This is a genomic window from Roseateles sp. FW301-B2 (assembly GCF_058788955.1).
In genome coordinates, this window is record NZ_JBYTBE010000024.1 from 1 (window position 1) to 87,473 (window position 87,473).

75 protein-coding genes are annotated in these 87,473 nt (G+C 68.4%); 32 read left to right on the top strand and 43 right to left on the bottom strand.

The genetic code is table 11. From position 1 onward, the window contains the following. Positions 1–311 precede the first annotated feature (311 nt). From AC3WQY_RS16425 to AC3WQY_RS16440, 4 genes are read left to right on the top strand one after another with little or no spacing between them, the layout of a single operon-like run. Positions 312–671, top strand: coding sequence for an Ig-like domain-containing protein (locus AC3WQY_RS16425; RefSeq protein WP_492709652.1), 360 nt, complete (start codon positions 312–314; stop codon positions 669–671). Positions 672–696: 25 nt separating this feature from the next. Continuing rightward, positions 697–1,773, top strand: a complete 1,077-nt coding sequence (locus AC3WQY_RS16430; RefSeq protein WP_492709653.1) for a TolB family protein — start codon at positions 697–699, stop codon at positions 1,771–1,773. A gap of 31 nt (positions 1,774–1,804) precedes the next feature. After that, positions 1,805–3,589: a dockerin type I domain-containing protein gene (locus tag AC3WQY_RS16435; RefSeq protein WP_492709654.1), complete on the top strand. Its 1,785-nt coding sequence runs from the start codon at positions 1,805–1,807 to the stop codon at positions 3,587–3,589. 27 nt (positions 3,590–3,616) lie between these two features. Beyond that, positions 3,617–4,279, top strand: coding sequence for a cohesin domain-containing protein (locus AC3WQY_RS16440; protein ID WP_492709655.1), 663 nt, complete (start codon positions 3,617–3,619; stop codon positions 4,277–4,279). Between the two features lie 33 nt (positions 4,280–4,312). Here the strand turns inward: AC3WQY_RS16440 and lspA are convergent, their stop codons facing one another. Continuing rightward, positions 4,313–4,810: a signal peptidase II gene (gene lspA / locus AC3WQY_RS16445; protein ID WP_285231753.1), complete on the bottom strand. Its 498-nt coding sequence runs from the start codon at positions 4,808–4,810 to the stop codon at positions 4,313–4,315. A 197-nt stretch (positions 4,811–5,007) separates the two neighbouring features. Here lspA and AC3WQY_RS16450 point away from each other — a divergent pair, with 197 nt between their 5' ends. After that, positions 5,008–5,514 carry a DUF1269 domain-containing protein gene (locus AC3WQY_RS16450; RefSeq protein WP_285231754.1) on the top strand — a complete coding sequence of 169 codons (507 nt, stop codon included), beginning with the start codon at positions 5,008–5,010 and terminating at the stop codon, positions 5,512–5,514. A 42-nt stretch (positions 5,515–5,556) separates the two neighbouring features. On the opposite strand, the gene ileS is transcribed toward AC3WQY_RS16450, so the two are convergent. From ileS to AC3WQY_RS16485, 7 genes are all read right to left on the bottom strand, one after another. Then, positions 5,557–8,406: an isoleucine--tRNA ligase gene (ileS, locus tag AC3WQY_RS16455; protein ID WP_492709656.1), complete on the bottom strand. Its 2,850-nt coding sequence runs from the start codon at positions 8,404–8,406 to the stop codon at positions 5,557–5,559. Between the two features lie 108 nt (positions 8,407–8,514). Next, the gene (locus tag AC3WQY_RS16460; protein ID WP_492709657.1) at positions 8,515–9,561 is read right to left on the bottom strand and encodes a bifunctional riboflavin kinase/FAD synthetase; all 1,047 of its coding nucleotides are present in this window, start codon (positions 9,559–9,561) and stop codon (positions 8,515–8,517) included. Between the two features lie 38 nt (positions 9,562–9,599). Beyond that, positions 9,600–11,441 (bottom strand): ATP-binding protein, encoded by a 1,842-nt coding sequence (locus tag AC3WQY_RS16465; protein ID WP_492709658.1) that lies wholly within the window; start codon positions 11,439–11,441, stop codon positions 9,600–9,602. 182 nt (positions 11,442–11,623) lie between these two features. Then, on the bottom strand, positions 11,624–12,352 hold the full coding sequence (locus tag AC3WQY_RS16470; protein WP_492709712.1) for a pseudouridine synthase: 729 nt from the start codon (positions 12,350–12,352) through the stop codon (positions 11,624–11,626). 5 nt (positions 12,353–12,357) lie between these two features. Then, positions 12,358–13,341 (bottom strand): P1 family peptidase, encoded by a 984-nt coding sequence (locus AC3WQY_RS16475; protein ID WP_492709659.1) that lies wholly within the window; start codon positions 13,339–13,341, stop codon positions 12,358–12,360. Positions 13,342–13,370: 29 nt separating this feature from the next. Beyond that, entirely contained in the window at positions 13,371–14,480 is a 1,110-nt protein-coding gene (locus AC3WQY_RS16480; RefSeq protein ID WP_492709660.1) for an acyl-CoA dehydrogenase family protein, read from the bottom strand. 10 nt (positions 14,481–14,490) lie between these two features. After that, a complete protein-coding gene (locus AC3WQY_RS16485) occupies positions 14,491–15,690 on the bottom strand; it encodes an acyl-CoA dehydrogenase family protein (protein WP_492709661.1) in 1,200 nt (399 codons plus the stop codon). A 125-nt stretch (positions 15,691–15,815) separates the two neighbouring features. Between AC3WQY_RS16485 and AC3WQY_RS16490 the strand changes: the two genes are divergently transcribed. Continuing rightward, positions 15,816–16,835 (top strand): isoaspartyl peptidase/L-asparaginase family protein, encoded by a 1,020-nt coding sequence (locus AC3WQY_RS16490; protein ID WP_492709662.1) that lies wholly within the window; start codon positions 15,816–15,818, stop codon positions 16,833–16,835. On the opposite strand, the gene AC3WQY_RS16495 is transcribed toward AC3WQY_RS16490, so the two are convergent. Further along, a complete protein-coding gene (locus AC3WQY_RS16495) occupies positions 16,812–17,465 on the bottom strand; it encodes a retropepsin-like aspartic protease family protein (protein ID WP_492709663.1) in 654 nt (217 codons plus the stop codon). The genes AC3WQY_RS16490 and AC3WQY_RS16495 overlap by 24 nt on opposite strands. Before the next feature lie 8 nt (positions 17,466–17,473). After that, on the bottom strand, positions 17,474–17,968 hold the full coding sequence (locus AC3WQY_RS16500) for a YajQ family cyclic di-GMP-binding protein (RefSeq protein WP_285231763.1): 495 nt from the start codon (positions 17,966–17,968) through the stop codon (positions 17,474–17,476). A 65-nt stretch (positions 17,969–18,033) separates the two neighbouring features. Here AC3WQY_RS16500 and murB point away from each other — a divergent pair, with 65 nt between their 5' ends. Then, positions 18,034–19,107 carry a UDP-N-acetylmuramate dehydrogenase gene (gene murB / locus AC3WQY_RS16505; protein WP_492709664.1) on the top strand — a complete coding sequence of 358 codons (1,074 nt, stop codon included), beginning with the start codon at positions 18,034–18,036 and terminating at the stop codon, positions 19,105–19,107. Positions 19,108–19,123: 16 nt separating this feature from the next. Here murB and AC3WQY_RS16510 read toward each other — a convergent pair whose 3' ends face one another. From AC3WQY_RS16510 to argG, 3 genes are read right to left on the bottom strand one after another with little or no spacing between them, the layout of a single operon-like run. Continuing rightward, entirely contained in the window at positions 19,124–21,355 is a 2,232-nt protein-coding gene (locus AC3WQY_RS16510) for an ATP-binding protein (protein ID WP_492709665.1), read from the bottom strand. After that, a complete protein-coding gene (locus tag AC3WQY_RS16515) occupies positions 21,356–21,853 on the bottom strand; it encodes a putative pterin-binding protein (protein WP_492709666.1) in 498 nt (165 codons plus the stop codon). It lies immediately after the preceding gene. Continuing rightward, positions 21,850–23,190 (bottom strand): argininosuccinate synthase, encoded by a 1,341-nt coding sequence (gene argG, locus AC3WQY_RS16520; protein ID WP_285231767.1) that lies wholly within the window; start codon positions 23,188–23,190, stop codon positions 21,850–21,852. Before argG ends, AC3WQY_RS16515 begins: the two co-directional genes overlap by 4 nt. A gap of 173 nt (positions 23,191–23,363) precedes the next feature. Here argG and AC3WQY_RS16525 point away from each other — a divergent pair, with 173 nt between their 5' ends. The 3 genes from AC3WQY_RS16525 to AC3WQY_RS16535 all read left to right on the top strand — a co-directional run bounded on the left by AC3WQY_RS16525 (position 23,364) and on the right by AC3WQY_RS16535 (position 27,410). After that, on the top strand, positions 23,364–25,064 hold the full coding sequence (locus AC3WQY_RS16525; RefSeq protein ID WP_492709667.1) for a long-chain fatty acid--CoA ligase: 1,701 nt from the start codon (positions 23,364–23,366) through the stop codon (positions 25,062–25,064). 96 nt (positions 25,065–25,160) lie between these two features. Beyond that, a complete protein-coding gene (locus AC3WQY_RS16530) occupies positions 25,161–26,540 on the top strand; it encodes an ATP-binding response regulator (RefSeq protein ID WP_492709668.1) in 1,380 nt (459 codons plus the stop codon). 147 nt (positions 26,541–26,687) lie between these two features. After that, a complete protein-coding gene (locus AC3WQY_RS16535; RefSeq protein WP_492709669.1) occupies positions 26,688–27,410 on the top strand; it encodes a hypothetical protein in 723 nt (240 codons plus the stop codon). Positions 27,411–27,412: 2 nt separating this feature from the next. Here AC3WQY_RS16535 and AC3WQY_RS16540 read toward each other — a convergent pair whose 3' ends face one another. The 4 genes from AC3WQY_RS16540 to AC3WQY_RS16555 are packed head-to-tail and all read right to left on the bottom strand — an operon-like array spanning position 27,413 to position 31,331. Beyond that, positions 27,413–27,691 (bottom strand): GNAT family N-acetyltransferase, encoded by a 279-nt coding sequence (locus AC3WQY_RS16540; RefSeq protein ID WP_492709670.1) that lies wholly within the window; start codon positions 27,689–27,691, stop codon positions 27,413–27,415. Beyond that, complete coding sequence (locus tag AC3WQY_RS16545; RefSeq protein WP_492709671.1) at positions 27,691–28,653, bottom strand: Bug family tripartite tricarboxylate transporter substrate binding protein; 963 nt, start codon at positions 28,651–28,653, stop codon at positions 27,691–27,693. The genes AC3WQY_RS16540 and AC3WQY_RS16545 overlap by 1 nt, the downstream gene beginning before the upstream one ends. Positions 28,654–28,702: 49 nt before the next feature. Further along, the gene (locus tag AC3WQY_RS16550; RefSeq protein ID WP_492709672.1) at positions 28,703–30,754 is read right to left on the bottom strand and encodes a prolyl oligopeptidase family serine peptidase; all 2,052 of its coding nucleotides are present in this window, start codon (positions 30,752–30,754) and stop codon (positions 28,703–28,705) included. A 7-nt stretch (positions 30,755–30,761) separates the two neighbouring features. Beyond that, the gene (locus tag AC3WQY_RS16555; RefSeq protein WP_492709673.1) at positions 30,762–31,331 is read right to left on the bottom strand and encodes a YaeQ family protein; all 570 of its coding nucleotides are present in this window, start codon (positions 31,329–31,331) and stop codon (positions 30,762–30,764) included. 88 nt (positions 31,332–31,419) lie between these two features. Between AC3WQY_RS16555 and AC3WQY_RS16560 the strand changes: the two genes are divergently transcribed. The 6 genes from AC3WQY_RS16560 (at position 31,420) to AC3WQY_RS16585 (ending at position 36,891) form a co-directional block, all read left to right on the top strand. Beyond that, on the top strand, positions 31,420–32,085 hold the full coding sequence (locus tag AC3WQY_RS16560; protein WP_492709674.1) for a hypothetical protein: 666 nt from the start codon (positions 31,420–31,422) through the stop codon (positions 32,083–32,085). 99 nt (positions 32,086–32,184) lie between these two features. Further along, entirely contained in the window at positions 32,185–34,248 is a 2,064-nt protein-coding gene (locus AC3WQY_RS16565) for a M3 family metallopeptidase (protein ID WP_492709675.1), read from the top strand. Positions 34,249–34,268: 20 nt separating this feature from the next. Continuing rightward, on the top strand, positions 34,269–35,333 hold the full coding sequence (locus AC3WQY_RS16570) for a 6-phosphofructokinase (protein ID WP_492709676.1): 1,065 nt from the start codon (positions 34,269–34,271) through the stop codon (positions 35,331–35,333). 161 nt (positions 35,334–35,494) lie between these two features. Further along, positions 35,495–35,788: a hypothetical protein gene (locus AC3WQY_RS16575; RefSeq protein WP_492709677.1), complete on the top strand. Its 294-nt coding sequence runs from the start codon at positions 35,495–35,497 to the stop codon at positions 35,786–35,788. A gap of 45 nt (positions 35,789–35,833) precedes the next feature. Continuing rightward, on the top strand, positions 35,834–36,592 hold the full coding sequence (locus tag AC3WQY_RS16580) for an SDR family oxidoreductase (RefSeq protein WP_492709678.1): 759 nt from the start codon (positions 35,834–35,836) through the stop codon (positions 36,590–36,592). Between the two features lie 41 nt (positions 36,593–36,633). Then, positions 36,634–36,891: a hypothetical protein gene (locus AC3WQY_RS16585; protein ID WP_492709679.1), complete on the top strand. Its 258-nt coding sequence runs from the start codon at positions 36,634–36,636 to the stop codon at positions 36,889–36,891. A 6-nt stretch (positions 36,892–36,897) separates the two neighbouring features. Here AC3WQY_RS16585 and rsgA read toward each other — a convergent pair whose 3' ends face one another. From rsgA to AC3WQY_RS16600, 3 genes are read right to left on the bottom strand one after another with little or no spacing between them, the layout of a single operon-like run. Beyond that, positions 36,898–37,809, bottom strand: a complete 912-nt coding sequence (gene rsgA, locus AC3WQY_RS16590; protein WP_285231781.1) for a ribosome small subunit-dependent GTPase A — start codon at positions 37,807–37,809, stop codon at positions 36,898–36,900. Continuing rightward, a complete protein-coding gene (locus AC3WQY_RS16595) occupies positions 37,806–38,138 on the bottom strand; it encodes a 4a-hydroxytetrahydrobiopterin dehydratase (protein WP_492709680.1) in 333 nt (110 codons plus the stop codon). The genes rsgA and AC3WQY_RS16595 overlap by 4 nt, the downstream gene beginning before the upstream one ends. After that, a complete protein-coding gene (locus tag AC3WQY_RS16600) occupies positions 38,135–39,421 on the bottom strand; it encodes a M48 family metallopeptidase (RefSeq protein ID WP_492709681.1) in 1,287 nt (428 codons plus the stop codon). The genes AC3WQY_RS16595 and AC3WQY_RS16600 overlap by 4 nt, the downstream gene beginning before the upstream one ends. A gap of 56 nt (positions 39,422–39,477) precedes the next feature. On the opposite strand from AC3WQY_RS16600, the gene orn reads away from it, so the two are divergent. The 3 genes from orn to AC3WQY_RS16615 all read left to right on the top strand — a co-directional run bounded on the left by orn (position 39,478) and on the right by AC3WQY_RS16615 (position 43,893). Continuing rightward, complete coding sequence (gene orn, locus AC3WQY_RS16605) at positions 39,478–40,053, top strand: oligoribonuclease (protein ID WP_492709682.1); 576 nt, start codon at positions 39,478–39,480, stop codon at positions 40,051–40,053. A gap of 10 nt (positions 40,054–40,063) precedes the next feature. Further along, entirely contained in the window at positions 40,064–41,866 is a 1,803-nt protein-coding gene (locus AC3WQY_RS16610; RefSeq protein ID WP_492709683.1) for a chorismate-binding protein, read from the top strand. Positions 41,867–42,024: 158 nt separating this feature from the next. After that, entirely contained in the window at positions 42,025–43,893 is a 1,869-nt protein-coding gene (locus AC3WQY_RS16615; protein WP_492709684.1) for a helicase-related protein, read from the top strand. On the opposite strand, the gene AC3WQY_RS16620 is transcribed toward AC3WQY_RS16615, so the two are convergent. Then, positions 43,876–44,466: a DUF2087 domain-containing protein gene (locus tag AC3WQY_RS16620; protein WP_492709685.1), complete on the bottom strand. Its 591-nt coding sequence runs from the start codon at positions 44,464–44,466 to the stop codon at positions 43,876–43,878. The genes AC3WQY_RS16615 and AC3WQY_RS16620 overlap by 18 nt on opposite strands. Before the next feature lie 611 nt (positions 44,467–45,077). Between AC3WQY_RS16620 and AC3WQY_RS16625 the strand changes: the two genes are divergently transcribed. The 3 genes from AC3WQY_RS16625 to AC3WQY_RS16635 all read left to right on the top strand — a co-directional run bounded on the left by AC3WQY_RS16625 (position 45,078) and on the right by AC3WQY_RS16635 (position 47,969). Beyond that, entirely contained in the window at positions 45,078–46,754 is a 1,677-nt protein-coding gene (locus AC3WQY_RS16625; protein WP_492709686.1) for a DEAD/DEAH box helicase, read from the top strand. Between the two features lie 71 nt (positions 46,755–46,825). Then, positions 46,826–47,452 (top strand): DUF1294 domain-containing protein, encoded by a 627-nt coding sequence (locus tag AC3WQY_RS16630; protein WP_492709687.1) that lies wholly within the window; start codon positions 46,826–46,828, stop codon positions 47,450–47,452. A 1-nt stretch (position 47,453) separates the two neighbouring features. After that, the gene (locus AC3WQY_RS16635; RefSeq protein ID WP_492709688.1) at positions 47,454–47,969 is read left to right on the top strand and encodes a GNAT family N-acetyltransferase; all 516 of its coding nucleotides are present in this window, start codon (positions 47,454–47,456) and stop codon (positions 47,967–47,969) included. Here AC3WQY_RS16635 and AC3WQY_RS16640 read toward each other — a convergent pair. Next, on the bottom strand, positions 47,966–48,739 hold the full coding sequence (locus tag AC3WQY_RS16640; protein WP_492709689.1) for a fumarylacetoacetate hydrolase family protein: 774 nt from the start codon (positions 48,737–48,739) through the stop codon (positions 47,966–47,968). The two genes, AC3WQY_RS16635 and AC3WQY_RS16640, sit on opposite strands and share 4 nt — an antisense overlap. A 51-nt stretch (positions 48,740–48,790) precedes the next feature. Between AC3WQY_RS16640 and AC3WQY_RS16645 the strand changes: the two genes are divergently transcribed. From AC3WQY_RS16645 to AC3WQY_RS16675, 7 genes are all read left to right on the top strand, one after another. Further along, positions 48,791–50,140 carry a hypothetical protein gene (locus AC3WQY_RS16645; RefSeq protein ID WP_492709690.1) on the top strand — a complete coding sequence of 450 codons (1,350 nt, stop codon included), beginning with the start codon at positions 48,791–48,793 and terminating at the stop codon, positions 50,138–50,140. Continuing rightward, the gene (locus tag AC3WQY_RS16650) at positions 50,137–50,865 is read left to right on the top strand and encodes a hypothetical protein (RefSeq protein ID WP_492709691.1); all 729 of its coding nucleotides are present in this window, start codon (positions 50,137–50,139) and stop codon (positions 50,863–50,865) included. The genes AC3WQY_RS16645 and AC3WQY_RS16650 overlap by 4 nt, the downstream gene beginning before the upstream one ends. Positions 50,866–50,868: 3 nt before the next feature. Beyond that, complete coding sequence (locus tag AC3WQY_RS16655) at positions 50,869–53,688, top strand: ATP-binding protein (protein WP_492709692.1); 2,820 nt, start codon at positions 50,869–50,871, stop codon at positions 53,686–53,688. A gap of 430 nt (positions 53,689–54,118) precedes the next feature. Then, entirely contained in the window at positions 54,119–54,928 is an 810-nt protein-coding gene (locus AC3WQY_RS16660; RefSeq protein ID WP_492709693.1) for a PEP-CTERM sorting domain-containing protein, read from the top strand. Positions 54,929–55,001: 73 nt separating this feature from the next. After that, entirely contained in the window at positions 55,002–57,359 is a 2,358-nt protein-coding gene (locus AC3WQY_RS16665; protein ID WP_492709694.1) for a CehA/McbA family metallohydrolase, read from the top strand. Positions 57,360–57,371: 12 nt separating this feature from the next. After that, entirely contained in the window at positions 57,372–58,013 is a 642-nt protein-coding gene (locus AC3WQY_RS16670) for an NF038129 family PEP-CTERM protein (RefSeq protein ID WP_492709695.1), read from the top strand. A 119-nt stretch (positions 58,014–58,132) separates the two neighbouring features. Beyond that, complete coding sequence (locus AC3WQY_RS16675; RefSeq protein ID WP_492709696.1) at positions 58,133–60,709, top strand: zinc-dependent metalloprotease; 2,577 nt, start codon at positions 58,133–58,135, stop codon at positions 60,707–60,709. Positions 60,710–60,712: 3 nt separating this feature from the next. Here the strand turns inward: AC3WQY_RS16675 and AC3WQY_RS16680 are convergent, their stop codons facing one another. The 8 genes from AC3WQY_RS16680 to AC3WQY_RS16715 all read right to left on the bottom strand — a co-directional run bounded on the left by AC3WQY_RS16680 (position 60,713) and on the right by AC3WQY_RS16715 (position 67,639). Further along, positions 60,713–61,480 (bottom strand): ABC transporter ATP-binding protein, encoded by a 768-nt coding sequence (locus AC3WQY_RS16680; protein WP_285231799.1) that lies wholly within the window; start codon positions 61,478–61,480, stop codon positions 60,713–60,715. A 2-nt stretch (positions 61,481–61,482) separates the two neighbouring features. Continuing rightward, positions 61,483–62,601, bottom strand: a complete 1,119-nt coding sequence (locus AC3WQY_RS16685) for a succinylglutamate desuccinylase (protein ID WP_492709697.1) — start codon at positions 62,599–62,601, stop codon at positions 61,483–61,485. An 11-nt stretch (positions 62,602–62,612) separates the two neighbouring features. Continuing rightward, positions 62,613–63,299, bottom strand: a complete 687-nt coding sequence (locus tag AC3WQY_RS16690) for an ABC transporter permease (RefSeq protein ID WP_285231801.1) — start codon at positions 63,297–63,299, stop codon at positions 62,613–62,615. Further along, positions 63,299–63,991: an ABC transporter permease gene (locus tag AC3WQY_RS16695; protein WP_285231802.1), complete on the bottom strand. Its 693-nt coding sequence runs from the start codon at positions 63,989–63,991 to the stop codon at positions 63,299–63,301. The genes AC3WQY_RS16690 and AC3WQY_RS16695 overlap by 1 nt, the downstream gene beginning before the upstream one ends. After that, positions 63,992–64,774 carry an ABC transporter substrate-binding protein gene (locus AC3WQY_RS16700; RefSeq protein WP_285231803.1) on the bottom strand — a complete coding sequence of 261 codons (783 nt, stop codon included), beginning with the start codon at positions 64,772–64,774 and terminating at the stop codon, positions 63,992–63,994. A gap of 79 nt (positions 64,775–64,853) precedes the next feature. Further along, complete coding sequence (locus AC3WQY_RS16705) at positions 64,854–65,837, bottom strand: alpha/beta fold hydrolase (protein ID WP_492709698.1); 984 nt, start codon at positions 65,835–65,837, stop codon at positions 64,854–64,856. A 15-nt stretch (positions 65,838–65,852) separates the two neighbouring features. After that, complete coding sequence (locus AC3WQY_RS16710) at positions 65,853–66,635, bottom strand: sulfurtransferase (protein ID WP_492709699.1); 783 nt, start codon at positions 66,633–66,635, stop codon at positions 65,853–65,855. Positions 66,636–66,688: 53 nt separating this feature from the next. After that, positions 66,689–67,639: a peptidylprolyl isomerase gene (locus AC3WQY_RS16715; protein ID WP_492709700.1), complete on the bottom strand. Its 951-nt coding sequence runs from the start codon at positions 67,637–67,639 to the stop codon at positions 66,689–66,691. An 81-nt stretch (positions 67,640–67,720) separates the two neighbouring features. Here AC3WQY_RS16715 and dnaE point away from each other — a divergent pair, with 81 nt between their 5' ends. Together dnaE and AC3WQY_RS16725 are read left to right on the top strand one after the other, a co-directional pair. Next, entirely contained in the window at positions 67,721–71,218 is a 3,498-nt protein-coding gene (dnaE, locus tag AC3WQY_RS16720) for a DNA polymerase III subunit alpha (RefSeq protein ID WP_492709701.1), read from the top strand. 97 nt (positions 71,219–71,315) lie between these two features. Continuing rightward, positions 71,316–72,608 carry a patatin-like phospholipase family protein gene (locus tag AC3WQY_RS16725; protein WP_492709702.1) on the top strand — a complete coding sequence of 431 codons (1,293 nt, stop codon included), beginning with the start codon at positions 71,316–71,318 and terminating at the stop codon, positions 72,606–72,608. Here AC3WQY_RS16725 and AC3WQY_RS16730 read toward each other — a convergent pair. Together AC3WQY_RS16730 and msbA are read right to left on the bottom strand one after the other, a co-directional pair. After that, positions 72,578–72,874, bottom strand: a complete 297-nt coding sequence (locus AC3WQY_RS16730) for a ComEA family DNA-binding protein (RefSeq protein ID WP_492709703.1) — start codon at positions 72,872–72,874, stop codon at positions 72,578–72,580. The genes AC3WQY_RS16725 and AC3WQY_RS16730 overlap by 31 nt on opposite strands. Before the next feature lie 3 nt (positions 72,875–72,877). Next, positions 72,878–74,623, bottom strand: a complete 1,746-nt coding sequence (msbA, locus tag AC3WQY_RS16735) for a lipid A export permease/ATP-binding protein MsbA (RefSeq protein WP_492709704.1) — start codon at positions 74,621–74,623, stop codon at positions 72,878–72,880. A 73-nt stretch (positions 74,624–74,696) separates the two neighbouring features. Between msbA and AC3WQY_RS16740 the strand changes: the two genes are divergently transcribed. Continuing rightward, a complete protein-coding gene (locus AC3WQY_RS16740; protein WP_492709705.1) occupies positions 74,697–75,821 on the top strand; it encodes a glycosyltransferase in 1,125 nt (374 codons plus the stop codon). On the opposite strand, the gene AC3WQY_RS16745 is transcribed toward AC3WQY_RS16740, so the two are convergent. The 11 genes from AC3WQY_RS16745 to serC form a co-directional block, all read right to left on the bottom strand. Further along, positions 75,808–76,797 (bottom strand): glycosyltransferase family 2 protein, encoded by a 990-nt coding sequence (locus AC3WQY_RS16745; RefSeq protein ID WP_492709706.1) that lies wholly within the window; start codon positions 76,795–76,797, stop codon positions 75,808–75,810. The genes AC3WQY_RS16740 and AC3WQY_RS16745 overlap by 14 nt on opposite strands. Continuing rightward, positions 76,794–77,756: a glycosyltransferase family 32 protein gene (locus tag AC3WQY_RS16750; protein WP_492709707.1), complete on the bottom strand. Its 963-nt coding sequence runs from the start codon at positions 77,754–77,756 to the stop codon at positions 76,794–76,796. Before AC3WQY_RS16750 ends, AC3WQY_RS16745 begins: the two co-directional genes overlap by 4 nt. Beyond that, a complete protein-coding gene (locus tag AC3WQY_RS16755; RefSeq protein ID WP_492709708.1) occupies positions 77,753–78,496 on the bottom strand; it encodes a glycosyltransferase in 744 nt (247 codons plus the stop codon). The genes AC3WQY_RS16750 and AC3WQY_RS16755 overlap by 4 nt, the downstream gene beginning before the upstream one ends. Then, entirely contained in the window at positions 78,496–79,653 is a 1,158-nt protein-coding gene (gene lapB, locus AC3WQY_RS16760) for a lipopolysaccharide assembly protein LapB (RefSeq protein WP_492709709.1), read from the bottom strand. The genes AC3WQY_RS16755 and lapB overlap by 1 nt, the downstream gene beginning before the upstream one ends. Before the next feature lie 2 nt (positions 79,654–79,655). Beyond that, entirely contained in the window at positions 79,656–79,949 is a 294-nt protein-coding gene (locus tag AC3WQY_RS16765) for a LapA family protein (protein WP_285231821.1), read from the bottom strand. 40 nt (positions 79,950–79,989) lie between these two features. Further along, positions 79,990–80,310, bottom strand: a complete 321-nt coding sequence (locus AC3WQY_RS16770; protein ID WP_285231822.1) for an integration host factor subunit beta — start codon at positions 80,308–80,310, stop codon at positions 79,990–79,992. A gap of 129 nt (positions 80,311–80,439) precedes the next feature. After that, the gene (rpsA, locus tag AC3WQY_RS16775) at positions 80,440–82,152 is read right to left on the bottom strand and encodes a 30S ribosomal protein S1 (protein ID WP_285231823.1); all 1,713 of its coding nucleotides are present in this window, start codon (positions 82,150–82,152) and stop codon (positions 80,440–80,442) included. 150 nt (positions 82,153–82,302) lie between these two features. Continuing rightward, the gene (locus AC3WQY_RS16780) at positions 82,303–84,306 is read right to left on the bottom strand and encodes a bifunctional 3-phosphoshikimate 1-carboxyvinyltransferase/cytidylate kinase (RefSeq protein WP_492709710.1); all 2,004 of its coding nucleotides are present in this window, start codon (positions 84,304–84,306) and stop codon (positions 82,303–82,305) included. Between the two features lie 18 nt (positions 84,307–84,324). Then, on the bottom strand, positions 84,325–85,203 hold the full coding sequence (locus AC3WQY_RS16785) for a prephenate dehydrogenase (RefSeq protein ID WP_285231825.1): 879 nt from the start codon (positions 85,201–85,203) through the stop codon (positions 84,325–84,327). 6 nt (positions 85,204–85,209) lie between these two features. Then, a complete protein-coding gene (pheA, locus tag AC3WQY_RS16790) occupies positions 85,210–86,340 on the bottom strand; it encodes a prephenate dehydratase (protein ID WP_285231826.1) in 1,131 nt (376 codons plus the stop codon). Further along, complete coding sequence (gene serC, locus AC3WQY_RS16795; RefSeq protein ID WP_492709711.1) at positions 86,333–87,442, bottom strand: 3-phosphoserine/phosphohydroxythreonine transaminase; 1,110 nt, start codon at positions 87,440–87,442, stop codon at positions 86,333–86,335. Before serC ends, pheA begins: the two co-directional genes overlap by 8 nt. Between the last annotated feature and the right edge of the window lie 31 nt (positions 87,443–87,473).

The window sequence follows — 87,473 nt, forward strand, 5'->3', positions numbered from 1 at the left end:
GGCGGGGTCAGGGGGCAGGGGGTCAGGTATTGCCCGGCGCCGGGTCCACCCCCCCGCTTTACGGGGGTTTTGCCGTCGTTCTCCCTAGCTTGAAGTGCCTTTGGATCGCGAGTTTGCCGAATGGCAATTGCGGTGCACGCCGATCCGAATTTCAATGGTGCCTCGGTTTGCTGCAAGGTCTCGGACGGCCGGGCAGCTCACCCTGCGGCAGGCCTGGTCGATCGGGCCTCGCGCCGCGGGTCAGGCATGGCGCTGCCTCGTCGCCATGGCCAACGGCCCTGTTGCGGTTCATCGAGGGCGGAGTTGTCGCTATGAAGAACAGCCTCTTGCGCATGCCGGTTCTGGCCGCCTTGCGTTCACCGGCCCTCGCTCTGGGGGGCGCGTTGCTGGCCCTGGGCGCCTGGGCCGCCACGCCCTATTTCAGCGGCCCCTCGGTGGGCAAGCCGGCGCTAGCCAGCAAGTTCGACGGCAAGGGCTTTGAGCCCAATGCGGCGGTGACGGTGGTGGTCAGCGCGCCCGGTGGCGGCAGCACCAGCATCAGCGCGGTCACCAGCGCGGAGGGTGCGCTCAGCTACACGCTGACGCCGTCGCAGTCCGGGGCCTACACCATCAGCGTGACGGACAGCGGCGGCAGGACGCTGGCCAAGGCCGTCGTCGCCGTGCTGCCTTGAGCGCAACGTATCAGCAGGCAGGGTGATGTCGATGAAGCTTCAACTCGGATTGGCGGGACGTGCGGCGATGCTGGCCGCCTGGCTTGGGGCCAGCGTGGCCGTCGCGGCGCCGCTGGCGGCGCCCGACGACTTGCTGTTCATGTCGAACCGCAGCAACAGCGTGTTCGAGCTGTACCGGATGTCGGCCAGCGGCGAGCAGGTGCAGCGCGTGCTGCCGGAGCGCGGCGAGGCGAGCGAGATGTCCTGGTCGCCGGATGGCAGCAAGGTGCTCTACAGCAAGGCCAGGCCCGGCGAGATGCTCAACATCTACCTGACCGAATTGGCCACCGGCACGACCCGCCAGCTCACCAAGGACGAGCTGCCATGCACGCAGCCGAGCTGGTCTCCCGATGGCCGCACGATTGCCTTCGTGGCCTCGCGCGGTGGCGCGCGCAAGATCTATCTGATGGACGCCGATGGCGGACGGCAGCGCCGGCTCACCGATTCCACCGCCGATGATGAGACATCGCCACGCTTCGCGCCCACCGGCGACAAGATCGCCTACCTGGCCAGCAACCCGGAGTCTGCGCCCCGGGTGGCGGTGGCGGACCTGAAGTCGGGCAAGTCCGGCATCGTCAGCACCAACAAGGAGCGCGCGATGGAGACGCCGCCGGTCTGGTCGCCCGATGGCGGACGGCTGCTTTTCAGCTTCATGAAGGGCCAGTCCTCGCATGTGATCGCGATGGCCGCCGATGGCAGCGCGCGCGTGCAACTCACCAAGGCGGACGGCCGCCATGGGCAGGCGCAATGGGCCGGCGATGGCAAGCACATCCTGTTCCTGACCATCCCGCCAGGATCGGCCCGGCCGTTGCTGCAAGTCATGAATGCCGATGGCAGCGAAGCGCGACAGCTGCATGGCGGCGTGAACGATGTGATGGATGCGCGCTGGTCCGCGGACAGCCAGCGCATATTTTTCGTCGAGCAACTGCCCAGCGGCGGCAAGATTTTTGTACTTGATCTCGCCAGCGGCGCCATCAAGCGCCTGTCCGGCAGCGAGGGCTTCGACGTCGGTATCCAGGTCTACGCCGGCCGATCGTCAGCCCAGCTTGCCAGCCTCAAATAGCCCTTCATTGATGCCAGGAGTTCTTATGCGCATGCAAACCATGTCACGGCGTCAGCCGAGCGCCCCGCGACTGTGCCTCTTGAGCGCCATGATGGCGCTGGCCACGCTGCCAGGCAGCGCCTTGGCGGCCAGCAAGACCTACACGCTGAACGCCGACTTCTCGCTGGGCACGATAGAAAATCTCAACTTCGTCGTTGTGCCAAACCAGCTGCAGGTCAATCTGATCGGCGTGGGCTCCAAGTACATCTTCGTCGCCAACCACAACGAAGACTCGGTGTCCAAGTTCGACACCACCGACCAGCTCGACCCGGTCACCCACAATGTGGTGGCCCCGGGCAAGGAGGTGGCGCGCTACAAAACCTATGCTGGTGCCCCGATGACTAGCGCCGGAGGCCATCCTTCGCGCATTGCCATCGACGTCGACGGTAACGCCTATGTGCTGAATCGCATGGATGGCTTTGGCTCCCCCCCTTATCTGGTGAAGATCCTGGTCGATTCGGCGATCGACCGTAACGGCAATGGCGTGATCGATACCTCCGGCGAGAGTAACGGCACACCGGGTATCCAGGCCGCAGAGATGATGGCCATGGCCTCGAACACGAATGCCGGCATTCTGGACGAGCGTGTGGCCTGGACGGCGCCGATTGGCACCGGTACCTCGTTCGGTCGCTCGGTCTGCATTGCCCCCGATGGCAAGCTGTGGGTGGGGATCTGGAATCAGGCACGCTATTACCGTGTCGATCCGGCCAACGGTGCGACGCTGCCGATCGGGCCCGGCGCGCTGCCGTATGTACAGCTGTCCGGTTGGAATCCCTACGGTTGCACCGTCGACAAGAACGGCATTCTCTGGAGTGCCACGATAGGCTCGGGCGTGGGCGGCGTGGGCCGGGTGGATACCAACACCGGGGCCTCTGGCCAGATCGCCAGCCCCTACCACCCCTACAACTACGGCATCGCGCAGGGCAATGGCAAGATCTACCAGGCACCTTATGCGGGTGGCTATGGTTGGGCCGCCTATGACCCGGTGGCCAACAGCTGGGCACGCAGCCCCCACAGCTATAGCGGCGCCGGCATTGCCGTCGACGGCGAGGGCAATATCCTGTCCACCGACTACTCAGGCATCCGCAAGTACAAGCCCGATGGCACCCTTCTCTGGGCCAAGAGCGAGGGTGGACAGACCTATGGCGTGATGGTGGACGGCAACAACGATGTCTGGGTGATGAATACCAGTACCTACCGCACCACCAAGTACCGCGGCACGGACGGCACGCTGGTCGGCTTCCTGCCGACGGGTGCATATCCGTATGTGTACACCGATGGTTCCGGCCTCACCACCAAGAACACCACGGTGAACAAGCTGGGCACCTGGACGGTGGTGTACGACAGCGGCGCCAGTGGCACCGAATGGGGCAAGATCAACTGGACCGACAGCGTGCCCACCGGCGCCAGCGTCGATGTGGTGGCACGGGCTTCCGACAACCCGGCGGCGCTCGATCTGCAGCCCTATCAGCCGGTGGTCAAGAACACCAACTTCACCGCCAGCGGCCGCTACGTACAGGTGCGTACGCGCCTGCAGATGAACGCCAGCAACGAGACCCCGGTGCTCTATGACTTGACGATCAACAGCAAGCTGCTGGTTTGCGACGTCGATGGTGACGGTGATGTGGACTCCGGCGACATCGCCTTGATCCAGGCCGGCATCGGCAGCACGCCGACCGCCAACGACCCGCGCGACGCCAACGGCGACGGCAAGATCACCGTCAACGATGCACGGACCTGCGCGCTCAAGTGCACGCGGCCCAACTGCGCCAAGTAATCGCAACCTGTACTGGAAAGACCCATCATGAAAAAACTGATTGCAAGTTTGGGACTGGCGGCGGCTGCCTTGTGCGGTGTGGCGCCAGCGAACGCGACCATCGTGGTCAGCTTTGATCCGGCCGCAATGACCGTGGGCAACAGCGCCAGCTTCTCGGTCAATGTGAACATCAGCGGGCTCGCCAGCGATTTCGTGTCGGGCTACGACCTGCATCTGCTCTATGACGCGTCGCTGCTGAGCTATGTTGGCGTGGCATTCAACACCGACCAACTGGGCGGCTTGTGGGGGTCAGGCTCCCTCGTCTTGGATACGCCGGCCCCAGGCAACATTGACCTGTTCGCGACCTCGTTCTCATCGGACGCGGATCTGGACACCAACCAACTCAACAGCTTCACCCTGATGACGTTGAGCTTCATGTCCGATGCGAGCAATACCGGTAGCAGCCTGCTGCGCTTTGGCCCGAGCCCGGACTATGACCGCAACATCACCGGTGCGGTCGATGCCGACGGCTTTGCGCAGTCGCTGGACGTCCAGTTCGGGCAGGCCTGCATCAATGTGGACCCGACCGGTGCGGAAGGGCGCTGCGTGCGCGTGATTCCGGAGCCCTCCAGCTACGGCTTGCTGGCCCTGGCCTTCATGGGCGCCTATGCCGGCCCGGCGGTACTGCGCAGACGGCGCAAGGAAATTTGATCTTCCCCGCTGGGGCGCCTGCGGCGCCCCTTGTCAGCCGCCGCGACGCACGCGCCGCAATTCGTCCAGGATGAGCAAGACGGCGCCCACGGTGATGGCGCTGTCGGCGACGTTGAAGGACGGGAAATACCAGCCTGCCCAGTGCAGCTGGATGAAATCGACCACATAGCCGTGCATCAAGCGGTCCAGCACGTTGCCGATGGCGCCGCCGAGGATCAGCGACAAGGCCCAGGCGAACAGCGCCTGCTGGCCGTGACGGCGCAGCATCCAGACGATGAAGACGGTGGCCGCGGCGCCCAGGGCGACGAAGAACCAGCGCTGCCAACCGGCCGCGCCGGCCAGGAAATTGAAGGCCGCGCCGGTGTTGTGCACCCGGACCAGATTGAAGAAGGCGGTCACATAGTGGCTGTCGTGCAACTGGAAGCTGGCCAGTATCAGCACCTTGGTCAACTGATCCAGGATGATGATCAGGGCGGCAATGGCGAGCCATTGCGACAGACGCGGTGAAGAACTGGAACGCTTGGACGACATGGCTGGGCGAATGCTGATGTTTGGGGCCGGCTTGGGCCGAGGGCGCTACTGTAGCGGAGCCGTTGCGGCACCCCGCAGCCCGGGGTTTCGGAGCGCGGGCTCTTGAGCTTGCCGCCAGACCGGCGTAAAAGGGAAGGGCGTCCAGGGTTTGAAGCTTGCGGACCGTCGTCCGCGTCCTCGGGGGCAAGGAGTCCATCATGCGCAAACGCATCTACTGGTTGCTGCCGAATCTGGAAAGCGCCACCCGCACCATGAACGAATTGCTCTTGGCCCGGATCGCCGAGCAGCATATTCACTTTGTCGCCAGCGAGGGCGTTGACATGACCGGCCTGCATGCGGCCAATGTGTTGCAGACCTCGGACCTGGTGCAGGCGGCCCAGACCGGGCTGTTGCTGGGGGCGGGCCTGGGTGCTGCCGCCGGCGTCGCGGTCGCGTACAACCTGGGCGCCCATACACCTGCCGGCGTGGTGATCGCGATGGCCGGCCTGGGCGCGGTGCTGGGCACCTGGTCGTCCAGCATGATTGGCAGCTCCACGCCGAGCCGGCGCCTGACGCGCTTCCAACCCGCCCTGAACCAGGGTCAGTATCTGCTGATGGTGGACGTGCCGCGCACGCGTGTCACCGAGATCGAGGAGTTGCTGGCGCGCACGCGGCCGGAAGCCCACTTCGAGGGGCTGGAGCCCAATGTGCCGGCCTTTCCGTGAGAAGAACGAAACAAGGGCGCTGCGGCGCCCTTGTCGTACCGATCAGGCGACCTGCCGGCTTTCGCCTGCACCATGCAGATTGCTGTCGCAGCGCCCGCAAATGGTGGGGTGTGCCGGGCTGATGCCCACGTCGGCCCGGTAATGCCAGCAGCGCTCGCACTTCGCATGGCCGGAGGGGGTGACCGCGACGCTCAGTTCATCGGCCAGGCTGACCGTGGCGGCCGAGGTGATGAGCACGAACTTCAGGTCCTCGCCCAGGCTTTGCAGCAGGGCCAGGTCTTGCGCGTTGACGCCCAGCGCCACTTCGGCCTGCAGCGATGAACCCACGCCGCCGGCGCTGCGCACATCCTCGATGGCCTTGTTGACCGCCTCGCGGATCTCGCGCACGCGCGCCCACTTAGCCAGCAGGGCGGCATCGGCGCCGTCAAACTTCCAGTAGGTTTCGGTGAAGATGCTGGCATCGGCATGGCCGCCGTCGAACACCTTCCAGGCTTCCTCGGCGGTGAAGCTGAGGAAGGGCGCCATCCAGCGCAGCATGGCCTGGGTCAGCTGCCACAGCGCGGTCTGGGCGGAGCGGCGCGCCAGGCTCTTGGGCGCGGTGGTGTAGAGGCGGTCCTTCAGCAGGTCGAGGTAGAACGCGCCCAGGTCTTCGGAGCAATAGACCTGCAGCTTGGCCACCACCGGGTGGAACTCGTAGCGCTGGTAATGCGCCAGGATCTCCTCCTGGAAGGCGCTGGCGCGGGCGAGGGCGTAGCGGTCCACCTCCAGCAACTGATCCAGCGGCAGGGCGTCGGCCTTGGCATCGAAGTCCGAGACGTTGGCGAGCAGGAAGCGCAAGGTGTTGCGGATGCGGCGGTAGCCGTCCACCACGCGAGCGAGGATCTTGTCGTCGCCAGCGATATCGCCCGAGTAGTCGGAGGCCGCCACCCACAGGCGGATGATCTCGGCGCCCAGCTTCTTGCTGGTGTCCTGCGGGTCGACGCCATTGCCCTTCGACTTGCTCATCTTGTGGCCCTTGCTGTCCACGGTGAAGCCATGGGTCAGCAGGCCCTTGTAGGGCGCGCGGCCGTTCAGCGCGCAGCTGATGAGCAGCGAGGAGTGGAACCAGCCGCGGTGCTGGTCATGGCCTTCCAGGTAGAGATCGGCCTCGGGGCCGTTCTCGTGCGCGGCGCCGGCATGGCTGCCCTTGAGCACATGCTGGAAGGTGGAGCCGGAGTCGAACCACACGTCCAGGATGTCGCTGCCCTTGCTGTACTGCTCGGCCTCATCACCCAGCCACTCCGCCGGATCCAGCTTGGCCCAGGCTTCCACGCCACCGGCTTCCACCAGCTCGGCGGCCCGCTCGATGAACTCCAGGGTGCGGGGGTGCGGCTGGCCGCTGTCCTTGTGCAGGAAGATCGGCAGGGGCACGCCCCAGCTGCGCTGGCGCGAGATGCACCAGTCGGGCCGGCCGGCGATCATGTCGCGCAGGCGCACGCGGCCGTTCTCGGGGTAGAAGTTGGTGGCCTCGATGGCGGCCAGGGCGGTCTGGCGCAGGGTCTGCGGTGCCTTGTCGACGGTGAATACGCCCGTCGTGCCGGATTCCGCTTCATCCATGCGCACAAACCACTGGGCGGCGGCGCGGTAGATCACCGGGCTCTTGTGGCGCCAGCAATGCGGGTAGCTGTGCATCAGCTTGCTGTGGGCCAGCAGGCGGCCGGCGTTCTGCAGCGCCTCGGCGATCACCGCATTGGCCTTCCAGATGTGCTGGCCGGCGAACAGCGGCAGCTCGGCCGCATAGACGCCATTGCCCTGCACCGGGTTGAGGATGTCCTTGAAGGCCAGGCCATGCGAGATGCAGCTCTGGAAGTCGTCCAGGCCGTAGGCCGGGGCCGAATGCACCACGCCGGTACCGTCGTCGGCGGTGGCGTAGTCGGCCAGGTAGACCGGGCTCTCGCGGTCGAAGCCTGCATCCACATGGGCCAGCGGATGCTTGAACTTCAGCAGCTCCAGGCGCTTGCCGGGCGTGGTGGCCAGCACCTGGCCTTCCAGCTGCCAGCGCGCCAGGCATTTCTCCACCAGGGCCTCGGCCACCAGGTAGATGCCCTGGGGCGTGTCCACCAGGGCATAGCTCAGCTCGGGGTTGAGGTTGAGCGCCTGGTTGGCGGGGATGGTCCAGGGCGTGGTGGTCCAGATCACCGTGTAGGCGGGCTTGCTCAGGGCGGGCAGATCGAAGGCCGCCGCCAGCTTGGCCGGCTCGGCGGCCAGGAAGGCAACGTCCACCGCCGGGCTCTGCTTGTCGGCGTACTCGATCTCGAACTCGGCCAGCGACGAGCCGCAATCGAAGCACCAGTACACCGGCTTCAGGCCGCGGTAAACAAAGCCGCGCTCGAACAGGCGCTTGAGCACGCGGATCTCACCGGCTTCGTTCTTGAAGTCCATGGTGCGGTAAGGGCGGTCCCAGTCGCCCAGCACGCCCAGGCGCTTGAAGTCTGCGCGCTGCTGGTCGATCTGCTCGGTGGCGTAGGCGCGGCTCTTGGCCTGCACCTCGTCGCGCGGCAGGCCGCGGCCGTAGGTCTTCTCGATCTGGTTCTCGATCGGCAGGCCGTGGCAATCCCAGCCGGGGATGTAGGCAGCGTCATAGCCTTCCAGCTGGCGCGCCTTGACGATCATGTCCTTGAGGATCTTGTTGACCGCATGGCCCATGTGGATCTGGCCATTGGCATAGGGCGGGCCGTCGTGCAGCACGAACTTGGGCGCGCCGCAGCGCGCGTCGCGCAGCTTCTTGTAGACGCCTTGCTCCTCCCATTCCTTCACCCAGCCCGGCTCGCGCTTGGGCAGGTCGCCGCGCATCGGGAAGGGGGTGTCGGGCAGATTGAGGGTGGCGCGGTAGTCCGTTTTGGTATCGGTCATGGCAGGCTTTGCGGAGCAGACGGTGGGGCGGGGCTGGCCCACCGGAGATGAGGGGTGCGTGCCCAAGGCGTTGATCGCGGCACGCGGGCTGAGGGCAGGCTCAGCGCGTCAAATTCGGTCGCGGGTGGTCTGGCGCCCCGTGGTGGCATGGGAGGCGGCATGGGTGGCGGCATGGCTGGCCAGGTAGGCGCGCGCCTGCGTCTCGTCCTGACGGATCGCGGCCGTCAAGGCGTCCAGCCCCTCGTAGCGGGCTTCATCGCGCAGTTTGTGCAGGAGTTCCACGCGCACAAGTTTACCGTAGGCGCCCTCGGGCCCCAGTTCCGGCGGCCAGTCAAAGGCATGCACCTCCAGCAGCACGCGCCCGGCCTGCTCGATCGTGGGGCGCACGCCCAGCGAGGCGACGCCGTCCAGTGGGCGGTCTGCCAGGCCATGGGTGCGCACCGCGTAGATGCCCATGGCGGCCGGCTTGCTGTGCGGGAAGCGCAGATTGAGGGTGCGAAAACCGTCGGCCGCGCCGGCGCTGCTCTCGCCCAGGCTGCGGCCCAGCTTCTGGCCATGCACCACATGGCCGGAGATCGAATAGCAGCGGCCCAGCAATTGCGCCGCGGCCTCCATCTGCCCGCTGGCCAGCGCCTCGCGCACCGCCGAGCTGCTGACGCGCAGGCCATGTACCTCGTAGCTCATCATGCGCGCCACGTCGAAGCCCTGCTGGCGCCCAGCGGCGTCCAGGGTGGCATAGTCGCCCTGGCGCTTGCTGCCGAAACGGAAATCGTCGCCCACCAGCACATAGCGGGCGCCCAGGCCCTGCTGCAGCACGCGCTGGATGAAGTCCTGCGCGCTCAAGGACGCCAGGCGCTCGTCGAAGCGCAGCACCACCACCTGGTCGATGCCGCAGCGCTCCAGCTCGCTGAGCTTGTCGCGCAGGGTGGCGATGCGCGCGGGCGCCAGCTCGGGCTTGCCCAGCCTGGCGGCGAAGAAGTCGCGCGGATGCGGCTCGAAGGTCAGCACGCAGGAGGGCAGGCCCCGGTGCAGGGCCTCGGACTTGAGCAGGGCCAGCATGGCCTGGTGGCCGCGATGGACGCCGTCGAAATTGCCTATCGTCAGCGCGCAAGCGCCGGCAATGCCTGGATGTTGGAAACCACGGAAAACCTGCATGGGGCGAGATTATCCGGCCGCAATGACGCGCTCAGGCATCAAGCCGGTGCGAAATCCGGCCGCGCCGGCGCCGCGGCCGCCCCGGGCAGGTAGCGCTGCACCAGGGTGGTCAGGTCGTCCATCTCGAAGGGTTTGACCAGGTAGTCGTCCATGCCGCACTCGATGCAGCGCTCGCGATCGCTGTTCACCGCGCTGGCCGTGAGCGCCACGATGGGCGTGCGCGTCGGCAGGGCCTCGCGCGTCTCATGCTGGCGCCAGGCCTGGGTGGCCTCGAAGCCGTTCATCTCCGGCATCTGGCAGTCCATCAGCACCAGGTCGTAGGGCGTGGCCTGCATGCGCTGCAGGGCGTCGCGGCCGTTCTCCGCCTGGTCCACCGTCAGCCCGCAGCGCTCCAGCATGGTGGACGCCACCAGCAGATTGACGGCGCTGTCGTCCACCAGCAAGACCCGACCCCGCAGGGTGGGCAGAGGCAGGGAGCCGGCGAGCGGTGGCGGCACCGCCGCCGCCGGGCCGGCTTGCAGAGGCAGGGTGAACTCGAACACCGAACCCTGGCCGGGCATGGAGGCGCAGCGCAGGTCGCCGCCCATGGCGCGCGCCAGTTCGCGCGAAATCGTCAGGCCCAGGCCGCTGCCCTCGTGCTGGCGCGGCTTGGTGTTGTCGGCCTGCTCGAAGGGTGCGAACACGCGTTCCATCTGGTCGGCGGGGATGCCGGCGCCGGTATCGCGCACGGCCACGTGCAGCAAGGTGCCCGCGCGCATGTCCAGCACGGTGGACACCTCCACCGAGACGCTGCCGCGCTCGGTGAACTTGATCGCGTTGCCGATCAGGTTGTGCAGCACCTGCTTGATGCGCGGCGCGTCACCCATGATGAGCCGCGGCAGGCCCGGCGCCAGGCGGTAGTCGAAGGCGAGGCCTTTTTGCTTGGCGGTCTGGGCCAGCAGGCGGCACACGTCGTCCACCGCCTCGGCCAGTTCCAGCGCATGCGCTTCCACCACCAGCTTGCCCGATTCGATGCGCGCCAGGTCCAGGATGTCGTTCACCAGGGTCAGCAGGTGGCGGCCGGAGCGGCGCACGATGTCCACCTGTTCGCGCTGTTGCGCGTCCAGGCTGGAGCGCTCCAGCAGCTGGGTCATGCCCAGGATGCCGTTCAGCGGCGTACGGATCTCATGGCTCATCACGGCCACGAAGCGGCTCTTACTGGTGCTGGAATGCTCGGCCGACTGCAGGGCCTGCCGGCGCTGCTCGGCGATATGGGCGTTCTCGAAACGCAGGCGCAGCAACTCGGCATGGCGCGCCTCGATGCGGCGCGATTCGAACAGCGAAACGCCCAGGAACAGGCCCAGCCCGAGCAGCGAGAACCAGCCGGCCGGGCTGTTCTGCAGGCCCAGGTAGAGGGCCAGGGGCGCGAACGTGATGCCGGAGAACAGCAGATGGGCGCGCGTCACTCCGCCCAGCGAGAACATGCCCACGGCGCCCAGCCCGATGATGGACGCCAGGATGATGCCGTCCAGTTCCGGAATGGCCGGAGTGTGGAAATACCAGCCCATCGCACCCCAGGTGAGCGCATCCAGGCTCAGCAGGGCCAGGTAGCGCTGGCGCCAGGGCTGCAGCTGCTCGGGGCCAGGTCTGGCGCGCCGGAAGCTCAGCACATCGCTGCAGCGCAGCGCCGCCACCGCGGCACGCGCGGCAAACCAGCTCAGCAGCAGTGCCTGCGGCAGCTGCTGCCAGAGCAGCACCAGCGGCAAGATGCAGAACAGCACGCCGCAGGCCGTGGGCAGCAACGTCAGTTCATAGAGCGAGGCCAATTGCTCCAGTTGGACCTGGGCAGCGATATTGGCATTGACCTCTTGCCCTCTGTCCCTCGCGGACTCAGCAGTCATTGTCATGATTCCCGAACAGCGCGGCCATGGTCTTCGCCTGGCTCCTGCGCGATGCACAGACGCGCCGCTGCGACGGGCCTGTTACCAGCCGCGATTTCTACACAGGGAATGTGACAGGACGCCTAGGAACAACCCTGGGCCGTGGCGCGCGCGCCGCGCGGGAAAGCCCCCATCGGGCGTGATCAGGGCGTGATCAGTGCGGGGCTCGCGATCCAGATCCACTCGCCGGGCTTGAGCCCGTCGGGGATGCTGAGGGCGCCGAAGCGCGGGCGGTGCAGGCCCTCGACGCGGTTGCCCACCGCCGCCACCATGCGCTTGACCTGGTGGTACTTGCCCTCGATGAGGGTCAGGCGCAGGCCATGGCTGTCGCTGCGCTCGGCGCCTTCGGCGCGCACCTGTTCGGGCTTATGGTGCGGCTTGGTCGGAGTTGACGATTCAGGTTCGCGCAGCTCCACGCCGGCCAGCAGGCGCGCCAGCTGCTCGTCCGTGACCTCATGCTTGCAGCGCGCCTCGTAGATCTTGGGCACATGGTGCTTGGGGCTGGTGAGCTTGTGGATCAGGGCGCCGTCGTCGGTGAGCAGCAGCAGGCCCGTGGTGTCCTCGTCCAGCCGGCCCACCGGCTGCACATTGCGCTCACGCAGGGGGGCGGGCAGCAGGCTCATCACGCTGGGGTGATGCTTGGGCTTTTGCGAGCATTCGTAGCCGGCCGGCTTGTTCAGCAGGATCAGGGCCTTCTCGTAAAAGGGCCAGGTCTTGCCGCTGACTTCAAAGCTGAAACCCGCCGTCTCGTACTCGGCCTCGGGGTCGTCAACGACCTCGCCGGCCACCTTGACCTCGCCGTTATAAATCAGGCCGGCGCACAGGCGGCGGGTGCCGAAGCCTTGCGAGAACAGGATCTGGGACAAACGCATCGTACTCATGGCGCAATTGTCGCTGAGAGCTCGGCGGCCGCGGGCAGGCCGGGCAGGCCGACGGCATGGCGCACGGCATTCAGCACGGCCTGTGCCGTGACTTCGGCGGCCAGCGTGCCCAGCAAGGTCAGGTCGGCGCTGCGCCCGCTGCCACCGCTGGCCAGCGCAAACATCACGTCGCCATCGCTGGGCGTGTGCACCGGGTTGATGCTGCGCGCCAGGCCGTCATGCGACATCTGGGCCAGCTTGCAGGCCTGCGCCTTGCCGAGCATGGCGTCGGTGGCCACCACGCCGATGGTGGTGGCGCTGCCGTTCAGCAGGCGCGCGGGCAGCCGCCCATGCAGCATCGCCTGCGCGCTGCCGAGCAGGCGGCCCTGGGCATCGCGTGCGCCCGCCAGCAGCTGGCCGGTGGCCGGGTCGATCACATCGCCGACGGCGTTCACCGCCACCATGGCGGCCACCGTGATGCCGTCCACGCAGACCGCCGCCGTGCCGATGCCGCCCTTCATGGCGCGCTCGGGGCCGAACAACTTGCCCACGCTGGCGCCGCTGCCGGCGCCCACGCTGCCCTGCGCGGGCGGCGCCGCACGGGCGGCCTCGCAAGCGGCATAGCCGGCGTCGGCATCCGGGGTGACGCGTGGATCGCCCAGCCAGAGGTCGAACAGCACGGCCGCCGGCACGATGGGCACGCAGGCCGGGCCTACCCGGAGGCCATGGCCGCGCTCGGCCAGCCAGCGCATCACGCCGCTGGCGGCGTCCAGGCCAAAGGCGCTGCCGCCGCTGAGCAGGACGGCGTGCACCCGGTCCACGGTGTTCTCGGGGCGCAGCAAGTCGGTCTCGCGCGTGCCCGGCGCGGCGCCGCGCACGTCCACGCCGGCCACCATGCCCTGTTCGCACAGGATCACGGTGCAACCGGTGGGGCGGCGCGTGTCGGTGAAATGGCCGACCTTGAGGCCGGCCACCGCAGTGATGCCAGTTTCTATCGCCATGCGGCGATTGTGCCGCTCAGTTGAGACACTCAGGCGAACACGCCGGCCTGGTCCTGCATGCGTGCGCTAACCTCGCCCAGATGATGCAGGCTGTCGCCCCACTGCATCTCCATCGCGGTGAGGCGCTTGAAGTAGTGGCTGGAGATGTACTCGTCCGTCACGCCGATGCCGCCATGCAGCTGGGTGCATTGCTGGCCCACATAGCGCGTCGATTGGCACAGCTGCAGCTTGGCCTGCGAGAGCGCGCGCCGGCGTGCCTCGGCCGGCTCGCCCAGCTTGAGGCTGGCGTAGTAGCTCATCGAGCGCGCCAGCTCCAGCTGCATCTTCACGTCGGCCATGCGGTGGCGCAGGGCCTGGAAGCTGCTGATCGCGACCCCGAACTGCTTGCGCGTGTTGAGGTATTCGGCGGTGATGGCCACCAGCTTGTCCATCGCGCCCACGGCCTCGGCGGCCTGCGCGGCGATGCCGATATCGGCCGCCAGTTCCAGCACCGCCAGGCCCTGCGGCGCCGGCACCAGCAGGGTGGCGGGGGCCTTGTCCAGGCTCAGCTCGGCGGCGGCCGAGCCGTCCTGCAGCAGGTAGGGGCGCGTGCCCACGCCGGCCGCGCCGCGTTCCACCAGGTAGAGCGCGATGCCGGCGGCCGTGCGGGCCGGCACGATGAAGGCATCCGCATGCGCACCGGCGGGCACCAGGCTCTTGGCCCCCGTCAAGACCTGGCCCTCAGCCAAGGTGGCCACCTGGTCCAGGCGGTAGCGCGCGCTGCGTTCCTGGTGCGCCAGCACCACCAGCGCCTCGCCAGCGGCGATGCGCGGCAGCCAGGCCGCCTGCACCTCGGCGCCGGCATGCTGCAGCACGGCGGGGGCGATCAGCGCGGCCTGGGCATAGGGCTCCAGCACGATGCCGCGCCCGAGCTCCTCCATCACCACCATCGCGTCGATGGCGCCAAAGCCCATGCCGCCATGCGCCTCGGGCACCGCCAGCCCCATCAGCCCCAGGCCCGCCAGGCCCTCCCAGTTGGCCCGCGAGAAGCCGCCGGCGCGCACGGTGGCGCGGCGGTGCTCGAAGCCGTAGTCCTTGTCGACGAAGCGGCGCACCGCGTCGCGCAGCGATTCCTGGTCTTCGGTGAAATCAAAGTCCATGTCTGTCTCCTCAGCCGAGCACGGTCTGCGCGACGATATTGCGTTGCACTTCGTTCGAGCCGCCGTAGATGGTGGTCTTGCGATAGTTGAAGTAGTGGCTGGCCAGCGGCGCGCAATGGGTGGAGCCGCGCGGCCACAGGCTGCTCAGCGCCTGGTCGCCCTGCCAGCCCGCCTCCATCGCCTCCTGGATGAAGGGCAGGGCATAGGGGCCGGCGGCCAGCATCATCAACTCGCTGTAGCGCTGCTGGATCTCGCTGCCGCGGATCTTCAGCAGGCCCGCCACGTCGAGCGACTGCTTGCCGCTCTTCTCGGCCGACAGTACGCGCAGCACCATCATCTCCAGCGCCACGATGTCCACCTCCAGCAGCGCGATCTGGTCGCGGAAGCGGGCGTCCTCATAGACGCCCTCGGCCTTGGCGATGCGCTTGAGCCGCTCCAGCTCGCGCTTGCCGCGGTTCACGTCGGCGATATTGGTGCGTTCGTGGGCCAGCAGGTACTTGGCATAGGTCCAGCCCTTGTTCTCCTCGCCCACCAGGTTCTCGGCCGGCACCTCGACGTTGTCGAAGAACACCTCGTTCACCTCATGCTCGCCGTCCAGCATGATGATGGGGCGCACGGTCACGCCGGGCGACTTCATGTCGATCAGCAGGAAGGAGATGCCGGTCTGCGGCTTGCCGCTGCTGTCGGTGCGCACCAGGCAGAAGATCCAGTCGCCGTACTGGCCCAGCGTGGTCCAGGTCTTCTGGCCGTTGACGATGTATTTGTCGCCCCGGCGTTCGGCCTTGCACTTCACCGACGCCAGATCCGACCCCGAGCCCGGCTCGCTATAGCCCTGGCTCCACCAGACCTCGCCGCTCATGATGCCGGGCAGGTGGCGCTGCTGCTGCTCGGGCGAGCCGAAGGCCATGATCACCGGCGCCACCATCACCGGGCCGAAGGGCACCACGCGCGGCGCACCGGCCAGCGCGCATTCCTCCTCGAACAGATGGCGCTGCACGGCGTTCCAGCCCGGGCCGCCGAACTGTTTCGGCCAGGCCCAGCCATGCCAGCCCTGCTTGCCCAGAATCTTGGCCCAGCGCTGCAAATCGTCCTTGTTCAGGCGCAGCGCGTTGTGCACCTTGTGGCTGATGTCGGCGGGCAGGTTTGCGGCCACCCATTGGCGGATCTCGGCCCGGAAGGCAAGCTCCTCGGTGGTGAAGTTCAGGTCCATGCGTGCTCCTTCGCTGATGGGCGCTTTTTAGCACGGTCGTTCGTTTTTCGGCTGTCTCTGCCGAGACAGCCCAGGGGCGTGCAAGGGATGGAAGAATCCGGCCTGACGCAGCCCTCAGGACCCTCATGAACACCCACAAGCAAGCCAGGCCCGTGCTGGCCATCCACGGCGGCGCCGGCACGCTGCTGCGCAGCAAGAGTTCGCCCCAGCAGGAGGCCGCCTACCTGAGCGCCCTGCAGCGCATCCTGGGCGACGGCCAGGCCCGGCTTGCGGCCGGCGCCACGGCCATGGATGTGGTGGTGGAGGCGGTGCGGCAGCTGGAGGAATGCGAGCTCTTCAATGCCGGCAAGGGCGCGGTCTATACCGCCGCCGGCAGCCATGAGCTGGACGCCAGCGTGATGGACGGCGCCACGTTGCGCGCGGGCGCGGTGGCGGGCGTCACGCGCACCCGCAACCCGGTGCTGGCGGCGCGCGCCGTGATGCTGCACAGCGAGCACCTGATGTTCATCGGTGCGGCGGCCGATGCCTTTGCCGCGCGCCATGGCCTGGAGCAGGTGGCGCCCGACTGGTTCGGCACGCCGCTGCGCCTGGAGCAGCTGCAGCGTGCCAAGCAGGCCGAGGCCGGCGTGCTGCTGGACCACGATGGCCAGGCGCTGGCCTTCAAGCAGGCAGCGTCAGACCCGATCTCAGGCCCGATCGACGAGCAAAGCAAGTTCGGCACCGTGGGTGCGGTGGCGCTGGATGCCCAGGGCCATCTGGCGGCCGCCACCTCCACCGGCGGCATGACCAACAAGCAGGTCGGCCGCGTCGGCGATTCGCCCGTCATCGGCGCCGGCTGCTATGCCAATGACGCGACGGTGGCGATCTCCTGCACCGGCACCGGCGAGGCCTTCATGCGCAGCTGCGCCGCCCACGATGTCTCGGCCCTGATGGAATACCTGGGGCTGTCGGTGCAGGAGGCGAGCCGCCGGGTGGTGATGGAGAAATTGCCGGCCATCGCCGGTCGCGGCGGTCTGATCGCCGTGGCCGCGAATGGCGAGGTCGCCTTGCCCTTCAATACCGAGGGCATGTACCGCGGCTACGCCAGGGTCGGCGAGGCGCCGGTGGCGGCGATCTACGCCTCAGAAGCGCAGGTCGAGGGTTAGCACATCGTTCTCGCGCTTCATCTGGAAGCGCGAGAGAAAGCTGTTGCCCAGCAGCACATGGCTCATCTGCGCCGGGATGACGATGGCCTCGACATTGCGCACCTCGACATCGCCGATGCGCACCGTGTTGAGCGTGACCACATGGGCCGGCGCCGCACCGTTGGCGGTCTGCGTCAGCACGCGGCGGCCGTCGCGGTACTTGAGCCCCATGTGCTCGGCCTCGGCCTGGCTGATGGCAACGCTGGTGGCGCCGGTGTCGACCAGGAATTGCGTGCTCTTGCCGTTGATGCTGCCGACGCTGGTGAAGTGCCCGCCCGGGCCCGAGCTGAGCACGATCTGGCGGCCGCTGTTGGCGGCGGCCGCGCCATCGCCCAGCCGCACCTGCGCCGCGCCCATCTGCAGGCTGACGCGCCGCCCCTCGATCTCGACCAGCGCGCGGCCTTCCTCCAGGCTCAGCAGGCGCACGCCGCGCACCGTCTGGCCCAGCGTCAGCGTGCGCGCCTCGCCGTCGATCATCAGCAGCGCCGCCTTGCTGCCCAGGCTGCCCTGCAGGCTGACATTGGGCTGGGCATGGGCGTTGCCGAGCGCCAGCAGCGCCAGGGTCAGGGCGGCAAGACGTGGCAGCAGCATGGCGGGTCTCAGTCGCGGAAGTTGTCGTAGCTCAACGGCACGTCGGCGAAGTCCTTCTTGAACAGCGCGATCGCGGTCTGCAGATCGTCGCGGTTCTTGCCGGTCACGCGCACGGTGTCGCCCTGGATCGAGGCCTGCACCTTGAGCTTGCTGTTCTTCACCGCGGCCACCAGCTTCTTGGCCAGATCGGCCTCGATGCCCATCTTGATCTTGTAGACCTGGCGCACCTTGTCGCCGCCGAGCTTCTCGATCTTGTCCTTCTTCTCCAGGAAGCTGATCACCACGCCCTGCTTGGTGAGCTTGCCGTACAGCACCACCTCGATCTGCTCGAGCTGGAACTCGCTGTCGCCGGTGGCGTGGATTTCCTTTTCCTTCTCCTTCAGCTCGACCTGGGCGCTGGTGCCCTTGAAGTCGAAGCGGGTGTTGATTTCCTTGCTGCTGTTGTCCACGCCATGGCCGATGTTGACCATATTGGGTTCGAGCTTGGTGTCAAAGCTGGGCATGCTGTTTTTTCTCTGCGAAAGGGAAGGGGCCGGTTTCGTGCCCCTCGATCTGGGAAAATTCTGCCATGCAGGAACAAGCTGTAAATCCCCCCATACCCGGCTCGCCGGCGCTCGACATCGAGCGCGATGTCAATCTGAAGCCCTACAACAGCTTCGGACTGCCCGCGCTCGCCGCGCGCCTGGTGCGCATCCGCAGTGAAGCCGATGTGCGCCGCGTGGTCGATCACCCCGAACTGGGGCGCTCGCCCAAGTTCGTGCTGGGCGGCGGCAGCAATATCGTGCTGACGCGCGATGTCACCGCCGTGGTGTTGAAGATGGAGATTCCCGGCTTGCGCCTGCTGGAAGAACGCGAAGACGCCTGGATTATCGAGGCTGGCGCGGGCGTGCTCTGGCACGAGGCGGTGCAATGGGCGATCGAGCAGGGTTATCTGGGGCTCGAGAACCTGGCCCTGATCCCCGGCACGGTGGGTGCGGCGCCGGTGCAGAACATCGGCGCCTATGGGGTGGAGCTGAAGGACCGGCTGGACAGCGTGCAGGTGATCGACCTGGTGACGGGCCGGCCGGCGCTGCTGCCCGCCAGCGTCTGCCGCTTCGGTTATCGCGACAGCGTCTTCAAGCAGAGCGGCTTTGGCGGCCTGGCGGGCAAGAGCGTCATCACCAAGGTGCGGTTGCGCTGCCCCAAGCCCTGGCAGCCGGTGCTGGGCTATCTGGACCTGGAGCGCAAGATGCAGGAGAGCGGCATCAGCGCGCCGACGGCGGCGCAGATCTTCACCTGGGTGTGCGAGATCCGGCGCGCCAAGCTGCCCGACCCGGCGCGCATCGGCAATGCCGGCAGCTTCTTCAAGAACCCGGTGGTGAGCGCCGAGCAATGCCGCGACATCATCGGCCGCGACCCCCATATCGTGCATTACCCGATGGCCGACGGCAGCGTGAAGCTGGCGGCCGGCTGGCTCATCGACGCCTGCGGCTGGAAGGGCAAGTCGGTGGGCGGCGCGGGCGTGTACGAGAAGCAGGCCCTGGTGCTGGTGAACCGCGGCGAGGCGCGTGGCGCCGAGGTGGTGACGCTGGCGCGCGCCATCCAGGAGAGCGTCTACGGGCGCTTCGGCATCCGGCTCGAGCCCGAGCCCATCGTGCTCTGAGCTGCGCTGCGCCGCACTAACCGAGCAATTGGTGGCGCTGCAGGGTGGCGGCGCTGGCCGTCAGCTGCTGCAGCAGGGTCTCGGTGAGCTGGCGCAGGCCGGCCTGGTCGGTGGCACCCTGCTTGGCCGCAAGCTCCAGCGCCAGCGCCGGCGCGGCGGCAAAGCGCAGGCCCAGATTGGCGGCCGCACCCTTGATGCTGTGGGCCGACTGGTAGAGCGCCTCGGCGCTGCCGCTCTCGAGCGCCGCGCGCAGCGCCGCCTCGAACTTCGGCACGCTGCCCAGGAAGGTGCGGAACAGATGCTGCAGCGTGGCGTCCGACAGGCTTTGGCGCAGCGTGCTGATGGCGGCCATGTCGATGTCGACGCCCGCGGCCTCGGGCCTTAGCGCTTGGGCGCTGGCCGCCGCATCCCCCGCCGCATCGCCCGCTGCATCACCCAGGAAGCGCGCCAGCGCCTCCATGCTGACCGGCTTGGCCAGGAAGCCGTCCATGCCCGAGGCGATCGCGCGCTGGCGCGATTCCTCGAAGGCGTCGGCCGAGAGCGCGACGATGCGCACATCGCATTTGGGCGCCGGCAGGCCACGCATCAGGCGCGCCGCCTGGAAGCCGTCCATCATCGGCGTGTGCAGGTCCATCAGCACCAGATCGAAGTCCTGCGCGCGCAGCTGCTGCAGCGCGTCGAAGCCGTTCTCGCAGAACTCGGCGCGGTGGCCCAGGCGGCTCAGCACCGCCTCCAGGAAGGCGCGGTTGGTGGCGTTGTCTTCCGATACCAGGATGTGCAGCGGGCGCGGCGCTTGCGCGGGCTGGGCCGGCGCGGCGGTGGCCGCGGAGGCTGGCAGCGGCGCCGCGCAGGCCGGCAGGCGCAGCTCCAGCGTGAACACCGAACCCAGGCCCAGGCTGCTGCTGACGTGGATGTCGCCCCCCATGGCGCGCGCCAGATTGCGCGAAATCTCCAGCCCCAGGCCGGCGCCGCCGAAGCGGCGCGAGCGCTTGGCATCGCCCTGGCTGAAGCGCTGGAACAGCCGCGCCTGGGTGCCGGCGTCCATGCCGATGCCGGTGTCACTGACCTCGAAGCGCAGCAGCTCCAGGCCCAGCGCATCGACCTCGCGGCTCAGGCGCAGGCCGACGCGGCCGCGCTCGGAAAACTTGATGGCGTTGCTGATCAGGTTCAAGAGGATCTGGCGCAGCCGGGTCGGGTCGGCCAGCACCCAGTCGGGCAGCTCGGAGCCGATCTGCAGCGTCAGTTCCAGCCCCTTGGCGCGTGCCTGCGGCGCGCTCAGCTCCTCCAGCTCGCGCAGCAGCGCCGCCAGGCGGATCGGCTCGGGCTGGATGCTGAGCTCGCCGGCCTCCATCTTGGAGACGTCGAGGATGTCGTTCAGTACCGCCAGCAAATGCTTGGCGGAGTCCTGCGCCGCCTGCAGATGGGCTTGCTGCGGCGCGCTCAGCGGCGAATCGCGCAGCAGGCCCAGCATGCCCAGCAGGCCATGCATGGGCGTGCGCAGCTCATGACTCATATTGGCCAGGAAGGCGCTCTTGGCACGGCTGCCGGCCTCGGCCTGGCGCTGCGCCGACTGCAGATGCTCGGCCAGCGTCTCCTGTTCATGGGCGTAATGGTCCAGGCGCCGGAACTGCCGCACGATCACCCAGGCGAAGCCCAGCGTCAACCCGCATTGCAGCAGGGTCAGCCAGAGGCTCAGCCGGCTCTGGTCCTGCACCATCTGGTTGCGCTCGGTGACCTGGGCCGCCACATGGTGCGAGGCGGTCAGCGAGAGTTCACGGATCGGCGCGGCCAGCAGCTCCATGCGCGCCTGCACCTCGCGCAGCTGCTCGGCATGCTCGCGCACATAGCGGGCGTTGAGCGGCAGCTTGTCGGCCCAGTCGACGAACTGCAGGCTGCGCTCCACGGTGGCGCGGTAATGCGGATGGTTGGCCAGCACCTTGGTGGCATGTTCGCCCTCGATCAGTTTGAGGCGGCTGACGAAGATCTCGTAGCGTTGCTCGACCTGCTCGGGGTCCACCGTGGGCGCGGCGCTGGCGGCCTGCTCCAGCAGCAGGCGCAGGCGCAGGAATTCCACCTCGTACTGGAACAGGCTCCAGACCAGGTAATCGTCCTGGTAGCGGTGCGTGGCGTTGAGCAGCTCGTACTGGCGCGTCTGCAGCAGGCCCACGGCCGCGAAGGCCAGCGCCAACAGGCCGCCCATGGCGGCCAGCAGGAGGCGCCAGCGGCGGCGCTGCGGGGTCGCGGGCACTCAGCGCACTTCCAGGGCTTTGAGCTGCCAGGCCGAGCGGCTGTAGTAGATGCTGTTGCGCAGCACCGGCTCGACATCGAAGGGGTAGATGATGAACAGCGGCCCCTTGTCGCGCAGCGACATGGGCTCGCCGTCCATCAGGCGCGCCACGATCACGGCGTAGCGCCGGGCGTCGTCCATCGGGATGCTGACGCTGTAGTCGTTGAGCGCGATCGCCTCGATCTGCTTGCCCTGCGCGCCCGCCGCCGCCAGCACATCGCGCAGCAGGGGGCCGGTGAACTTGTGCGCCGCCGGGTACCAGGGCGTCTTGGTCGTGAAGCTGTGCTGGGGCAGGCGCTCCAGCATGGCCATGTCGAACAGCGCGCGGCCGTCCCGGTTGGGCTGCTGCAGCGTGCCCGCGATGCTCAGCACCACCGGCCCGCTGGGCGCATCCAGCGCCCAGACGGGCAGGCACAGCGAGGCCGCCAGGGTCAACAGCGCGCGCCGCACGAGGCTCACGCCTTGTCGTCGTGCTTGAGCTGGGGCAGGGCGCTGGCCGAGCCGGGCGCCAGCAGGCCGACCTGGGCATAGGTGGCCAGCTTGGCGCGCGTGTCGACGATGTCGAGGTTGCGCATGGTCAGCTGGCCGATGCGGTCGGCCGGCGAGAACGGCGCGTCCTCGACCTTCTCCATCGAAAGCCGCTCGGGCTGGTAGGTCAGGTTGGGGCTGCGCGTGTCCAGCAGCGAGTAGTCGTTGCCGCGGCGCAGCTCCAGCACCACCTCGCCGGTGACGGCGCGCGCCACCCAGCGCTGCGCGGCCTCGCGCAGCATGATGGCCTGCGGGTCGAACCAGCGGCCCTGGTAGAGCAAGCGGCCGAGCTTGCGGCCGCTCTCGCGGTACTGCTCGATGGTGTCCTCGTTGTGGATGCCGGTCACCAGGCGCTCGTAGGCGATGAAGAGCAGGGCCAGGCCAGGCGCCTCGTAGATGCCGCGGCTCTTGGCCTCGATGATGCGGTTCTCGATCTGGTCGCTCATGCCCAGGCCATGGCGGCCGCCGATGCGGTTGGCTTCCAGCAGCAGGGCCACGGGGTCGCTGTACTCGACGCCGTTGAGCGCGACCGGCATGCCCTCCTCGAAGCGCACCGAGACCTCCTCGGCCTTGATCGCCACGTCCTCGCGCCAGAAGGCCACGCCCATGATGGGGTTGACGATCTTGATGCCCGAGTTGAGGTGCTCCAGGTCCTTGGCCTCGTGGGTGGCGCCCAGCAGGTTGGAATCGGTGGAGTAGGCCTTCTCGGCCGACATCTTGTAGCCGAAGCCGGCCTTGCTCATGAAGGCCGACATCTCGGCGCGGCCGCCCAGCTCGTCGATGAAGGTCTGGTCCAGCCAGGGCTTGTAGATCTTCAGCGCCGGGTTGGTGAGCAGGCCGTAGCGGTAGAAGCGCTCGATGTCGTTGCCCTTGAAGGTGGAGCCATCGCCCCAGATGTTGACATCGTCTTCCTTCATCGCGGCCACCAGCATGGTGCCGGTTACGGCACGGCCGATCGGCGTGGTGTTGAAGTAGGTCACGCCGGCGGTGCTGATGTGGAAGGCGCCGCTTTGCAGCGCGGCGATGCCCTCGTGCACCAGCTGCGCGCGGCAGTCCACCAGCACCGCCTTCTCGGCACCGTACTGCATGGCCTTGCGCGGGATCTCGTCGTAGTCCGGCTCGTCGGGCTGGCCCAGATTGGCGGTGTAGGCGTAGGGGATGGCGCCCTTGTTGCGCATCCAGTGCAGGGCCGCGCTGGTGTCCAGGCCGCCGGAGAAGGCGATACCGACCTTCTGGCCGGCGGGGATGTGCTGAAGAATGGTTGACATGGGGGGCTCGGGGAAAAGCTCGGAAGGAGGCCGCGACATGGGCCCTGCTGGGCGTGTATTTTCTGTCAAATTTGAAATCACCCGGCCGCTGCACTCGGCCGGGCGTGTCGCTGCTGAGACAGGCAGGGGGCGCGCGGCCGTGGAAGATGCGCGTAAACAGGAGACAAACCCCCATGAGCGCAGAGACCGCAAGTCCCCAGAAGATCGCCCAGCGCAGCCATTGGCCCAAGCGCCTGCCCCTGGAGCTGGAGATCCCCGAGACCTCGCTGTGGTTCAACCTCGAGGTGGCGGCGCAACGCTATCCGCACAAGCCGGCTACGCTGTATTGCGGCGCGGTCAAGAGCTACCGCGAGCTGCATGACGAAGCCCTGGCCCTGGCCGGCTGGCTGCAGGCGCAAGGGGTGGGGGCGGGCGACCGCGTGGCCCTCTTCATGCAGAACTGCCCGCAGTTCCTGGTCGCCTTCTACGCGGTCAACCGCGCCAACGCGGTGGTGGTGCCGGTGAATCCGATGAACCGCGCCGAGGAGTTCGGCCACTACATCACCGATCCCCAGACCAAGCTGGTGATCTGCAGCGCCGACCTGGTGGACGTGGTGGCCGCGGCCAATGCCGCCCTGCCGCCCGAGCGACGCCTGCCGGCCATGCTGGTCACCCGTTATGCCGATGCCCTGCCGGCGGGCGGGCCGGCCGCCGACATGCCGGAGGCGATGCGCCAATGGCTGATGGCCGAGCCGGCCCTGCCGGCTGGCGTGGTGCGCTGGCCGGAGGCGCTGGCCGCCGGCCTGCGGCCCGGCCCGCATCAGGCGAAATCCGACGATCTGGCCCTGCTGCCCTATACCTCGGGCACCACCGGCCTGCCCAAGGGCTGCATGCACAGCAACCGCACGCTGATGGCCAACACCTGCGGCGGCGGCCAATGGGGCTATGCCTCGGCCGAGGCGATCTGTCTGGCGGTGGTGCCGATGTTCCACATCACCGGCCTGCTCTACGGCGTGCTGGGCCCGGTGTTCCTGGGCATGAGCATCGTCATCATGCCGCGCTGGGAGCGCGAGCTCGCCGGCCAGCTGATCTCGCGGCACAAGGTCACGCACTGGACCTGCATCCCGACCATGATCATCGACCTGTTCGGCAGCCCCAACTACCAGCGCTTCGACCTCTCCAGCCTGCGCTATCTGAGCGGTGGCGGCGCGGCGATGCCGCAGGCGGTGGCCGAGCGCCTGCAGCGCGAGTTCGGCCTCACCTTCGCCGAGGGCTATGGCCTCACCGAGACCGCCGCGCCCTCGCATGGCAACCCGCCCGAGCGCGCCAAGCTGCAATGCCTGGGCATACCGATCTTCGGCGTCGATTCGCGCATCATCGACCCGGTCACGCTGGACGAGCTGCCGATCGGCGAGGTGGGCGAGATCATCACCAGCGGCCCGATGGTGTTCAAGGGCTATTGGCACCAGCCGGAGGCCACGGCCGCCGCCTTCATCGAGCGCGAGGGCAAGCGCTTCTTCCGCACCGGCGATCTGGGGCGCATGGACGAGGAAGGCTATTTCTTCATCACCGACCGCCTCAAGCGCATGATCAACGCGAGCGGCTACAAGGTCTGGCCCTCCGAGGTGGAGCTGCTGCTCTACAAGAATCCCGCGGTGCAGGAGGCCTGCATCATCGCGACGCGCGACGCCTATCGCGGCGAGACCGTCAAGGCGGTGGTGGTGCTGCGCGCCGAGGCCAGGGGCAAGACCACGCCCGAGGACATCATCGCCTGGTCGCGCGAGCATATGGCGGCCTACAAGGTGCCGCGCATCATCGAGTTCGCCGACAGCCTGCCCAAGTCGGGCTCGGGCAAGGTGATGTGGCGTTTGCTGCAGGAGCGCGAGCCTTCCTGAGCTTTTCTATCGCCGCCCTTGATCTTGATTAAGACGCCGGGCGGCGCATGCGGGTGCAATGCCGGCTGTTGAAATAGAAGCCCCGAGTGCCCTGACATGCCACTGTTCCGAGGCCGGCGCCTGCGCGTGCGGCGTGCCGCCGTGCCCACCGCGCGCCTGTCCCTGCTGCTGACCTCCCTGCCGCTGCTGGCCATGGCCGCCCTGGCCATGCTGCAGATGCCCGAGCAGGCCTGGGTCTGGGCCGCGCTGGCCCTGCCCGGCCTGGGCCTGAATGTGCGCGTGCACCAGCATTGGCAGCGCCATGCGGTGCGCCGCGTGATGCGCGAGCTCAACCAGGCTCAGCTGGCCGAGCAGGCGCGCCAGGCCCAGGCGGTGGCCGAGGCGGCCAACCGTGCCAAGACCGATTTCCTCTCGCGCATGAGCCATGAGCTGCGCACGCCGCTGAACGCGGTGCTGGGCTTTGCCCAGCTGCTGCGCGCCGAGCTGCCGCAGCAGCAGGGCACGCCGCATCGGCATCTGGACCATATCGAGCGCGCCGGCTGGCACCTCACCGAGCTGATCGACGATGTGCTGGACGTCTCGCGCATCGAGGCCGGGCGGGTGGCGCTGCGCGTCAGCGAGGTCTCGCTGCGCGCGGTGCTGGACGAGGCCTGGGAGATGAGCCTGCCGCTGGCGCTGGCGCGCGGCCTGCGCGCCGAGCCGCGCTTTCGCAGCAGTGCCGACCTGCGCGTGCAGGGCGATCCGGTGCGCCTGCGCCAGGTGGTGCTGAACCTGCTCAGCAATGCCATCAAGTACAACCGCGAGCAGGGCGAGCTGCGGCTCGAGCTCGACGCGCCGGACGGCCGGGCCCGCATCACCGTCAGCGACACGGGCCTGGGGCTCAGTGCCGAGCAGCAAACGCATCTGTTCGAACCCTTCAACCGTCTGGGCCGCGAGCACAGCGCCATCCAGGGCACCGGCATCGGCCTGGCATTGACGCGGCAGCTGCTGCAGATGATGGGCGGCGAGATCGCCGTGCAGAGCCGCCTGGGTGAGGGCAGCGCGTTCAGCGTGAGCCTGCCCCTGGCCGAGCCCGGTGCCGCGGCACTGCCCCGCGGGCGCGTGCTGTGCATCGAGGACAACGAGGTCAATATGCTGCTGGTGGAGCAGCTGCTGCTGGCCTGGCCCGATGTGGAACTGCTCAAGGCCGAGAGCGTCGCCGAGGGCCTGCGCCTGGCGCGCAGCTGCGCGCCCGATCTGATCCTGCTGGACATGCGCCTGCCCGATGGCAGCGGCGAGCAGGTGCTGCAGGCCCTGCGCGCCGACCCCGCCAGCGCCGGCCTGCGGGTGGTGGCGCTCTCGGCCAGCGCCGCGGCCGAGGATGCGCAGGCGGCGCGGGCGGCGGGTGCGCTCGACTACTGGACCAAGCCGCTCGACTTCGAGCGCTTTCGCCAGGATGTCAGCCGCCTGCTGTCGAGCACGCCGGCCGCGCGCTAGGACGCAGCCGCCCGCGCCAGGGCGCCGTTTCCATGCGTGTTTTCGAGACCCACGAACGCGGGGTGTGCCGCCTGGTGCGCGGTGCTATCGTCCACCGGGCCGTTACTTTCGGCATGCCTTCCTTGTCCTGCTTCAAGGAGAACGACTATGCGTCGCAACGTCATTGGGCTCTTGCTTGGCGTCACCCTGCTGGCCACTGCGCCGGCGCAGGCGGCGCCCGTCAGATGGCTGTTCTCGGGCGTGTTTGACGAGGTGAATCGCACCAACTGGGCCGATCTGAACGCCGACATTGCGGTTGGGCGAACCTTCGAGCTGACGGTCAGCTTCGACAGTGCGCAGGCGCTGCGCAACAAGCTGCTGGATCCCAAGGACGGCAGCGGCTACCGCTACAACTTCTTCAACAACTCGCTGGGCATGTCCGTCAAGTCCGGCTCGGTCGACGCGACGCTCGACAACGATGTGCAGCAGGACATCATCGTGCGCGATGGCTACTTCGCGCCCGATGATCCCAGCAAGCAGGTCGATGGCGTTTCCTTCGGCTTGACCGACGAGTTCAGTGGCCAGGTGAACGGCCACAACATCGACATGAATGCCAGCCTGATCATGCGCTCGCTGGACCTGAGTCTGCTGACGGTTCTTGGCGACCTCATGCCTACGCAGGCCTTCGATGTCAGCAAGCTGTTTGTGAACCAGTTCTTTGTGTGCCGCTACGACCATGACCCGAACAACTGGGTGGATGGTTGCGGCGACTATGGCTATGTGATTGGCCATGTCACGTCGATGCAGGCGCTGCCCGAGCCGTCGACGGTGTTGTTGGCCGCGCTGGGTCTGTTCGCGCTGTCGCTGCCGCGGCGCCGGCCGCGCGCCTGAGTTCAGGCGCGCAGATCCTGCCACTCCGGGTGGCGGCGCATGAAGGCGTCGACATAGCTGCAGCTGGGCACGACCTTCAGGCCCTGCGCGCGCGCCCAGGCGAGGCCATGTGTGACCAGCTGCGCCGCCAGGCCGCGGCCCTCCAGCGCGCGCGGCACGCCGGTGTGGTGGAACACCACCTGGCCGGGGCGCAGCAGATAGTCCAGCTCGCAGCGCTGGCCGGGCAAGGGTTCGGCCCAGAACTGACGGGCCGCCGCGTCGTGCCGGATCTGCAGCGCCATCAGTCCACCTTGGCGCCGGAGCGCTTCACCGCGTCGGCCCAGCGCGGCAGTTCGCGCTGCAACTGCGCCGTGAAGGCGTCCGGGCCGAGGAAGGCCGGGTCGGCGCCCTGGCTCACCATCTTGCTGCGGATCTCGGCCGTGTCCAGGGTCTGGCGGAAGGCCTCGCCCAGCTTCGCCACCACGTCCTTGGGCGTGCCGGCCGGCGCCAGGATGCCGTAGAAGCCCACCACCTCGAAGTCCTTCACGCCGGCCTCGGCCATGGTGGGCACCTCCGGCAGCGCCGGGTTGCGCTTGGCACCGGTGACGGCCAGGGCGCGCACGCGGCCCTGCTTGGCATAGCTGGCCGCCTGCGGGATCGATTCGGCCATGAACTGCACCTGGCCGCCCATCAGGTCGGTGAAGGCCGGCGCGCTGCCGCGGTAGGGAATGTGCACCATGAAGATGCCGGTGGCCTGCTTGAACATCTCGGGCACCAGGTGCGAGATGCCGCCGTTGCCGGCCGAGCCGTAGTTGAGCTTGCCGGGGTTCTTGCGCGCCAGCGCGATGAACTCGCCCAGGGTCTTGGCCTCGACCCCGGGGTGCACCACCATGGCCAGCGGCTGCTGGGCGGTGCGCGCCACCGGTGCGAAGTCCTTCAGCGTGCTGTAGCCCAGCTTGGCATAGAGCGCCGGGTTGATCACCATGGTGCCGGTATTGGCCAGCAGCAGGGTGTAGCCGTCGGCGGGCGACTTGGCCACGAATTCGGCCCCCACGCTGCCGCCCGCGCCGGCCTTGTAGTCCACGATCACCGGCTGGCCCAGCAGGGCCTGCAGGCGGTCGGTCATCAGGCGGGCATGGGCGTCCAGCGGCCCGCCGGCGGGGAAGCCGATGATGATCTTCACTGGCTTGTCGGGGAAGGCGGCCTGGGCACCGAGACTCAGCGCGAGCAGGGCCGCGGCGGCAATGGTTTTGTTGAGCGACATGGCGGGCTCCTTGAGGGCGTGGCCGCCATTGTGTGTCAAGACCTGGCCCTCAGCGCTGGGCCAACTGCTGCCAGAGATAGCTGTATTCCAGCGCCTGCAGGCTGGCGCGCTGCTCGTTGTCGGCCGCGCCGCCATGGCCGCCCTCGATGTTCTCGTAGTACAGCACCGCATGGCCCAGCTCGCTCAGGCTCGCCACCATCTTGCGGGCGTGGCCCGGATGCACGCGGTCGTCGCGCGTCGAGGTGGTGAACAGGGGCTTGGGGTAGGGCAGGCCCGGCTTGAGGTTCTGGTAGGGGCTGTAGGCGGAGATGAAGGCCCATTCGGCGGCCTGATCGGGGTCGCCATACTCGGCCATCCAGGAGGCGCCGGCCAGCAGCCGGTGATAGCGGCGCATGTCCAGCAGCGGCACCTGGCAGATCACCGCATTGAAGAGCTCGGGCCGTTGCACAAAGCTCGCACCCACCAGCAGGCCGCCATTGCTGCCGCCCATGATGCCCAGGTGCCGGGGGCTGGTGATGCGGCGGGCGATCAGGTCCTCGGCCACGGCGATGAAGTCGTCGAAGCTGCGCTGCTTGCCGGCCTTGATGGCGGCCTGGTGCCAGGCCGGGCCGAACTCGCCACCGCCGCGGATATTCGCCAGCACGAACACGCCGCCCTCGGCCAGCCAGGCGCGCCCGCGGCCGCCCGAGTAGCCGGGTTGCATGGAGATCTCGAAGCCGCCATAGCCATAGAGCAGGGTGGGGTTGCTGCCGTCGGCCTGGGCGCCGCGGGGCCAGACCACGAAATAGGGCACGTGGGTGCCGTCGCGGCTGCGGGCGAAATGCTGTTCGGCGCGCATGCCGTCGGCATCGAACTGCGGCACGCGCTGCTTCAGCAGCTCGCGCGCGTCGCTCCCGGCGCTGGCGAGGTAGAGGGTGTCGGGGGTGAGGAAGTCGGCGTAATGGACGAAATAGGCGTCGGCCAGATCGTCATCAGGCAGCTCCTCATCGTGCAGGCTGGCCAGGGTCAGCGTGCCGGGGAAGGGGGCTTGGACCGGCCGCAGCCGGGGCGCGGCCGGATCGGCAAAGCTCCATTCCTCCAGCCGGCTGGCAACGTTCTCGCTGATGTTCAGCAGCAGGTGCTGGCGCGTGGTGGTGTAGCCGGCCAGGGTGCGCGCCGGGCCGGGCGTGAAGAGCGCCTGGAAGCGGCGCGCACCGTTCAGAAAGGCCGCCGCATCGGTGAGCAGCAGCGAGCCGGCGGCAAAGGTCTGGCCGCCCACCGTCCAGTCGCTGCGCGGCTCCACCAGCAGGCGCGGGCCCCAGAAGCAGAGCTGCGCGTCGCTGGGCAGGTCCAGCGCCAGCAACTGGCCGTCCTGCAGCAGGAACTCGGTCTGGTGGTAGAAATCGATGGCGCGGGTGAAGAGGGTGCGCGCATGGCTGCGCTCGACATGCACCGATACCGCCACATCGCTGCGCTCGCCCTCGAAGACGGTACGGGCGGCGCACAGCGGCGTGCCGCGCAGCCAGCGCTTGATGACGCGCGGATAGCCCGAATCGGTGAGGCTGCCGGGGCCGAAATCGGTGCCCACATAGACGCTGTCGGCGTCCGCCCATTCGATCTCGCTCTTGGCCTCGGGCAGCTCGAAGCCGCCGACCACAAAGCGCTTGTCGACGGTATCGAATTCGCGCACCACGCTGGCATCCGCACCGCCGCGCGAGAGCGTCAGCAGGCAGCGCCGGTAGTCGGGCGCCAGGCCCTGGACGCCCTGGAAGACCCAGCTTTCCTGCTCGGCCGCGCCGAGCGCGTCGAGGTCCAGCACGGTCTCCCAGGCCGGCTCGGGCTTGCGGTACTCGGCCAGGCTGGTGCGGCGCCACAGGCCGCGCCTGTGCTGCTCGTCCTGCCAGAGGTTGTAGAGCCAGGGGCCCATGCGCATCACGCCGGGGATGCGGTCGCTGGCGTTGAGGATCGCCAGCAAGTCCCGGCGCAGGCGCGGGTAGCGCGGTGTGGCCTCGAGCTGCTGCTGCGTGCGGGCGTTGTGCGCGCGCACCCAGTCCAGTGCGGCCGGCGCCAGCACCTCCTCGAGCCAGGCATGCGGGTCGGCGGGCGTGCTGTCGATGGCCATGGTGGCTTTATGCGCCCGAGGCAGCGGCCGCGCGCAGGCACAGCGGGCTGATCTCCACCGAGCCCTTCTCGGTGGAGACATAGACGGCGCCGTCCTGGATGCTGATCTGCAGCTGCATGCCGCGCTCGGCCAGCGCGGCCAGCGCCTGGCTCTGCTCGGCGGGGATCTGCCAGACCGCCAGCTTGGGCAGGCGGGTCAGCTTGTTCTCGATGCCGGCCCACCACACCGGCGTGCTGCTGGCATAGCTGATGACGGTGACGCGCTGCGCCTTGCCGCAGGCCTGGCGGATGCGGCGCTCGTCGGGCTGGCCCAGGTCGATCCAGTGCACCACCTCGCCGGTCAGGTCGCGCTGCCAGAGCTCGGGCTCGTCCACATCGGACAGGCCCTTGCTGAATTCCAGCTTGCCCTGCAGATCGTCGGCCGGCAGGTGCATGGCAAAGGCCAGCACGCGCTGCATCATGCGCTCGTCGGTTTCGGAGGGGTGGCGGGCGATGGTCAGGCCATGTTCACCATAGACATGGCGGTCCATGTCGGAGATCTGCAGCGTGGCTTTGTAGATGGTGGCCTTGATTGCCATGGGGAATGCCGGATGAGGAAAGCTGCGGATTATCCTTGGCCGCGCCTCGTGGCATGATTGCCGCCTTTGCCCACGCTAGAGTTCTGCCATGAAACGACTGCTTCTCTCCGTCTGCCTCACGGCCCTTGTGCCTGCCCTGGTGCCCGTCCTGGCGCAGGCCCAGACGGTCAACCCCAACGCCAAGGTCGACCCCAAGAACAATAAGGTCAGCAAACCGGTCGTGGAGAAGCCCAAGCAGGTGCTGATGACGCGCGACGAGCTGCGCGCCTGCATGAAGTCCCAGGCCGCCAACGACGAAGAGGCCAAGGCGATCAAGGTCGTCGAGGCCGAGCAGAAGGCCGAGCGCGAAGCCCTGCTGGCGGCCAAGAACGAGTTCCCCAAGCGCGAGGAAGCGCTGTCCGCCAATGTCAACGCCATCAAGGCCGAGCAGGACGCGCTGCTGAAGATGCATGCCGACATCACCGCGCAGGCCTCCAAGCTGGAGAAGGCCGAGCTCAAGGCCAAGCAGGACGAGTACATGGCCAAGGCGAATGCCTTGAACGAGCGCATCGAGGCGCACAACAAGTCCAAGGACGCCTATCTGGCCGAGCGCAAGAGCTTCGACACCAAGGTCGAGGCCCACAACAAGGCCAAGGACGAGCTGTCCACCCGTGTCGACAACTACTTCGACAAGCACGACGAATGGAAGAAGTCCTGCGCCAACAAGGCCTATGACGAGGCGGACGAGATCGCCATCAAGAAGGAAATGAAGTAAGTCGCGAGCGCGGGCTTGCAGCTCGCACAGACAACGGCGCCGCCCCCACCCGGGGCAGGCGCCGTTTTTACAATCAACGGCGCCATCACCGGACCTGCCATGACGACAAGCAACCCTCTGCTGCAAACCTGGAACACTCCCTACGGCCTGCCCCCCTTCGCGCAGATCGAGGCGGCGCATTTCGCCCCCGCCTTCGAGGCCGCGCTGCGATCGCATCGCGCCGAGCTCGACGCCATCGCCGCGCAAGCGCAGGCGCCCAGCTTTGCCAACACCCTGGCGGCCTTTGACCGCAGCGGTCGCCTGCTGGCGGCACTGGAACATGCGTTCTACACCCTGTCGGCCTCGGCCACCTCGCCGGAGCTGCAGGCCGCCCAGCGCGCCCTGGCCGCACCGCTGGCGGCGCACAACAGCGCCGTCTACATGCATGCCGGGCTGTTCCGGCGCGTCGATGCGCTCTACCAGCAGCGTGCCGCGCTGGGCCTGAGCCCCGAGCAGCTGCGCCTGCTGGAGCGCGTGCACCTGGACTTCGTGCGCGCGGGCGCCCGCCTGGCCCCGGCCGAGCAACAGCGCTATGCCCAGGTGATGGAGCGCCTGGCCGAGCTCAACACCCAGTTCGCGCAGAACGTGCTGGCCGACGAGAACGGCTACCAGTTGCTGCTGCGCAGCGAGGCCGAGCTGGCCGGCTTGCCCGACTTCGTGCGCGCCAGCGCCAGCCAGGCGGCGCTGGACCGCGGCCTCGATGCGGGCCTGTACGCGATCACGCTGTCGCGCTCGCTGATCGTGCCCTTCCTCAGCTTCAGCGAGCGCCGCGACCTGCGCGAGCAGGCCTGGCGCGCCTGGACCAGCCGCGGCGAGAACGACGGCGCCACCGACAACCGGGCCATCGCGCGCGAGATCCTGAGCCTGCGCAACGAGCAGGCGCGCCTGCATGGCCATGCCTGCTATGCCGACTACGCGCTGGCCGACACCATGGCCGGCAGCCGCGCCGCGGTGCAGGGCCTGCTGGACCAAGTGTGGGAGCCCGCCAAGGCGGCGGCCCAGCGCGAGCGCGAACTGCTGGAGGGCGAGATGGCGGCGCTGGGCCATGCCCATGGCCTGGAAGCCTGGGACTGGCGCTACTACGCCGAGAAGGTGCGCCAGGTGCGCTACGAGCTGGACGATGCCCAGGTCAAGCCCTTCTTCGCGCTGGATGCGATGGTGCAGGCGCTGTTCGATTGCGCCCAGCGCCTGTTCGGCCTGCGCTTCGTGTACCAGCCCGAGGTGGTGGCCTACCACCCGGATGTGCGGGTCTACGAGGTGCAGAACGCCGCCGGCGAGCTGCGCGGCGTGTTCCTGCACGACAACTTCGCGCGCCCCACCAAGCGCAGCGGCGCCTGGATGAATGCGCTGCGCTGGCAGGCGCGCAATCTGCAGGGCGAGGGCAGCCGCACCCTGCCCATCATCCTGAACAACAACAACTTCGCCAAGGGCGCGGCCGGCGAACCCACGCTGCTGAGCTTTGACGACGTGCGCACGTTGTTCCACGAGTTCGGCCATGGCCTGCACGGCCTGCTGTCGGACGTGGAGTTCGAGCGCCTCTCCGGCACCCAGGTGCTGCGCGATTTTGTCGAGCTGCCCTCGCAGATCTTCGAGCATTGGATGGCCGAGCCCGAGGTGCTGAAGAAGCATGCGCGCCATGTCAAGACCGGCGAGGCCATCCCCGATGCGCTGCTGGCCAAGCTCAAGGCGGCCGAGCATTTCAACCAGGGCTACGAGACGGTGCGTTATTGCGCCTCCGCCATCGTCGACCTGGCCGCCCACTCGCTGGGCGGCGCCGAGGGGCCGGACATCACGGCCTTCGAGGCCGAGACCATGCGTGCGGCCGGTCTGCCGGCCGCGATCGGCATGAACCACCGCCTGGCGCATTTCCAGCATCTGTTCTCCAGCAGCGGCTATGCGGCCGGCTACTACGTCTACCTCTGGGCCGAGGTGCTGGACTGCGACGGCTTCGAGGCCTTTGTCGAGGCCGGCAGCGCCTTCGACGCCGGGGTGGCGCAGCGCCTGGTCGACTGCATACTCTCGGTGGGCAACAGCCGCGAACCGGGTGCAGCCTTCCGCGCCTTCCGTGGCCGCGACGCGGTGGTGCAGCCGATGCTGCGCGCGCGCGGGCTGATCCCGGCCTGAACAGAGCAGAGGAGCAAGGCATGCATGTAGGCATCCTGACCGGCGGCGGCGATTGCCCGGGCCTCAACGCGGTGATACGCGCCGTCAGCCTGGCGCTGATGCATGGCTGCGGCGCGCGCGTGAGCGGCATCGAGCGCGGCTTCCTGGGGCTGCTGGAGGGGCGCAGCCGGCCGCTGGACGAGGCCGCGGTGCGTGGCATCGTCAATGTGGGCGGCACCCTGCTGGGCACGCACAACCGTGCCGATCCGTTTCACTACTTCGGCGCCAATGGCAGCGACTGCTCCGGTCGCGCGCTCGACTTCCTGGGCCGGCAGGGCATCGACAGCCTGGTGGTGGTGGGCGGCGACGGCACCATGACGATTGCCGAGCGTTTTGCGCGCCTGGGCGTGCCGGTGGTGGGCGTGCCCAAGACCATCGACAACGACCTGGCGCTGAACGAGCGCAGCTTCGGCTTCGATTCCGCGGTGGCGGTGGTGGCCGAGGCGCTGGGCCGGCTGGAGACCACCGCGCGCAGCCATGGCCGGGTGATGATTCTGGAGACCATGGGCCGCTATGCCGGCTGGATCGCGCTGGAGGGCGGCCTGGCCGGCGGGGCCGATGCCATCCTGCTGCCCGAGCTGCCCTACAACACCGAGCGCGTGGCCGCCTTTTGCCGCCAGCGCATGGCCGAGCAGGGCTATGCGCTGCTGTGCGTGGCCGAGGGCGCCAAGCCCGAGGGCGGCGAGTTCAGCGTGCAGCAATACCTGGAGGCAAGCCCTGACACCATCCGCCTGGGCGGCATTGGCCAGCGCCTGATGCACGAGCTCGAACCCCTGCTGGGGGCCGAGACCGAGCTGCGCTACACCTTGCTGGGCCATCTGCAGCGCGGCGGCCATCCCACCGCCTTCGACCGTGTGCTGGCCACCCGCTTCGGCGTGGCCGCCGCCGAGCTGGTGATGCGGGGGCAGTTCGGCCGCATGGTGGCGCTGCAGGGCAACCAATGCACGTCCGTGCCGCTGGGCGATGTGGCGGGCCGGGCCCGCCAGGTGGGCCTGGACGACGAGCTGCTGCTGCGTGCACGCAGCCTCGGCATCTGCCTGGGCTGATTTGCCTTCGCGGAGGATCTAGGGTTTACCCGTTCATCCCAGCCAAGCGCAATTCATCCTCCCAGGCCGTGCCTTGGTCGCATGTGGCTGGAGCCTAGGGTTTGCCCCAGGCACATTTCAGTCCATGCCGCGGGCGCAGCCCGCCACCCAAGGAGGCTGAGATGAGCGCAACAACCAACACCGTTTACTGCTACGACCGCTACGACCGCGTCAAGAGCCTGGCCCTGGTGCTGGGCGTGGTGACAGGTCTTGCCAGTGGCGTGCTGATGATGGGCGCGGTGCAGGCCGATGTCGGCAGCCATGTCGAGACCCTGCCGCGCGTGGTGATCACCGGCACCAGCCAGGCCGAGCAGAGCGTGGCGCAGCTGCCGCGCGTGGTCGTCGAAGGCAAGCGCCAGGATGCGGCGGATGCACAGCAGCTGGCCCTGGCCAACCCCACGGCGGCAGCGCGCTGATGAAACCTTGCCTATGATCCAGCCCATCTTGTTGGGATGGATGGCATGAGCGACACGGCACATCGAACCGCACTCGTCACCGGTGCCGGCACCGGCATCGGCCGCGCCGCGGCACTGGCCCTGCTGGACGCCGGTTACCGCGTCGCCCTGGTGGGCCGGCGCGTGGCGCCGCTGGAGGAAACCGCGGGTCTGGCGGCAGCGCCGGCGCGCGCGCTGGTGCTGCCGGCCGACGTCAGCGACCCCGAGGCGGTGCAGGCGCTGTTTGCACGCGTCAAGGCCGAGTTCGGCCGGCTCGATCTGCTCTTCAACAATGCCGGCATCAGCGCCCCGGCGGTGCCGGTGGACCAACTCAGCGCGGCGCAATGGCAGGCGGTGGTGAACGTCAATCTGAACGCCTGCTTCTACTGCGCCCAGGCCGCGTTTGCGCTGATGAAGTCGCAATCGCCGCGCGGTGGCCGCATCATCAACAACGGCTCGGTCTCGGCGCATGCGCCGCGGCCCAACTCCGCGCCCTATACCGCGACCAAGCATGCCATCAGCGGCCTGACCAAGGCGCTGGCGCTGGACGGGCGCGCCTTCGACATCGCCTGCGGCCAGATCGACATCGGCAATGCCCTCACCGAGATGGCCATGCCGATGACTCGCGGCGTGCCGCAGGCCAATGGCAGCCTGATGGCCGAGGCCACCATGGATGTGGCCCATGCTGCCAGCGCGGTGCTCTATATGGCCGGCCTGCCGCTCTCGGCCAATGTGCTGAACATGACCGTGATGGCCACGAGCATGCCCTTCGTGGGGCGTGGCTGAATTGAATTGACCGAGAGAGGAATGCCTTGATCTCTGCTGTGTTGTCCCTTGTCGCCCGCCTGGTCTTCACGGTCTTCACCGTGCTGCTGGTGCTGGGCCTGATGGCCGTGGCCCTGGTGACGGTGCTGGGCCTGATGCTCTGGAGCCTGCTGCGCGGCCGCAAACCGGTGGTCGATCTGTCCGGCTTTGCGCGCGCGCGCCAGTTCCGTCCGGGTGGCGCCGCGCGTGCCAGGCCCGCTGGCGAGGTGGTGGACGTGGAGGCACGCGAGGTGCCCGCCGTGACGCCGCGGCTCGAGTAGCGCCGCTTACCAGCGCTTGCTGCTCAGCTCCTGCAGGATCTCGCCATAGATGCGGTAGCGCGAGGGACTGATCAGCCCAGCGTCCACCGCGTCGCGCACGCCGCAGCCGGGCTCGTGCATATGGGTGCAGTTGTAGAAGCGGCAATGGTCCGCATGCTTCTTCAGGTCGGGCATCAGCAGCGGCAGCTGCATGGGCTCGATCTGCTTGAGGCCGAATTCCTGGAAGCCGGGTGAATCGATCAGCGCCGTCTGGCGCCGCTCGTCCATCCAGTACCACTGCGTGGTGGTGGTGGTGTGGCGGCCCGAGTTCAGCGCCACCGAGATATCGCCCACCTGGGCGGCGGCATTGGGAATCAGCAGATTGATCAGCGTGCTCTTGCCGGTGCCACTGGGCCCCAGCACAAAGCTGCGCTTGCCTTCCAGCCAGGGCGCCAGCAGGGCGCGCGAGGCCAGCGGGTCGGCCTTCAGCGCCACCTCCAGCACCTCGATGCCCATGTCGCGGTAGGGCTGCAGGCGCGCGCGCTGGGTGGCGGCGCCGGGCAGGTCGGTCTTGTTGAGCGCGATGGTGGCGGCGATGCCGGCGCTCTCGGCCGCAATCAGCGCGCGCGTCAGCTGCGACTCGCTGAACACCGGCTCCACCGCCACCAGCACCAGCAGCTGGTCCAGATTGGCGGCAAAGCTCTTGGTCTTCCATTCGTCCTGGCGGAACAGCAGGTTGCGGCGCGGCTCCACCGCTTCCACCACGCCCTCGTCGCTGCTCACCTCGGCCCAGCGCACCATGTCGCCGACCACGCAATCGCTCTTCTTGCCGCGCGGGTGGCAGACGCGCCGCCGGCCCTCGCTGTCCTCGATGATGTAGTGGCGGCCATGGCCGCGCACCACCAGGCCGAGATCGAGCGTGGCGAACTTGGCCGTCATGCGGCGCTGGCTTCCGGCAGCGCGCTCACCTGCGCCGCGCAAATGAAATCGTTGGGGGTCAGGCCTTGCGCGCTATGCGTGCTGAAGCTCACCGTGCAGACGCTGTAGCTGAGCATCAGCTCGGGATGGTGGTCCTGCGCATGTGCGATCTCGGCCACCGCGTTGACGAAGGCCATCACTTGGTAGAAGTTCTCGAACTCGAAGCGGAGGGCTATCAGCTTGGCCTCGGGGTCGGGCAACCAGCCGGGCACCTGGGCCAGCCAATCAGGCAGTTGTTCGGCAGCGAGGGCCTCGCGCTGGGGCGTGCATTGGGCGAGCAGCAGGTTCATTTCAGGATCGCAGCGAGGCGTTCGCTGGCAGGGGGATGTGAGTAATAGAAGCGCGCGTAGACCGGGTCGGGCGTGAGCGTGCCGGCATTGTCCTCGTGCAGCTTCAAGAGGGCGGCGGCCAGGTCCGCACCGCTGGCCTGGGCGCAGGCATAGGCATCGGCCTGGAACTCGTGCTTGCGCGAGATCAGGGCCGAGAGCGGGGTGAAGAAGAAGCCGAACACCGGCAGCACCAGCATGAAGAGCAGCAGCGCCAGCGCGTCATTGGGGGCGGCCATATTGGGCTGCACGCTGAAGGCCAGGTAGAAGCCGGTCTGGCGGCTCAGCCAGCCGAGCAGGCCAAAGGCCAGCAGGCTCAGCGCAAACAGACTCAGCATGCGCTTGAGCACATGCTTGTGCTTGAAGTGGCCCAGCTCGTGCGCCAGCACCGCCTCCACCTCGGGGCCGTTCAGGCGCGCCAGCAGGGTGTCGAAGAACACCACCCGCTTGGCCGCGCCGATGCCGGTGAAATAGGCATTGCCATGCGCGGAGCGCCGGCTGCCGTCCATCACGAACAGGCCCTTGGCGGCGAAGCCGCAGCGCGCCATCAGGGCTTCCACGCGCTCGCGCAGGCCGGCATCGGCCAGTGGCTCGAACTTGTTGAACAGCGGCGCGATCACGGTCGGGTAGAGCACCATGATGAGCAGGTTGAAGCCCACCCAGGCCCCCCAGGCCCACAGCCACCAGGCCGCTCCTGCGGCGCCCATCAGCCACAGGATCAGCGCCGCAATCGGCAGGCCGATCAGGGCGCCGACCAGGGCGCCCTTGAGCGCATCCAGCACATAGAGCTTGAGCGTGGTGCGGTTGAAGCCGAAGCGCTGCTCCAGCCGGAAGGTGTTGTAGAGCTCCCAGGGCAGCTCGATCAGCGCGCCGATCAGCGTGAAGGCCACCAGCAAGCCGAGCTGGTAGGCCATCGCGCCGAAGCGCGCAAACAGCGCATCCTGCAGTGCCAGGTTCAGCGCGTCGAGCCCGCCCAGCAGTGTCCAGGCGATCAGCATGGCGGCACCGAAGGCCATGTTGAGGATGCCGAAACGGCTGCGTGCCACCGTGTAGTCGGCGGCCTTCTGGTGGGCGGCCAGGGGCACGGTGGCGGCAAAGGCGGCGGGCACGGCCTCGCGGTGCACCATCACGTGGCGGATCTGGCGCGTCGCCAGCCACAGCCGCAGCGCCAGCGAGAGCAGCAGGGCGATGACAAAGGCGATGCTCAGGGCTGCGGGGGAGAGTGCGGGAAGAAACGTCGGCTGCATGGGCCGCAAGTGTAGGCCTGCGACAATAGCGGCGACGAACGTACTGGAACCGACGCATGACCGAGAACACGAGCCCCGTGGCCACCCTGACTTCGCATGAGCAGAACCTGATCTGGATCGATCTTGAAATGACCGGCCTCTACCCGGACAGGGACCGCATCATCGAGGTGGCGGTGGTGGTGACCGACGCCCAGCTGACGGTGCGCGTCGAAGGCCCGGTGTTCGCCATCCATCAGAGCGACGAGACCCTGGACAAGATGGATGCCTGGAACAAGGGCACCCATGGCAAGAGCGGCCTGATCGATCGCGTCAAGGCCTCGACGGTGAGCGAGGAAGAAGCGGCCGCCAAGACCATCGAATTCCTGAAGGCCTATGTCCCGGCCGGCAAGTCGCCGATGTGCGGCAACAGCATCTGCCAGGACCGCCGCTTCCTCGCCAACTACATGCCCTCGCTGGAAGACTTCTTCCACTACCGCAATCTCGATGTCTCGACGCTGAAGGAACTGGCGCGGCGCTGGAAGCCCGGCATCATCGAAGGTTTCAAGAAGGCCCAGGCGCATACCGCGCTGGCCGACATCCATGAGTCCATCGACGAGCTGGCCTATTACCGCACGCATTTCCTGAGCCTCTGAAGCCTCGGCCATGAGCAGCACGCGCCGCCCCGAGCAGCTCTGGGCGGCTTTTGATTTCCCGCGCCATCCGCTTGCTCGCGAAGACGGCGAGCGCCTGCGTGGTGCCTTCTACGAGGCGCCGGCGCAGCGCTTGCTGGCGCACAGCCCGGGCGAGCTGGCCGGCGTGATCGCCCAGGCCCAGCAGGCCGCGCGCGCGGGTGCCTGGGTGCTGGGTGGGCTGCGCTACGAGGCCGCCGGTGCGCTCGACGCGGCCCTGGCCACGCGGGCGAGCGCGCAGCCGCTGGCCGAGTTCGCGATCTACCACCAGGCCCCGCAGCCCTGGCCGGCCGAGGCGGACTGCTTCACCGGCCCGCTGGGCTGGGCGGACGTGCAGGCCGACGCCGACGAGGCCGTGCAGATCGAACGGGTGCGCGAGTGGATCCGCGCCGGCGACTGCTACCAGATCAACCTGACCACGCGGCTGCACGCGGCACTGCCGGCGGACCTCGATCCGGCCCGGCTCTTCCTGGCCCTGCATGCGCAGCAACCGGGCGGCTTCTCGCTGTTCCTGCGCAGCGCCGGCGTGGCCAGCGTTTCGCCCGAGCTGTTCTTCGACTGGCGCCCGCTGCCCGAGAGCCAGCGCAGCTGGCTGCTCGCCGCCCAGCCCATGAAGGGCACGGCGCCGCGCGGCAACGATGTGGTGGAGGACGAGGCCGCGCAAGCCTATCTGCGCACCAGCGAGAAGGAACGCGCCGAGAACCTGATGATCGTGGACCTGCTGCGCAATGACCTGGGCCGCGTGGCGACGCTGGGCTCGGTGCGCGTGCCGCGCCTGTTCGAGCTGCATGCCCTGCCCACGGTCTGGCAGATGACCTCCACCGTCACGGCGGTGAGCCGCCCCGGGCTGAGCCTAGCCGAGGTGTTCGCGGCACTGTTTCCCTGCGGTTCGGTCACCGGCGCGCCCAAGGTGCGGGCGATGCAGATCATCCGTGAGCTGGAGCCGGACGCGCGCGGCTGGTACTGCGGCGCGCTGGGCCTCATGCAGCCGGGCGGCGTGGCGACCTTCAATGTGCCGATACGCACCGTCGAGTGGCAGGGCGCGCGCCTGCAATGCGGCATCGGCAGCGCCATCACGCTGGACTCCGAGCCCGCCGCCGAACTGGCCGAATGGCGCGCCAAGACGCGCTTTCTGCTGCGTGCCGAGGCACCCATCGCGGCGCTGGAAACGCTCAGGCTGGAGCAGGGCGCCTACCAACGCCTGCCCGGCCATCTGGCACGGCTGCAGCGCACCGCCCAGCATTTCGGGCTCAGGCTTTCGCCGGCGCGCGTGCGCGAGGCCCTGCAGGCCCTGGCGGCGCAGCATGGCGAGGGCTGCTGGCGCGTGCGGCTGACGCTGGACGCGCAGGCTGCCATCCATGCCGAAGCGCTGGCCTACACGCCCAGCCCCCTGCCGCTGCGGCTGGCGCTGGCGCCCGAGCCCATCGCCAGCCTCGGCGCTGCGGCAGAATTCGTGCAACACAAGACCACGCGGCGCGAGCTCTATGAAGCCTGCGTACGCCACAAGCCGGCGGCAGCCTTCGACCTGCTGCTGTGGAACACCCAAGAGGAACTCACCGAGTGCAGCTTCGGCAATATCGCGCTCCAGATTGACGGCGAGTGGCTCACGCCCGCACGCGCATCCGGCCTGTTGCCGGGTGTGCTGCGCGAGGAGCTGCTGGCCCAGGGGCGCGTGCGCGAAGCACGCCTCCTCAAGAGCGACCTGGCAAGAGCCCAGGCGCTGGCTTTTTTCAACAGCCTGCGGGGCTGGTGCCCCGCCGAGCTGATCACGAGCTGAATTTTCCGTTTCAAGCATCCATGGCCACGTCCATCAAGAGCCGCCGCGAGGCGGCAGAACCCATTGCCGAGGCTGTTGTCGAAGCCAAGGTCCCCGCCAAGCCGGCGCGCAAGACTGCAAAGAAGGCAGCGGCGAAGAAGCCCGCAACCAAGCCGGCCGTGAGCAAGGCTGTTAGCGAGGCTGTCAGCGAGCTCGTGAGCGAGGTCGTCAGCGAGCCCAAGCCGGCGCGCAAGGTCGCGGCCAAGAAACCGGCGCTGAAGAAGACAAAGGCGGCCGCAGCGGCCAAGGTGGTGGAAGCCCCTGCGCCGGTCGAGCCCAAGGCCAAGCCGGCACGCAAGGCGGCACGCAGCAAGACCAAGCCGGCTGAGGCAGTGGCAGTGGCAGCGCCGGCCGTGGTGGCTGCCGCCAAACCGGCGGCCCGCAAGAGACCCGCCGCGCGCAAGACCAAGCCTGTTGTTGAAGCTCCACTGACGCCGCCGGTGCCACCGGCGTACAGCGGCCTGACGCTGGACCAGGGCCTGCAGCGCGGCCTGTTGCTGCAGCCTGGTGCCGATGCGCCCTCCGGGTTGGTGCTGGATGCGCAGCCGATGGAGCAGCAGTTGCAGCGCTTGCTGACGCTGGCCGCCGACGCCGGCCATGAGTTGCGCGTCGCCGACGAGGTCTGGCTGCAGCTGGCCCCGGGCCGCGACGCCGAGGCGCGCGTGCTGCGCCTGGAGGCCGCGTATCCGGACGGTCAGGGCCTGGCCACGCTGGTGCAGGTGCCCCTGCATGGTTTCCAGTGGGAGGCGGCGCTGTTCGCCGTCTGCGCCGGCCGCGCCCTGCTGGCCGACGATCTGGGTCTGTCGCAGCGCGCCCCCGCGCTGGCGGCCTGGCGTCTGGCGGCGTTGCAGTTCGGCCTGGGCCGGGGTCTGCTGGTGGCGCCGGCCGAGCGCCACGCGGCCTGGCAGGCCGAGGCGCAGCGCCTCCTGGGTGGCTGGCCGGCCGAGCTGCGCTTGCTGGCGCCCGCTGAGCTGCGCGGCGACGAAGCGGCGGACTGCTTGATCGTCGATGCGGTGCAGGAGCTCGCCGAGCTGGGCCCGCTGCTTGCGGTGCAGGCGCCCTGGCTGTGGCTGCTGGCCGATCGCGAACTGCTGGGCGAGCCCCAGCTGGACGCGCTGGCGGACTGGCTGGACGCGCAGCGCCGCGGCCCGCTGGCACAGTTGCGCGCGCTGGGCGCGGATGCCTCCAAGCGCCAGCAGCGCGAGGCCCTGCAGATGGTGATGCTGAGCCGCCGCAAGCGCGATCTGGGCCAAGCCCTGCCGCTGTCGCTGGAACAGCCGCTCTGGGTGCAGGCCGATGGCGTGCGGCCCGATGCCGAGGCACTGGCGCAGAGCAGGCAGCTGCTGCAGCGCTGGCAGCGCCTGGGCTATCTGGCCCATGCCGAGCAGCTGCAACTGCTGCGCGCGGTGGCGCGCTTGCGCGAGGCTGCCGTCGGCCAGCCGGCTTGCGCGGCCAAGCTGCAAGCCATCGTGGCCCTGCTGCCGCAGATCATGCCGGCGCTGACGCAGAAGCTGGTGATCGCGGTGCAGCAGGATGCCACCGCGGCCATGCTGGCCCAGGGGCTCGCCGAACTGGGCCTGGCCGTGGTCAGCCTGCGCCGCGACCAGACGCCCGCACAGCGCGCGGCCGAGCTGGCGCAATGGCAGGGCGAGCAGGGTCAGGTCTTGCTGGCGGTGGATGCGGCCTGCCCGGGCCTGGATCTGAGCGCCGCCGGCGTGGCGCTGCTCTTGCATGCCGATCTGCCCTGGAATCCCGCACAGCGGGCCCAGCGCGTGGCCCGCGTGGCCGGCGGCAGCCGCGGCCTGCTGAGCTGGCAGCTGCTGGTGCCGGGCAGCCTGGATGCCGGCCTGCTGGCCGCACATGAGGGTCAGGCAGCGCTGCCGGCGGCGCAGCTGGACTTCGAGCCCACGGCCCAGCCCTTCCTCGAGGCTGCGGCACTGCAGCGCTTCATGGCCGCGCTGCAACTGGCCCTAGCCGCGCAGGCGTAGGGCCTTCAGCAGGGCGGCGACGTCCGCGTCGGGGCGTGCCGCCACCTTGTGATAGCGGGCGCCGTCAGCGGTGCGCTCGAGCAGACGCATGTTGACGAGTTCGCGCCGCAAGGTGCAATGATCGCCAAAGCTGTGGCGCGACTTCAGGATCTCGTTGACCTCGCGCTCGGTGTAGGGGCGCTTGGCATCGAAATGCATCCACAAACCCCACATGGCATGGCGCTGCACGCTGTACTTGGTGGGCCAGCGCGCCAGCCGGCCCTGTTCGTCGAATTGGCGCAGCGCACGGTCGGCCGTTTCGCTCAGGCCGGGCAGGCGCGGGCCATGCGCCGGCTGGGCACGCTGGCGTGCGGGCAGCGTCGCCTGGCCATGGCTGTTGCCCGGCTGGGTGGCATGGCTGGCCTTCAGTGCCTGCAGATTGCGATGGCCGGCGGCGCGCGCCAGCATATTCATTAGCGTCAGGTGGCTGGGCGCTTCGGCCGCGCTCTCGGCATGGGCCTGCAGCTGGCTGCGCAGCGTCTTGGCGAAGGCCGACAGGTCCTGCACGGCGCAGGGGATTGCATCACGGGGCATGGATGTCTCGCTCCAATGCGTGCACCTGAAGCTGTCGTCACAACAGCGGCTGGGCTTGCCGACTTGCAGCCTTGGCACACGTGTTCCGCGTGACCAAAACGAATTGTCAAAGGCAGGTTTAGCTCGCGACCGGGTCGCGCGGCAAGGCCTGGGTGAACTGCCGACCGAGGCCCAGTATAGGCAGCAGGCGCGCAGGCCGGCAGAAAGTCACGTCGATAAGACTTGCCGGGGAAAACCCTAGCGTGCTATAGTCGCGTTCTCGCTGCAAAGCTCCCATCTCGAGAAGAGAAGCTTCACGCAGCGGTTCGTACGTCTCCTCTGACCTCGTTCAGGCCACAGCAGTTGATTCTTACCTTCAACTCGCCGTGACGCGCTGAACACCCTCGGGTTCGGTCGGCGGCGATGCCGTCGCTTTGACTGTTCCCCCGGCGCCTCACCTCTGCGTGCCACCAAGCGTTCAAGCGCTTGCGCATGCCTGCCTCGGTGATCGACGCGAGCTTGTCTCCCAGCGACTTTTACTGTCTTGCCACGCATGCCTGAGGCAGCGCGGCGAGGACTGCTTTTGTCCGGTTTCCAGGCCGGCGGGGCAGGGCTTTGTTGAAAGAAAAACGATGTCTTTTGAAAATTTGGGTCTGCATGAAGCGCTGCTGCGCGCCGTCAAGGATTCCGGCTACGAGACCGCCACCGACGTGCAGGCACTGGCGATTCCCGCCGGCCTGGCTGGCAAGGACCTGATGGTGTCCTCGCGCACCGGCTCGGGCAAGACTGCCTCCTTCATCCTGCCCGCGCTGGAGAAGATCCTGGCCTCGCGTGGCGAGAACAATACCCGCCGCGAAAAGGGCAAGATCTACGGCCCCAAGGTGCTGGTGCTGGCCCCCACCCGCGAGCTGGCGATGCAGGTCTCCAAGGCCGCGTCGACCTATGGCCGCCATGTGCAAGGCCTGCGCGTCGCCACCGTGCTGGGCGGCATGCCTTACCCCCTGCAGATCCGTCAGCTGATGGGCCCGCTGGACATCCTGATCGCCACCCCCGGCCGCCTGCTGGACCATCTGCAATCCGGCAAGTGCGTGCTCGACAACGTCGAGATGCTGGTGCTGGACGAAGCCGACCGCATGCTGGACATGGGCTTCATCGACGACATCAAGGTGGTGGCTTCGCATACCCCGGCCACGCGCCAGACCGTGATGTACAGCGCCACCTTTGCCGGCCATGTGGGCCGTCTGGCGCAAGACCTGCTGAATGATCCGCAGCGCATCGAGGTGGCTTCGCACACCGACACGCACGAGAACATCACCCAGCGCCTGCACTGGGCCGACAACAACAACCACAAGGACCAGCTGCTGGAAGCCATCCTGGCCGAGCCCACGCTGGACCAGGCCGTGGTCTTCACCAGCACCCAGCGCGATGCCGACTGGCTGGCCGAGCGCCTGCAGGAAATCGGCCACGCCGTGGCCCCGCTGCATGGCGGCATGCCGCAAGGCCGCCGCAACCGCACCCTGATGGCCCTGCGCCGCCGCGAGCTGCGCGTGCTGGTGGCCACCGATGTGGCGGCCCGCGGTATCGACGTGCCCACCATCAGCCACGTCATCAACTACGGTCTGCCGATGAAGGCCGAGGACTATGTGCACCGTATCGGCCGTACCGGCCGTGCCGGCCGCGAAGGCCTGGCCGTGACCCTGGCCGTGCGAGACGATGTCTCGATGATCCGTCGCATCCAGCAGTTCACCACCCAGACCATCCCGGTGTCGCAGATCGCCGGCCTCGAGCCCAAGACCCAAGAACCGCGCATCTTCCCGCCGCGCCCCGCCGGCGCCGGTGGTTATGAAGACCGTGGCCCGCGTGCTGGCTATGCCAACAAGAGCGGCTTCAACAAGGGCTTCGGCAGCAAGCCCTTCCACCGCGATGGCGGCCGTCCGGCCTTTGCCGGCAACCGCGATGGTGGCGGCAAGGCCTTTGGTCGTGATGTCGGTCGTGACGGCGCACCGCGCTTCGACCCGCGCTTCGCCGATCGCAACGACCGTGGCGCCGATCGCGGCTTCGCACCGCGCGAGGAGCGTGGTTTCGCACCGCGTGAAGAGCGCGGCTTTGCGCCCCGTGACGACCGCGGCTTCGCCCCGCGTGGCGATCGCCCCAGCTTTGGTGACAAGCCTGCCTACGCCGGCAAGCCTTCCTTTGCAGGCAAGCCCTCGTTTGGCGGCAAGCCCAGCTTTGGCGGCGGCGGCAAGCCCAGCTTCGGCGGTGACCGCCGTGGCCCGGCCGGCCCGCGCAAGGGTGGCTTCGGCAGGTAATTGCTGCCTTGCTTGAGAACAGCCCGCTTCGGCGGGCTTTTCTTTTTTTCATGGCACAGTCCCGCCCCATCATGACGAATAGACAGAAAGGCATCCTGGTCCAGTGGGACGATGCCAAGGGCTATGGCTTCATCGCCCCCGAGGGCGGTGGCGCCAAGCTCTTTGTGCACATCAAGGCCTTTGGTCTGCGGGCCCAGCGCCCTTTCGTGGGCGAACGCCTCAGCTACGCGGCCGGCCATGACGCCCAGGGCAAGCTCCGTGCGCTCAAGGTGCAGAGCCTGGAGCCGCGCCCCGCGCCCAGGCCCGCGCCGGCATCGCCGGCGGCGCGCCAAGGCAGCAGCCTCTGGCTGATCCCCGGCTTTGCGCTGCTGGTGCTGGGTGTGCATCTGGCCTGGGGCCTGCCGCAGGCGCTGTGGGGCTTCTACCTGGCCATGAGCGTGGCGACCTTCATCGTCTATGCGGGCGACAAGCGCGCCGCGCTGAAGGGGGGCTGGCGCGTGGCCGAGGGCACGCTGCACGCCCTGGCTCTCGTTTGCGGCTGGCCCGGCGCCTTGCTGGCCCAGCAGCTGCTGCGCCACAAGAACCGCAAGCCGAGTTTCCAGCGTCTGTTCTGGCTCTGCGTGAGCCTGAACCTGCTGGCCTTTGTCATGATCTTCACGCCGCTGGGCACGCGGCTGCTGGCACGTTTCGTGAGTTGATGTGAACCTGGTATTTCGTGAGATGGCCCCGGCGGATCTGCCCGCCGTGCTGGCCCTGCAGGCCCAATGCTATGGGCCAGAGTTTCTGGAGAGTGCCCAGGCCTTCGAGGCCAAGCTGCGCGCCGCTGCCGCACTGGGCACCTGCTGGCTGGCCAGCCGGGCGGGCCAGCCGCTGGCCTATGCGGTGAGCCTGCCGCTGTGCCCCGAGACCCTGCCCGCGCTGGACGCGCCGCAATGCGCCCTGCCAGCCGAGCCCCAGCTGCTCTATCTGCACGATATGGCGGTGGCGCCGGCGGGCCGCGCCATGGGTGTTGCGCGGCGCCTGCTGGCCCTGCTGGAGGCGCGCGCGCAAGCCCTGGGCCTGGGCCGCATGGGCTTGGTGGCGGTGCAGGGCTCGCTGCCGTACTGGCAGCGCCATGGCTTCGCGCCCCTGCAGCAGCTGCCGGCGGCGCTGCAGCGCAAGCTCGCCAGCTTTGGCCAGCAGGCGCGCTATCTGGAGCGGCCGCTGCTCGCCTAAGTCCTGAGCCGCAATTCGCCCAGGCCCTCGAAGCCGACGCGGGCGACGCGGCCCGGCGACAGCGGCAGGGTGCCGGTCCAGGAGCCGGTGGTGACCACGCTGCCAGCCCGCAAGGTCTGGCCATGGCGGGCGGCATGGCGCAGCCAGTGGGGCAGCAACCAGCACGGATCGCCCAGCGCGTGGCTGCCGCGGCGCTGCAGCCGTGGCTGGCCCTCGATCTCCACCCAGCAGGTCTGGTCGGCCCAGGCGCGCGCCGCCGGCGCCAGCCAAGGGCCCAGCAGCAGGGCGCCATGCGAGAGCAGATCGGCCTGGCGCAGCGGCTCGGGCGCCGCGTCGGCCTCCCGCCAGCGCGAGGCGGTGAGCTCCACGGCGACCGCCATGCCATCCACCAGGGCCGTGGCCGCGGCCTGATCCAGGCCGGCCGCCAGCGCCGGGCTCACGTCCCGCCCCAGGCGCAACGCAATCTCGGCCTCGATGCCGCAGGCGGGCAGCCAGAGATCGCTGCAGTCCATCGATGTGGCGCCCTGGACCTGCCGTACGCCAGCACGGGGCAGGGGAGCATGGCTCAGCGAGGCCGCTTCCCGGCGCGGCCCGCCGGATTTCCAGAAGCCCGGCAAGGTCTGCCCGTCCAGCGCGGCCACCACCGCCTCCTGGGCGTTGCCGATGCCCGCGGGGTCCGGCAAGGCCCAGCCGGCCGATGCCAGCAATTCGCGCCGCCGCCAGGCCCCCAGCAAGGCCAAGCCCAGATCACCATTCACAGCTGTTTGCATTTGGGGTGCATCCTAGCCGGATCGCCCCATCCAGCCTGGGATAATCGTCCCATGAGCGAAAGCACGGTGGGCGCAGAGCATGAAGAACAAGAGCTGCGCTTTGAAGACTATTTCCGAGAAGGCAGCGCCCCCGGCGAGGCGCTGCTGTGGTGGCAGCTGGAGCGCAACGAGGCCCAGCTGAATGCCTTGCGGGCCCTGTGCCATGGCCCGGCGGCGCTGGTGCGCCTGCGCGTCTGGGTGTTCCTGGAGTTGATGGCGCTGCCGGAGTCGCGCGTCAGCCGCGACACCCTCAACCGCCACTTCCACATGCTGCGCGACGAGGCCCTGGAGCTGGTGCTCAAGCGCCTGCGCGAGGCCGAGCTGCTGGCCTGGGATGGCTCCAACCAGCAATACGGCGTGACGCCGCTGGCCCAGCAGCTGATCGGCATCCTCTCGCCGCTGACACGCGCCGCCGAGCAGGATGCCGACCTGGCCGCGCTGCTGGCCAATGTGGCCGGCGCCCACCAGCTGGGCACCCTGGACCCGGCCCAGCTGCACCATCTGCAGGCCCAGCTGGCGCGCCTGTACGACGAATTCGCCGATGCGATCGCCAGCGGCAGCGAGTTCCATCTGCGCCGCGCGCGCCAGCGTTTCGAGCGCGCGCTCAAGCTGGTGGACCGCGCCGGCGACGCGCTCAAGGCCATCATCGAGCAGGCCCAGACCGAGGGCAATGCGCGCCTGGAGCGGCTGGCGCGCGAGCTGGGCCTGGCACAGGCGCGCCTGCTGGCGATGGCCAGCCAGTTCAACCGCGCGCTGCAGCAGGTGGACCGCCAGCGCGTCACCCTGGGGTCCACCGGCATCACCACCACCGATGTGCGGCGCTGGTTGCAGGGCGTGGGTTTTCTGGAAAACCTCAGCCTGGGGGCGCTCTCGCGCCCGGTGCACCCGGTGCTGGTGAGCCAGCATGAGCTGCTGGACATGTGCGAGGCCGAGTTCGAGCGCGACCGCCCCAAGCCCAAGGAGCTGGAGCCCCTGCCGCAGGGCATGGCCGCACCCGAGGGCCAGCTGGCGGTGCTGAGCCTGCCGCCCGAGATGGCGGCGCTGCAGACCCTGCTGCAGCAGTGGAGCGGCGCGGGCCATGCCGAGCAAGACCTGTCCCCGGCGGTGCTGGGCGGCAGCTATGCGCGCGCCTCCTACCGTGCCCAGCTGCTGCCGCTGCTGGGCGATGTGCAGGCCCAGCATCTGCAGGGCGCCACCGGCGACATGGCGCGCCAGCCCTGGCGGGTGCGCTGGTCGGCCGAGCAGGGCGATATTGATGACGAATACGTGTCGTGGATGAGCCGTGGTGTGCTCCATAGCACCGAGCACGGCAATGAAAAAAGCCCGACACCTCCTGCCAGCGAAGAATCTTCCTCCTCATGAGTGCTTCCACCTTTGACGATGCCGCGCAACTCGCGGCACAGCTGCTGGCGCGCCGCTGGCTGCCGCGCAACCACCCCCTGGTCAAGCGTGCCTTGATCGATACCGAGCTCTGGGGCGCCCTGGGCGCGCGCCTGGCCGCCGTGGGCCTGCGCGTGATCGACAACCTCTATGCCGACCACATCAGCGTGGCGATGCTGCGTCCGGCCGAGGTGGCGGTGTTCGGCGAGACCGGCCTGGCCGCCAACAACAACCTCGACCTGCCGCGCGATGGCGTGGCCCTGCTGGTGGTGCTGTGGTCGCTCATCATCCTGCCCAAGCGCCAGCGCCAGGTGGCACGCGCCGACGCCAAGGAGGGCGAAGGCCAGGGCGAGATGTTCGCTACCGACAAGCCGCTGCCGCTGGCCGCCAGCGTCTCGCCCACGCTCAGCTACCGCAGCCTGCTGGCCGATTTCGGCAACCAGCTGGGCAAGAAGATGCGGCTGGATTCCAACCTCAAGCTGCTCGAGCGCCAGGGCTTCATCATCCGGCGCGCCGAGGACATTGCCGAGGGGCCGCTGCTGGACCTGCTGCTGGACTACGACACCCTGGCGCCACGCATCCTCGATGGCGCCCTGGCCGACGTGCTGGCCCGCAGCACCGACCCCACTGCCGCCCCCGCGCTCGCCCGGCTTCGCCAAGCCGAACAAGAAGTGATAGCCGAAGTAGAAGACGACAGCGAGCTCTGAGACATGTTTCATCTGCAATCCCTGGAACTGCTGCACTGGGACTACTGCCAGCGCGTCTCGATGCCGCTGGACGGCGCCATCATCACCATCGCCGGCCCCAATGGCTCGGGCAAGACCACGCTGCTGGACGCGATGCGCACCCTCTTGGGCCTGGAATGCTCGGGCGGCCGCACCTTCCGCACCTATGCCCGGCACGCGAACGCCGAGACCGCCTGGCTGCGCGCCCTGGTGGACAACCGCCCGCGCGGCCGCCAGAACAGCAGCCGCCCCTTCGGCAGCTCGCTGCTCTATGCCGACCAGGTGACGCTGGCCTGTCGCATTGAGCGCCATGGCGGCGATTGGCAGCGCCGCTATGTGATGGTGGACGGGGTGCACGAGATCGAGGCCCTGGCCAACCGGCCCGAGAAGGACTGGATGGGCATCGAGGCCTGGAAGCGCCGCCTGGAGGCCGCCGGCCTCACGCGCGCCATCGGCCGCGTGCTGGCGCTGGAGCAGGGCCAGACCGACCGCCTCTGCGAGCTCAGCCCCAAGGAACTCTTGCGGCTGGTGTTCGAAGTCTTCGGTGACCAGGAGGTGCTGGACCGTTACGACCAGGCGCGCAGCCACCAGCAGCAGCTGCTCAAGGAAGTGGAGCAGGCCACGCACGAGCTCTCGCACACCCAGGCCCAGCTCTCGGATCTGGCGAATCGCGTCAACAGCTACCAGCAGTACCAGCTGCGCCTGAAGGAACGCGAGCGCCTGGCCAGCGAGGTGGTGCCGGTGCTGCAGTGGGCGGAAGGCAGACAGCGCACCGCGCAATCGCTGCGCGAGCTGCATCGCCAGCGCCTCTTCGCCGCCCACGACCAGCGCCATATGGCCGACAAGCGCGCCGAGCTGCATCGCCTCTTCGAGGCCCAGCAGGCCGCCAAGCAGAAGCTGCTGGACCTGGAGTCCGAGCGCAAGGCCGCGCGTGCCGCATTCGACGCCGCACGCGAATCCGAGCGCCCCTTCGAGCTGCTCGCCAAGCGCGAGGAAGAGCTCAAGACCCTGGCCGCGGTGGAAGCCGATGCCCAGGAGCTGACGCAGCGCCTGGAGAGCCTGGCCAGCCAGCAGCATGGGCTGCGCGAAAGCTTTACCCGCGCCAATGACCAGAGCCGCAAGGCCCAGGCCGCGCTGGAGGCGATGACGGGCCAGCGCCTGCCGCCGCCGCCGGCCGAGGTGACGCGCTTCCGCCGCGCGCTGGACGAAGCGGGCATAACCCACCATGTGCTGGCCGATTGCATCGACATCGCCGACGAGACCTGGCGTGCCGCGGCCGAAGGCATGTTGCGCCCCTCGCGCTGGGTGGTGGTGCTGGCCAATAGCGGGGACGAGGGCCGCGCCTTCGGCCTGGCCTCCAAGGAACGCTACCGCCATTACGTGGTGGCCGATGCCGAGCATGCGCCCGCCGTGGCGCCCAAGGATTCGCTGCTGGCCGCGCTCAAGATCAACGCCAAGGTGCCCGGCTGGATGCTGCGCCAACTGGGCGGCATCCGGTGCGTGAAGGACACTGAAGCAGGAGCGAGGGCCGGGGGCGAGTGGATCACCCCCGACGCCTATTACCGCGACGGCCGTGGCGGCCGCAGCCTCTGGGTGGAGCCGCGCGAGTACCAGTTCGGCGTCTCGGCGATGGAATCGCGCCGCAAGGCGCTGGAAGCCGAGCTGGCGCGCTACGACGGCGAGCTCACCCGCATTGCCAAGGAGCAGGCCGAGGTCGAACGCCAGCTCAAGGACGCGCAACGCGCCGCCCAGGGCCACAAGGCCGCCAAGGAACTTTCCGAGCGCAGCGATGAATTTGCCGAGGGCAGGGCGCGCCTGCCGGCGCTGCGCCAGGCGCGCATCGAGGCCAGCACCCGCATGGGCGCGCTGGAGCAGGAGCATGACCGCGCGCTCACCCAATCCACCCGCAGCGAACGCGACTACGAGGCCGCGCAGGGCGGTCTCAAGGCCAGCGAGGAGAACGTCTTGCGCGTGCAGCGCGAGCATGAGAGCCGCCGGCAAGACCTGACCCTGGCCGCCAGGGCCTCGCGCGAGGCACGTGCCAATTTCCCGGCCTCCTGGGTACAGCCGGCCAAGCTGCAGGTCTTGCGCGACGAGTTCGAGAACGCCAAGCAGGCCGAGATCGCCGCACGCCATGTGCAGGCCGAGCTCGACACCGGGGTGTGGGAAACCGACCCCCAGGTGCAGGAGCGCCATGCGCGCATGAGCGTCTCGGTGCTGGAGCAGAGCACCCAGCTGGACGACCGCCGCGCCAGCAACGAGATGGCGCGCATCGCCGCCTTCAATGCCCGCGAGCGCTATATCGACGTGCTGCGCGCCACCGTGCGCCGCTACAAGAAGAACGTCCAGGAGCTCGGCGAGCTGGCCGGCGTGCTGGCCCAGGCCGAGCTGCCGCACCTGGACAACGACGACACCGTGCTGGCCCAGGCCGGCCTGCATGTGAAGTTCAACTTCGATGGCAAGGGCGAGGTGGGCCTGAACGACGGCGAGGCCTCGGGCGGCCAGCAGGTGCTCAAGAGCCTGATCCTGCTGGTAGGCCTGATGAAGGACGACGACTCGCCTGGCGGGTTCGTCTTCATCGATGAACCCTTTGCCCACCTGGACGTGCGCAACATCCAGCTGGTCGGCCACTTCCTGCGCTCCACCCGCGCCCAGTACCTGCTCACCACCCCCATCACCCACAACGTGGAAGTGTTCGAGCCCTCGGAGATCACGCTCGTCACGAGCAAGAAGTCGCGCGGCGAACGCTGGGCGCCGCCCATCGCGGTGCTGGCGAGACGGCCGGAGAAGGCTCTCTACGACTGAGTGCGTGCCATCGCGCACCGCGATGGCACCTCCTGGGCAAGACCTGGCCCCAGCTTGATGCGCGGCCCGCACCATGCGGGTTCACGCGCCATGGCGTCAGGGTTTGCGCGGCCCCTTACCTGCGGGGAACACGCGCCAAGTCACGGAACTGACACGCTCAAATCGGCATCGACTCGCTATGCTTGCCCGCAGCGAAGCGGCAGCCGACGACGGTGTTCTGTTCGTCCCGCTGACTGTTTTGCCGCGCGAATGGCAGTTTGTTCGCGCAGCACCGGGTGGCCGAGCGTGATGCTTTGACCGCCCAGATTTTTTCCTGGATGCGCAAACGTTTTTATGCGATTGCCAAACGTTTGCGAGCGTGACCGAAGGGCGAGCCCGACGTGTCGCGTCCGAGTTTTGTGTTGTTCCAACTGACCGAGGGATCCTCACCATGCTGAACTTCAAATCCACCACCGCGCTGAGCGCGCTTGCCGCCGCGGCCATGCTCGCGGCCGCCCCGGCGCAGGCCGCCATCACCGTGAGCAGCGGTGCTTTCAACTACGCGCAGTCGTTCGACTCGCTGGCGACCAGCCGTCCAACGCCCACGACGTTTAACTCCTGGGTAAACGACTCGACCCTGGCAGGGTGGAGTCTGTTCAATACCAACTTGTCTGCAGTTGTCGAATATCTGCCGGACGACGGTGCCAGCAACGCCGGCAAGTTCCGCAGCTTCGGTGCAGCGGGCTCGACCGAGCGCGCGCTGGGCGGCGTTGGCTCGGGCTCGCTGTCGGGCTGGATCGCCGTGGCCTTCGACAACGCGACCGGCCATGACCTGTCCGGTTTCAAGATCGGCTTCGATGGCGAGCAGTGGCGCAATGGCGGCAACACGACGGTTCAAAGCATGGTGCTGCAGTACGGTTTCGGCTCCAGCTTCGCCACGGTGGCCAACTGGGTCACACCCGGTGGCAACTTTGACTGGAGCTCGCCGGTCGCCACGGCCTCGGCCGCCAAGCTCGACGGCAACACGACAGGCCTGCAGGCGGCGCGCGGCGGTGTCGTGAACACCAACTGGGCCGCCGGCAGCACGCTGTGGGTGCGCTGGGCCGAGAACAACGACGCCGGCAACGACCATGGCCTGGCGATCGACAACCTGAGCCTGAGCGTCATCGCCCCCGCCGTCCCCGAGCCCAGCACCTACGCGCTGCTGCTGGCCGGCCTGGGCACGGTGGGCTTCATGGCCCGCCGCCGCCGTTCGAACTGATAGCCCGACGAGCCGGCATGCCCGCCCGCGCGGGCATCCCGCTGCCGTCCGACCGTCTCGCCCTCTTGCTGGAATGACCATCACCACCATGCCTAGCCACTCGCTCAAACTCGTACCGCGCGCCATCGTGCTGCTGGCCGCGCTCTCGGCCGCGGGCCTGGCCATCGGCGGCGCCATCAGCCCCGATCACCAGGAATTCGAAGCCACCCTGCACGTGCCCTACCGCGCCGATGCCACGGCCATCGCCGAGGCACGCAGCTTCACGCTGCGCTTCGAGTACCCGCAGGTGGAACGCACCCAGACCGTCTCCTGGCGGCTGGAGTTGCTGGACCCCGCCGGCGCCCTGGTGCAGCGTTGGTATGGCGTGGAGACCCTGGTCAAGGGCGAGATCGCGGTGCAGGTCGACTGGGCCGGCAGGCAGGCCGGCATGGCCGCCGCCGATGGCGTCTACCAGGTGCGCCTGAGCGCCACCTCCGCCGATGCGAACGGGCAATTGCCCAGCGTAGGCCTGATGGAAGACTTCGTCGAGGCCAGCCTGAGCGCCGCGGCCGACGATGTGATCGAGCAGGCCTGGGACATGCATGTGGGCGTGCTCACGCCGCCGTCCATGCCGGCCTTCAAGCCGCTGGCAACGGCGAGTGCGGCGCGCGCCGGCAGCGGCACCGCGGGTGCCAAGCCCGCGCAGCGCAAGGCCCTGGCCGCGCCGGTGAGCAACGGCCTGCCCTACACGGTCTACCTGGGCAATCTGCACAGCCAGACCGGTCATAGCGACGGTGGCGGCATCATCGGCGCCTGCACCGGCGAGAACGACCCGCAGTCGAACATGGCACGTGGCCCCAAGGAGGCCTATCTGTACGCGATGCAGCGCGGGCTCGACATCCTGGTGACCTCCGAACACAACCACATGTTCGATGGCTCGACCAGCACCAACACCGCCCAGACTCCCGCGTATGCCAAGGATCTGTACAAGGCTGGCCTGGCCGAGGCCGCCGCATTCAACGCCGCCAACCCGAGCTTCCTGGGCGTGTACGGCATGGAGTGGGGCACGATCAGCGGCGGCGGCCACCTGAACATCTTCAATTCCACCGATCTGCTGGGCTGGGAGTACAACGCCAAGAACGAGCTGCTGGCCGATACCTATACCGAGAAGAACATCGCCGACAAGCTCTACGCCCTGATGGCGCAGCGCGGCCTGGTGGGGCAGTTCAACCATCCGTCCAGCAGCGGCCAATACCTGGTGAACAACGTGGCGTTCGGCTACACCGCGGATGGCGAGAAGGCGATGGCCTTGTGCGAGGTGATGAACACGCCGGCCTTCTCCAACACCATCAACGAGTCCGACAACGGCAACAGCGGCTACGAGGGCGCCTGCAAGAAGGCGCTGGAGGCCGGCTTCAAGGTGGCGTTCTCGACCAACCAGGACAACCACTGCGCCAACTGGGGTGCCTCGTCGACCAACCGCACCGGCATCCTGATTCCCAGCGGCGTGCCGCTGAGCAAGGACGCCTTCATCGACGCGCTGAAGGCGCGCCGCGTCTTCGCCACCATGGACAAGACCTCGCAGCTGGTGCTGACGGCCAACGGTCACCTGATGGGCGAGACCTTCACCAATGCGGGCCCGCTCAACCTCGTCGCCAACTACGCGCCCGGCGCCGGCAAGGCAGCCGCCACGGTGAAGATCTACGAGGGCGTGCCCAAGCGCAATGGCACGGTCACCGAGTTCTCGAGCACGGCGGTCAACAACTTCACGCCCGCGCTGGGCAACCATTTCTACTACGCCAAGGTGACGCAGACCGACGGCAAGATCCTCTGGTCGGCACCGATCTGGGTCAACCAGGTGGCCGACACCGTGGCGCCGCAAGTCAGCGCCTCCGTCAGCGGCAGCAGCGGCCTGATCACGCTGGCCGCCGACGCGAGCGACAACGTCGGTGTGACGCGGGTGGATTTCAGCGTGGACGGCGCGCTCAAGGGCAGCAGCAGCCAGGCGCCCTATGCCCTCAAGCTCGATTCCAAGCTGCTCGCCAATGGCGGCCATGCGCTGGTGGCCACGGCCTACGACGCGGCCAACAACGCCGGCAGCTCGGCCAGCGTGGGCTTCACGGTGGCGAATGTGGCCGACGTCAGCGGCTCGGTGCTGGTGCAGAGCTCGGGCCTGGTGCTGAACCGCAGCACCCAGCGTTTCAACGGCACGATCACGCTCACCAACCAGGGCGGCGTGGCGCTGTCCGGCCCGCTGCAGCTGCAGCTCGACGGCCTGCCCGCCGGAGTGAGCCTGTTCAACGCCACCGGCACGCACGCCGGTTCCCCCTACATCACCGCCACGACGGGCAACTTGGCGGCGGGTGCCAGCATCAGCGTGCCGGTCAGCTTCAGCAATCCCAACAAGATTGCCATCAGCTACAGCAGCAAGATCTTTTCAGGTTCGTTCTAAGGACAGCACACCATGACTAGCAAGACTTCCGTATCGGCCTTGCGCCACACGCTGCTGGCCCTGGCAATGGCAGGCGCCAGCGCCATGGCCGGCGCGGCCACCAGCTACCACGCCGTGATCGACACCACCGGCCTGGCCGGCGGCGGCTGGCTCGACATCCAGTTCAATCCCGGCAGCCTGCCCGCGGTCGGGGCCACGGCCACGTTGACGCATTTCAGCGGTGCCTTCGGCAGCGACTTCGAGCTCATCGGCGGCAGCGGCAATCTGGCCAGCGGCTTCACGCTCAACAATGCCCAGCAGTTCAACGATCTGTTCCACGCGCTGAACCTGGGCGGCAAGATCAGCTTCGACGTGAGCTTTGACGGCGCCTTCGCCGGCACGCCGGGCCCGGTGGGCACGACCTTCTCGGTCGGGCTGCTGGCGGCCGACCAGAGCAGCTATCTGGGCCGCCCCGGCTGCAATGCCGCGCTGGGCGACAACTGCAGCCTGTTCCAGATCGAGCTGACGCCGCCCGGTAGCCTGACGCTGACCCTGCCTTCCGGCAGCATCGCCAGTGTGACGGCGGCGGTGCCCGAGCCCGGCAGCTATGCGCTGCTGCTGGCCGGCCTGGGGCTGCTGGGAGTCATCGGCCGGCGTCGGAGCCAGGCCGCCTGAACAGCGCCCGCCGCCCTGGCCGGCGGCCTGGGCGGCAATGACTTCCGTGTCTGGAGCCGGGCGGGCCTATCATGCGCGCCGATTGCCACACACTGCAAGCAATAGGCCGCACCATGCGCATGAGACTGACATTCCTCGCCGGCCTGCTGCTGGCGCTGCTGGCGCCGCTCGGCGCCGCGTCCGGCCAGCCGGCCGAATCGCCCAAGAAGCCGGGCCAGGACCAGCCTCCCGCCAAGCCGGCGGGGGCGGCGTCCGCGCCGCTGGCCGCGCCGGCGGCCCCGCCCGATGCCTCCGAGCCCAAGCCCTACGAGAAGGTCATCACCGCGGAGGCCAAGACGCAGGCGGGTCTCTTCAAGCTGCACAGCCTGAAGAGCAAGCTCTATTTCGAGATTCCCAAGCAGCTGCTGGACCAGCCGCTGCTGATGGTGGCCACCGCCACCGCCGTGCCGGCCGGTGCCGACCATGTGGGCCGTGCCCTCAATGAGGACGTGGTGCGCTTCACGCTGAAGGGCAACAAGGTCCATTTCCAGACCGTCTCGCATGCCTACGTGAGCGACCCGAACCGGCCGATCGCCCCGGCGGTGCAGGGCTCGCAGCGCGACACCATCCTGGCCAGCCTGCAGGTCGAGGCCTTTGGCAAGGACGGCGCGCCGGTGGTCGAGGTGAGCCGGCTCTTCACCAGCGAGGTGGGCGACTTCACGGCGCGCCAGCTGGTGCGCGGCATGGGCCTGGACAGCGCACGCAGCTATGTGGAGCAGAGCAAGGCCTTTGCCGGCAGCCTGCGCATCGACGCCGTGCACACCTACAACCTGATGGCCGTGCCCGCGCTGCCGTTGCCGCCGATCCCGGGCCTGCCGGCGCCGTCGCCGGCCGCCGCGCGCAGTGGCAGCGTCAACGTCGCCTACAACCTGGTGAAGCTGCCCGAGCAGCCGATGATGGCGCGCCTGCTGGACGACCGCATCGGCTTCTTCAGCGTCTCGCATGTGGACTTCGGCAGCGACGAACATGAGAGCAAGCGCGAGCGCCTGATCACGCGCTGGCGGCTCGAGAAGAAGGACCCGGCGGCGGCGCTCAGTGAGCCGGTCAAGCCGGTGGTCTGGTACATCGACCGCGCCACGCCTGCCAATCTGGTGCCCTTTGTGAAGAAGGGCGTGGAGGCCTGGAATGTCGCCTTCGAGGCGGCCGGCTTCAAGAACGCGATCCAGGCGCGGCCCTATCCGAGCCAGGAAGAGGACCCCGAGTTCGACCCCGAGGACGTGCGCTACAGCATCATCCGCTGGGTGCCGTCGCCGATCGCGAACGCCTACGGGCCGCACCTCAGCGACCCGCGCAGCGGCGAGATTCTCAACGCCAACATCGTCATGTATCACAACATCATGCAGCTGCAGCGTGATTGGTACGTGACCCAGGCCGGCGCGGTGGATGCGCGGGCCCAGCGGCTGCCGCTGCCCGACGACTTGATGGGCGAGCTGGTGGCGTATGTGGTGACCCACGAGGTCGGCCATTCGCTGGGCTTTCCGCACAATATGAAGGCCAGCTCGCTCTACCCGGTGGAGAAGCTGCGCGACGCCGCCTGGCTGAAGGAGATGGGCCATGTGCCCACCCTGATGGACTACAGCCGCTTCAACTACCTGGTGCAGCCCGAGGACAAGATCGATCCCGCGCTGCTGATCCCCAAGATCGGCCCCTACGACATCTTCGCCACCCAATGGGGCTATATGCCCATCCCCTCGGCGAAGACGCCGCAGGAGGAGCGCCAGGTGCTGAACGCGCTGGTGCGCCAGCAGGATGCCAAGCCCTGGCTGCGCTTCTCCTCGCCCAAGGCCGAGGGCGGCGATTTTGGCGAGAACACCGAGGCGGTGGGCGATGCCGATGCGGTCGCGGCCACCACGCTGGGCCTGAAGAATCTCAAGCGCATCGTCAAGCAACTGCCGGCCATGAGCAAGCCGGATGGGCGCGACGACAAGACGCTGGAAGATCTCTACCGCGCCACCTGGACGCAATGGTCGCGCGAGCTCAGCCATGTGCTGGCCATCGTGGGCGGCTACAGCAGCCAGAACAAGCACAACGACCAGCCCGGTGCGATCTTTGCCCCGGCGCCGCGCGCGCAGCAGGCGCGCGCCGTCAAGTTCCTCAGCGAGCAGGCGCTGGCCACGCCGCAATGGCTGCTGGCGCCCGCGATCACCGAGCGCCTGCGCCCCTCGGAGCCGGCCCAGCTGCTGCAGAACCAGCAGCGCCAGCTCTTGCGCGGCCTGCTGGACCGCTCGCGCAGCGCGCGCCTGCAGGCGCAGGAGGCGGCCCTGGGCGAGAAGGCCTACCGGCTCGACGAGCTGCTGACGGACCTGCGCGCGGGCATCTATGGCGAGCTGAGCGCGGGCGCCAAGGTGTCGGTGCCGCGCCGCAATCTGCAGCGCGCCTATCTGGAGTTGTTGAGCGAGCGCCTCAACGCCGCCGGCCCGGCCGGCGACGACGCCAAGGCGCTGGTGCGGGCCGAGCTGAAGGATCTGAGGTCGCTGTTCGCCGCCAAGGCGGGCGCGGCCGCCGACCGGGTGCAGCGCGCCCATCTGGAAGCGCTGCTGGACTACAGCAGCAAGGCGCTGGACCCGAAGCTGGCCGAGCCGGCCATGAGCTTCCCGTTCACGCTGCCGCGGCCAGCGATCGAGGCCGAGGCCAATTGCTGGCCGACGGCCGACTGAGGGCTACTTCAGCCCGCCGCTCAGGAAGGCCTTGAGCCGCTCGCTCTGCGGCCTGGCCAGCACCTCGCGCGGGTTGCCTTCCTCCTCCACCCGGCCCTGGTGCAGGAACAGGGTGTGGTTGGAGACCTCGCGGGCGAAGCCCATCTCGTGCGTCACCACGATCATGGTGCGGCCCTCGGCGGCGAGGTCGCGCATCACCTTCAGGACCTCGCCCACCAGCTCGGGGTCGAGCGCCGAGGTCGGCTCGTCGAACAGCATCACCTCGGGCTCCACCGCCAGCGCGCGCGCAATCGCCACGCGCTGCTGCTCGCCGCCCGAGAGCTGGGCCGGGTAGACGCTCTTGCGGTGCGACACGCCCACGCGCGCCAGCAGGGCCTCGGCCTTTTCGATGGCCTCGGCCTTGGGCACGCCCAGCACATGCACCGGCGCCTCGATGACGTTCTCCAGCACGGTGCGGTGGCCCCAGAGGTTGAAGTTCTGGAACACCATGGCCAGGCGGGCACGCCAGAGCTGCAGCTGCTTGGCGTCGCCGGCCTTGAGGCTGCCGTCGCGGTCGCGCACCAGCTTGAGTTCCTCGTCGCGCAGGAAGAGCTGGCCCTCCCAGGGCTGCTCGAGCAGGTTCAGGCAGCGCAGAAAGGTGCTCTTGCCCGAGCCGCTGGAACCGATCAGGGTGACCACATCGCCCTTCTTGGTGTCGAGCGAAACGCCCTTGAGCACCTCGCGCTCGCCATAGCGTTTGTGCAGATTGATGACGCGCAGACTGCTGGTCATGTTCAGGCTCCCAACAGTTTGCCGGTGCGCAGCGCTTCGCGCCCCGCGACCTTGGCGGCGCTTGCGCCCGCCGTGATGAAGCGCAGGCATTCGCGCGCGAACATCAGGCCGTCCACCGGCGCCGTCAGCTCGGTGCAGCTGGCGCTGACGGGGTCGATCACATGGGCAATCACCTCGCCCTGTTTGACCGTGGCGCCGGGCTCGCGCAAATAGACCAGCACGCCCGCCACCGGTGACTTCACCGACATGCAGCCGGCCAGCGGGCGCGCGTCGCCCAGCGCCTCTGGCATGGGCGGCACGGCGCCGCTGATGAGGCCGCGGTAGGTCAGGAAGTCGAGGATGTTCTGCGCGTCGCGGCTGGCCAGTTCGTGCGTCACATCGGCCTGGCCGCGCAGCTCCACCGTCACCGCCAGGCAGGCCTGGGGGATCGGGAAGCGGCCGGCGAACTGCTTGTCCCATTTCCACCAGACCTGCGAGCAGGCCTCGTCGAAGGGGTTGTCGCCGGCGTCGGTGGCCAAAAGGGTCAGCGGCGAGCCCAGATAGCGCTGCAACGGCTCGCATTGCTCCCAGCAGGGCGTCTCGGTGTAGAGATGCATGACGGCCTGGGCGTCGCAGTGCAGGTCCAGCACGATGTCGGCATCGCAGGAGAGCGCCATCAGCGTGCGGCGCAGCGATTGCAGCTCGGTGGCCACCGGTGCGCCCGCCACCGCCTTCTGCAGCTCGCGGCGCAGCACGCGCACATTGTGGGCGGCGTCCTGGTTCAGCTCGGGCTCGGCAGCGGCCGCTGCCTGGGCGATCTGGTCGGGGTAATGGCGGTTGAAGTTCTCGCCCGACAGCAGCTCGAAGCGGCCCTGCGGGCCCTGCAGCAGCCATTGCGAGAGGCCGATCGGGTTGGCCATCGGCACCAGCACGATCTCGCCCTGCAGGCGGCCGGCGGCTTCCAGGGCATCGAGCTGCTGGCGCAGATGGTGGGCGGTGAGCATGCCGGGCAGTTCGTCGGCATGCAGCGAGGCCTGGATATAGGCCTTGGGTCCGCTGCCGGGCGTGCCGTAGTGCAGGGACAGGAGCTCGCGCTGGGTGCCGGGGGCGGGTGCGAGCAGCAGGTGTTTCTGGATTTGCATGGGGGATGGGTTCAGCGTGGCATCAGGGGCTTGAGCCAGCGCGCCTCGGCCTTGTGAAACAGCGCCACCAGCACCAGGGTCATCAGGAAGTAGAAGACCGCGGCGCTGATGAAGGCCTCGAAGGGCATGTAGTAGGTGGAGTTGACCTGGCGCGCCGCGCCGGTCAGGTCCAGGATGGTGACGATGCTGGCCAGCGAGGTGCCGTGCAGCATGAAGATGGCCTCGTTGCTGTAGGCCGGCAGCGAGCGGCGCAGCGCCGAGGGCAGCACGATGCGGCGGAACAGCACCCAGCGGCTCATGCCCAGCGCCTTGGCGGCCTCGATCTCGCCATGCGGCAGGGCACGGATGCTGCCGGCGATGATCTCCACCGTGTAGGCGCAGGTGTTGAGCACAAAGCTCAGGCAGGCGCAGAACCAGGCCGAGCTGAGGTAGGGCCACAGCGCGCTCTGCTGCACCCACTCGAACTGCGCCAGGCCGTAATAGATCAGGAACAGCTGCACCAGCATCGGGGTGCCGCGGAACACATAGGTGTAGAACCAGATCGGGCGCGACAGCCAGGGGTTGGGCAGGCTGCGCAGCACCGCCAGCGGTATCGCGAACAGCAGGCCCAGGCCCAGCGAGATCACGAGCAGCTCGAAGGTGGTGAGCGCGCCGCTCAGGTAGAGCGGCAGGTTTTCGAGAATGGTGTCGAGATCCATCAGAGCACACCCTTGCGCACGCCCACCGAGAAGCGCTTTTGCAGCCAGTCGAACAGCAGCTCCGAGGCGCTGGTGAAGAGCAGGTAGATCACCGCCACGGCGCTGTAGAACACAAACGGCTCCTTGGTGGTGCCGGCGGCCTGCGAGCCGCGCGTCATCAGGTCATGCAGGCCGATCACCGAGACGATGGCGGTGCTCTTGATCAGCACCAGCCAGTTGTTGGACAGGCCCGGGAGGGCATGCCGGAACATCTGCGGGAAGGTGATGCGCCAGGCGATCTGCCAGGGCGTCATGCCATAGGCCAGGCCGGCCTCGCGCTGGCCCGGCGGCACCGCCAGGAAGGCGCCGCGGAAGGCCTCGGTCAGGTAGGCACCGAAGATGAAACCGATGGTCAGCACACCCGCCAGATAGGGATCGACGTCGATGCCTTCCTGGTAGCCCATCGCCTCGGCCACATGGTTCACAGCCACCTGGCCGCCGTAGAAGATCAGCAGCATCAGCACCAGATCGGGGACGCCGCGTATGAGGGTGGTATAGGCAAAGGCCAGGGCCTTGGGCAAGCGCCATTTCGACAGCTTGGCCAAGGCACCCAGCAGCCCCAGCACCATGGCCATGCTGAGGGAACTCAAGGCCACGCCCAGCGTGACCAGGGTCCCATCCAGCAGGCTGGGCAGAAAGCCGTTCAGAAACATTTACTTGATGGACAGGTCGTACTCGAAGTACTTGTCGTTCAACTTCTTGAACGTGCCATTGGCCTGGATGGCGGCGATGGCGTCGTTGAACTTCTTGCCCAGGGCCTTCTCGTCGGCCTTGCGCATGCCCACGCCCGAGCCGGTGCCGAAGTACTTCACGTCGGTGAAGTTGGGGCCCACGAAGGCGAAGCCCTTGCCGGCCGGGGTCTTGATGAAGCCCTGGTCGATCGCGACCAGATCGGCCACGGTGGTGTCGATGCGGCCCGACTTCAGGTCCAGGAAGACCTGGTCCTGGGTCGCATAGCGCACGATCTCGCTCTGCTTGAAGGTCTCGGCGGCGAACTTCTCGTGGATGGTGGCGCGCTGCACGCCGATCTTCTTGCCCTTCAGGCCGGCGGCGCTGATGTCCAGCTTGGCGTCGGCCTTGGCGGCGAAGCGTGCCGGGGTGTTGTAGTAGGGCTTGGAGAAGGCGATCGCCTTCTTGCGCTCGTCGGTGATGGACATCGAGGCAATGATGGCGTCGATCTTCTTGGCCTGCAGGGCCGGGATCAGGCCGTCGAAGTCCTGCTGCACCAGCACGCACTCGGCCTTCATCTCGGCGCAATAGGCCATGGCCAGATCGATCTCAAAGCCCTTGAGCTTGCCGTCCGGGCCCACTTCGCTGAAGGGAGGGTAGGCGCCTTCCACACCGATGCGGATCTTCTTCCACTCGGGGGCTTGGGCCTGGGCGGTGGCGACGCTCATGGCCAGGGCGGCCAGAGCGATCAGATGACGTCGTTGCATGTAGTCGACTCCTCGATGGATGAGAAAGAGAGAAAAAATGAAGAAGGTGGATGTTGCTATGCCCACGCGCTGCCGGACATCAGGGTTTGAGCGATTGCAAAAACGCCTGCACCGGCTTCAGCGTGGCGGCCGGGTCTTCTTCCTGCGGCACGTGGCCGAGCGTATCAAAGACCACGAGTTCGCTGCCCTTGATCGCCTGTTTCATTTGTTGGCCATATTCCAGCGGGATCAGACGGTCGCGCCGGCCCCACAGTATCAGGGTCGGTTGGCGAATGTCGCCCAGCTGTGCGGCGTATGCTCCGGGCCGCATTTGCTCGAAGCGCTGGGTGAGGGCGAGGCGGTTGCCCTCGCGCAGGGTCAGCTCGAAATAACGGTCCACCAACTCGGCCGTGACCTGGCCCGGCTCGCCGTAGACATTGCGCACCGAGCTTTCGATCAGGCGGCGCGGCAGAAAGCCGCTCACCAGGCTGCGCATGCCCGGTATGCGCGCCAGCTGGAAGCCCAGCGGCACCGACTCGGGCTTGAACGCCAGCCCGCCGGCATCCACCAGCAGCAGCGCCGCCACGCGTGCCGGCTGCTGGGCCGCGAATTCCCAGGCGATCTGGCCGCCCAGCGAGTTGCCGCCCAACACCACGCGCGGCAGTTGCAGCTTGTCCAGCAGGGCCAGCAGCAGGCGCTGGTAGGCGGCGTCGCTGTAGTCGCCGCTGCCGGCCGGGCCGGTGAGGCCGAAGCCGGGCAGGTCCAGGGTGATGACGCGGCGGGTCGCACTGAGCGTCTTCACCCAGCCGGCCCAGGTATGCAGGCTGGCCGAGGTGCCGTGCAGCAGCACGATGGGCAAGGGGTCGCCGCGCGGCCCCTCGTCGCGCCAGTGCAGCAGCTGCTGGCCGCCGTCCAGCGGCAGTTCCATGAATTCGGAAGGCGGCGGCGCCCAGCGCGCCACCAGGCTTTCGAGGCTGCGCTCGGGCGCGCGGAAGGCCGCGGCACAGATCGCCAGCGCCAGTATCAGCAGGCCCAGCAGGCGCAGCAGGCCGTGGCGCAGACGCTCGCTCAGACGCTTGCTCACGGGGTTCAGGCGCATTCAGCCACGATGGGCCTCGCTGGCCGGGCGCATGATTTCGGTAGCGGGCTCCAGGCCGGCGCCGAGCGCCTCGCGCTGGTCGAACACGAAGCAGCTGCCGTGGTAATGCGGGCCGCCGGTCTCCTCGAAGTACTTGAGGATGCCGCCCTCGAGCTGGTAGACGGGGCCGTCCAGGCCCTGCTGCTGCAGCACGATGGCGGCCTTTTCGCAGCGTATGCCGCCGGTGCAGAAGCTCACCACGGTCTTGCCCATCAGCTCCTCGCGGTGCGCGGCCAGGGCGGCGGGAAACTCGGTGAACTTGCTGATGCGCCAGTCGATCGCGCCGTCAAACGTGCCGTAGTCCACCTCGAAGGCATTGCGCGTGTCCAGCGTCACCACCGGATGGCCCTCGTCGTCGTGACCCTGGTCCAGCCAGCGCGCCAGCGTCTTGGCGGGCAGGGCGGGGGCACGCGGCAGCTGGTCGGGGCGGATCGCCGGCATATTCATGCGGATGATCTCGGGCTTGACCTTGACCAGCAGCTTCTTGAAGGGCACGGCCTCGCTCCAGCTTTCCTTGGGCGCGAGGTCGGCAAAGCGGGCGTCCTGCTGCAGCGCCGCGACCCAGCCGCGCACCGCTTCGGCGCTGCCGGCCAGGAACAGGTTGATGCCTTCCTCGGCAATCAGCACCGTGCCCTTCAGGCCCAGCTCCAGGGCGCGCTGATAAAGCGTCTCGCGCAGGGTGGGCGCATCGGCGATCAGGACGAACTTGTAGGACGAGATATTGAGGATGGGGCCGGACTGCATGGGGCGGGATTGTAAGGACTGCGCCATACCGCCCCGCCGGGCCGCAGCTCAGCTTAGGGCGCAGGTCGCGGACGGGTCGGCACGCTGGCGCTGCAGATCTCCACATGCTTGGGGCTGTGCACGAACCAGCCGCCGCGGTGGCGGCGCGCCTCCAGCAGGGCGTCCCAGGTCTTGCTTTCGGTCCTCAGCACCTGCAGGGCAGGGCGCTCGGCCTCGGGCAGCTCGCTGGCCAGGCGCACGCGCGTGATGCCGGTGCGCTGCTCGGGCTTGTCATAGAAGCCCATATTGGGGCCGCCGCGCTGCAGCGCGGACAAATACTCCATGCCCTTGAGCACGCGGCCCACCACGGTGATGTTGAGGTCCAGGCCGCGCGGCGCATGGCCGATCACCGCATAGAGCTCGGCGCCGGTGCTGGAGTCCACCGCATCGCTGCGGCCCGCGCCCACCATGCCGTAGCAATGCGCCAGCCAAGCCTTGCCGGCCTTGGGGTCGGCGGCCACCGGGAAACCGTCCACAAAGCCGCTCACCGGGGCCCAGCCGTCCAGATCGGGAATCTTGTTGAACAGGGCGGGGGGCAGACTCTTGTAGTCCACCGAGAACTCGGCCGGGATCTTGGCCTCGGCCTTGCCCAGGGGCTTGGCGGTCTTGGCATCGTCGCCGTTCGGGTCGCCCCATTGGGTGACGAAGTTGTCCTGCACGCGCACGATCGCCAGGCCGTCGTAGAAACCGGCGCGCGCCAGGGCGCGGATATTCGCGGCATGGCGCGGCGCAAAGCGCGGTGCCAGTTCGATCAGTACTTGCTGAGTGGCCTGACCCTGCGCCAGCTCCATCACCAGCAGGTCCTCGGGCTTGATCTCGCGCCAGTCGCCGGCGGGGGACTGGGCCAGGATCTCGGCGCTGCTCTTGGGTGGGGTGGCCGGCTTGGCGGCGGCCGGCTGCTTGGCTGCGCTTGCGGAGCCGGCGGCCAGCGCGATGGCCAGGGCCAGGATGTGCTTGCGGTGCATGAGGTTCCCTCCGTCGATGGACTGTGATGGCGCCGCAGCATACCCGCGGCCGGGCCTGCCGCCCCTCTCTACAATCCCGCAATGCCTTTTGTCCATCTGCGCACCCATACCGAGTTCTCCGTCGTCGACGGCACCCTGCGAATCGACGACGCCGCGGATGCCGCGTCCCAGGACAAGCAGGTGGCCCTGGCCATCACCGACCTGGCCAATCTGTTCGGGGGGGTGAAGTTCTACAACGCCTGCCGCAAGGCGGGCGTGAAGCCCATCCTGGGCGCGGATTGCTGGATCGAGTCGGACGCCAGCGACAAGCCGCCCACCCGCGTGCTGCTGCTGGTGCAGAGCTACCAGGGTTATCTGAACCTCTGCGAGTTGCTGTCGCGCGCCTGGATACAGAACGTGCAGCGCAACCAGGCCTGCCTCAAGCTGGTGTGGATGGAGGAGCTGAACGAGGGCCTGATCTGCCTGTCCGGCGCCCAGTTCGGCGCCATCGGCCAGGCCCTGATGCAGGGCGACCTGCCGCGCGCCCGCGAATGGGCCGAGCGCCTGGCCGCCCTCTATCCGCAGCGCTTCTACATCGAACTGCAGCGCGCCGGCCTGCCCGGCCAGGAGGCGCTGGTGCGCAGCTCGGTGCCGCTGGCGGCCGAGCTGGGCCTGCCGGTGGTGGCCACGCACCCGGTCCAGTTCCTCGGTGAGGAAGATTTCGACGCCCATGAGGCGCGCACCTGCATCGCCGAGGGCGAGACCCTGGCCAACCCCAAGCGCATCAAGCGCTTTCTGCCGGGCCAGTACTTCAAGCCCCAGGCCGAGATGGAGGCACTGTTTGCCGACATTCCCTCGGCGATCGCCAACACGGTGGAAATCGCGCGCCGTTGCAGCCTCAAGCTCACGCTGGGCAAGCCGCAGCTGCCCAACTTCCCCACGCCCATCCTGGACGATGGCTCGACCATGCCCATGGAAGCCTATTTCCGTGAGCTGAGCTACGAGGGCCTGGAGCAGCGCCTCGTGCAGCTGTTCCCCGACGCGGGCAAGCGCGATGCCGAGCGCCCGCGCTATGTGGAGCGGCTGGAGTTCGAGCTGGGCACCATCATCAAGATGGGCTTCCCGGGCTACTTCCTGATCGTGTCGGACTTCATCCGCTGGGCCAAGGCCAACGGCTGCCCGGTGGGGCCGGGCCGGGGTTCGGGCGCGGGCTCGCTGGTGGCCTATGTGCTCTCGATCACCGACCTGGACCCGCTGCAGTACAACCTGCTGTTCGAGCGCTTCCTGAACCCCGAGCGGGTCTCGATGCCCGACTTCGACATCGACTTCTGCCAGGGCAATCGCGACCGCGTCATCGACTATGTGAAGGACAAGTACGGCCGCCCCGCGGTGAGCCAGATTGCCACCTTCGGCACCATGGCGGCCAAGGCCGCGCTGCGCGATATCGGCCGCGTGCTGGGCATGGGCTTCGGCCATGTGGACTCGATCGCCAAGCTGATCCCGGCGCCGCCGGGCAAGACCGTGACCCTGGCCAGGCTGCCGCCCGACTTCGACCCCGACAAGGCCAAGGTGATCTACGCCCGCCACGAGGCGCCGGAGATCGAGGAGCGCGAGCAGCAGGAAGAGGAGGTGGCCGAGCTGCTCAAGCTGGCCGCGCGCGTCGAGGGCATGGTGCGCAATATCGGCATGCATGCCGGCGGCGTGCTGATCGCGCCGGGCAAGATCACCGACTTCTGCCCCATGTACCAGCAGCCGGGCTCGACCAGCGCGGTGAGCATGTACGACAAGGACGACGTCGAGGCCATCGGCCTGGTGAAGTTCGACTTCCTGGGCCTGGCCACGCTGACCATCCTGGAGCTGGCCAAGAACTTCATCATCGCGCGCTACCCGGACCGCCAGGACTTCGACTGGGCCAAGGTGCCGCTGGACGACCGCAAGGTGTTCAAGCTCTTCGGCGACGGCTTCTCGGAAAGCGTGTTCCAGTTTGAATCGCCCGGCATGCAGCGCCTGCTCAAGGACGCCAAGCCCTCGCGCTTCGAGGACCTGATCGCGCTGGTGTCGCTGTACCGCCCGGGCCCGATGGACCTGATCCCCTCCTTCGTGGCGCGCAAGCATGGCCGCGAGACCATCGAGTACCCGCATCCGCTGCTGGGCCAGGTGCTGGAGGAGACCTATGGCGTGATGGTCTACCAGGAGCAGGTGATGCAGGCGGCCCAGGTGCTGGGCGGCTACAGCCTCGGCGGCGCTGACATGCTGCGCCGCGCGATGGGCAAGAAGAAGGCCGAGGAAATGGCCATGCACCGCGAGATCTTCCGCAAGGGGGCCGCGGCCAAGGACATTTCGCAGGACAAGGCCGACGAGGTCTTCGACCTGATGGAGAAGTTCGCGGGCTACGGCTTCAACAAGTCGCACGCCGCCGCCTATGCCTTGCTGAGCTACCACACGGCCTGGCTGAAGACGCATTTCACGGCCGAGTTCTACGCCGCGAACATGACGATCGAAATGGACGACACCGACAAGCTCAAGGTGTTGCTCAACGACGCGCAGATCTTCGGCATCGAGTTCCAGCCGCCCTGCGTGAACCGCGGCGTCTACCGTTTCGAGCCCATCAACAACAAGCTCGTCAACTACGGCCTGGGTGCCATCAAGGGCACGGGCCAGGGCGCTATCGAGGCGATCGTGGCGGCGCGCCAGTCGGGCGGCCCCTTCAAGAGCTTCTTCGATTTCTGCGCCCGCGTGGACCGCAAGGCCGTCAACAAGCGCGTGGTGGAGGCCCTCATCAAGGCCGGCGCCTTCGACACCCTGGAGGCCGAGCGCGCGCGCCTGCTGGCCAGCGTGGCGCTGGGCTACACCTATGCCGACAAGCTGGCGCAGGACGCCGACCAGGGCGGGCTGTTCGACTTCGACGAGGGCGCCCATGGCTCCTCCTCGGCCGAGCCCGCGCTGGTGGACGCCGCGCCCTGGAGCATCAAGGAGCGCCTGAGTCTGGAGAAGACGGCGATCGGCTTCTACCTCTCCGGCCATCTGTTCGACCAGAGCGGCGAGGAGGTGCGCCGCATGGTGAAGCGCCGCATCGCCGATCTGCAGGACAGCCGCGATCCCATCATGGTGGCGGGCATCGTCTCGGACATGCGCATCATCAACGGCCACCGCGGCAAGGTGGCGATCTTCAAGCTCGACGACAAGAGCGATGCGATCGAGGCGGTGGCCAACGAGGAGCTCATCAACGCCCACAAGGAGACGCTGGCCGAGGACGAGCTCATCATCGTCTCGGGCAAGGTGCAGAACGACCGCTTCTCGGGTGGCCTGCGGCTGAACATCCAGCAGCTGTGGAGCCTCACCGCGGCGCGCGCGCGCTTCGGCAAGTTCCTGCGCCTGCAGGCAAATGGCGTGACGCCGCCGGTGGCCGAGGTGGTGGCAGCCTGGCCGGCGCGCCGCGTCGAGGCCGAGCAGGGCACGCTGGTGCAGGGCCTGTCGCTGCGCCTGGCCGTCAAGCGCGAGGGCGCCAGCGCCGAGCTGGACCTGGGCGAGGCGGCCAAGTTCTGGCCCTGCGACGAGGCCCTGGCGAAGCTCGGCAACGCGCAGATCGTGTACGACTGAGGCGCCGCGGCGGCGCTGTTGCGCGGCGGCGAATGGCCCCTCTTTTGAGCGTTTGGCGCAGCCGGGATTTCGGGCATGATCGCCTCAAGCGACAGCCATGGACACCCCGGCGCCCAACCCCTCCATCCCCACCACCGGCCTGATCCTGACCGGCGGCGGTGCCCGCGCGGCCTACCAGGTGGGCGTGCTGGCGGCGATCGCGCAGCTGCGCCGCGATGCCGGGGTCACGGCCGCCAACCCGTTTCCGGTGATTGCCGGCACCTCGGCCGGCGCCATCAATGCCGGCACCCTGGCCTGCCAGGCGGACGACTTCGATGGCGCCGTCGACGGGCTGATGCACATCTGGCAGAACATCCATGTGGACCAGGTCTATGCCGCCGATGCCTTTGGCGTGATACGCACCGGCGCGCGCTGGATGACCATGATGAGCCTGGGCTGGGCGGTGGCGCGCTGGCATCGAAGCAAGCCGCGCAGCCTGCTGGACAACGAGCCGCTCGGCCGGCTGCTGCAGCGCTGGGTGCGGCTGGAGCGGCTGGACGACATGCTGGCGCAGGGCCATCTGCGGGCGCTGGCGGTGAGCGGCTCCAGCTACAGCTCGGGCCAGCATGTCACCTTCTACCAGACCCATGCGGCGCTGCAGCCCTGGATGCGCTCGCAGCGCATCGCCACACCCGCCAAGCTGAGCATCGAGCATCTGCTGGCGTCTTCGGCGATTCCCTTCATCTTCCCGGCCCAGCTGCTCGACCTGGAGGGACAGGCCGAATGGTTTGGCGACGGTTCGATGCGCCAGAGCGCGCCGATCTCGCCGGCCATCCACCTGGGCGCCGAACGCGTGCTGGTGATCGGCGCGGGCCGCATGCATGAGCCGCCCGGGCGGCGCAGCACCCTGGTGGAGGGCCACCCCAGCATGGCGCAGATCGCCGGCCATGCGCTTTCCAACATCTTTCTGGATGCGCTGGCGGTGGACGTGGAGCGCCTGCAACGCATCAACAACACGCTCAGCCTGCTGCCCGCGGCAGCGCGCGAGGCCACGCCGCTGCGGCCGGTCGAGGTGCTGGTGATCGCGCCCAGCCGCCGCATCGACGAACTCGCCGCCGAGCACCAGCACAGCCTGCCGCCGCCGATACGCGCGATGCTGCGCAGCGTGGGCGTGGCCGGCGAGGGCAAGGCCGCCACCGGCTCGGCGCTCACCAGCTATCTGCTGTTCGAGCCCTCGTTCACCGGCGAGCTGATCATGCTGGGCATGTCCGACACCCTGGCCAAGCGTGCCGAGGTGCAGCGCTTCTTCGGCTGGCCGGCGCAGGCGCCCAAGGTCGACCCGCGTTCGATGCGCAAGCGCAGCGCCGGCTTCGCCGAGGCTCAGTCCGCCGCGGTGGCCGAGGCTGCCTGAGCGCCCCAGGCCCGGCCCTGCACGCGCAGGCCCTGGGCCGAGAGCTTGGCGGCCAGCTTGGGGCCGATGCCGGCGACGCGGCGGCGCAGATCCTGCCAGTCCTTGAAGGGGCGCGCCGCCAGCAGGCGCTCGGCCAGATCGGGGCCGATGCCGGTGAGCGACTCCAGCTCGGCGCGGCTGGCGCTGTTGAGCTCCAGCGGGGTCGGGTCTTGCGCCCAGGCAGGCAATGCCAGCAGGGAGGTCAGCAGTGCCAGACGGCGTCTCATGCCTCAGTCCGCAAACTGGGCCTGCACCATGGCGGCGTAGGCGCCATCGCGCGCCACCAGCTCCGCATGGCTGCCGCTCTCCAGCACGCGGCCCTGCTGCAGCACATGGATGCAATCGGCCGAGCGGATGGTGGAGAGGCGGTGCGCGATCACGATCAGGGTCTTGCGGCCCTGCCAGGCCTCGATGGCCTGCTGCACGGCGCGTTCGCTCTCGGTGTCCAGCGCCGAGGTGGCCTCGTCCAGCACCCAGATCGGCGCGTCCTTGTAGAGCGCGCGCGCGATCGCCAGGCGCTGGCGCTGGCCGCCGCTGAGCTTGCTGCCGTTGGCGCCGACGGTGGTGTCCAGCCCCTCGGGCAGGGTCTGCACGAAGTCCCACAGATGGGCGGCGCGCAGCGCCTGCTCCAGCCGGGCCGCATCGCGCGGCTGGGCGTAGGCGATGTTGTCGGCCACCGAGGCGTCGAACAGCACGATGTCCTGCGAAACCACCGCGAACTGGCGGCGCAGGCTGGCGCGCGTGAGCTCGTTGATGGGCGCGCCGTCCAGCAAGACCTGACCCTCGTCGGGCTCGGCAAAACCCAGCAGCAGGTTGACGATGGAGCTCTTGCCCGAGCCCGAGGCGCCCACCAGGGCGGTGGTCTGGCCGGCGGCGAAGCGCAGGTCCAGCGCGTCCAGGGCGGGCTGCTCGGCGCCGGGGTAGCGCAGCGTCACGGCCTGCAGCGCGATCTCGCCGCGGCATTCGGCCAGCGCGCGGCTGCCGCGGTCGTTCTCGGCCGGGATGTCCAGCAGGCTGAGGCTGCCCTGGGCGGTGATGAGCGCATTGGTGATGGGCTGGGCCAGCTCGCTGAGATGGCGCAGGCGCGAGGTCAGCAGCAGCAGGGCGGCGATGAAGGCGGCGAACTCGCCCACGCCGCTCTGGTTCTGGCGCGCCTGCAGCAGCGCCAGGCTCAGGATGACCGACAGCCCGATGCTGGCGATCAGCTGCGAGACCGGTTGGGTGAGCGCGTTGGCGGCCGCGGTCTTGAGGGTGGCGCGCTGCACCTCGCGGGCGCGCGCGGCGAACTGTTCGCGCTCGTGGTCGGCGGCGTCGAAGCTGCGCACCACGCGCCAGGCGCGCGTCAGGTCGTCGACCTTGTTGACCAGCCGGAGCTGCGCGTCGTAGGCCCAACTGCCCATGCGGCGCACGCGCGCGTTGACGCGCTTCACCACCACCGCCATCACCGGGGTGGTGATCATCGACAGCAGCGTCAGCTGCCAGTTCAGCCACAGCAGATAGCCCAGCATGGCCAGCGCCGGCAGGCCGTCGCGCAGCAGCGTGATGAGGGCGCCGCCGAGCTGGGCGACGATCTGCTGCGGGTCGTTCACCACCTTGGTGACGGCGGTGCCCGGCTGCAGGCTGGTGTAGATGCGCGCATCGGCCTTCAGCAAGGCGTTGAGCAGGGCGGCGCGCAGGTCGAACACGGTGCGCGAGACGGTCCAGTTCAGCAGGTACTGGCCCAGAAAGCTGAACAGGCCGCGCGCCGCGAACAGGCCGATCAGCACCACCGGCACCCACCAGACCGAGAAGCTGTTGGCCTTGAAGCCCTCGCCCAGCACGGTCTTGAGCAGCTGCGGTATCAGTGGTTCGGTGCAGGCGGCGCCGATATAGGCCAGGATGGTCAGCACCACGCCCCTGCCATGGGGTTTCAGGTAGACCGCCAGGCGGCGGGCGGTGGCGCTCAGGGGCTCACGGTCGGTGGGAGGCTGACTCATCTCGTTGCAAACGTTGCGAGGGGCCGATTGTCGCCGCTGCGCTGGGCCGAGGCGCCTGCCTATACTGCCCGGCATGTCTGAAAACAACATGGTCGCTGGGAGCCCGGCCGGCGCGCCGCGGCGCGTGCTGCATTTCGTCACCGGCGGTTTTTCCGGGGCCACGCAGGTCGCGCTGGACCTCTGCCTGTCGGCGCAAATGGCCACCCAGATGGAGGTGCTGCTGGTGCTGCGCCGCAAGCGCAACACCGATGCGGCGCGGGTGGAGGCGATCCGTGCGCGCGGCCTGCGCGTGGAGGTCGTGCCGGGCTGGTCGCATCTGGCGACGATCTGGGCGCTGTGGCGGCTGTGCCGCGCCTGGCGGCCCGAGTTGCTGGTGGCGCATGGCTTTCCCGAGCACCTGATCGGCCGCTGGGCCGGGTTGCTGGCCGGCGTGCCCAAGCTGGTGCAGGTGGAGCACAACTCGCGCGAGCGCTACACGCGCTGGAAGCTGGCGCAGGCGCGCTGGCTGGCGGCGCGCAGCGCCAAGCTGGTGGCCGTGTCCGAAGGGGTGAAGGCGGTCCTGCTGAAGTTGGGCATGCCGGCGGACAAGACCATGGCCATACCCAATGGCGTGGACTTGCGGCCATTCGCCGAAGGCGCCGCCAGGCCCTTCGAGGAGCGCGTGGCCGGCATCGTGATGTCGGCCCGCTTTGCGCGCCAGAAGGACCATCTGACGCTGATACGCGCGCTCGGCCTGCTGAAGGGCCGCGGCCTGCGCCTGCCGCTGAAGCTTGCGGGGGCGGGCAAGGCCGCCTACCGCCAGCGCGCCGAGGCCGAGGTCAAGCGCCTGGGCCTGGAGGGGCAGGTGCAGTTCCTGGGCCATTACGGCGGCATGCCCGAGCTGCTGATGTCGCACGCGGTCTGCGTGCTGGCCACCCATTACGAGGGCATGCCGCTGGCCCTGGTGGAGGGCATGGCGGCGGGCTGCGCCTGCATTGCCTCCGACGTGGCGGGCGTGAGCGAGGTGCTGGCGCATGAGCGCAGCGGCCTCTTGGTGCCCGAGGGCGATGCCAAGGCGCTGGCCGATGCGCTGGAGCGCGTGTTCTGCGAGCCGGGGCTGGGCCAGCGGCTGGCGGCCGCGGCGCGCGAGCGCGCCCTTGCCGAACATGGCGTGGAGCTGATGCGCCTGCGCTACCAGGCCCTGCTCACGACGCTTTGAAATAAAGCCACCAGCGCAGCTGCAGCCAGCGCAGCAGGCGGCCGCGCCGCAGATAGGCTTGCAGCAGTTGTTCGGGCGTGAGCGGCGAGCTGGTGCGCCACTGGCGCGCGAAACGCCGCAGCGCCTCGCTCAGGCCCTCCTGCCCAATTCGCCCGAACCTGCTGCGCCGCTTGCTGGCACGCAGAAAGGTGCGGGCGCAGAAATGCGCGATCTCGAAGCGGGTGGCCTCGCTCAGCGCCGGCAGTTCGGCGGCATAGCCGTCCAGCGCGCTCATCCATTCGTCCAGCCTGGCGGCGCTCAGGTTCGCCAGCGCGCTGCCGGCACGTTGCCGGTAGGCGATCCAGACCTCGGGCACATGCACGAAGCGGCGCACTTGCAGGGCCAGGCGCGGATAGACGGCGAGGTCTTCGAACACCTGCCCGACCGGGAAGCGCAGGCCCGCGGGCCAGCTGGCGCGGCGCACGATCTTGGACCAGGGGTGCAACTGCCCGGCCTGAAACAAGCCGCTCAGCAGGGCATCGAGGTCCTCGCCCTGCGCTGCCCCGACGAAGCTGGGGATGTGCTGGTAGCGTGGCTTGGCGGGCTTGCTGCTGCCGTCATCGAAGGCCCGGAAGTCGCACATCACCAAGTCGGGTGCCTGCGGCTGCTCGAGCAGCGCTCGGAGCCGGGGGATCGCGCCGGCTTCCATCAGGTCGTCGGGATCGACGAACCAGAGGTAGTCGCCGCGTGCGGCGTCCAGCAAGGTGTTGCGCGCGGCGCTGACGCCCTGGTTGCTCGCATGCCTGATCAGGCGCACGCGCGCATCCCCGGCCGCCAGCGTCTCGATCAGCGCGGCCGAGCCATCGGGCGAGGCGTCGTCCACGAAGACCAACTCCACGCCCGCATCGGCCTGGTCGAGGATGGAGGCCGCGCAGGCGAGCAGGTAGGACTCGACCCGGTAGACCGGCAGCAGGATGCTGAGCCAGGGCGCCGTCATGCGCGCAAGTCCAGCAGGCGGGCGATGGCGCTGCCGCGCAGCCAGCGGCCCTTGGCCAGGCCGCGCTCCAGCACCTGGCGGTCGCCGCCGCGCAGCTTGATCAGGGCGGGCAGGCGGCGCGGGCAGGGCGTGAGCGCCAGGCGGGCGTAGAGATGGCGCTTGCGCCAACGCAGCGCGTCCAGGTAGGCGAAGGCCGAGTCCTCGGCGCGCAGCAGCGCCAAGCGGTAGATCTGGGGGGAGGCCTGGTGGGCGCGGTCCAGCAGGTCCGAGGCGGCCACATGCATGAGCAGGTAGCGCTGGAAGTCGGGGGTCAGGTCTTGCACCACGCGCGCCAGCCGGCCCTGCGCGCGCAACTCGTCCAGATAGGCTTCGGCGCCCAGATCCAGCGCATGGTCGAAGGCGGCGGCCAGGTCGCGCACAAAGGCGCTGCGGGGCACCGCGGCCATGCACCAGTTCTCGACGATGGGCAACTCGGTGCGGCTGCTGTAGCGCTGGATGTAGAAGCCGGCGTACTCGGCCTGGGCGGCCGCCCGCGCCTCATGCAGCCAGGCCAGGTCGCGCGTCAGCAGGGTGGAGGCGTCCATCCAGATGCCGCCGTGGCGGGCCAGCAATTGCACGCGCAGCCAGTCGGCCTGGCGATAGGGCGGCAGGCTGTCGAAATCCGACCGCAACGCGCTGGCGGGGATCCATTGCAGCAGGCTTTGGCGGTCCAGCAGGCGCAACTCGTGGTCGGGCGCGTGGCGCCGCCAGTTGGCCAGGCATTGCTGGATGAAGGCTGGCGCCGGCGCGGGATGCCAGTAGGTCCAGAGGACCTTGGGTATGTCTGCGGCGGCGCGCGGCGCGGCAGCGCCGACCAGCAGTTCGCGAACCTGCGCCGGGGCCTGCGCGCGCAGGATCTGCCAGCACTCGTGCCCCAGCAGCGCCAGCAGCAGCAGGACCGGCAGCCCCAGCCAGATCATTCGCGCCAGTGCTCGGCGATCCAGTGCGCCGGGCGGGCGTGGCGCCAGTTGCCGTTGTTGCGGCCGGCCAGCGCGTCGGGCGGGTTCATCACGCCGTGGAAGATCAGGATGCGCGCGCCCTTGGGGATGATGGGGTCACGCCAGTAGCTGGTCGGCCAGGCCGGGATGCAGTGGTATTTGTAGCTGGCGCACCAGGACGCGTCCCAATACTTCAGCTTGCCCTGCTTGTGCATCTCGTCGGAGAGGTAGGCCTGTTCGTTGCGCACCTGCTTGCGTATCGCCTCGGCCTCGCGGCGGAACTTGGCCAGCACGTCGGCATGCGCGCCCAACTCGAAGCGGTAGACCGAGCTGTTGCCGGTGATGCGCCAGGGGCGCTTCCAGTCATGGATGATGAGGAACTCGCCCGGCACCTCGAAGAAGGGCGTGATGTCGTCGACGATCACCACGTCCAGATCCAGGAACAGCGCCGTGCCCTTGAGGCCGTGCAGATCTGCTTCAAAGGTGGTGAGCTTGGTCCAGCCGCGCTCCGGGATGCCGGGCGGCAGCTTGAGTTCGGGGATGGGCAGGCATTGCACCTCGGCGCGTATGCCCTCGCTGCGGTCGGTCAGGCAGACGAACTTGAAGGGCCCGCGCAGATGCCGCGCCACCATCGCATAGAGGCGATTGACGTACTCGGGGCCGTACTTGGTGCCCCATTTCATGCACAGGATGACGCGCTCGGTGGCCTTCTTCTCTTGCATCAAAGTTCTTCCACGTGACGCGGTGGGTAGCTGTCCCAGTTCAGGCAGCCGGGGCATTGCCAGAAATAATGCTGGGCTTCGAAGCCGCAGGCGGCGCAGCGGTAGCGCTGCAGCGGCCGGCCGGCACGCTCGATGGCACTGCCCAGCAGGGTGGTCTCTTCATCGCTGAGCTGCGCACCGGACTGCGCCAGCAGCTGGCGTGCGGCCGCTAGGCTGGGGTCCTGGCGCAGATGCGCCAGCAGGCGCTGGCGCTGCGCGTTAGCGGCCGGTTCCAGCTTGGCGATGGCCTGCAGCAGGTGCATGCCGGGGTGGCGCTGGTACTGGGCCTGCAGGGTCTGTAGGGCGGCCGGGGCGGCGTCGCAGGCGAGTGCCGCGCTGGCGTAGTCGCCGGCCACCAGATTGAAGGCCTCGGGGTTGGCGGCCAGCAGCTCGGCATAGGCGGCCATGGCCTGCTGGGGCTGCTCGCGGCGCATCAGCAATTGCCCGGCCAGCACGTGGGCGCGCGCGGCCTGGGGCGCCACCTTGCGGGCCTCGGCCAGCAGGGCCTGCGCCTTGTCGACGTCGCCCTCCTGGTTGCGCGCCTGCGCTTCCAGCGCCAGCTCGCAGAGGTAATGCGCGATGCGCGAGGCGAAGGAGCCCGTGCCCACCTGCTCCAGATGCTTGGCCACCTCGGCGGCCTTGCGCCATTCGCGCGAGCGCTCGTAAAGCGAGAGCAGGGCCAACTCGGCCTCGCTCTCGAAGCTGCTGCCGCGCAGCACCGCAAAAGCCTCCTCGGCGCGGTCGAACAGGCCGGCCTTGTAGAAGTCCTGCGCCAGCGCGTACTGGGCGCGCTCGCGTTCGGCCTTGGGCAGGTCACCGCGCTGCAGGAGGTGCTGGTGCACGCGCACCGCACGCTCGTATTCGCCGCGGCGGCGGAACAGATTGCCCAGCGCGAAGTGCAGTTCGGAGGTGTCGGGGTCGGCCTGCACCGCCTCGATGAAGGCGTCGATGGCCTTGTCCTGCTGCTCGTTGAGCAGCAGATTCAAGCCCTTGAAATAGGCCTTGGGCGCGTCGCGCTGCTCGCGCTTCCACTGGCGCGTGTCGAGCTTGGAGGCCAGCCAGCCGAGGCCGAACACCAGCGGCAGGGCAATCAGCAGCCAGCTGAGATCGAAGCCCATGGTCAAAGACCGTCCCGCACGATCGGGGCGCTGGCGGGGTCAGGTGTTGCCGCGGCGGGCAGATCCAGCGCCACCTGGCGGGCGGCGGCACGGCGGTGGTGCCACCAGGCCGGCACCATGGCCAGCACGCCCAGGGCGCAGCCGAAACCGAAGGCGATCAGCACGATGATGACCAGAGGCGCGCTCCAGGCGCGGCCGAAGAACCAATGCACCACCACCTCCTGGCTGTTGTTCAGCGCGAAGGCGAAGAGGGCAAAGAAGAGGAAGGCCCGGAAGAGCCAGACGAAGAGGCGCATTGGCGTGGATTCTAGAGGCTCGGCAGGCTGCCGAGGCGGCTCAATCCAGCGTGCGCGGGAGGCTGGCGTCGTCCAGCGGCAACTGCTCGTCCACCGCTTCACGCAGGGCCTTGCCCGGCTTGAAATGGGGCACCAGCTTCTCGGGGATCAGCACCTGTTCGCCGCTGCGCGGATTGCGGCCCATGCGGGGCGGGCGGCGGTTGATGGAAAAGCTGCCAAAGCCGCGGATCTCGATGCGGTGGCCGCGGGCCAGGGCATCGGACATCGCGTCCAGTATCGTCTTGACGGCGAACTCGGTGTCGCGCTGGGTGAGCTGGCCAAAGCGCTCTGCCAGATGGGCAACGAGGTCGGAACGTGTCATGACGATCGAATTCTTGAGTGGGAGAGGGAGGGAAGGAAATCAGGCTCGCCCTCGGATGAGTGGCGAGCCTGATCAGGTCACCTGACAGGGGCAGAGGCTACCAGAGCCGCCGCCCCTGCGGAGCAACGATTAGTTGCCGCCTTGATCCAGCTTGGCACGCAGCAGGGCGCCCAGGCTGGTGGTACCGGCGTTCTCACGCTCGCTGGTAGCCGACAGGCGCTGCATCGCTTCTTGCTGGTCGGCGCTGTCCTTGGCCTTGATCGACAGCTGGATGTTGCGCGTCTTGCGGTCGATGTTGACGATCACCGAGGTGACTTCGTCGCCTTCCTTCAGCACGTTGCGGGCGTCTTCCACGCGGTCGCGGGAGATTTCCGAAGCGCGCAGATAGCCGGTCACGTCGTCAGCCAATTCGATCTCGGCGCCACGCGCGTCGACCGTCTTGACCTTGCCGGTCACCGTCATGCCGCGGTCGTTGACCGAGGTGTAGGTGGTGAACGGGTCGCTGTCCAGCTGCTTGATGCCCAGGGAGATGCGCTCGCGCTCCACGTCCACGGCCAGCACGATGGCTTCGACTTCTTGGCCCTTCTTGAAGTTGCGCACGGCAGCTTCGCCAGTCTCTTGCCACGACAGGTCGGACAGGTGCACCAGACCGTCGATGCCTTGAGCCAGGCCAACGAACACGCCGAAGTCGGTGATCGACTTGACGGGGCCCTTGACGCGGTCGCCGCGCTTGACGTTCTCGGCGAACTCTTCCCAAGGATTGGCCTTGCACTGCTTCATGCCCAGGGAGATGCGACGCTTGTCTTCGTCGATTTCCAGGACCATGACTTCGACTTCGTCGCCCAGGGAGACGATCTTCGAAGGTGCCACGTTCTTGTTGGTCCAGTCCATTTCGGACACGTGCACCAGACCTTCGATGCCGGGTTCGATTTCCACGAACGCGCCGTAGTCAGCAATGTTGGTGACCTTGCCGAACAAACGGGTGTTGGTGGGGTAGCGACGTGCCACGCCGAACCAGGGGTCGTCGCCCAGCTGCTTCAGGCCCAGCGAAACGCGGTTCTTCTCGGCGTCGAACTTCAGGACCTTGGCGGTCAGTTCCTGGCCAACCGTCACCACTTCGCTCGGGTGACGCACGCGGCGCCATGCCATGTCGGTGATGTGCAGCAGGCCGTCGATGCCGCCCAGATCCACGAAGGCACCGTATTCGGTGATGTTCTTGACCACGCCCTGGACGATCGCGCCTTCCGACAGCGTTTCCAGCAGCTTGGCGCGCTCTTCGCCCATCGAAGCTTCGACCACGGCACGGCGCGACAACACGACGTTGTTGCGCTTGCGGTCCAGCTTGATGACCTTGAATTCCATGGTCTTACCCTCGTAGGGGCTCATGTCCTTCACCGGGCGGGTGTCGAGCAGCGAACCGGGCAGGAAGGCGCGGATGCCGTTCACCAGGACGGTCAGGCCGCCCTTGACCTTGCCGGACACGGTACCGGTCACGAAGTCGCCCGACTCCAGTGCGGTTTCCAGCGACAGCCACGAGGCCAGACGCTTGGCCTTGTCGCGCGACAGGATGGTGTCGCCGTAGCCGTTTTCGATCGCATCGATCGCCACCGACACGAAGTCGCCGACGTTGACTTCAAGCTCACCTTGGTCGTTCTTGAACTCTTCGATGGGCACGTAGGCTTCAGACTTGAGGCCGGCGTTGACCACCACGAAGCTGTGCTCGACACGCACCACTTCGGCGGAGATGACCTCGCCGGCGCGCATGTCGGAGCGCTGCAGCGATTCCTCGAACATGGCTGCAAACGAGTCCATGGCGGGGGTGGCGTTCTGGGTTTGGGACATGGTATTTCCTGAGCCGTCTGGCAAGGCGTTTGCCCGTCGGCAGTTGCAAGCGAACTTGCGGGTTAAGGTTGTAGAGTTCGCCGCCCTCGATGAGCAGACGCTCGGAGGGAAGGGCGGCGGGCCCGGATGCTGTGCTGATTCAACGCTGTCTCAGAACGGCCTGCGCTCGGCCCACCAAGCCAGCACCAGATCACGAGATTCTTCGATGGTCTGGGCCGAGTTGTCGAGGCTTTGCGCGTCTTGCGCGGGCTTGAGAGGCGAGGCGCTGCGACCCTTGTCGCGCGCGTCACGTGCCTCAAGATCCGCACGCAAGCCTTCCATGCTAGCCGAAATTCCCTTGGAAATCAACTGCTTATAGCGCCGCTCGGCGCGCGTGGCGGCACTCGCGGTGAGGAAGACCTTGAGCGGCGCGTCCGGGAAGACGGTGGAGCCCATGTCGCGGCCATCGGCCACCAGGCCGGGCACGCGGCGGAAGTCCAGCTGCAGCTGGTTCAGCGCGCTGCGCACCTGGGGATGGGCGGCCACCTGCGAGGCCATCAGGCCAGCGGCCTCGGCGCGCAGGGCCTCGGTGATGTCTTCCTCGCCCAGGGTGACGCGGCCCTTGCGGAAATGCAGGTCCATCGCCGGCACGATGGCGGCCACGGCCGCGCCGTCGTCCAGGTCCAGGCCGGCACGGTGCGCGGCCAGGCCGGTGGCGCGGTACAGCATGCCGGAGTCCAGGATTACATAGCCGAGCTCGTGCGCCACCTCGTCGGCCAGCGTGCCCTTGCCGGAGGCGGTGGGGCCGTCGATGGTCAGCACCGGGATGTCCTCGGGGCGCGCCGTCACCACCTCGAACAGGGTCTCGAAATAGTCCGGGAAGGTCTTGGCCACGCAATGCGGCTCGAGGATGCGCACCGGCACGGCCGAGTCGGTGACGAGGCCGTTGAAGGCGGCCAGCGAGAAGCACATCGCGACGCGGTGGTCGTCGTAGGTGTGGATGCTGGCCGGCTTCCAGGCGCGCAAGGGGTGCACGCGCAACCAGTCCTGGCCTTCCTCCACGCTGGCGCCGAGCTTGCGCAGCTCGGTGGCCATGGCGGCGATGCGGTCAGTCTCCTTGACGCGCCAGCTGGCGATGTTGCGCAGGGTGCTGGGGCCATCGGCATAGAGCGCCATCACCGCCAGGGTCATGGCGGCATCGGGAATATGGTTGCAGTCCAGGTCCAGGGCCTTGAGCGGCCAGGCGCCGCGCTTGACCTCCAGGGCATTGGCCTCGGCGCGCACCTCGGCGCCCATCGCCTGGGCGGCCTCGACAAAGCGCACATCGCCCTGCAGCGAGGCACTGCCCACCCCTTCGATGCGGATGGGTGTGTCCGCGGCCGCGATGGCGCCCAGCGCCACGAAGTAGGAGGCCGAGGAGGCGTCGCCCTCCACATGCACCTCGCCGGGCGAGCGATAGCGGCTGCCGGCCGGGATGGTGAAGCGCTGCCAGCCGTCCGCGCGCACCTCGATGCCGAAGCGCTTCAGCAGCTCCAGCGTGATGTGCACATAGGGCTTGGAGATCAGCTCGCCGACCACCTCCACCACAACGTCTTGTTGGGCGACCAGCGGCAGGGCCAGCAGCAGGGCGGTGAGGAATTGGCTGGAGACATCGCCGCGCACGCGCACCGGCTCGGCCAGCCTGAGCCGGCTGGGGCCGCTGAGGCGCAGCGGCGGATAGCCTTCGCTGCCCAGGCAGGCGATCTCGCAACCCAGCTCGCGCAGGGCATCGACCAGATCGCCGATGGGGCGCTCGTGCATGCGCGCCACGCCGGCCAGCTCGAAGGCGCCACCCTGCGTGGCTGCCAGCAGGGCCAGTGCCGCGGTGAGCGGGCGCATCGCGGTGCCGGCATTGCCGAGGAAGAGCTGGGCGTCCTTGTTGACCAGGCGGCCACCGATGCCGGTGACCTTGAGCGGGCCACCCGGCACTTGCTCGAGCTGACAACCCAGCACCTTGAGCGAGGCCAGCATCACCGCGGTGTCGTCGGAATCCAGCAGGTCATGCACCAGGGTCTGGCCCTCGGAGAGGCCGGCCAGCAGCAGTACGCGGTTGGAGATGCTCTTGGAGCCGGGCAGGCGCACGGTGCCGGCGGCTGCGCGCAGGGGCGGCAGGTCGAGGAAGGGGATCTTGAACATGGCGGGGAGAAAGCGGGGTCAGTTGCGGGTGCGGGGCACACCCATCTGCCATTGGCTGCGGCCTTCGGAGGCCTGCCTGAGCAGGGTCTCGAGGCCTTGTGCGTCGTCGTTCTGCATCACCTGCTCCAGCAGGTCCAGCATGTCGCGAAAGCGCTTGGACTGCGCCATCACCTCGGCCTTGTTGGCCAGCAGGATGTCGCGCCAGATCGCGGGATCGCTGGCGGCGATGCGGGTGAAGTCGCGAAAGCCCGGGCCGGCCAGGCTCAGGTAGTCGCGTCCGGCGGGCTGCTTGGCGACGGCGCTGAAATAGGCATAGGCGAGCAGGTGTGGCAGATGGCTGACGGCGGCGAAGGCCGCGTCATGGTTCTGCGGCGTCATCTTCAGCACCTGGCAGCCCAGCGCCGACCAGACGTCGGTGGCCTTCTGCACCAGCGCCGCATTGGTCTGCGGCAGCGGCGTCAGGATGACCTGGCGACCCTGGTAAAGCCCGGCATCGGCGTTCTGCACGCCGGCCGATTCCTTGCCGGCGATCGGGTGCGCCGGCACGAAGGAGCCGAACTGCTTGCCCAGCACGCGGCGCGCGGCCTCGACCACATCGCATTTGGTCGAGCCCACGTCCATGAAGAGCACGCCGGGGTCCACCATGTGCTTGACGGCCTTCAGCGTGGCCTCGGTGGCGGCCACCGGCACGGCCAGCAGCACGATGTCCGAGCCCGAGACGGCCAGCAGGGCCGATTCGGCGGCGATGTCGATCACGCCCAGCTTCTTGGCGGTCTCGGTGGTGGAGGGCGACTTGCTATAGCCCACCACCCGCTTCACCAGCCCGGCCTTCTTGAGTGCAAGCGCGAAGGAGCCGCCCATCAGGCCGCATCCGATCACGCCGAGTTGGTTGAACATGCTCAATCAAGCCTTTACCGGGTAGGTGCCGATCACCTTGTAGAAGGCGCACAACTGGCGCAGCTCGGCCAGCGCCGCCGCCACATGGGGCTGCGAGGGATGGCCCTCCAGGTCGATGTAGAAGTAGTACTCCCATTGGCCGGTGCGCGCCGGGCGCGATTCCAGCCGCGTCATCGACACGCCATGGTTCTTCAGCGGCACCAGCAGGTCGTGCATGGCGCCGGGGCGGTTGGTCACCGAGACGATCAGGCTGGTGCAGTCGCGGCCGGTGGCGGGCGGCACGTCCATGGTCTGCGGCAGGCAGATCACGGCAAAGCGGGTGCGGTTGTAGGCCTCGTCCTGCACCGCATGGGCCACGATGTGCAGGCCGAACAGGGTGGCGGCGCGTTCGCTGGCGATGGCCGCCCATTCCGGGTGCTCGGCCGCCAGGCGTGCGCCCTCGGCATTGCTGGAGACGGCGCGGCGCTCGGCGTCGGGCAGGTGCTTGTTGAGCCAGTTCTGGCATTGCGCCAGCGCCTGCGGATGCGCCAGCACCGCCTTGATGCCGCGCAGCGAGTTGTCCTTGCACAGCAGGTTGTGGCGTATCAGGAGGCTGACCTCGCCGACCACATGCGTCGGCGTGTGCAGGAACAGGTCCAGCGAGCGCGTCACCACGCCCTCGGTCATGTTCTCCACGCCCACCACGCCGTACTGGGCGCTGCCGCTGGCGGTGGCGTGGAAGACCTCGTCGAAGCTGGAGCAGTAGATCAGGTCGGCGGCGCCGCCGAAATACTCGATCGCCGCCTGCTCGCAGAAGGTGCCCACCGGGCCCAGCACGGCCACGCGTTGCGGCGATTCCAGCGCCAGACAGGCCGACATGATCTCGCGCCAGATCGCCGCCACATGCTCGCCCTTGAGCGGGCCGGTGTTGGCCTGCTGGATCTTGGTGATCACCTGGGCCACGCGGTCGGGGCGGAAGAAGGGCGTGCCGTCGCGGCGCTTGATCTCGCCCACCTGCTCGGCCACATGAGCGCGGCGGTTCAGCAGATCGAGCAGCTCTTGATCGAGGGCGTCGATCTGGTCACGCAGTTTCAGCAGGGCCGGGTCGGCGACCGGCAGGGGAGGGTTAGGAGGAGTCGCGGGGGCTCCATCAGCCATGTTGTGCCTCAAAGTCTCTCAGATACGCCGTCAGGGCTTGCACACCCTCGAGCGGCATGGCGTTGTAGATCGATGCACGCATGCCGCCCACCGACTTGTGGCCTTTGAGTTGCAGCAGTCCACGTTCCCTGGCACCGGCCAGGAAGGCGTCGTTCAGACGTTCGTCGCGGAGATAGAACGGTACGTTCATGCGCGAGCGGCAGCTGGCCGCCACGCGGTTTTCAAACAGGTTCGAGCCGTCGAGCGCGTCATACAGCAGTTGCGCCTTGTCGATATTGCGCTGCTCGATCGCGGCCAGGCCGGTCTTGCCGGCGTAGCCGAAGCCCTTCAGCCACTTGAACACCAGGCCGGCCACATAGATGCCAAAGGTGGGCGGGGTGTTGTACATCGACTGGGCCTCGGCCACGGTCTTGTAGTCGAAGGCGCTGGGGCAGATCGGCAGGGCATGGCCCAGCAGATCCTCGCGCACGTAGACGAGGGTGAGGCCGGCCGGGCCGATGTTCTTCTGCGCGCCGCCAAACGCCAGCCCGACGCGCGACCAGTCGATGGGGCGCGATAGCTGGTGCGAGGAGCAGTCGATCACCAGCGGCGCGTCCGAGCCGAGGGCCTTGAGGTCCGGCAGCTCGTGGAACTCCAGCCCATCGATGGTCTCGTTGCTGCAGATGTGCACATAGGCGGCATCAGGGCGCAGCTGCCATTCGGCGGCGGCGGGGATGTGGCGCTGGCCTTCCGAGGCATTGGTGGCGGCGATATGCACATCGGCATAACGCCGCGCTTCCTGGGCGCTCTTCTTCGACCAGGAGCCGCTCACCACCACATCGACCTTGCCGCCGCGCGAGAGGTTCATCGGCACGATGGCGTTCTCGCCCAGGCCGCCGCCCTGCATGAAGAGGATGCGGAAGTTGGCCGGCACCTGCAGCAAGTCGCGCAAATCGGCTTCTGCGGCCTCCGCGATGGAGATGAACTCGCGGCCGCGGTGGCTCATCTCCATCACGCTCATGCCCGAGCCGTGCCAGTCCAGCATTTCCTGCGCCACCTGCGTCAACACCTCTTCGGGCAAGGCGGCCGGGCCGGCGGAAAAATTGAAGGGGCGTGACGTCATGGCGGGACTGCGGGCGGGAACGGATGGGGCG

What these genes read in the sequence shown, in the direction of transcription:
- AC3WQY_RS16425 (WP_492709652.1), top strand. Translation starts at nt 312, where the DNA reads ATGAAGAACAGCCTCTTGCGCATGCCGGTTCTGGCCGCCTTGCGTTCA.
- AC3WQY_RS16430 (WP_492709653.1), top strand. Translation starts at nt 697, where the DNA reads ATGTCGATGAAGCTTCAACTCGGATTGGCGGGACGTGCGGCGATGCTG.
- AC3WQY_RS16435 (WP_492709654.1), top strand. Translation starts at nt 1,805, where the DNA reads ATGCAAACCATGTCACGGCGTCAGCCGAGCGCCCCGCGACTGTGCCTC.
- AC3WQY_RS16440 (WP_492709655.1), top strand. Translation starts at nt 3,617, where the DNA reads ATGAAAAAACTGATTGCAAGTTTGGGACTGGCGGCGGCTGCCTTGTGC.
- lspA (WP_285231753.1), bottom strand. Translation starts at nt 4,810, where the DNA reads ATGTCGTCCAAGCGTTCCAGTTCTTCACCGCGTCTGTCGCAATGGCTC.
- AC3WQY_RS16450 (WP_285231754.1), top strand. Translation starts at nt 5,008, where the DNA reads ATGCGCAAACGCATCTACTGGTTGCTGCCGAATCTGGAAAGCGCCACC.
- ileS (WP_492709656.1), bottom strand. Translation starts at nt 8,406, where the DNA reads ATGACCGATACCAAAACGGACTACCGCGCCACCCTCAATCTGCCCGAC.
- AC3WQY_RS16460 (WP_492709657.1), bottom strand. Translation starts at nt 9,561, where the DNA reads ATGCAGGTTTTCCGTGGTTTCCAACATCCAGGCATTGCCGGCGCTTGC.
- AC3WQY_RS16465 (WP_492709658.1), bottom strand. Translation starts at nt 11,441, where the DNA reads ATGACTGCTGAGTCCGCGAGGGACAGAGGGCAAGAGGTCAATGCCAAT.
- AC3WQY_RS16470 (WP_492709712.1), bottom strand. Translation starts at nt 12,352, where the DNA reads ATGCGTTTGTCCCAGATCCTGTTCTCGCAAGGCTTCGGCACCCGCCGC.
- AC3WQY_RS16475 (WP_492709659.1), bottom strand. Translation starts at nt 13,341, where the DNA reads ATGGCGATAGAAACTGGCATCACTGCGGTGGCCGGCCTCAAGGTCGGC.
- AC3WQY_RS16480 (WP_492709660.1), bottom strand. Translation starts at nt 14,480, where the DNA reads ATGGACTTTGATTTCACCGAAGACCAGGAATCGCTGCGCGACGCGGTG.
- AC3WQY_RS16485 (WP_492709661.1), bottom strand. Translation starts at nt 15,690, where the DNA reads ATGGACCTGAACTTCACCACCGAGGAGCTTGCCTTCCGGGCCGAGATC.
- AC3WQY_RS16490 (WP_492709662.1), top strand. Translation starts at nt 15,816, where the DNA reads ATGAACACCCACAAGCAAGCCAGGCCCGTGCTGGCCATCCACGGCGGC.
- AC3WQY_RS16495 (WP_492709663.1), bottom strand. Translation starts at nt 17,465, where the DNA reads ATGCTGCTGCCACGTCTTGCCGCCCTGACCCTGGCGCTGCTGGCGCTC.
- AC3WQY_RS16500 (WP_285231763.1), bottom strand. Translation starts at nt 17,968, where the DNA reads ATGCCCAGCTTTGACACCAAGCTCGAACCCAATATGGTCAACATCGGC.
- murB (WP_492709664.1), top strand. Translation starts at nt 18,034, where the DNA reads ATGCAGGAACAAGCTGTAAATCCCCCCATACCCGGCTCGCCGGCGCTC.
- argG (WP_285231767.1), bottom strand. Translation starts at nt 23,190, where the DNA reads ATGTCAACCATTCTTCAGCACATCCCCGCCGGCCAGAAGGTCGGTATC.
- AC3WQY_RS16525 (WP_492709667.1), top strand. Translation starts at nt 23,364, where the DNA reads ATGAGCGCAGAGACCGCAAGTCCCCAGAAGATCGCCCAGCGCAGCCAT.
- AC3WQY_RS16530 (WP_492709668.1), top strand. Translation starts at nt 25,161, where the DNA reads ATGCCACTGTTCCGAGGCCGGCGCCTGCGCGTGCGGCGTGCCGCCGTG.
- AC3WQY_RS16535 (WP_492709669.1), top strand. Translation starts at nt 26,688, where the DNA reads ATGCGTCGCAACGTCATTGGGCTCTTGCTTGGCGTCACCCTGCTGGCC.
- AC3WQY_RS16540 (WP_492709670.1), bottom strand. Translation starts at nt 27,691, where the DNA reads ATGGCGCTGCAGATCCGGCACGACGCGGCGGCCCGTCAGTTCTGGGCC.
- AC3WQY_RS16545 (WP_492709671.1), bottom strand. Translation starts at nt 28,653, where the DNA reads ATGTCGCTCAACAAAACCATTGCCGCCGCGGCCCTGCTCGCGCTGAGT.
- AC3WQY_RS16550 (WP_492709672.1), bottom strand. Translation starts at nt 30,754, where the DNA reads ATGGCCATCGACAGCACGCCCGCCGACCCGCATGCCTGGCTCGAGGAG.
- AC3WQY_RS16555 (WP_492709673.1), bottom strand. Translation starts at nt 31,331, where the DNA reads ATGGCAATCAAGGCCACCATCTACAAAGCCACGCTGCAGATCTCCGAC.
- AC3WQY_RS16560 (WP_492709674.1), top strand. Translation starts at nt 31,420, where the DNA reads ATGAAACGACTGCTTCTCTCCGTCTGCCTCACGGCCCTTGTGCCTGCC.
- AC3WQY_RS16565 (WP_492709675.1), top strand. Translation starts at nt 32,185, where the DNA reads ATGACGACAAGCAACCCTCTGCTGCAAACCTGGAACACTCCCTACGGC.
- AC3WQY_RS16570 (WP_492709676.1), top strand. Translation starts at nt 34,269, where the DNA reads ATGCATGTAGGCATCCTGACCGGCGGCGGCGATTGCCCGGGCCTCAAC.
- AC3WQY_RS16575 (WP_492709677.1), top strand. Translation starts at nt 35,495, where the DNA reads ATGAGCGCAACAACCAACACCGTTTACTGCTACGACCGCTACGACCGC.
- AC3WQY_RS16580 (WP_492709678.1), top strand. Translation starts at nt 35,834, where the DNA reads ATGAGCGACACGGCACATCGAACCGCACTCGTCACCGGTGCCGGCACC.
- rsgA (WP_285231781.1), bottom strand. Translation starts at nt 37,809, where the DNA reads ATGACGGCCAAGTTCGCCACGCTCGATCTCGGCCTGGTGGTGCGCGGC.
- AC3WQY_RS16595 (WP_492709680.1), bottom strand. Translation starts at nt 38,138, where the DNA reads ATGAACCTGCTGCTCGCCCAATGCACGCCCCAGCGCGAGGCCCTCGCT.
- AC3WQY_RS16600 (WP_492709681.1), bottom strand. Translation starts at nt 39,421, where the DNA reads ATGCAGCCGACGTTTCTTCCCGCACTCTCCCCCGCAGCCCTGAGCATC.
- orn (WP_492709682.1), top strand. Translation starts at nt 39,478, where the DNA reads ATGACCGAGAACACGAGCCCCGTGGCCACCCTGACTTCGCATGAGCAG.
- AC3WQY_RS16610 (WP_492709683.1), top strand. Translation starts at nt 40,064, where the DNA reads ATGAGCAGCACGCGCCGCCCCGAGCAGCTCTGGGCGGCTTTTGATTTC.
- AC3WQY_RS16620 (WP_492709685.1), bottom strand. Translation starts at nt 44,466, where the DNA reads ATGCCCCGTGATGCAATCCCCTGCGCCGTGCAGGACCTGTCGGCCTTC.
- AC3WQY_RS16625 (WP_492709686.1), top strand. Translation starts at nt 45,078, where the DNA reads ATGTCTTTTGAAAATTTGGGTCTGCATGAAGCGCTGCTGCGCGCCGTC.
- AC3WQY_RS16630 (WP_492709687.1), top strand. Translation starts at nt 46,826, where the DNA reads ATGACGAATAGACAGAAAGGCATCCTGGTCCAGTGGGACGATGCCAAG.
- AC3WQY_RS16640 (WP_492709689.1), bottom strand. Translation starts at nt 48,739, where the DNA reads ATGCAAACAGCTGTGAATGGTGATCTGGGCTTGGCCTTGCTGGGGGCC.
- AC3WQY_RS16645 (WP_492709690.1), top strand. Translation starts at nt 48,791, where the DNA reads ATGAGCGAAAGCACGGTGGGCGCAGAGCATGAAGAACAAGAGCTGCGC.
- AC3WQY_RS16650 (WP_492709691.1), top strand. Translation starts at nt 50,137, where the DNA reads ATGAGTGCTTCCACCTTTGACGATGCCGCGCAACTCGCGGCACAGCTG.
- AC3WQY_RS16655 (WP_492709692.1), top strand. Translation starts at nt 50,869, where the DNA reads ATGTTTCATCTGCAATCCCTGGAACTGCTGCACTGGGACTACTGCCAG.
- AC3WQY_RS16660 (WP_492709693.1), top strand. Translation starts at nt 54,119, where the DNA reads ATGCTGAACTTCAAATCCACCACCGCGCTGAGCGCGCTTGCCGCCGCG.
- AC3WQY_RS16665 (WP_492709694.1), top strand. Translation starts at nt 55,002, where the DNA reads ATGACCATCACCACCATGCCTAGCCACTCGCTCAAACTCGTACCGCGC.
- AC3WQY_RS16670 (WP_492709695.1), top strand. Translation starts at nt 57,372, where the DNA reads ATGACTAGCAAGACTTCCGTATCGGCCTTGCGCCACACGCTGCTGGCC.
- AC3WQY_RS16675 (WP_492709696.1), top strand. Translation starts at nt 58,133, where the DNA reads ATGAGACTGACATTCCTCGCCGGCCTGCTGCTGGCGCTGCTGGCGCCG.
- AC3WQY_RS16680 (WP_285231799.1), bottom strand. Translation starts at nt 61,480, where the DNA reads ATGACCAGCAGTCTGCGCGTCATCAATCTGCACAAACGCTATGGCGAG.
- AC3WQY_RS16685 (WP_492709697.1), bottom strand. Translation starts at nt 62,601, where the DNA reads ATGCAAATCCAGAAACACCTGCTGCTCGCACCCGCCCCCGGCACCCAG.
- AC3WQY_RS16690 (WP_285231801.1), bottom strand. Translation starts at nt 63,299, where the DNA reads ATGGATCTCGACACCATTCTCGAAAACCTGCCGCTCTACCTGAGCGGC.
- AC3WQY_RS16695 (WP_285231802.1), bottom strand. Translation starts at nt 63,991, where the DNA reads ATGTTTCTGAACGGCTTTCTGCCCAGCCTGCTGGATGGGACCCTGGTC.
- AC3WQY_RS16700 (WP_285231803.1), bottom strand. Translation starts at nt 64,774, where the DNA reads ATGCAACGACGTCATCTGATCGCTCTGGCCGCCCTGGCCATGAGCGTC.
- AC3WQY_RS16710 (WP_492709699.1), bottom strand. Translation starts at nt 66,635, where the DNA reads ATGCAGTCCGGCCCCATCCTCAATATCTCGTCCTACAAGTTCGTCCTG.
- AC3WQY_RS16715 (WP_492709700.1), bottom strand. Translation starts at nt 67,639, where the DNA reads ATGCACCGCAAGCACATCCTGGCCCTGGCCATCGCGCTGGCCGCCGGC.
- dnaE (WP_492709701.1), top strand. Translation starts at nt 67,721, where the DNA reads ATGCCTTTTGTCCATCTGCGCACCCATACCGAGTTCTCCGTCGTCGAC.
- AC3WQY_RS16725 (WP_492709702.1), top strand. Translation starts at nt 71,316, where the DNA reads ATGGACACCCCGGCGCCCAACCCCTCCATCCCCACCACCGGCCTGATC.
- AC3WQY_RS16730 (WP_492709703.1), bottom strand. Translation starts at nt 72,874, where the DNA reads ATGAGACGCCGTCTGGCACTGCTGACCTCCCTGCTGGCATTGCCTGCC.
- msbA (WP_492709704.1), bottom strand. Translation starts at nt 74,623, where the DNA reads ATGAGTCAGCCTCCCACCGACCGTGAGCCCCTGAGCGCCACCGCCCGC.
- AC3WQY_RS16740 (WP_492709705.1), top strand. Translation starts at nt 74,697, where the DNA reads ATGTCTGAAAACAACATGGTCGCTGGGAGCCCGGCCGGCGCGCCGCGG.
- AC3WQY_RS16745 (WP_492709706.1), bottom strand. Translation starts at nt 76,797, where the DNA reads ATGACGGCGCCCTGGCTCAGCATCCTGCTGCCGGTCTACCGGGTCGAG.
- AC3WQY_RS16750 (WP_492709707.1), bottom strand. Translation starts at nt 77,756, where the DNA reads ATGATCTGGCTGGGGCTGCCGGTCCTGCTGCTGCTGGCGCTGCTGGGG.
- AC3WQY_RS16755 (WP_492709708.1), bottom strand. Translation starts at nt 78,496, where the DNA reads ATGCAAGAGAAGAAGGCCACCGAGCGCGTCATCCTGTGCATGAAATGG.
- lapB (WP_492709709.1), bottom strand. Translation starts at nt 79,653, where the DNA reads ATGGGCTTCGATCTCAGCTGGCTGCTGATTGCCCTGCCGCTGGTGTTC.
- AC3WQY_RS16765 (WP_285231821.1), bottom strand. Translation starts at nt 79,949, where the DNA reads ATGCGCCTCTTCGTCTGGCTCTTCCGGGCCTTCCTCTTCTTTGCCCTC.
- AC3WQY_RS16770 (WP_285231822.1), bottom strand. Translation starts at nt 80,310, where the DNA reads ATGACACGTTCCGACCTCGTTGCCCATCTGGCAGAGCGCTTTGGCCAG.
- rpsA (WP_285231823.1), bottom strand. Translation starts at nt 82,152, where the DNA reads ATGTCCCAAACCCAGAACGCCACCCCCGCCATGGACTCGTTTGCAGCC.
- AC3WQY_RS16780 (WP_492709710.1), bottom strand. Translation starts at nt 84,306, where the DNA reads ATGTTCAAGATCCCCTTCCTCGACCTGCCGCCCCTGCGCGCAGCCGCC.
- AC3WQY_RS16785 (WP_285231825.1), bottom strand. Translation starts at nt 85,203, where the DNA reads ATGTTCAACCAACTCGGCGTGATCGGATGCGGCCTGATGGGCGGCTCC.
- pheA (WP_285231826.1), bottom strand. Translation starts at nt 86,340, where the DNA reads ATGGCTGATGGAGCCCCCGCGACTCCTCCTAACCCTCCCCTGCCGGTC.
- serC (WP_492709711.1), bottom strand. Translation starts at nt 87,442, where the DNA reads ATGACGTCACGCCCCTTCAATTTTTCCGCCGGCCCGGCCGCCTTGCCC.